The sequence below is a fragment of the Agrococcus jejuensis genome, assembly GCF_900099705.1.
Taxonomy (GTDB): Bacteria; Actinomycetota; Actinomycetes; order Actinomycetales; family Microbacteriaceae; genus Agrococcus; species Agrococcus jejuensis.
Window position 1 is genome coordinate 1523327 of sequence record NZ_LT629695.1, and the last position, 106682, is coordinate 1630008.

Sequence of the window (106682 nt, forward strand, 5' to 3'; positions counted from 1 at the left end):
CGACCCCGTGGAGCACCAGCACTTCACGACGCCGACCTTCCTGCCGGTGATCGGCGTGATCGCGTGCGTCTACCTCGTGCTCCCGTGGACCTCAGGCCGCGACATCGCCCAGTACGGCATCGCCGGCGTGCTGCTGATCATCGGCATCGCCCTGTGGGCGGTGACGTTCATCGACCGCCGCGTGCGCGGCTACGCCCACTCGGCGTCGGTGCCGGATCACACGCAGCAGCTGGATCAGATCACCTGAGCAGGCCCACCTCTCCAGATCGCCATGGCCAACCGTCTCGCGAGGCTCCGCGCCAGCGTCCGATCGTGCCCCGGCGCCGCGTCATGCAGGTCGTGGCGTGTCGCCGTCCGGCTCGGCGGCGCTCACACCTCGACGCGGTAGTCGAGCGTCAGATCCGCCGCGTTGCGCCCGCGGATCCCCCAGCTCGACCTCGGCGTCTCGACGATCGTGATCTCCACGTCCTCCGGCGACGTCGCAGCCTCCGTCTCGATGCGCTCGAAGAGCCGCTCGATGAGCAATCGCTTCGCAGCCTCCGACCGGCCCTCGAACATCGAGATCTCGATGATGACGTACTGCTGGCTCCGCGTCTGCGGGTGCATGAAGTCCTCGTCGTCGAGTCCCACGAAGCGGTGGAACCGCTTCTCGATCGGGTAGTCGAGCGCCTCCACCACCGCAGCGTGGATCGCATGCGACAGTGCAGTGCGGCGGGAACGCAGCGACTCGCGATGCCCCCAGACGACGATCTGAGCCATCGGACCACCGTAGCCGTCGATCATGACGACGACCGACGACCGACGCCCGCACTCGAGCGGAGGCGTGACATCGATGCCCCGGCGACCGGACCTCGCCCGCGTCGCGTCGCTAGCGTGGACGCATGTCGACGACGCTGAGCCCCGAGGCCACCGAGTTCCTGCGCAAGCCGAACCCCGCAGTGATGGCGACGCTCGCCAAGGATGGCCGCCCCGTCGCCGTCGCCACCTGGTACCTGCTCGAGGACGACGGGCGCATCCTCGTGAACCTCGACGCCGAGCGCGTGCGTCTCGCGCACCTGCGCCGCGACCCCCGCTTCGCGCTCGACGTCATCGACGAGGGCAACTGGTACACCCACGTGTCGCTGCAGCTCGAGGTCGAGGAGATCGTCGACGACCCTGACTTCGCCGGCATCGACTCGCTGTCGAAGCACTACGGAGGACGCCCCTACCCCGACCACGAGCGGCCTCGCGTCGACGTGCGCGCGCGCATCGTGCGGGTGTCGGGATGGGGTGCGTTCCAGGGCGAGTAGACGCTGGCTGCCGCGCGACCGAGCGGAATCGCGGACGCCGTCTAGCCGGCGGCTGCCATGCGCGCGCGAAGCCCCGCCACCATGGCCGCGAGCCCCAGCTCGAAGGCGCGGTCGGCGTGCGAGACGCCGCTCGCGGCATCCGCGTCGTCGCGCGCACGCACCGCGGCCGAGAACGCCGGCGCGAGCGCCGCGTTGGCACCCGGGCTCATGTTCTCGGGGTCGGCGATGACGTCGAGCGACGAGCCGATGATGAACGACTCGAGCGCGACGATCACCGGCACGATGTCCGCCGTCTCCCACCCTCCGCGTTGGAAGCCGAGCACGATCGGCTCGTAGAGGTGCAGCGACGTCTCGTTGCCATCCATCGCGACAGTCGCGAGCAGTGCGACGACCTGCGGGTGCCGGGCGAAGACCTCGCGGTACGACCGTGCCCACGGCTCGATTGCCTCGTCCCACGGTCGATCCTCGAACGCCGACGAGTCGATCTCGGCCGCGATCGAGCGCCGCAGCAGGTTCACGAGCGCCTGCCGGTTGTGCACGTGGTTGTAGAGCGCCGACGGCCGCACGCCGAGACGCTCGGCGAGGCGGGACATCGTGAACTCGTCGGCGTCGCGGTCGGCGAGCACGCCGAACGCAGCGTCGATGATGCGCTCCTGCGTCAAGACGGGGGACGTCGGCCGCCCGACCTTCCTGCGCACCTCTGGCACGGCGTTCACCCCTCTGCTACGTTCAGGCCAACCATTAGTGAATGGCTTTCATTTACCGCACTTCCCATCGGAGACGACCATGCCGCAGCGCAGCACCGACCGGCCGACGAGGCTCAAGCGCGTCCTGGGCTTGCCCGCCCTCATCGCCTACGGCATGGCATCGATGGGCATCCTCGCCGTCTTCACAGTGTATGGATCGGCCACGCGGCTCAGCGATGGGCATCTGCCAGCCGCCTACGTGCTCGCCGTCGTCGCCATGCTCTTCACCGCGAAGAGCTACGGCCGTCTCGCCCGCTCCATCGCCAATGCCGGCTCGGCGTACACGTACACGTCGAAGGCGTTCGGGCGCATCGTCGGCTTCTTCACCGGATGGGTGATGCTGCTCGACTACCTCTTCCTCCCCATGATCAACTTCCTGCTCATCGGGCTCTACATGAACAGCGTCCTGCCCGAGGTGCCCGCGCAGGTCTTCACGATGGCGGGCCTCGCCCTCGTCCTCGCGCTGAACGTCATCGGCGTGCAGTGGGTCGAGAAGCTGAACTACGCCTCCGTCGCGTCGGCGGCGCTCATCGTGGCGGTGTTCGTCGTGCTCGCCTTCACCCGCGCCGACGCGCTGACCCCCGACATCCTGCTGGCCCCCTTCCTCCCCGGTGGCGACGGCCTCGGCCCGATCGTCGCCGGCGCCGCCGTCGTCGCACTCGCATTCCTCGGCTTCGACGGCGTCTCGACGCTCGCCGAGGAGACGCGCGACCCGCAGCGCAACATCCCGCGCGGCATCCTGCTCTCGACGCTCTTCGTCGGCATCGGATTCATCGTGGTCGCCTGGGCCAGCAGCGTGCTCGTGCCGGACTGGACGCAGCTGACGAACCTCGACGCGGCCGGCACCGAGCTCATGGAACGCGTGGGCGGCACGGCGCTCACGACCGCGTTCCTCGTGGTCTACATCATCGCCACCATCCTCTGCGGCACCGCGGCGCAGATGAGCGTCAGCCGCGTGCTGTTCGCCATGGGTCGCGACGGCCTGCTGCCCCGACCGATCGCACGCCTGCACCGGCGCTTCCGCACGCCGTACGTCGCGGCGCTCGTGGTGTCGGCGTTCTCGCTCGTCGCGCTCTTCATCACGCTCGACGCCGCCGTCTACATGATCAACTTCGGCGCGCTCGTCGCCTTCGCGATGGTCAACCTCTCGGTGGTGAAGCACTTCTGGGTCGACCGGCGCGTGCGCGGCCGCGGCGCCGTCGTCACGTACCTCCTGCTCCCGCTCGTCGGCTTCGCCTTCATCGCCTGGCTCTTCACGTCTCTCGCCCCCTTCACCTACGTGCTCGGGGTCGCATGGCTCGCGGTCGGCGCGGTCGTCTTCGGGCTGCGCACGAGCTGGTTCCGGTCCGAGCCGCCCGCGCTCGAGTTCGACGAGCGCGTCGACCTCGAGACGTCCGAGACTACGGTGACCGCCCGATGACGGACCTCGTCGTCCAGGGCGCACGCATCCTCGCGCCGGAGCCGATCGAGCACGCCTCGGTCGCCGTCCGCGGCGGACGAATCGTCGGCATCGGCACCGCCGGGGAGATGCGCGCGCTCGTCGGAGCCGACGCCGACGTGCTCGACGCCCGCGGCGCGACGCTCACGCCCGGGCTCATCGACTCGCACGCGCATCCCGTCAACGTGACGACGCTCGCGCGCGGCATCGACCTCGGCGCGGTGCGCACGTGGGACGACCTCGCGGTGGCGCTCCACGCCGAGGCGGCGCGCGTGCAGCGCATCGGCGGCGACGCCTGGGTGCGTGCGTGGAACCTCGACTACGCCGTGTTCGCGGATCGACCCATGAGCGCCGCCGCCATCGATGACCTCGTGCTGGGCCTGCCAGCGTGCGTCATGCTGTTCGACTGCCACACGGCGATCGCCTCGTCCGCCGCCCTGCGCATCGCGGGGGTGCGCGGCGCCGAGCGCTTCGCCGACGCGGCGCAGATCGTCGTGGATGCGGATGGACGGCCCACGGGCGAGCTGCGAGAGCCGTCGGCGTACGCTCGCGTGCTCGACCACGCGCCCGGCCTGCGTCCCGACGAGGCTCGCGCTGCCGTGCTCGACACGCTGCACGCGTTCCGCCGCAGCGGCGTCACGAGCGTCGTCGTCATGGACGGCGACCGCAGCCGGCACGACCTCTACGACGAGCTCGACGCGACGGCATCCGGGCTTCCCGTGCGCATCATGACGGCGCTCCTGCACGGCCAGCACTTCGACGACGACGACGTCGACGACGTCATCGCGCAGCGCGACCGGCACGGCTCCCGCTGGTCGGGCGGCCTCATCAAGCTCTTCCACGACGGCGTCATCGACACCGGCACCGCCTGGCTCTACGAGGCGGACACGCGCGGCGACGGCCTCGCGCCGCTGTGGCCCGACCCGGCGCGGTACGCCGACGTCGTGCAGCGCTACGCGGAGGCGGGCTTCCAGATCGCGACGCACGCGATCGGCGACCGCGCCGTCGGCGAGGTCGTGACCGCATACGAGCGTGCGGGCGTCACGGCCGTCTCGGGGGCCCCGCACCGCATCGAGCACCTCGAGACCATGACCGACGTCGACCTCGCGCGCATCGCTCGGGCGGGCATCGGCGTCTCGATGCAGCCGTTGCACATGCAATGGCGCGCGGCGGACCACTCGGACTCATGGGCCGACCGCCTCGGCGGCGAGCGCAGCGCGCGCGGCTGGCGTGCGAAGGACGTGCTGCGCGCGGGTGCGACGCTCGCGCTCGGCTCGGACTGGCCCGTGGCCCAGCTCGACGCGCGCATCGGCATGGCCTGGGCGCGCATGCGCGGCCACGTCGACGGCGACCGCGGCCATGTCTTCGAGCCCGAGCAGCGGCTGACGGGTGCCGAGGTGCTCCACGGCTACACGACGGCGGGCGCGACCCTGATGGGCGATGCGAGCCTGGGGCGCATCGCGGTGGGCGCGAAGGCCGACCTGGCGCTCTGGGCCGACGACCCGACTCGCGTGTCGCCGCAGGATCTGCTCGACCTCGCGGTGGTGGCGACGGTCGTCGATGGGCAGCTGCTCGAGCACGGCGCCCCGACCCCGTGACGCGACGCGGGCGCCGGACGACCGCATCGTGCAGCCCGCGACGAGTCGTGGCACCCTCGAGCACGGAGGCATCATGACCGAATCGCTGCGCGTGCTCGTCGCGCCCGACTCGCTGAAGGGCACGCTCACCGCGATCGAGGCCGCCGACGCGATCACGGCGGGCATCGTCGACGTGGTGCCGGCTGCGCGCATCGCCCGCATGCCGTTCGCCGACGGCGGCGAGGGCACGGTCGACGCCGTGATCGCTGCCGGCGCAGCGGCGCGCGTGGATAGGGTCGCAGGCCCGCTCGGCGAGCCCGTCGACGCGCGGTGGGCGCTGCTCGGCGACACGGCCGTCGTCGAGATGGCCGCGGCGAGCGGCATCGGTCTCGTCCCGCAGACGCGCGCGAACGCGCTCGCCGCCGACACGTTCGGCACGGGAGCGCTGCTGCTGCGCGCCGTCGCTGCCGGCGCGCGCCGGATCGTGCTCGGCGTGGGTGGCTCGGCGACGACCGACGGCGGGCTCGGCGCGCTGCGCGCGCTCGGCGCGCGCGCGTACGACGGCGACGGCGAGGAGGTGCGCGGCGGCGGCGCTGTGCTGCACCGCATCCGACGCATCGACGTCGCGCCGGCCCGTGCGGCCCTCGATGGTGTCGAGATCGTGCTCTGCTCCGACGTCGCGAACCCGTTCGCAGGGCCGGGCGGCGCGGCCGAGGTCTTCGCGCCGCAGAAGGGGGCGGATGCCGACGGCGTCGCGGCGCTCGACGCGGGCTTGCGCTCGTGGGCGCAGGTGCTCGACGCCACGTGCGGCTCCGACCTCGCGACGGCGGGGTGGGGCGGCTCGGGCGGCGGCATCGCCGGAGGACTGCAGGTCGCCGTCGGGGCGACGGCCGCCGACGGCGTCGAGGTCGTCGCCGACGCGCTGGGACTCGACGCTGCGATCGCCGCATCGGACCTCGTCGTGGTGGCCGAGGGCTCGCTCGACGAGCAGTCGCTGCTCGGCAAGGCGCCCGTCGGCATCGCGCGGCACGCGCGCGCCGCGGGTGCGCCGTGCATCGCGGTCGCCGGTCGGATCGCCGCGAGTCGCGACGCGCTGCTCGCGGCGGGCATCGCCGACGCGACGTCGGCCGTCGAGGCGGCCGGTGGCGTCGACCTCGCGCTCGCCGAGCCCGCCCGGTGGCTTCGCGCCGCGACGGTCGCGCTGCTCGAGCGCAACCCGGGCCTCCTGCACGGCGCACGCGACTAGCCTCGGTCGTCGATGGGATCCTCGCCCGACACGCAGCCCGACGCCGACGCCCTCATGCGCTTCTGGAGCGAGCGCCGCCTCTGCATGCTCGCCTCGCTCCGGCCCGACGGATCCATCCACCAGGTTCCCGTCGGTGCCACGTACGACGCTGAGGCGGGGCTGGTGCGCATCATCGCGTCGGGCACGAGCTTCAAGGCGCGAAACATCGCCGCGCATCCCGGCACGCGCGTGTCGGTCTCGCAGGTCGACGGCCGCTGGTGGACGACCGTCGAAGGGCCGGCGACGGTGTCGAGCGACCCCGAGCGCGTCGCCGAGGCCGTGCGGCGGTACGCCGAGCGCTACCGGCAGCCGCGCGAGAACCCGGCGCGCGTCGTCATCGAGATCGCCGTCGAGCGCACGATGGGCACCGTCACCGCCTGACGTCCCGACAGCCGCCCCCTGACGTTGCGAGGTGCGGTTCTCCTGTCGAGGTGGAGCTCTCCGCGCACCTCGACAGGAGAAGCGCACCTCGCAACGAGAACCGCACCTCGCAACGGGTCAGCGCGCGAGCACCTCGCGGGCCGCGGCGAGCACCGCATCCGTCGTCATGCCGCGGCGGGCCATGACCTGGTCGCCCGCGCCCGACTCGCCGAACTCGTCGATCGACACGACGCGGCCGTCGATGCCGACCCAGCGCCACCACGCGTCGCCGCGGCCGGCCTCGACCGCGACGCGGGCGCGCAGCGTCGGCGGCAGCACCGCGTCGCGGTACTCGACCGGCGCCTCCGAGAACCACTCGACGCACGGCATCGAGACCACACGAGCCTCGACGCCCTCGTCGGCCAGCACGCGCGCCGCGGCGAGCGCCAGCTGCACCTCCGAGCCCGTCGCGATCAGTGCGACGTCGGCACCCGAGCCGTGCTGCCGCGCGACGTATCCACCATGCGCGACCGACTCGTCCAACCCCGAACGCGCAGCCAGCGTCGGCAGCCCCTGCCGCGACAGCACGAGCGCCGTCGGGCCCGACGGAGCAGACAGGATGCGCCGCCAGGCCGCAAGCACCTCGGCGCCGTCGGCCGGGCGCACGACGTCGAGCCCGGGGATCGTGCGCAGCGCCGCGACCTGCTCGACCGGCTGGTGCGTGGGGCCGTCCTCGCCGACCGCGACCGAGTCGTGCGTGTAGACGTGGATCGCGGGCAGGCCCATGAGCGCCTGCAGGCGCAGCGCCGGCCGCTGGTAGTCGCTGAACGCGAGGTACGTGGATGCGTACGGTCGCCACAGCCCGTGCAGCGCGATGCCCGAGAGGATCGCGGCCATCGCGTGCTCGCGGATGCCGAAGTGCACGAAGTCGCCGCCGGGGTTCGAGCGCGACATGGCCGCGCCGGGCACGGCGACGCTCGTCGAGCCCGAGAGGTCGGCCGAGCCGCCGAAGAGGCCGCCCCACTGCTGCAGCGCCTGCAGCACCTTCCCGTTCGTCGCGCGGGTCGCGACCGACGCGCCCTCCTCGGGCGCCTCGACGGCGTCGAGCTCGGCGAGTCCCGCCTCCATCGCGAGCGCGCCCGCGAATCCACCATCGGTGTGCCAGCCGGCGACGCCCGAGCAGCGGCGCATCATCACGCGGCCGTCGGCCGACTCCATCCACGCGGCGTACGCGTCGCGCCACTCGGCGTGCAGGCGGGCGCCGCGCTCGAGCGCGCGCCGCGTGACCGTGAGCACCTCGGGCGTCACGAGGTCGTCGAGGGATGCGTCGGCCGCGATGCCGAGCGCCGTCTTGACCGCGGCGACCTCGGCGTCGCCGAAGCCGCCGGAGTGCGCGGCGGGCGTGCCGCCGATGCCCTGCGAGGGCCAGCCGATCGTCGATCGCACGGCGACGAGCGTGGGCTGCCCGGTGCGCTCGCGAGCGGCCGTCAGCACGCGCTCGATCTCGGCGAGGTCGCGGAAGTCCTCGATCTCGAGCACGCGCCAGCCGTAGGCGGCGTAGCGGGCGCGCACGTCCTCGTCGAACGCGACGTCGGTGCCGCCGTCGATCGTGATGCGGTTGTCGTCCCAGATCAGCACGAGGTTCTCGAGGCCGAGGGTGCCCGCGAGGCTCGACGCCTCGCCCGACACGCCCTCCTGCAGGCAGCCGTCGCCCGCGAGCACGAACACGGTCGGGTCGAAGACGCCCGTGCCGGCGCCGTGCAGCGCCTCGTCGCGCTGCGCGGCGAGCGCGATGCCCACGGCGGAGGCGACGCCCTGGCCCAGCGGACCCGTCGACATCTCGACGCCTGCCGTGTGGCCGAGCTCGGGGTGGCCGGGCGTGCGGGCGTCGAGCTGGCGGGATGCGGCGACGTCGGCGAGCGTCAGGTCGTAGCCCGTGAGGTGCAGCTGCGTGTAGAGCAGCAGGCTCGCGTGACCCGCGCTGAGCACGAAGCGGTCGCGGCCCTCCCACGTGGGGTCGGCGGGGTCGTGGCGCAGAATGCGCTGGAACAGCACGTGCGCGAGCGGCGCCATCGCCATCGCGGTGCCGGCGTGGCCGTGGCCCTTGGCCTGCACGACGTGCGCGGGGATGGCGACGGCAGCCGCGACCGCTCGGCGCTCGGCCTCGTGGCGGGCTCCCAGCACGGAGTCGGGCAGGATCGTGGTGACGTCGTCGGCCATGTCCGCTACTTTGGCATAGAAGTAGTCGAAAGTCGACGCGGCATCCGCCCTCGAAGGGCACGCAGCGACGCAGAGAGGAGTCCCGCATGGCCAAGCACCTGTCCACGGGCTCCGGCGTCGTGCTCGACCTCATCCGCTCGGGCGAGGCCACGACCCGCAGCGAGCTCGTCGACCGCCTCGGATGGTCGCGCGTCACCATCGGGCGTCGCCTCGACGAGCTGCTCGAGCCCGGCATCGTCGTGCGATCCGGCCAGCAGGACTCGCGCGGCGGCCGACCCGCCGAGGAGTTCGCGGTCAACGCCGACTCCGGCGTGCTGCTGGCGATGGACATCGGCTCGAGCCACACCAAGGTCGGCGTCACCGACCTCGTCTCGACCGTGCTCAGCGAGGACGAGGCCGACATCGGCCTCTTCGACGGCCCCGACGACATCTTCGACTGGGCCATGCAGGTCTTCGAGCACCTGCTCGCCGCCCTCGGCCGCTCGACCGCCGACGTGCGCGGCATCGGCATCGGCGTGCCCGGCCCCGTCGACTCGCGCACCGGCATCCTCGGCTCGCCGCAGCTCGACCCGCGCTGGGACGACGTCGACATCTCGCGCTACCTCGACTCGCTCATGCCCGACGTCGTCGTGGCCGTCGACCGCGACGTCAACATCCTCGCCGTCGGCGAGTCGCGCCTCGCCTGGCAGGAGTACCGCGACCTCGTGGTCGTGAAGGCCGGCATCGGCGTGGGCTGCGCGTTCGTGCAGGACGGCGACATCCTGCGCGGCTCGCGCGGCGGCGCCGGCCAGCTCTCCGCCCCGATGCGCGACCGGCTCAGCGAGCCGCTGCGCCGCCTCGAGACCGTCGCCTCCGGCGGCACCGTGCGCGACGAGCTCACGCGCGGCGGCGCGCGCATCCGCACCTCCGCCGACATCGTGGCGCTCGTGGATGCGGGCGACGAGGATGCCATCGCCGCGCTCGAGGAGATCGGCGAGATCATCGGCTACGCGATCGCCGACGTCGTGGGGCTGCTGAACCCGTCGGCAGTCGTGATCGGCGGCAACCTCGCGGAGGCGGGCGAGCGGTTCATCGGCTCGATCCGCCGCGCGATCTTCGGCGCGAGCCACGTGTTCTCGCGGCAGGGGCTCGTCGTGGAGCGGTCGAGGCTGGGGTCGAAGGCGGGTGTGCGCGGCGCGTCGCTGCTGGCGCAGGACGCCCTCTTCGACGCCGACCGCATCAGCCGCATCACGCGGCGGCGCGCGGGCTGAGGGCAGCCGGAGGGCTCCTTTCGAGGCTCGCTTCGCTCGCACCTCAAGGATCGGTCCTGGTTGCTGACGCCGTCCACGCGGCGTCGCCAACCACCGCTCCCTGAGGTGCGAGCCGCTAGGCGAGCCTCGAAGGGTCCCCCACGCTGACGTCAGCCGAAGGGATCCCTTCGAGGCTCACTTCGTGAGCACCTCGAGGATCGGGCATCGAGGGCACTCAACACACCACGCTTTCGACCAATAGTGTGCAGAAGTCGCCGATTCCGAGTAGTGTCAGCCACGCCCGCGAGGCGATGACCATTCCTCGACGACGAAGGAGCACACGTGGACCTGGCCGAGCAGCTGCCCGAGACGGCGATCGCGACCCACGTCGCCGCCGACGACTGGCGCGCAGCCATCCGAGCGGCAGGCGAGCGACTCGTCGCGACGGGCGTCACGACCGACGCCTACACCGACGAGATGATCGCCGCCGTCGAGGAGCACGGCCCGTACATCGTCATCGCCCCCGGCTTCGCGCTCGCGCACTCGCGGCCGAGCCCCGCGGTGCAGCGCACCGGCATCTCGTGGGTCACGCTCGCCGAGCCCGTCGCATTCGGCTCGAAGGCCAACGACCCCGTGCGCCTCGTCGTGGGCCTCGCCGCCACCGACCACGACGGCCACCTCGAGATCATGGCCGCGCTCGCCGGCATCCTCGCCGACGACGACGCCTTCCAGGCGCTGCTCGCCGCCGACTCCCCCACCGCCGTCCGCGAGCGCCTCGCCGCGCTCGCCCCGGCCGCCTGACGCATCCCCACATCCAACCGATCGAAGAAGAGAGGCACCCCATGAAGATCGTCGCAGTCTGCGGCATGGGCATCGGCACCTCGGTGCTGCTCAAGATGAACGCAGAGAAGGCGCTTCGCGCACTGGGCGTCGACGACGCCGACGTCGAGGCAGCCGACATCGGCACCGCCCGCGGCGCCGCCCGCACGGCCGACGTCGTGCTCACGTCCGACGAGCTCGCTCCCGAGATCGGCGACGTCCCCGCGACCGTCATCGTGATCGACAACTTCACGAGCGTCGCCGAGATCACCGAGAAGCTCACGCCGCACGTCGGCTGAGCGCCAGGTCCCTAGAACACACAGCAGAAGGGAGCCGCGATGGAGTGGCTCGTCGTCATCCTCGACTTCATCGGGCAGCAGATCCTCAACGTGCCCGCGTACCTCATCGGCATCATCACCGCCGTCGGCCTCATCGCGCTGCGTCGCAACGCCGGCCAGGTCATCGGCGGCGGCCTCAAGGCGGCCCTCGGCTTCCTGATCCTCGGCGCCGGCGCCAACGTCGTCGTCGCATCCCTCGGCCCGCTCGGCGAGCTCATCCTCGCCGTCACGGGTGCGCAGGGCGTCATCCCGACGAACGAGGTCATCACGGCCATCGCGTCCGAGCAGTACGGCGCGACGAGCGCCTACGTGCTCGTGCTCGGCTTCCTCGTGATGCTCGTGCTCGCGCGCTTCACGCCGCTCAGCTACATCTTCCTCACGGGCCACCACATGGTGTTCATGGCCCTCATGCTCACGGTCGTGCTGACCGTCGGCTTCGGCGAGGACCTCGGCTGGCTCGTCGTGCTCGTGGGCGCGGTGCTGCTCGGCGTGATCATGGTCGTCATGCCGGCGTTCGCGCAGCCGTGGATGAAGAAGATCACCGGCGACGACTCGCTGGCGATCGGCCACTTCGGCACGCTCGGCTACATCGCCGCCGGCGCCGCGGGCCAGGCGACGGGTCGCCGCAGCCGCTCGACGGAGGAGATCAAGTTCCCGCAGGGTCTGAAGTTCCTGCGCGACTCGATGATCGCCACCGCCCTCTCGATGGTGCTCATCTACGAGGTGTTCGCGATCTGGGGCCTCATCGCCATCCCCGAGCAGGCCATGGAGCTGTTCGGCTCGGCCGACCCGGGCGCGTTCATCATGGCCGCGTTCGCGCAGGCGCTGCAGTTCGGCGTCGGCGTCGCCGTGATCCTCTACGGCGTGCGCACGGTGCTCGGCGAGCTCGTGCCTGCCTTCCAGGGCATCGCCGAGAAGGTCGTGCCGGGTGCCAAGCCGGCCCTCGACATCCCGATCGTGTTCCCGTTCGGCGCCAACGCCGTGCTCATCGGCTTCCTCGCATCGTTCGCGGGTGGCCTCGTGACGCTCGGCATCATCGCCGTGTGGCTCAACCCGGCGCTGGGCCTCGCGCTCATCCTGCCCGGCATGGTGCCGCACTTCTTCACCGGTGGTGGCGCTGGCGTCTTCGGCAACTCGACCGGTGGTCGCGTCGGCGCAGCGGTCGGTGGCTTCGTGAACGGCGTGATCATCACGATCCTGCCCGCGGTGCTGCTGCTCGTGCTCGGCGAGTTCGGCTTCTCGAACTCGACGTTCGGCGACGCCGACTTCGGCTGGTTCGGCACGCTCATCGGCGTCTCGCTCATGGGCGGCACGACGCTCGGCGTCATCCTCTGCATCGTCATCGCGGTGGTGCTCGTGGTGGCGGCGTCGATCTTCCAGAGGAAGGTCGTCGACGGCGGATGGGTGCCTGGTGCGAAGCGCGACGCGCTGCTCGCGGCGCAGGCGGCCGAGGCGAAGGCTGCTGCCGACGCCGAGAAGGCTGCCAAGGCGGAGTCGGCCTCGGCCTGACGCACGCTGCTGTCCTGACGGGCGCGCGCTCCTCCGGGGGTGCGCGCCCGTTCGGCGTTGGGGGGCGGATGCGGCGGGCCGATCGTTGCGAGGTGCGCTTGCTGCACTGAGGTGCGGTTGCAACAGCACCTGAGTGCAGCAGCCGCACCTCGCAACGGTGGGACGTGCACGAAGCGCACCTCGGTGCAGCAACCGCACCTCGCAACCGCTCAGCCCGCGGCACCCGCATCCGCCAGCACCTGCAGCAGCGCGAGGCGCTCGTGGCTCGGCGTGCCGGGGATCGCCGTGTAGACGAGCAGCGTGTGGGATGCGGCCGGGTCGACGAGCTGCTGGCACGCGAGCTCGAGGTCGCCGACCTCGGGATGCACGAAGCGCTTCACCTCGCGCGGGCGCACGCCCACCTCGTGCCGCTCCCACACCTCGCGGAACTCCTCCGACCGCTCGAGCAGCATCGCCGCGTACGCCGCCGCCCGCGAGCCGGGACCGCGGCGGGCGGTGAGCTCGCGCAGCCCCGACGCGTACATGCGGGAGTAGAAGGCGTGGTCGTCGGCCGGGTGCAGGTCGCGAGCGCCGGGCGTCAGGAACCAGCGGTACCCGATCGACCGCTCGGGCCCGCGCAGCGCCGTGAGGTCGCCGAGCAGCGCCACGGCCATGCGGGTCTGCCGCAGCGTCTCGCCCAGCTCGGAGACGATCTCGGCCGGGGTGTCGTCGAGCCGGTCGAGCACCCGCAGCAGCCCGGGCGCCACGTGCTCGCCGTCGACGCCGCCCGCGGGTGGCTCGTGGCCCGCGAGGCGGAAGAGGTGGTCGCGCTCGATGCGCGACAGGTGCAGGCCCTGCGCGATCGACGCGAGCATCTGCGGCGACGGCTGCGGCCCCACCTCGCGCTCGAGGCGCGCGACGTAGTCGACGCTCATGTGGGCGAGGGCGGCGACCTCCTCGCGGCGCAGGCCCTCGGTGCGACGCCGCTGCCCGCGCGGCAGGCCCACGTCCTCGGGCTGCAGCGCGGCGCGGCGCGTGCGGAGGAAGTCGGCGAGGCCCGCGCGGTCGAGGTCCATGCGTCGATCCTCGCGGAACCGGCCCGCCGCATCCACGGATCGGCGATCCCTGGATGCGCTCGCGGCGCCGGGCGAGGCTGGTCGCGACGACGAGGAGTCCACCCATGCCACGCACCATCGACGTGACCGTCCCCGACCTCAGCGGCCGCCGTGCCCTCGTGACGGGAGGCAGCGACGGCATGGGCCTGCGGCTCGCCGAGCGCCTCGCCCGCGCGGGCGCCGACGTGCTGCTGCCGGTGCGCAACCCCGCGAAGGGCGAGGCGGCCGTCGCCCGCATCCGCGCCGCGGTGCCGGATGCGCGACTCACGTTGCACGCGCTCGACCTGTCGTCGCTCGACTCGGTCGCGGCGCTCGGCGAGACCCTGCAGCAGCAGGGCGAGCCCATCCACATGCTCGTCGGCAACGCCGGCGTCATGACGCCCCCCGAGCGGCAGACGACGGCCGACGGCCTCGAGCTGCAGCTCGGCACGAACCACGTCGGCCACGTCGCGCTGGTCGCGCACCTGCTGCCACTGCTGCGCGCCGGCCGCGCCCGCGTCGTGTCGCAGCTGAGCGTCGCGGCGGCTCGCGGCGGGATGCGGTGGCACGACCCGCAGTTCGCGCAGGGCTACGACGGCATGGCCGCGTACCGGCAGTCGAAGATCGCGTTCGGGCTGTTCGGGCTCGAGCTCGCGCGCCGGTCCGACGCGGGCGGATGGGGCCTCACGAGCGTGCTGTCGCATCCGGGCGTCGCGCCCACGAGCCTGCTCGCCGCCCGGCCCGAGGTGGGGCGCGCAGAGGACACGCGGGAGGTGCGGCTCATCCGCTGGATGTCGGCGCGCGGCCTGATCGTGGGCACACCCGAGACGGCGATGCTGCCCGCGCTCGTCGCCGCGACCTTCCCGGACGTCGAGGCCGGCCAGCTGTGGAGCCCCCGCGGCCCCGGACGCCTCGGCGGAGCCCCCGCGCTGCAGCCGCTCTACCGGCCGCTGCGGTCGGAGGCGGATGCGGCCCGCGCGTGGGACCTGTCGCAGGAGCTCGCAGGGGTGCGCTTCCCGGCCTGAGGCCTCGGGCTCGGCCGACCGGCCGAGCCCGAGCGCCCTACTCCTCCTTCTTCAGCGCGAGGCCGATGAGGAAGAACGTGGGTGCCCAGTGACCGGTGAAGATGCCCCACCGGTCGGACTGCGCACGCGAGTCGTCAGGCTTGCCGCGTGAGATGACCCACGTGGTGAACGACAGGCCCACCGACGCGAAGCCGGCGATGTAGGCGTGCGAGCTGCGCACGCCGAGCCCGTGGATGAGGGCGATCGGGTCGAAGCCCGCTGCTCGTTCGATGGTGGCCTTGGCCATGGTGTCCTCCTCGACGCCGAGGATCGGTCGGTGGCTCGAGGCTCGAGCGACCGCGTCCGGTGGCGTGGCCCCCAACCGTCCTCGCCTCGCCGTCCGCGTGATGCCCCGTGGCTTCCGTCGCGTGCGAGGGCTACGCTGCCCTGCACCTCGGGGCGCGTCCGCCGGCGGTCCGATGGGCGCGGGCGCCGCGGCTAGGCTCGCCGCATGAGCCCGAGCGCCCGCGGCACCCTCGACTGGCGGCCCGCCGCCGACCACCCCGAGCTGCTCGCCCCGGCGGTCGCGGCCGCCATCCACCTCGTGCCCGAGGCGCTCGTCGCCGAGATCGACGCGTCGCTCGCCGACACCGCCGCGTTCTGCGAGGCGTACGACGTGGCGCTCGAGGCGAGCGCGAACTGCGTCATCGTCGCCGGACGCCGCGGCGACGAGACCCGCACCGCCGCCGTCATGGTGCTCGCGACGCACCGCGCCGACGTCAACGGCGTCGTGCGCAAGCGCCTCGACGCGCGCAAGGCGTCGTTCGCGCCCATGGACGACGCCGTGCGCGACACCGGCATGGAGTTCGGCGGCATCACGCCCGTCGGCCTGCCGGGTTGGCCGATCCTCGTCGACGACGCCGTCGCCGAGGCGGGCGACGTCGTGATCGGCGCAGGCATCCGCGGCGCGAAGCTGCTCGTGCCGGCCGCCGCGCTGCTGCGCCTGCCGCTCGCCGAGCGGCTCGAGCTCGCCAGGCCCGCCTGATCCGCGTGGACGTGCTCCGCCCCGTCGAGCGGCTGCTCGCGACCGCCGACCTCGGCGCGCGCTCGCGGCGCGAGCTCGAGGCCGTCGCCGCTGCGCTCGTCGGCGGCCTCGTCGCCTTCGTCGTGGGGCTCGTCGCGCTCGCCGTCATGGACGGCGCCACGCATCCGCTCGCAGGATCCCGCTCGGTCGGCACCGTCGCCGCCGCTCTCGCCGCCGTCGCCGCGGGGGCGTCGTTCGTCGGCGCGTACCTGCGGTCGACCGATCCGCGCCACGCGGCGACGACGCAGCGCCTCGGCGGATTCGTGCGCGTCGTCGCTGGCGGCTCGCTCACCGTCGTCGCGATGGGCTTCGCCTACATCGCCGTACTGACGATCGCGCTCGTCTTCCAGGAGGGGTTCGCGGGCCTCGAGCTCGACGCGTTCGGCGGCGCGATCGCCGTCGCGATCGCCTCCGGTGCCGCCGCGTATCTCGCGCATCCGCTCGGCGAGGAGATCGACACGCGCGTGCTCGGCGCGCTCGTGCCCGCCTTCCTCGTGGTGGGCGTGCTGTTCTCGATGCTCACGGCCTCCGACTCGTCGTGGTGGGAGGTGCACTTCTCGGAGCTCGGCGCCGGAGGCGGCATCTCCGGGCTCGCGTTCAACGGCACGCTCGTGATCTCGGGCCTCCTCGTGGCGACGATGGCCGCGTACCTGACGCACGACCTCGAGCGTGCCGTGCCCGAGGGCGGCCGCACCGTATGGGTGGGACGGCTGCTCGCCGCGATCGGCGTGCTCATGATGCTCACGGGCATCGTGCGCGTCGACATCGCCGAGTGGCTGCACATCGGCCTCGCGGCCGGCATGGTGCTCGTGTTCCTCGTGCTGTGCGCGGCGCTGCCGTGGCTCGCACCCGGCCTGCCGCGCGGCGTGCATGCCATCTCGACGCTCATGGTCGCCGGCACGATCTTCGCGCTGCTGCTGTGGGTGCCGATCGGGTACTACAACTTCACGGGCTTCGAGTTCGCCGCGTGCGGGCTCATCTTCGTCTGGCTGACGACGTTCCTGCGCTCGATCGCCGCCGTCACCGACGATCGCGACGCGGATTCGGCGCGTTCCGACCCTTCGCCGCACGCCTGACCATCCCTACCCCTCTGCGTATTGCAGGCGATCTGGGGTAGCGGAGGGGTATCTTCCCTCCGCACCCCCGGATCGCCTGCGAAACGCATCGATCGGCCACTTCTTGCGGCGACCCGTCCGCCGCATCCGCAACCCGGTGGCGGCGGATGCGCGCGCAGTGCCAGGGTGGGGTCATGACCGACGCCGAGATCGAGACCCCGCCCGACACCCCCGAGGGCAGCGAGACGCCCGAGGAGGCGCAGCGTCGCAAGTTCCGCGAGGCACTCGCGAAGAAGAACCAGCAGCACCACGGCCAGGGTCAGGCCGCCGGCCCGATCCAGGCGGCGCACAGCGCCCCCGCGGTGCAGAAGCGCGTGCACCGCAGGAAGTCCGGCTGACACGACCGCCGTCCAGGCGGCCGACCGATCGAGAGGAGCGACGATGAGCGACACCACGCCGCACGACGAGCCCGACGAGGTCGAGGCCCTCACCGGCCAGACGGAGTCCGACGAGAGCGCCGGGCCCGACGCCCAGCGCGACGCCGCCGAGCCTGCGCAGCAGGACGGCGGGGTCGATGCCGACCGCGAGGTCGACCTCGGCTCCGGCGCGCCGGAGGAGTCGGCCGCCGACCCCGGCGTCGACGACACCGACGTCACGGGGCAGGACGTCGACGACGCCGGCACCGGCACGGGCGACACCACCGACGACCCCGAGCTCGACTCGCCGGACTGATCCGGCCCGAGCAGCACGACGCCCCATCCGCCTCGGCGGGTGGGGCGTCGTCGTGCGCGAGCGAAGGTCGTCACGCCTCGACTCGGCCGCCGCGATGCGCACCGAGCGAGGCCACAGGTGGAGTGCGTCCGCCTGATCGCGCTCTCGGCGCGTCCGCGCGGACGCGCCGGCCGGGGTCAGCCCCGCAGGTACGCCAGCTGTGCCGCGACCGACGCCTCGACGGCCGAGCGCACCGACGACGGCACGTCGGCGTAGACGTGGTCGGCCACCGCCTCGACCGACGCATCCTGCCCCAGTCGCGCGAGCGCCTCGCGCACCTCGGCGAGGCGCTGCATGCGGTGCGTGCGGTACGCGCGCACGACGCCGGCGAGCGACGGCAGTTCGTCGCCGTGACCGGGCAGCACGCGGGCGTCCCCGAACGTCTCGAGCCTGTCGAGCGTCGCGAGGTAGTCGTCGACCGAGCCGTCGGGCTGCGCGATCACGGTCGTGCCGCGGCCGAGGATCGTGTCGCCCGTCACCATCGCGCCGTGCTCGCCGTGGTGCTCGATCCACAGCGCGATCGAGTCGGCGGTGTGGCCCGGCGCCGCGATGACGCGGATCGGTGCCTCGATCACGTCGAGCACCTCGTCGTCCATGAGCGGATCGGCGCCGACGCACCAGTCCTCGTCGAACCCCCGCAGCGGCACGCCGACGCGCTCGGCGACCTCGATCGCCGCATCCGTGTGGTCGTGGTGGTGATGCGTCACGACCACCAGCCGCACCGGCAGGCTCGCGAGCGTGGCGATGTGGGCGGCGTTGCGCGGGCCGGGGTCGACCACGACGACGCCGCGCATGTCGCCGACGATCCACGTGTTCGTGCCGTCGAGCGTCATGGGCCCCGGATTGGGGGCGAGGATGCGGCGGATGCCGACGTTGGCGACCATGAGCCCACGCTATCCCCGCGATCATGCGGCACGCGTGCGGGGGCAGTGGGTCGGCGATGGGTGCGACGGGCACGGGGTGACGCTCAGCGGCTCGCCGAGGGGAATGCGCCCTCGAGCGACCGCTCAGCGTCACATCCGGCCGGCGCGGGTAGCGTGACGGCATGGTCGACGCAGCCCTCCCCGCCGCCGCGACGGTCGTGCTGCTGCGCGACGCCGACGACCCCGTGGTGCCCGGCGTCGAGGCGCTGCTGCTGCGTCGCCCGGACCGCGGCTCGTTCGCGGGCGCGTGGGTGTTCCCCGGCGGCCGGGTCGACGAGTCGGATGCGGGTGCCGACGAGGATGCGCGCGCCGTGTCGGCCGCGATCCGCGAGACGCGGGAGGAGACGGGCCTCGAGCTCGCGGCCGACGACGTCGCCGCGCTGTCGCACTGGACGCCGCCCGAGGAGACGAGCAGGCGCTTCCGCACGTGGTTCTTCATCGCGCGCGCCCCGCAGGCCGAGGTCGTGCCGAACCCCGGCGAGATCGAGGAGCACCGGTGGCTGCGCCCGCAGGACGCGCTCGACGCGCACGCCGAGGGCGACCTGCTGCTGTTCCCGCCGACGTGGGTCACGCTGCACGCGCTCGTGGGCGCCGCATCCGTCGACGACGCGATCGCGGCGGCGCGTGCGGCCGACGTCGACCGCTTCGTCACGCACCACGACCCCGCGGCCAAGCGGTTCCTGTGGCACGGCGACGAGGCGTACGACGGGGCCGACGAGACGCCCGCGGGCCCGCGCCACCGCCTGCTCACGGCCGAGCAGCCGTGGCGGTACGAGCGCCGCTGATGGATCGCACGTCGGCGGGGCTGCTCGCCGGGTGGGCGCTCGTGCTGGCGAGCCCGGTGCTGGGCCTGGGCAACCTGTACGTGCAGTGGCAGTCGTGCCGCCTCGACTGGCAGCTGTCGAACGCGCCGGCGGATGCGGGCTCGTGGTCGAACGAGCCACGGACGCTGAGCCTCGGCTGCGACACGACCTACGGCCTGCTCGACGGCTCGACGCTCGTGCTGCCGGCGCCCATCGACTGGTCGCTGACGCTCGCGAGCGCCTTCGCCGCCGGGATCGCCCTCATCCTCGTGTGCGTCCGCGCGCGACGCGAGCCGGTCGGTCCGGTGCCCGTCTGAGTCGTCCAGCCACCACCCGTAGCCTCGCCGCATGGGACGACGGATGCGCAGGCTCGGCCTCGTGGCGACGACCGCGCTCGCCGCGACCGTCACCGCTGCATGCGCGCCGCTGCCGGTCGCGTGCCCCGCGGTCGGATACTTCTCGACGCTGTCCGTGACGCTCGCCGAGCCTCGCGACGACGTCGCGCTCGAGCTGTGCCTGTCGGCGGGCTGCGCGCCCGCGCCGCTCGACGAGCTCGCGAGCGACGAGGCCATCGCTGACGGCCTGTTCGGCGAGGCGAGCGGCGACGGCCTCGAGGGTTGGACGATCTCGATCATGAGCGGCGGCACCGACGCCGTCGGCTACCGCCTCCTCGACGTGGCCGGCACCGTGCTCGCCGAGGGCGAGGTCGAGCCCGAGTGGGTGCGCGTCGGCGGCTCCGAGCAGTGCGGCGGGCCGACGGAGGCGGAGATCGTGCTCGGCTGATCGTCGGGCCCTCGACGTATCGTGCGTCGCAAGGTATCGTGGATCGCATGACAGCCGACGTGGGTGCGCAGCTGCGCAAGGGCGTCGTCGAGTCGTGCGTGCTCGGCCTGCTCGCCCGCGAGCCCATGTACGGCTGGCAGCTGTCCGAGCACCTCACGCGCGCGGGCCTCATCGCGAGCATCGGCACGCTCTACCCCGTGCTCGGCCGCCTGCGCGACCGCGGCCTCGTCGCCGCGTTCGAGCGAGCCACGGGCACGGGCCCCGTGCGCAAGTACTACCGCCTGACACCCACGGGCACCGCCGAGCTCGCACGCTTCCAGGATGCGTGGGGCCCGTTTACCGCCGCCGTCGGCGCCATGCTGGCCGACGCATCCGACGCATCACCGCACGGAGGAGACGCATGACCGCCACCGACCCCGTCGCCGACTATCTCGCACGCCTCGACGACGCCCTGCGCGACGTGCCGTTCGGCACCGCGCGCGAGATCCGCGCGGGCATCGCGGAGGAGCTCGGCTCGCTCCACCCCGCTGCGGCGCGAGCACGCATCGCCGAGCTGGGCGATCCGGCGTCGATCGCCGCGGAGGCCGCCGACGGCTCGGTCTCGACGCTTCCTGCGACGGCCGCGCCGACCGGCTACGGCCGCGGCCCGGGCTACGTCGCCGTCACTGCCCTGCTCATCGGCCTCGGCGGATTCCTGCTGCCGGTGCTCGGCTGGATCGCCGGCATCGTCGCGCTGTGGACCGGCCGCGTGTGGACGACCTTCGAGCGATGGATCGCGACGCTCGCGCCGGTCGTCGCATCGGTGCTCGTCGTCGGCATCTGGTGGGCCGTGCAGTCGGCCGCGAGCGCGCAGCCGACGCCGCCGGGCGACGGCTTCCACGCGCCCGAGTCGAGCCCGAGCCCGGTGGTGCCCGGCAGCATCGGCGCCTGGTGGACCGTGTGGCTCGGCACGAGCGTCGGTGGCGTCGTGATCGGCATCTGGCTCGCGGTGATCGGGATGCGGCGGGTGCGGCGGTAGAGCCTCGGTGGGCTCCCTTCGAGGCTCGCTCCGCTCGCACCTCACGGAGCGGTCAGAGGAGAGCACTCGGTTCGAGATGGTGCGCGGTCTGAGGTGGACCGGAGGCACCGGCCGACGTCCTCAGCGCGTGAACGCGTAGAGGATGCAGAGCATCGTCACGACGAAGCCGCACGCGTAGTTGATGCCGAGGAACCAGCGCCAGCCGCCGTTCGCGCGACCCGAGTCGGCATCCGACACCGAGCGATACGGCCACGCGGCGATGACGTACGGCACCGCGAGCACGGCGGCGAGGATGCCCGGCCAGCCGGTGAGCAGCATGAGCAGGCCCGCGCCGATCCACATGCCGATGGCGAGCCTCGTCGTGCGCGCCGCGCCCAGCACCGTCGCGATCGAGGCGATGTCGGCCTCGCGGTCGGGCACGACGTCCTGCACGGCGCCGAACGCGTGGCTCGCCATGCCCCACAGGAAGAAGGCGGCGAGCAGCGCGACGAGCTGCGGCGTCCATTCGGCACCGGCGAGCACGAGGCCGTAGACGGCGGGCGACACGAAGTGCGTCGACGACGTCATCGAGTCGGCGAACGGCCGCTCCTTCGTGCGCAGCGGCGGCGCCGAGTACGCGACGACGGCGACGAGGCTCACGGCGAGCACGATCCACGACGGCCACGACCCCAGCACGACGAGCGCGACGACGAACGGGGCGCACACGAGTGCGGATGCGATGAGCGTCGGCCGGTGCAGCTCGGGCGCGAGCAGCGCACCCTCGACGCCGCCCTTGCGCGGGTTGCGCAGGTCGGAGGGGTAGTCGAAGACGTCGTTGATGCCGTACATCGCGAGGTTGTACGGCACGAGGAAGAAGATCGTGCCGACCACGAGCGCCACGTCGATGCGGCCCGTCACCAGCACGTACGCCGCCGCGAACGGGAACGCCGTGTTGATCCACGACAGCGGCCTCGACGAGGCGATGAGCCTGCCGATCATGCGTCGACCTCCGGCTCGGCGCGAGCATCCGCCCGCGGCCGCGCCGGCACGAGCGACCACACGGCCACGCCGACGAGCAGCGCCACAGCCGGGTAGGCGAGGTCCTCGATGGGCGCGAGCCACAGGCGGATGCCCGTCGTGCCCGGGCCGTACGAGAACAGGTCGGCGGCGATCATGAGCGAGTCGAACACGATCGTGAGCACCGACAGCGCCGCGAACGCGAGCAGCATCGCCTGCACGGCGCGCGGCGCGAGGCGGCGGCGGGCGACGAGCAGCAGCGCGAGGGATGCGGCGCCGAAGATCGCGATGAGCAGCAGGTAGGTCACGAGGCCGCCTCCGCTCGCGATGCCCGCGACCGACGCGACGCGAGCACGCGCAGCGCCGCACGCCACAGCACGATCGCGATGTACGACAGGAACACGAGGAACACGGGCTCCTCGATCGGCATGTGCGGCCCGAGCTCGATGCCCGTCATGCCCGCGCTCTCGCCGATGCGGAAGAGGTCGACCGAGATCGCCACGAGATCCCACACGAGCAGCAGCGCCGTGGATGCCGCGACGGCGACGAGCGTGCGCCGCGGGTCGTGCCACAGCGCGAGGCGCCACCGGCGGTCGATGATGCCCATGCCGAGCATCGAGCACAGCAGCGCGCCGAGGTAGGCGAACGAGAGCAGCGTCACGCGCCGACCTCGTCGACGGGCGCGACCGCATCCACCGGCGGCTCGGGCAGCGGCCCCACCGACCGGTCGCCGCGCACGTGCTTGAGCACGAGCTCGGCCGAGATGAGGCACATCGGCATGCCGATGCCCGGCACGGTCGACTGGCCGGCGGTGAGCAGGCCGTCGACGCCGCGGTACGCGGTCGTGCCTCGCAGGAAGGCCGACTGCCGCAGCGTGTGCGCGGGGCCGAGGGCCGTGCCGCGCCAGGCGTCGAACCAGTCGGCGAAGTCGGCGGGCCCGATCGTGCGGCGCACGCGGATGCGATCGGCCAGGTCGGTCGCGCCCGTCCACTGCGCGATCTGCGCGATGGCGTCGTCGGCGATGCGCTCGACCGCGGCATCCCCCGCACCGTCGATGCCGCCGTGGCCGATGGATGCGTCGGCCGGCAGCGGCACGAGCACGAAGAGGTTCTCGTGTCCCTCGGGCGCGACGGTCGCGTCGGTGCGGCTCGGCGCGCAGACGTAGATGTTCGCGTCGCCGCCCGGCCACGGCACGGTGCCGTCGAGCGCGCGGAACCCCTCGCGCCAGTCGCCCGTGAACATGAGGGAGTGGTGGGCGAGCTCGGGCACGCGACCCTCGACGCCCAGCAGCACGAGCACGGCGCTCGGGCCGGGCGTCGCCTTCGCCCATCGGCGCTCCCCGCGTGCGTGGAACCGCTCGGGCAGCAGCCGCGTCTCGACGGCGTGCAGGTCGGAGGCGGCCACGACGACGTCGGCGTCGAGCGACTCGGTGCCCGCGCCGCGGTCGACCTCGACGCCCACGGCGCGCCCGTCGACGACGCGGATCGTCGAGACGCGCGCGCCCGTCTCGATCGCGACGCCGTGCGCGGCGGCGAGGCGCGCGAACGCCTCGACGATCGTGCCGAAGCCGCCGACCGGGTAGCCCACGCCGTCGACGAGGTCGAAGTGGCTCATGAGGTGGTACATGCTCGGCGCCGCATACGGATTCGTGCCGAGGAAGACGGCCGGGTAGCCGAGGATCTGGCGGAGCCGCTCGTCGGTCACCGTGCGGTCGATGCGGCGCGAGAGCGGCTCGAGCAGCAGCCGTGCGAGCGTGCCCGCCTCCCGCACCACGCCGGTGCCGCGCAGGGATGCCGGCGACTCGAACCGGTTGTAGAGCAGGCCGTCGACCGCGAGGGACGCCACGTGCTCTGCGGAGTCGAGGTACGACCCGAGCGCGGCACCCGCGCCGGGCTCGATGCCCTCGAACACGGCCTCCGAGTGCGCGCGATCCGACCGCAGCTCCACGGGCTCGCCGCCCGCATGCCAGACGCGGTATGCGGGGTCGAGCCGCACGACGTCGAGCTCGCGCTCCATCGTCGTGCCGAGCATGCGGAACGCGTGCTCGAACACCGAGCCCATGAGCAGCCACGACGGGCCCATGTCGAACGTGAAGCCCTCCGACCGCCACGTGCCCATGCGTCCGCCGACCTCGTCGCGCTGCTCGAGCAGCGTGACGTCGTGCCCGTCGCGTGCGAGCAGCGCCGCAGAGTGCAGCCCGGCGATGCCGCCGCCGATGACGACGATGCGCGTGCGGGAGTGCGCCCCCATCACCGCACCGCCGCAGCAGCGAGGATGCGCAGCTTCTCGGGCCCCGGCACGCGCACGCGCTCGCGCCGCAGCCGCCCGGCCGGCGTCGCGCGCAGGCGGCGCGACAGCGCCGCGAAGAGCCCGTGCGCGGCACCCACGGCGCGGCGCGCATCCCGCGGCAGCAACGGCAACGTGGCCTCGGCGATGGCGAGGTCGGCGTCGATGCGGTCGAGCACGAGGTGCTTCGCCTCCTCGGTCGGATGCGCGGGGTCGAGCTGCGGCAGGTAGCGGCGGCCGAGGCCGTCGGCGTCGGCCGCGAGGTCGCGCACGAAGTTCACGCGCTGGAACGCGGACCCGAGCGCGCGAGCGCCCGCATCCAGCCGCTCCCGCTCGGCGGGCGAGGGCGGTGCGTCGGCGAGGAACGCCGCGAGGCACATGAGCCCCACGACCTCGGCCGAGCCGTAGACGTACTCGTCGAGCTCGGCCTCGTCGGTGAGGTCGACGGGGTCGAGGTCGCGGCGCATCGACGCGAAGAACGGTCGCGTGAGCTCGGGGCCGAAGGATGCGACGGCCGCGGCGTCCTGGAAGGCGTGCACGAGCATGTTCGTCGAGAAGCGCCGCGTGAGCGACGCCTCGACCTCCTGCTCGAGCGCGTCGAGCATGCGCCGCCGCTCGTCCACCGGCACGCCCGCGGCGTGCGCCGGCCCGTCGACGACCTCGTCGGCCAGCCGCACGACGCCGTAGATCGCGCCGATCTGCCACCGCACCCGCGGCGTCAGCAGCCGCGACGCGAGCCCGAACGACGTCGAGTAGTCGCGGATGACGAGCGCCGCCGAACGGCGGGCGGTGCGGGCGTAGAGCTCGAGGCCCGTCTCCTCGGCCATCAGCCGACCTCGACGGGCGGCGCGAGCCTCACGCGGGCTCCGGCGCGAGGTCGCGGTCGAGCTCCTGCAGCTGCCACGCGAGCCACGGCGAGAACGCGAACGGCGCACCGGCGACGGCGGCGCGCAGCGCAGCGGGCGCGACCCACGCGACCTCCTCGACCTCCGCCGGGTTCGGCGCGGGCTCCGACAGCGCGACCGCCTCGAACACCGGGCACACCTCGTGCTCGACGATGCCGCCCGCATCCACGGCGCGGTAGCGGAAGTCCGGCAGGATCGGCGTGAGCGGCCCGAGCTCGAGCCCCAGCTCGTCGCGCGCACGACGGCGCACGGCCTCCTCCATGTCCTCGCCGGGGGCGGGATGCCCGCAGAACGCGTTCGTCCACACGCCCGGCCACGTCTTCTTCGACAGGGCACGACGCGACACGAGCACGTCGCCCGCCGCGTTCAGCACGTGGCACGAGAACGCCAGGTGGAGGGGCGTGTCGGTGGTGTGCACCGTGGCCTTCGGGTGGCTGCCGATGGGCGTGCCGTCGTCGTCGACCAGCACCACGAGCTCGACCGGTTCCTCCATCCCGCAACGCTACCGCGCGTCGCCTGCGGCGAGCTGCTCCGCCTCGGCCGTGATCCGCTCCGCCATGCCCTGGAAGATGAAGTGGTGGAAGGGGATGAGGGCGGCCCAGTAGAGCCGTCCCGAGAGGCCCTTGGGGAAGAAGACCGCGCGCTGCCGATAGCGGCTGCCGTCGCCGTGCGGCTCGACCGACAGCTCGAGCCAGGCGCGACCGGGCACGCGCATCTCGGCGCGCAGCCGCAGCGAGCGGCCGCGCTGCAGGTCCTCGACGCGCCACCAGTCCACCTGCTCGCCCACGCGGATGCTCTTCCGGTCGCGACGCCCGGCGAGGCCGACGCCGCCCGAGAGGCGATCCATCCACCCGCGCGCGGCCCACAGCACCGGCATCGAGTACCAGCCGTTCTCGCCGCCGATGCCCTCGATCATCTGCCACACGGCCTCGGGCGGCGCCGACGAGTCGCGCTCCCGCGAGTCGGTGAGCACGAGCGTGCCCGCCCAGTCCGGGTCCGACGGCAGCGGATCCGACGGCGGCGCGGCATCGCCCGACGCATCCCGCCACGACGTCTCGACCTCGGTGCTCCGCTCGCGCTTCAACGCGAGGGCGACGGCGCGGCGATACGACACGAGCCCCGCCTCGGGCCGCGGGATGACGTCGTCGATGCGGTGGTCGCGCATGACGCAGTCGTGCACGAGCGAGCCGATGAGCGGCATCGCGATCGACCGCGGCACGGGCGTCACGAGGTTGACCCAGTGGGAGGCGAGCCACGGCGTGAGCACGGGCAGCGGCGCGATGGGGCGCTGCGGCAGGCCGGCCTCGACGGCGTAGCCGTTCATCATCTGGCCGTAGCGCAGCACGTCGGGGCCGCCGACGTCGTACGCGCCGTGCACGTCGTCGGGCAGCGTCGCCGACTCGGCGAGGTAGTGCAGCACGTCGCGCACGGCGATCGGCTGCACGAAGTTGCGCACCCACCGCGGCGCAGGCATGTACGGCAGCACCTCGGTGAGGTGGCGGATCATCTCGAACGACGCCGACCCCGAGCCGATGACGATGCCCGCCTGCAGCACGATCGTCGGCACGCCGGACTCGAGCAGGATCTCGCCGACGGCGACGCGCGAGCGCAGATGCTGCGACAGCTCGCCGTCGGGATGCAGCCCGCCGAGGTAGACGATGCGCCGCACGCCCGCATCCTTCGCCGCCTCGGCGACGTTGCGAGCCTCCTGCGCCTCCTCCTGCTCGAAGTCGCCGCCCGCCGACATCGAGTGCACGAGGTGGTAGACGACGTCGATGTCCTGCATCGCCGCGCGCACCGAGGCCGCGTCGGCGAGGTCGCCCTGCACGACGTCGACGTCGGCCGCCCACGGCACGCCGTCGAGCCGCGACGGGGTGCGGGCGAGCACGCGCACGACGTGGCCGCGCGCCACGAGCCGCGGCGCGAGCCTGCCGCCGACATAGCCCGTCGCCCCGAGCACGAGGATGCGGCGCGGATCGTCGGTGGGCGTCGCCTGCGGCTCGGCGGGCAGGTCGGCGGCGTCGGCGGGCTTGGCGGCGTGCTTCGGCATGCTGCGACGCTACGGGCGCGCGACGTGCGGCGGACCGGGCGCGGGTGGGGGTGGACAAGCGCGCGGATGCGGTGCATGCGCGCTCGCCGTGCGCGGGGTCAGCGCGGCTCCGCCCGGTCGACGAGCTCGCGCAGATGGTCGAGGAAGTCGCGCACCGCGATCGCCTGCTCGTCGGTGAGGTGCGCCACGGCGATGCGGATCTCGTCGGTGAGCGCGTCATCGCCCTCGATGTGGTCGTTGCGGTTCATGGGCGACAGCACCTTCGAGCGCCCGTCGCGCGGATGCTGCCGCGTCGCCACGATGCCGTCGTCGACGAGCTTGGCGATGAGCTCGCTCGCCGTCGACTGCGAGATGCCGAGATGCTCGGCGAGCTCGCTGGGCGTCGCGGGGTCGCCGGCGTCGTCGCGCTCGAAGATCCAGCGGGTCGCCGCCCGCTCGCGCGACGTGGGTGCGCGGCCCTGCCTGCGGCGGTCGAGGCGGGCCTCGGCGAGGCGCAGCTCCTCGAGCGCCCACGAGACGCCGTGCTCGTCGGTGTCCTCGCGGGCCTGCTGCATCGTGTCGTCGGTCATCCCGCCATCGTGCGTGGAGCCCGCGGATGCGCGCGAGGGGTTGCGCGCGACGGCGCCGACGGTCGTGCCCATCTGGTCGAGATGCTTCGGCCGCCGAAGCATCCCTCCGTGCACTCGATAGCGTCCATGCGCCCGCATGCAGCGATCCACGACGAGGCCGCGCCGTCCATCTGCTTCGCGAGGCGAAGCATCCACGGACGGACCATCGCTTGCCCCACCCACCCCTGCCGCCGCACGCCGACGAGACCGAGCCCGCATCGCAGCTCGCGCCGCGCGCGACCGCCGACGCCGTCGACGCCGCCATCGCCCGCCTCGCGATCACGCTCGAGCGCGCCGACGACCTCGATGGCGACTCGCGCGTGCTCGGCGCATCGCGACGCTCGGTGCTCACGAGCCTCGTCGGCCACCTCGACCGCACCACCGCGGCGCTCCACGCCCACCGCTCGCGCGACGGGCGCGCACCCGCCGACCCGCGCGACGCTCGCGCGATCGCGACCGGCGGCCCGCTCGCGCTGGGCACCGCGCTCGGCACCCGGCGAGGACGTCTCGCCGAAGCCCTCGAGCACGCGCTCGAGCACGCGTGCCCCGACGACGAGGCCGACCTCGTCGACGAGCTCGACGCCCTGCTCGCCCGCGTCGAGCTCGCGCACGTCGCCCTCGACCACGGCTACGACCTCGCCGACCTGCCACCCGCATCCGTCGCCGCGTGCGCCCGCGTCTCCGCCGCGTTCGCCAGGCTGCAGTCGACCCTGCCGCCCGATCCGCGCATCCGCCCTACCGCTCGCCGCCGACCGGGCATAGCCTCTCCTCGAGGCCGCCGTTCGCAGTGAGCCGCGGCACCGACCGAAGGAGTCACCGATGGGTGCGCTGGACGACCTCGCCAAGAAGGCGCAGGGCTTCGTGGAGGAGAACAAGGACCAGATCCAGGCCGCGCTGAAGAGCGAGCAGGCCGAGGACGTCAGCGACAAGGTGCTCGACGCCGTCGCCGACAAGATCGACGACGTCACGGGCGGCAAGCACAGCGACGCGATCAAGAACGCGCGCGACACCGCCGACAAGCACGTCGGCACCGAGTGAGCCGACTCGCCTGAGGGCGATGGATGCGGGAGGCCGCGGCGCCGGGCGTCGCGGCCTTCTGCGTGCGAGAGGACTGCTCCTCAGCCCTCGAGGAGACCCACCCCAGCTGGTCGAGGAGGCCCCGAGCGCAGCGAGGAGCCGTCACGAGACCCTCGGTTCCTGCGGGGCGTCGGGATGCGGTCCTCTCGCGCGCGGAGCGCGCTGAAGGACGCCGTGATGACGCCGCATCGCGGTCTCCTTGCGATCGCGACGGCGACCTTCGAGGGCATTCGGTGCACGAGATGACGCTGAGAAGGGGTAGGAGTGCGTATTGCAGATGAACCCCCTCTCAGAGACACTTCGTGCACGCCGATGACCGAGTCCACCGCGCCCCTCGACCTCACGCGCGAGGTCGACGCCTACCGTGCCCGCGCTGGCCGGCTGCGCGTCGTAACGGTGCCGCCGCTGCTCGGCCTCGCGATCGACGGGCAGGGCGACCCGAACCGACGACGAGGCCGCCGTGCTCGCCCGCATGCACGACGTCGCGATCCCCGAGGGCGGCTACCGCATGACGGGCCGCCACCACGAGATCTACCTCTCCGACGCTCGCCGCACGCCGCCCGAGCGGCGCCGCACCATCCTGCGCCAGCCGATCGCACCCGTCTGAGGGGATGCGCCCACCCGGGCACTCGCAGAGCCTCCGAACGTGCAGTGGATGCACGGTTGGATGGGCGGGTGCCCACTCCCCGCTTCGCCATCGGCGACCGCCGCCTGCCGCGCGGCGTGACCTTCGTCGTCGCGACCGCGTCGCTGCTGCTGGTCTTCGCCGCCGCGGGCACGCCCATCCCGCACTTCAACGACTACCTCGCCGGCGGGCTCGGCCAGTCGGGCATCGCCGCCGCCGCGGTCGTCTATCTCGCGGCCGCCGCGCTGGCGCTGCTCGTGCTCGGCCGCCTCTCCGACCACGTCGGCCGCCGCCCCATCGCGCTCGCCGCCATGGCGCTGTCGATCGTCGGCACCCTCACGCTCACGACCGTCGACGCCGAGCCACAGCTGCTCGTCGGCCGCATCCTGCAGGGCCTCGGCTGCGGCCTCGCCACCGGCAGCCTCGGCGCGCTCGTCGTCGACACCGCACCCGAGCGGCCCGCGTGGCTGCCGGCGCTCATCACCGGCACCGTGCCCATGCTGGGCGTGCCGCTCGGCGCCCTCGCGTCGGGCGCGCTCGTCGACCTCGCGCCGTGGCGCGACGTGCTCGGCTACGTGCTCGCCGCCGCGCTGCTCGTCGCGTGCGCCGTGCTCGTGCTGCTCGGCCGCGAGACCCGCTCGCGCGTGCCCGGCGCCACGCGATCGCTCGTGCCGCAGCCGGTGATCCCGAAGGGATCCGGGATGCTCGTGCTCGCCGTGGGCGCCGCGTACGGCGCGACGTGGTGCATCGGCTCGTTCTACCAGGCGTTCGGACCGCAGGTGGCGCAGGAGAGCCTCGGATCCGGCTCGGCCGTCGTCGCCGCAGCGGTGTTCGCGAGCGCGATCGTGCCGGGCGTGCTCGGCGGACCGTTCGCGGGCCGAGGTCGCCCGCAGACCCCGCTCGTGATCGGCATCCTCGTGTTCGTCGTCGCCATCGCGGGCGTCGTCGCGGGCGTGCGCCTCGGCTCGGTGCCGGTCTACTTCACGGCGGCGGCGATCGCGGGCCTGTCGGGCGGCGTCATCGCCACGGCGGGCAACCGCCTGCTGCTGCCCACCGCCCGACCCGAGCAGCGCGCGGGCCTGCTGTCGACGATCTTCCTCATCTGCTACGCCTCGGCCGCCGTCCCCGGCCTCGCCGCGAGCGCGATCGCGGAGACGTTCGCGCTCGACGACATCGCCGTGGGCTACGGCCTGCTCGTCGCCCTCACCGGGGCGCTGTCGCTCGGCACGCTCGCGCTGCTCGCGCGGCGCGCGCCCGCATCCGACTAGCCGGCCTTCGCCTCGCCGGCCTTGGCCTTCGCCTTCGTGCGCCGCTTGGCGGGCGCCTTCGCAGGCGCCTTGGCGGGAGCGGCAGCCGCGGAAGCAGCGGCCTCGCGCGCCTCCTGCGCCTTCGTGCGCACCTCCGAGATGTACTCGCGCACGCGCTGGTCGACGATGATGTCGGCCGGGCGCAACGGCCGCGACAGGTACAGCCCATCGAGGCTCGTGAGCCGCGAGAGCGCCACGTAGGTCTGGCCGGGGCTGAAGGCGCGCGAGCCGAGGTCGATGATCGCCTGGTCGAACGTCGACCCCTGCGACTTGTGGATCGTCACGGCCCACGCGAGCCGCAGCGGGAACTGCGTGAACTCGGCGACGACGTCGCGGCTCAGCTCCTTCGTCGCCTGGGAGTACCGGTAGCGGTACCGCTCCCACACGGCCGGCTCGACCTCGTGGTCCTCGCCGTCGATCTCGACCCAGATCGTCGCGCCGATGTCGACGACGCGGCCGATGGATCCGTTGACCCAGCGCTGCTGGGAGTCGTTGCGCAGGAACATGACCTGCGCGCCCTCCTTGAGCTCGAGGACCTCGTCGGCGGGCAGCGCCCGCGGGCCGAAGTCGCCCGACACCTCGGCGACGGCCTTCTTCACCGACCCCGTGAGGCGTGCGAGCTCGCGCGCGTTCGTGCGCTGCACCATGTCGTTGCGGGTCGCGAGCGTGAGGATGTCGTCCTCGGGGGGCGTCCGCGCACCGGCCTCGTTGAGCAGCTGCGCGATGTCGGCGGTCACGGTGCCGTGACGCACGGCGTTGAGCGCGACCTTGAAGTCGAGGTCGGCCTGGCGGTGGATCTCGACGAGCTCGACGGTGTCGAGGTCCGCCTCGAGCCACACGCGTGCGTCGAAGAACCACATCGACCGGTAGTGGTCGGCGACGTACGCGCGCTCGTCGGCATCGCCCGGCACCGGCGCCAGCTGGTACGGGTCGCCGAACATGACGAGCTGCACGCCGCCGAACGCCTCCAGCGGCCGCTGCCGCGCCTGGCGCAGGGAGCGGTCGATCGCATCGAGCAGGTCGGCGTTCACCATCGAGACCTCGTCGATCACGAGCGTCTCGATCGAGTTGAGCAGCTTGCGCGTCTCCTGCGTCTGGTCGATCGCGGCGTCGCCGATGAGGCCGAGCGGCAGGCGGAAGAGCGAGTGGATGGTCTGCCCGCCCACGTTGAGCGCCGCGACGCCCGTGGGCGCGCAGATCGCGAGCGCCTTCGACGTCTGCCACGCGAGATGCTGCAGCAGCGTCGACTTGCCGGTGCCGGCGCGGCCCGTGATGAAGAGGTGGTCGCGCGTCAGCTCGATGCGGTCGAAGACCGCCTGCTGCTCCGCGGTCAGCGACACACCCATCCGTCCAGGGTACGCGCGGCCGCTCGCGCGCCCGGGCAGCGGCTCGCCCCTGTGGAGCACCGCCGCGGTCGGCGCTCTGGGAGGGATGCGGGGGCTTGTCCCGCGGGCACGGTCGTGTCACCGTCGAGGCATGAGCGGCAACGAGGCCGAGCCCGACCTGGTCGTCGACCACGTCGTGCAGGCGATCACGACCCAGCATCCCGAGCACGACGCCGACGCCGTCGCGCAGCTCGCCCGCGAGGAGCACGCCAAGCTCGCCGGCAACCCTGTGCAGGACTACGTGGAGGTGCTCACCGAGCACGCCGTCAAGCAGCGCCTGCACGACGCCTGACCCCGCGTCGCGCATCCCTCTGCTACGCCCCGTGACGCGCATGTGACGCGTTCGACACGCGAGCACGAGAGGATGGAGGCGACGAAGGGGGATGCGCATGTGCCGACTGCTCGGCTACGCCGCTCCCCGTGCGACGACGGCCGCAGCCGTGCTCGGGGCCGCCGATGCGCGGGAGTGGCAGCGAATGGGACGACTCCACGCCGACGGCTGGGGCACCGCGTGGGTCGACGACGCCGGTGACGTGCGTCGCTACCGCGACCCGAGCGACGGCGCCGAGAGCGCCGACCTGGCCGGTGCGATCGACGACGGCGAGGCCGTCGCCCGCATCGCCCACCTGCGCCTCGCGACCGAGGGCATGGGCAACGTGCTGCGCAACACGCATCCGTTCGTCGCCGACGGCATCGCCTTCGCGCACAACGGCTCGATCCACCCGGTGCACGAGCTGCGCGCCATGGTGCGCCCCGAGGAGGTCGAGCGCCTCGGCGGCACGACCGACTCCGCGATCGTCGCAGCGCTCGTGCTGCGGGAGGTCGCCCGCGGCGTGCCGCTGTTCGAGGCGACGACGTCGACGGTCGCGCGCCTGCGCGAGCGCTTCCCGACGTCGGCGATCAACCTGCTCGTGCTGTCGGCCGACGAGCTCGTGGCCGTGCACGCCAACGAGGGCGCCCCGGTGCCGCTCGACCTGTTCGAGGCGTCGGGCCTCGGCCCCGACCTGCCGCTCGACCACGTCGAGCACTACTACCAGCTGTCGTGGCGGCGCGAGGCGGATGGCGCGGTCGCGTTCACGTCGAGCGGCCTGCCCGCCGACGGCTGGCACCGCATGGCGCAGCACACCGCGGCTCGCGTCGACCTGGCGACGCTCGAGCTCGAGGTCGTCGACCTGCCGCAGGCCGCACGCCGCGCGGCCTGAGCCGGGCTCGAGCCCGCTCGGTCAGACGACCGGCGCCTCCGCGACCGCGCCCTCGGTGGGCACGCGCAGCGGGATGCGCGACGGCAGCAGCCCCAGTCGGCGCCGCGAGACGGCGCGGGCGACCTCGTAGGCGAGGGCGATGAGGTGGTCGTCGCCGCGCGGGTCGTCGACGAACGCGGCGCCGACGACGGCGTCGACGACGTGGAAGCAGTCGACGAACCGCTCGCGGTACTCCGCGTCGACCGCGATGCCGTAGCGCGGGCCGATCGCGGCGGCGACGCGCTCGACGAGCTCGACGACCACGGCACCCTTGGGCCGCATCGACGTGGGCAGCGTCTCGCCCGTGCGCACCGACCGGTAGCCGGGCAGGTCTCGGTACAGCTCGACGTACGCGTGGAACAGCGCCGTGAGGTCGTCGAGCACGTCGTCGCGCGGCTCGGCCACGACCTGCTCGAACCGCTCGCCGAGCATGCGCACGTTGCGGTCCGCGATGCCCTGCAGGATCGCGATGCGATCGGGGAAGTAGCGGTAGACGGTGCCGACGCCCGCGCCGGCGCGCTCGGCGACGAGCGTCGTCGTGAGCAGCTCGGTGCCGACCTCGTCGACGACCGCGGCGGCGGCGTCGAGGATCTCGTCGATGCGGTCGGATGCGCGGCGCTGCACGGGGGGCGTCCGGAGGGTCTTCCGATGCGGGCTCATGGGCGCTCTCCCCTCCTCGTCGCTCCATCCTGCGACGACCTTCGTCATCCTGGCACGCGACTCGGACATCGTGTCGCGTTTCCGTACCCTAGCCGCGCGCTTGCGGCCGACACGAACCCGCCGCGGGCTCGGTCGATCCGCGACGCGTCAGGCCGCGAACGCCTCGGGGCGCTCGCCGACGCCCTCGAGCGACCACGACGTGCCCTGCAGTCGCACGGTCGAGATCGAGCAGTTCGGCAGGATGGTCGTCGGCGTCATCTCGGGCGTCATCTGGCGCAGCAGCGTCGTGATGAACCCGCCGTGGCTCACCACGAGCACCGTGCGCTCGTCGCCGGCCTGCGCATCCGCCGTCACCGTCTGGATGACGTGCGCGAGCGCGAGGTCGGCGCGCACGACCGTCTCGGCCGCCTTCTCGCTCTGGCCCGTCTCGTCGAGGTCGGCGATGCCGTCGAAGATGTCGCTCCACGACATGCGCTCGGCGAGCACGCGCATCGCCGACAGCTCGCGGTCGACCTCGAGGCCGTGCTGCGCGAACAGCCGACCCCACACGATCGCCGACGGCTGCTCCTCGTTGCCGCCGAAGTTCCACTCGCGCAGGTCCTCGCGCAGCGCGAGCGCCGGCGGCGAGGGATGCGCGGCGAGGATGCCCTCGGCCGTGAGGCGCGTGCGCTCGAGGTCGCTCGAGAACGCCGCGTCGAACGGCACGCCCGCGAGCGCGGCACCGGCCGCCGCGATCTGCTCGTGCCCGCGGTCGGTGATGGGCGAGTTCGACCAACCCTGCATCACGTGCGCGACGTTGTACTCGGTCTCGGCGTGCCGCACGATGTGCAGCGTGAGCGAGACGCCGTCGGCGAGCGCGCCGAGCTCGTCGGGCAGGCGCTGCCCACCGGTGGTCGTGGCCTCGGTCATCGCTTCGACATCCTCTCGAGCATCGCGTTGTACTCCTGCAGGTCGGCATCGCCGTCGCGGTCGGCCTTGCGGTCGACTCGGCGCTGCTCGCGCTGGTCGGTGCGCGCCCACAGGACGCACGTGATGAGGGCGAGCACGATCGTGGGGAACTCGCCGATCGACCAGGCGATGCCGCCGCCGACCTGCTGGTCCTCGAGCGCATCCACGCCGTTGCCCATCGCGCCGAACCAGTCGGCGAGCAGCAGCCCCTCGCCCGTCATGATCGTGACGCCGAAGAACGCGTGCGCCGCCATCGCCGCGAGCAGCATGACGAGGCGCATCGGGAAGGGCGTGCGGTGCGGCGACGGGTCGGTGCCGATGAGCGCCTGCACGAACAGGTAGCCCGAGCCGACGAAGTGCACGACCATCCACACGTGGCCCAGGTGGTTCTCCATCGCCCAGCGGAACAGCGGCGAGAAGTAGAACACCCACAGGCTCGCCACGAAGATGCCGGTCGAGACGATCGGATGCCCGATCACCTGCATGTAGCGGGAGTGCACGATCGCGAGCAGCCACTCACGGCCGCCGCGCGTGCCGTCGGTGCGCTTCGTGAGCGCGCGCATGCCGAGCGTCACGGGCGCGCCGGGCACGAGCAGCAGCGGCACGGCCATGCCGAGCAGCATGTGCCCGGCCATGTGGAACGAGAACTGGTAGTGCTCGTACACGGCGAGCGGGCCCGACGTGACCCACGCGAGCAGGCCGACGCCCGCGAGCCACGAGATCGTGCGCAGCACGGGCCACGCGTCGCCGCGGCGGCGCACGCGCACGACGCCCGCGACGTAGAAGAAGGCGAGCATCGTGCACACGACGGCCCACAGCGGGTCGAGCGACCACTCGGTGAAGAGGCGGATGGGCTCGAACGTCGGCGGCAGCGGCGAGCCCGTGAGGATCGTCGCGGGGCTCGAGTCGACCGCGACCTCCGAGATCGGCGTCGGCGTCTGCGCCAGGCCGTTCGCGACGCCCATCGCGACGCCCATGAACGCGAGCTCGGCGACGAGGAACCAGCGGATGCGGCCCGTCTCGACCGCGCGCGGGATGAGGCGCGTGCGCTGCCATGCGCCGAAGGCGCCGAGCACGACGAGCAGCACCGTCTTCACGATCACGAGCGCGCCGTACGGCGTCGCGAGCCCCTCCCAGCCGGTGCGCACCCAGGCGGAGGCGACGCCCGAGAAGCCGACGATCGCGAACGAGACGAGGGCGAGCGACGAGTAGCGACGCATGGCGTCGTGCAGGCTCGGGCTGCGGTCGAGGCGCAGGATCGCGAGATGGATGAGGCCGCCCACCCAGATGCTCACGAACACGAGGTGCAGCCAGAGCGAGCTCGTCGCGAGCGTGTGGTTCTCGGCCGTGCCCGCGTGGCCGGCCGCGGCGAGCAGCACGAGCGGCGCGGCCGACAGCACCGTCACCCACGCGACGCCGGCTGCGGAGCGCACGACGACGAGCAGCGTCGTCACGACCGCGAACGCGAGCGTCGCGGACCCGAGGTACTGGCCGCGCTCGATCTGCGTGAAGAACTGCAGGAACGAGTCGGTGAACGTCGCGTCGACCGACAGCGGGCTCGTGACGAGCGTGCGGAACGCGAGGAAGGCGACGGCGGCGGATGCGGCGGTCGCGACGCCCGCAGCGGCGGCGGCGACGTCGATGGCCTTGTCCCACGCCTTCGAGCCCGGCACGAGCGCGAAGCACGACAGCACGAGGCCGCCGATGAGCGTCGCCGTGGCGATGTCCTGCAGCATGCGGGCGATGGGGGTGCCCCATCGCACGCCGGCGCCGGGGTCGCCGACCGTGAGCGGGGCCGCTCCGCCGCCGAGCTCGAGGGCGACGATGACGGCGACGAGTCCTGCGGCGACGACGGCACCCGGACCGATCAGTCTCGCGCGTGCCACGCATCCAGGGTATCGGCGCAGCCTATGCGCGCCCGACCTCCCCCGCTCCCTCTCGCGGATGGGTCACTTCCTGCCGCCGATGGGTCACTTCCGTGCGATGCGTGGTCACGTGCTGTCACGACACGCCGCACGAAGTGGCAGGAAGTGACCACTCCTTCCCCGGGTCGGGTGCGGGCGTCAGGAAGTGACCCCTCATGCGACGAGACCCCCGCACACGACGAAGGCCCCCGTCGTGACGACGGGGGCCTTCGTGCGCTGTGAAGCGGTGACTACTTGACGGCAGCCTTGAGCTTCGAGCCAGCGGTCAGCTTGACGCGGTGGCCGGCAGCGATCTTGATCTCGGCACCCGTCTGCGGGTTGCGGCCCGTGCGGGCAGCGGTCGCGGTGCGCTCGGCCGTGAGGAAGCCGGGGATCGACACCTTGTCGCCCTTGGCGACGGCGCCCGAGATCTCGGCGAACAGCGCGTCGAGCACAGCGCCGACGGTGGCCTGGCTGGCGTCGGTCGACGCGGCGATCTTCGCGACGAGGGTCGTCTTGTTGATGGTCTCTGCCATGGTGTCCTCCTGGACTCGTTCCTGCCCCGCCAGGGCGGGTCGTGCACGGCGGCCCGGTCAGTGCCCGTGCCGCACCGCCACGGTACCCGCGCGACGCGCATCGACCGCGCAGGCGGGGCCGACACGCCGAGGATTCCGCGTGATTCCGCGGGATTCAGAGCCGATTCTTGGCAATCCGACCCGTCTCGGGCCTTCCATGCATCTCGCAGGCGCGGATGCGGTGCGCTGCGCTCAGCCGCGCAGGGCCGCGACGCGGGCCGCCTCGCGCGCCTCGGCGGCGCTGCGACGGCGATCGAACCACGGCAGCGTGCGGCCCACGACGGGCCCGACGCCGAAGGCGAAGATGACGGCGCCGACGCCGAGCGGACCACCCAGCAGCAGGCCGACCACGAGCACCGAGCCCTCGATGAGCGTGCGCACGACCCAGATGGGCCACTTCGTGACGCGCACGACGCCTGTCATGAGCCCGTCGCGGGGGCCGGGGCCGAAGCGCGCCGTGATGTACATGCCGGTCGCGACGGCGAGCACGACGAGGCCGAGCACGAACAGCGGCACGCGGAACCACCACGTCGCGGGGTCGGCGGTGGGCACGCGCGGCACGATCGCGAGCGTCAGCTCGGCGAACGGCCCCACGAGGAGGCCGTTGAGCAGCGTGCCCACGCCCACGCGCTGGCGCAGCGGGATCCAGAGCAGCAGCACCGCGGCCGACGTGAGGATGATGATGAGCCCGAAGCCGAGGCCCGTCTGCGCCTGCACGCCGAGGGTCAGCACGTCCCACGGCGCGACGCCGATCTCGGCGCGCACCATGAGGCCGATGCCGACGCCGTAGAGCCAGAGGCCCACGACGAGCTGCACGAGACGGCGGCCGACGTCGCGACGCGACACGGCCTCGACCGGCAGCACGAGGCGCGTGAGCCATGCGGGCATGGCGAGGCGACGGCGTGCGGATGCGGCGGGCTGGGTCATGCATGCCAGCATGCGGGCAGAGTGGCCCTGGATGCACGGTCCACCGGTGAGCGCGTGGCCCGTGCATCCCGGTCCACTCGGGGGCATGATGGGGCGATGGGATCACGACTCGGACGCCAGCTCGGCGAGTGGTACCAGGGCGGCGCCGTGGCGCAGTCCCTGGCGGACCGCATCCGCATGCTCATCCTCGACGGCCGCCTCACGGTCGGCGAGCGAGTGCCGAGCGAGCGAGCGCTCGCCACCGAGGTGGGCCGTTCGCGCGCCACCGTCACGAAGGCGTACGAGACGCTCGCCGACGCTGGCTACCTCGCCCGCGTGCACGGCTCCGGCACTCGCGTCGCCCTTCCCCACCGCTCGGCGACGCGCGTGCCCGCGCCGAGCGACGACGTCATCGACCTCACGATCGCGTCCGTCGGATCGACGCCCGGCCTGCACGCCGCGACCGTGCGCGCGCTCGACCGGCTCGCGTCGCTGCTCGGCACCCCCGGCTACTCGCTCGACGGCCTCGCCGACCTGCGCGAGCGCATCGCCGCCCGCTACACGCAGCGCGGCCTGCCCACCGACCCGTCGCAGATCGTCGTGACGAGCGGCGCCATGCACGCGCTCACCCTCATCACGGCGGCGTTCGGCGAGCGCGGGCGAGCGGCGATCGTCGAGCAGCCCACGTTCCCGCACGCGATGGATGCGCTGCGCCGCGTCGGCATGCGCCTCGTGCCCACGCCCGTCACGCCCGAGGGCTGGGACCTCGCGCACCTCGCCGGCCGCATCCGCGAGACGAGGCCGGGCATCGTCTACACGATCGCCGACCTGCACAACCCGACGGGCGCGACGATGCCCGACCTCGAGCGCGCGAAGCTCGCCGCGACCGCGCGCAGCGTCGGCGCGCTCGTGATCGTCGACGAGACGTGCGTCGAGCTCGACGTCGACCGCGGCTGGACGCCGCACCCGTTCGCCTCGCACGGGCCGGCGATCAGCATCGGCTCGATGTCGAAGCTCGCGTGGGGCGGCCTGCGCATCGGGTGGATCCGCGCGGATGCGCCGCACGTCGAGCGCCTGCTCGCGGTGCGCCCGTCGTTCGACCTCGGCAGCCCGCTGCTCGAGCAGTGCATCGCCACCGAGCTGCTCGACGACATGGACGGCCTGCTCGCCCACACGAAGCGCCGCCTCACCGCGGGCCGCGCGTCGGTGCGCGCCGGGCTCGCGACGCACCTGCCCGGCGTCGTGATGCCCGAGGTGCCCGGCGGCCTCGCCGCGTGGGTCGACCTCGGCTCGCCCATGTCGACGAACCTGTCGCTCGCGGCGCGCGAGCACGGGCTGCTGCTGCCGCCCGGTCCGCGCTTCACGGCGACGGGCGTGCTCGACCGCTTCGCGCGCATCCCCATCACGTGGGAGCCCGAGGTGATGGATGCGGCGATGGAGCGCCTCGGCATGGCGTGGCGCGACCTACGCGCCGGCTCGACGCCGCGCGCTGGCGCCTACGAGGAGCTCGCGGTCGTCTGACCCGCGTGCTCGACACGACGAACGGCCCCGGGGAGCGATCCCCGGGGCCGTTCGTCGTCGGCACCGCGTCAGGCGGGGGCCGGTCCTTCGCGCAGCTGCTGCTGGGCAGGCGGCCGCGTTGCCGCGTCGTCCGTCTGCGTCACCGGCGCCTGCTGCTGCCACGCACGCTGGTCGCCATCCGTCGGCTGCGCCACCGGCGTCGCCGGTGCCTGCACGACGGGCGGTGCCACCGGCGCCGCGATGCGCGCCGGCTCCCCGCGCACGGCGCGCTCGATCGCGCCGAGCCTGCGCAGCACGAGCACGCCGAACAGCACGACGCCGCCGAGCACGAGCAGCGTCACGATCGACTGCGCGATCGCCGTGCCGTCGATGCCCGGCCCGCCCCCGAATCCGGGTCCTGGGTTCATGGTCCCTCCTCCTGTCGTCGGGCTCGCGCCCGACTCCTTCTCCCTGCCTCGCACGGTAGGCACGGCCGCGATGCGTGCACGGTGGCGCGCATTGGAGGTGCACAAGAGCGCCGAGCGAGCGATGGGCGTACCGTCGGACGGATGCGCACGCGAACCCTGACCCTGCCCGCGCTCGCCGGAGCCGGGCTGCTGCTGCTCGCCGGCTGCGCCTCCGACGGCGAGGCGCCCGAGACCAGCGAGTCGACCGCGAGCGAGAGCGCCGACCCCAGCGCATCCGCCGCCCCCGTCCCCAGCGAGATCACGCCGGGCGCGACCGCCGAGGACCTCGCCGGCACGTCGTGGTTCGGCACCGCCGAGGGCGTCGCCGAGGTCACGTTCACGCTGAACGCCGACGGCACCGTCGACTTCGAGAGCTTCAACGGGCAGCCGTTCGACGCCCCCACCGACGTGTGGAGCGTCGACGGCGAGACGTTCTCGCTCACGATCTCGCAGCTGCAGGCGCCGACGGGCGAGGTCGTCGACATCGTCTTCACCGGCACGGCCGCGACGGGCGGCATGGAGCTCGTCGGCGACGACGGCGCCGGCACCCAGTACCCGATGACCATCGCGCAGGTCTGAGCGGACCCTCCCCCGCACCTAGGCTCGAGACCATGGGCATCGGCGCGACCATCCACACGTTCGACGTGACGCTGGCCGACGTCGACCGCGGCGTCTACGACGACCTCTCGTTCAAGGTCGCGCAGCACCCGTCGGAGACGCTCGCGTTCCTCACGACGCGCGTGCTCGCGTACCTGCTCGAGTTCGAGGAGGGCATCGCGTTCGGCGACTCCCTCTCGGGCGGCGACGAGCCCGCCGTGCTCGTGCGCGACCTCACGGGTGCGCTGCAGGCGTGGATCGAGGCGGGCGCGCCCGAGGCCGACCGCATCCACCGCGGTAGCATGGCGGCTGAGCGCTGCGCCGTCTACACGCACCGCGACCCCGACAAGGTCGCCGGCCGGTGGGCGGGCAAGCGCATCCACAAGGCCGAGCAGGTGCGGCTCGTGTCGTTCGACGACGGATTCGTGGATGCGGTCGCAGACGCGATCGCGCGCCGCACGACCATGACGTTCTCGGTGACCGAGGGCGTCGTCTACGCCGAGGTCAACGGCACGGCGCTGTCGAGCAGCATCCACGAGCGCCGCGCGGGCTGATGCAGGCCCAGCGCGGCACGCGCTCGTCGCTCGTCATCGCGGGCGTCGCGCTCATCGCGTGCTGCTACGGCCTCGCACGATTCGCCTACGGGCTCTTCGCTCCCGACTTCGCGCGCGACTTCGCCCTGACCCCCGCGCTCTCGGGGCTCATCGGCTCGGGCGGGTACGTCGGCTACTGCGTCGCGATCGTGGCGAGCACCGTCGCGACGCCGCGGGTCGGCGCGCGCCGAGTGGCCGTGGCCGCGGGCGTGCTCGCGACGGCGGGCATCGCCACGGTCGCGGCGGCGCCGAACGCGACGGTGCTCGCGATCGGCATCCTCGTTGCCGGCTCGAGCACGGGCGTGGCCTCGCCGCCGCTCGCCGCCGCCGTGGCCGCCGCCATCCGCGAGCGCTCGCGCGACGCGGCGCAGACGATCGTCAACGCCGGCACGGGCGTCGGCGTGCTCGTCTCGGGCCCCGTCGCCGTGCTGCTCGCCGACGACTGGCGCATCGCGTGGACGATCTTCGCGATCATCGCGGCCGGGGTCACCGCGTGGGCGGCGTTCGCGGTGCCCGATGCGCGTCCCGCCCCGGGCGGCTCGTCAGCGGCGCCCGTGCGGCCGTCGCGACGGCTCGCGCTGCTCGTCACGGCAGCCGTGACGATGGGCGTCGGCAGCATCGGCGTGTGGACGTTCGGCAGGCAGGCGGTGCTCGACGCCGGTGCCGCGGCGTGGGTCGCGCCGGCCGTCTGGACTGCGATCGGTGCCGCAGGCGTGCTCGGTGCCTTCGCCGGCGCGCTCATCGCGCGCATCGGCATCCGCTGGTCGTGGGCGCTCGGCATGGTCGCGATGGCCGCAGGCGGGGCAGCGCTCGCGCTGCTGGCGACGAGTCCCGTCGCGGCGCTCGCCGCCGGGGCGCTCTTCGGCGCCGCCTACATCGCCCTCACAGGCGTGCTGCTCGTGTGGTCGACGCGGCTCGCGCCCGGTCGCACGGCGTTCGGCGTCGGCCTCGCCTTCCTCGCGATCGCCGTGGGCCAGGCGATCGGCGCACCCATCGTCGGCGTCGCGGCCGATGCGGTGCCCCTCGCCGCCGTGCTCGTCGGATGCGCTGCGATCGCCGCCGTCGGCGCGCTGCTCACGCCGCGGCGCGTGCCTGCGCCCTGACCGACGCGACGTCCGCGCCTCACGCGGCAGCGACCGCGCGCCGCATGACCGTGTTCTTGAGTCCCTTCGGGCGCACGAACGCGAACCCGGCCGCCTCGTACATCGTGCGCGTGCCGTTGTAGACGAACGAGTTGCTCATGCGCTTGTCGCCCACCTCGTGCGGGTAGCCCTCGACGACGCCGCCGCCCGCCGCGGCGATGAGGCCCAGCGCCCCGTCGAGCGCCGTGCGCGCGAGGCCCTGCCGCCGGAACCGCTTGTCGACGAAGATGCACGTCACGCGGTAGTCGGGCACCGCATCCGACTCCGCGTCGTACTGCTTGCGATGGTGGATGTTCGGCAGCTCGGCGGGCGTGCCGAACTCCGCCCACGCCACCGCCTCGCCGTCGACCATCACGAGCGCCGCGTGCGCGACGCCCGCCTCGACGAGGTGCCGCTTCGCGACCCTGCTGCCCTCGTAGCCGGGCGCGCGGCCCGGGCAGTCGTGGAAGTACGTGCACCAGCAGCCGCCGAAGATGCCGCCGTGCCGCTCGACGAGGCCCGCGAACGCATCCCACGTGTCGACCGACAGCGGCTCGATGGTGTGCGCGACCTGCGTCATGCGGCGAGCGTAGGCCTGCGGCGGGCGGGCCACCAGCCCCGAGCACGACGAAGGCCCCCGACCGTGAGGTCGGGGGCCTTCGTGCTGTGCTGTGTCAGCGGAGGCTGATGCCTACCAGCTCGACTTGGTCACGCCGGGCAGCTCGCCGCGGTGCGCCATCGAGCGGAAGCGGACACGCGAGATGCCGTACTCGCCGACGTGGCCGCGGGGGCGGCCGTCGATGGCGTCGCGCTTGCGCACGCGCACGGGCGAGGCGTTGCGGGGCAGCTTCTGGAGACCCAGGCGGGCCTCCTCGCGCGACTCGTCGGTGCCGTTCGGGTCGACGAGCGCCTTCTTGAGGGCAGCCCGCTTCTCGGCGTAGCGCGCGACGATGACCTTGCGCTGCTCGTTCTTCGCGATCATGGACTTCTTGGCCATGTCAGCGCTCCTCTCGGAACTCGACGTGCTTGCGCACGACGGGGTCGTACTTCTTCAGCACGAGACGGTCGGGGTTGTTGCGACGGTTCTTCTTCGTCACGTAGGTGTAGCCGGTGCCGGCAGTCGAGCGGAGCTTGATGATCGGACGAACGTCCTGTGCCTTCTTGGCCATCAGAGCTTCACCCCCTTCTTCTGCAGGTCACGAACGACGGACTCGATGCCGCGCGCGTCGATCACCTTGATGCCCTTGGCGGACAGGGTGAGCGTCACGTTCTTGCGGAGCGAGGGGACGTAGTACGTCTTCTTCTGCACGTTCGGGTCGAAGCGGCGCTTCGTCCGGCGGTGCGAGTGCGAGATTGCGTGACCGAAGCCGGGAACGGCTCCAGTCACCTGGCACACTGCTGCCATGGTTCCTCCAGGGGTACCGTGAGGCCGAGGCCTCACCCAAGATCACTTGCCTGCGCGCGCAGTTCCCATCCGAAGATGGGCTTGGCGCACGCCGTGCGGCGACGCCACACAAACGACCATCCTACGACACGCCCGGGGTGCGACGCCACCACGGCGTGGCGCGGTGCTACTGCGGCGGCGGCGGGCCCTGCTGCGGCGACTGCCCAGGCGGCGGCGCCATGGGGTTCGGCACCTGCTGGTCGGTCGGCCACGCGTACGGCCACGGCTGGCCGGGCATCGGCTGGCCGGGCATCGGCTGCCCCTGCCACTGCTGCGGCGGCATCGGCTGCCCGGGCCACGGCTGGTAGCCGGGCGGCGGCACGGCGCCGGGATGCGGCATCCAGGCCTGGGCGGGCTGCACCGGCTCCCCCAGCGCAGGCTGGGGCGCGGCGGGCGCGGGCGCTGGCGCGGGCGGCGGGGCGTCGAGCTGCCTGCGGTTCCAGTACAGCAGCGTCGTGATGCAGGCGGCGAGCGCCGCGAGCACGACCGCCGCGACGGCGAAGCGCCAGTAGAGGTCGCCGATGCGCACGCCGAACGGCGTGATGGCGAGGTGCAGCGTGAGCAGCACTGCCGCGAGTCCCAGCAGCGCGGCGGCGACGACGCCCATGACCCGCGCGAGCGCGATGGCGCCGCGGCGGCCGAGCGCGACGAGCGCCCACGCGCCCGCAGCAGCAGCGCGCACGACGAAGAACGCCAGCAGGAAGACGCCGAGCAGCGCGATGCCCAGCGGCGGGCCGTACCGGTACGGATCGGCGTAGTCGCAGCCGTCGATGGGGTCGCAGATCACGTCCGGCGGCGTCACGACGATGGGCTGCACCCAGGTCGCGAGCATGAGCACCGCGAGCAGGTAGACGTTGGCGCAGACGCCGATGACGAGGGGCACCGACGATCGCCGCGACAGCGACAGGTCGAGCGCGAGCAGGCCCGTGAACGCGACGAACGCGATGACCGTCCACACGACGCGCGGCGCCTGCGTGCCGATGTCGCCGACGAACACGAGCACGATCGTGAGCAGCGTCACGAGCACGAGCAGCACCATGCCGACGAGCAGCACGGGTTGGATCCCGAGGATGCGCAGCGGCTGACGGCGCCCGGCGGGCACGGGCATCGGCTGGGCGGGCGGCTGGGCCGCTGCCGGCTGCGGCACGGGATCCTGCGGGGGTGCGGTGGGGTCGCTCATGACGGTCCTCTCGACGCCGTCACCTCATCACGCCGCGCTCCACGCGCTCTGCGAGGTGTGGATGGATGCGCTGAGACGGCGTCTGTGGAACCGCGTCAGGCCGCGCGCTGCGCCACGGTCGGGGGCACCTCGTCGGCGCGACGCGTGAGCACGACGGGGCCGTCCTCCGTGATGGCGACCGTGTGCTCGGAGTGCGCCGTGCGCGAACCGTCGGCCGAGCGCAGCGTCCAACCGTCGGCATCCATGCGCAGCTCGTCGGTGCCGGCCATGACCCACGGCTCGATCGCGAGCAGCAGGCCGGGGCGCAGCGTGTAGCCGCGGCCGGCGGTGCCGTCGTTGGCGACGTGGGGGTCCTGGTGCATCGTCGAGCCGATGCCGTGGCCGCCGAACTGGCCGTTGATCGTGTAGCCGGCGCCGCGCAGCACGTCGCCGATCGCGTTCGAGATGTCGCCGACGCGGTTGCCGACCTGCGCCTGCGCGATGCCCGCCTCGAGCGCGACGCGCGTGGCGTCGACGAGCGCGACGTCCTCCGGCCGCGTGCCGCCGACCCCGAACGTCAGCGCCGAGTCGCACGCCCAGCCGTCGACGATCACGGCGAGGTCGAGCGTGAGCAGCTCACCCTGCCGCACGACGCGGTCGTACGGCTTGCCGTGCAGCACGGCATCCTCGACGGCGGTGCAGATGTGGAAGCCGAACGGGCCGCGGCCGAACGACGGCGCGTAGTCGACGTAGCAGGAGGTGGCGCCCGCATCCTTGATCATCTCCGCCGCCCACGCGTCGATCTCGAGCAGGTTCGTGCCGGGCACGACGCGGTCGCGCACCGTCTGCAGGATGCGCCCCACGAGCTCGCCGGCGGGCTTCGCCGCCTCGACCTCGCGAGCGGACAGGATCTCGATCATGCTGCGCCTCCGGATGCGTGCCGGTCGCAGATGCCGGTGATCTCGATGGTGTGGTGGGGGTCGGTGTAGCCGTGCTTCGCGGCGACCTCGCGCGTCCACGCCTCCACGGGGTCGGCCTCGAGCTCGACCGTGCGGCCGCACTCGCGGCAGATGAGGTGGTGGTGGTGCGTGGGCGTGCAGGCGCGGAAGACGGTCTCGCCGTCGTGCTGCACGGCATCGGCGGCGCCATCCTGCTCGAGCGTCGCGAGCGCGCGGTAGACGGTCGCGAGGCCCACGGTCGAGCCGCCGTCGCGCATGGTGGCGTGCAGCGACTGTGCGGACACGAAGCCGTCGGCGGCGTCGAGCGCCTCGCGCACGGCCTCGCGCTGCTTCGTGGATCGTCGGCGCACGTCGGTCATGATGCGACCACGCTACCGGCGGCAGCCGGTGCGGGCACGGCTTCGACCACCGTGCGGCGCTGCGGGACGAGGTGCGCGAGCCCCACGACGGCGGCGGCGATGAGCGTGATGGCGCCGCCCGCCGAGACCGACCACGCCCGCGATACGAGCAGGCCGGCGACGGCGCACGCGATGCCGATGAGCGGCGCGACCCACAGCATCGTCGTCGCCGAGCGCACGAGGCGGCGGGCAGCTGCGGCGGGCGCGACGATGAGGCCGACGGCGAGGATGGCGCCGAGCGCGGGCATGATCGCCACGACGGTCGCGGCGATGAGCGCCAGGGACACTGCCTCGGCGCGGGCGGGCTTGAGGCCCGCGGCGCGGAAGCCCGTCTCGTCGAAGGACGCGAACAGCAGGTGGCGGCCGTAGACGGCGAGCACCGCGATGGCGACGACGAGCACCGCCGCCGTGAGCCCGAGGTCCGCGGTCGTCGTGGCGAGGATCGTGCCCGTGAGGAACGAGCCGACGTCGACGGGCACGTGCGTCGCGGTCTCGGCGAACGAGCCGACGGCGAAGCCTGCGGTGAGCATGATGCCCGAGGCGACGGCGGAGCCCTGCGTGGGGATGCGGCCGATGAGCGTCGCGACGAGCACGAGCGCGACGGCCGTCGCGGCGGCGCCGAGCGGGATCGAGACGCCGAGGATGGCGGCGAGCACGGCACCGGGGAACGTCGCGTGCGTGAGCGACATGGTGAAGAAGGCGCGGCCGCGCAGCACGACGAGCACGCCCACGAGGCCCGCGAGCGCACCGGCGAGCACGGCCTCGAGCAGCGCGCGGGTGAAGTAGTCGAGCGTCATGCGGCGACCCTCGGCGCCACGAAGCACGTGGGGAGGGCATCGAGCGAAGCCCTGGTGAACTCGTCGAGCGTCATGCGGCGACCCTCCGTGCGAGCGCGCCCTCGCGCACGGCGCCGACCGCCAGCGCCACGAGGTACGCCGCGAGCATCGTGAGCGCGACGATCGACGACGGCGACGCCTGCACGCCCGCGCTCGACGCCGCGAACGCGACCGACATGCCGATCCACGAGGCGGCGGCGGCGATGCCCGTCGCGACGATCGCGCCCGGCACGACGTGGCGCGTGACGGCACGGGATGCGGCGGCGGGCACGATGAGCACGGCGAGCACGAGCAGGGTGCCGACGGCGGCGGATGCCGCGACGACGACGAGCGCGACCGCGACGTTGGCGACGACGTCGGTGACGCGCACGGGCACGCCCGCGATGCGCGCCGCCTGCTCGTCGAACGCGCGCAGCACCTGCCACCGCCACGTCGCCATGACCCCCGCGACCGCGAGCGCGACGATGCCGAGCGAGATCGCCAGCTGCGCATCCGTCACCGTGAGCAGGCTGCCGAAGAAGAACGACTCCATCTGGCCCGCCCACTCCGAGCGCAGCGACACGAGCACGACGCCGAGCGAGAAGCACGCCGTGAGCACGATCGCGACGCCCGTCTCGGTGCCGGTGCGGCGCGCGATCGCGACGAGCACGAGCGCCGCCACGACGGCGGCGACGAGCGCGCCGGGCAGGATGCCGCTCGCGCCCGCGACCATGAAGCCGATCACGAGGCCCGGGAACACCGCGTGGGTGAGGCCGTCGGAGGCGAACTCGAGCCTGCGCAGGTTCACGACCGTGCCGACCGTGCCGGCCGCGACCGCGAGCACGAGCAGCAGCACGAGCGGCCGCAGCATGAACGGCAGCTGGAAGGGCGTGACGAGGTCGAGCACGTCAGCGGTGGTCGTGCTCGTGCACGTCGTCGTGCTCGCGGTGCTCGGCGTGGCCGTGCTCGGTCGCGTGGTGCTCGGCGGTCGCGAGCGTGTGGCCGTCGATCTCGACGGCGTGGTGCTCGAACGCCTTGCGCACCTGCTCGAGCGTGAGCACGCACGCGGTGTCGTCGAACGCGATCTGCTCACGGTCGATGAGCAGCGTGCGCTCGCACACCGCGCGGGCGAGCTCGAGGTCGTGGGTCGTCACGACGAGGCCCACGCCCGCTGCCTTGAGTCGCTCGATCGCGTCGAGCAGCGACTGGCGGCTCGCGGCGTCGAGGCCGTTGAACGGCTCGTCGAGCAGCAGCAGCGCCGGCTCTCCCGCGATCGCTCGCGCGAGGAGCCCACGACGCTGCTGGCCGCCCGAGAGGTCGCCGAACCGCGCCTTGCGCTGCGCCGTCAGCCGCACGGTCTCGAGCGCCTGCGCCACGGCATCCCGGTCGGCACGGCCCGGCCAGCGGAGGCCGAGGCGCGCGGTGCGGCCCTGCATCACGACCTGCTCGAGCGAGATCGGGAACGCCGCATCCGTCGTCGTCGACTGCGGCAGCATACCGATGGCGCCTGCGCCCGTCGGCACGTCGAAGCGATCGGCGTCGTGCGGCACGAGCCCCAGCAGGCCGTCGAGCAGCGTCGACTTGCCCGCGCCGTTCGGTCCGACGAGCGCGACGGCCTCGCCCGGCTCGACCGCGAAGGTCACGCCGGACAGCACCGTGCGCCCTCCCCTGCGGAAGGACGCGCGGTCGATGCGGACGATGCTCACTCGGTGAGGCTATCCGGCACGGGCAGGGGCTCGACGCCCCACGACTCGACGATGAGGGTCACGTTGTGGATGACGCTGCCCACGTACGTCGCGCCGGGCGTGCCCGCGGCACCGAGCGAGTCGGCGTACAGCGCATCCTCGCCCGAGTACACCTCGACGCCGGCCTCCGACGCGATGGTCTCGGCGATCTGCGGGTCGATGCTCGTCTCCGAGAACACGGCGCGCACGCCGGACTCTCGGATGGCCGCGACGAGCGCGTCGATGTCGGCGGCGCTCGGCTCGGCGTTGTCGTCGAACGCGGGCATGACCGAGCCGACGACCGTCATGCCGGTCGCCTCGGCGAGGTACGAGAACGTGTCGTGGTTCGTCACGAGGAGGCGCTGGTCGGCCGGCACCTGCTCGATGGATGCGTGCACCCACTCGTCGAGCGCCTCGAGCTGCGCGACGTAGTCGGCCGTCGACGCCTCGATCGCGTCGGCGTTGGCCGTGTCGGCCGCGGCGAGGGCCGCGCCGATCGTCTCGGCCATGTGCACGACCTGGTGCGGGTCGCTCCACACGTGCGGGTCGGTGCCGCCGTGGTCGTGGTCGTCGTGACCCTCCTCGGCCTCCGCGTCGGCGTCGGCCGGCGCGGAGGCGGCGGGCTCGGAGGCCTCGGCCGACTCGTCGGCGTGTTCCTCGTCCGCGTGCTCCTCGTCGCCGTGATCGTGGTCGTGGCCCTCGCCCTCGTGCAGGTGCACGTCGGCCGACGCATCCACGAGCTCGCCGTCGAAGCCCGAGGCCTCGATCGTGTCGTCGAGCCACTCCTCGAGGCCGGCGCCGTTGATCACGAGCACGTCGGCGGTCGCGAGGGCCGTGAGCGCCTCGGGCGTCGGGTCGTACGAGTGGGCCGACTGGCCGGGCTGCAGCAGCTGCGTCACCTCGGCGTCGTCACCAACGATCTCGCGCACGACGTCGCCCATCTGGGTCGTCGTGGCGACGACCTGCAGCGTGCCGTCGTCGGCGCCGGCATCAGCCGAAGTCGAGCAGCCGGCGAGGGCGATGACGGATGCGGCGAGGGCCGCGGGCAGCGCGATGCGCGTGAGGGTGCGGGGCATGGATGCGACGCTACTCGCGAATGAGAACCGTTGTCAAAACGCAATCTCGGACGGATCAGGACAGGCGACATACAGTTGCCACATGACGACGCCAACCGACGACATCGAGATCGAGATCGAGATCGACGATGTCGATGAGACCGATGCAGTGACACCCTCGGTCCTCCCTGTGTCCTACTTCGGCACTGAGTTCGACGTGCACGGGCTCGTCCGTCGGTTCAACGATCGAGCCATCGTCGTCCCGTCCTTCGATCCGAGCGTGCAGCTTCCAGATCCTAACGCTCAGGGATTTCAGCGGGGAAGAGTTTGGAGGAAGGCTCAGAAGGATCGATTCATCGAGTCCTTGCTCCTTGGCTTCCCCGTGCCAGGGATTTTTCTCGTAGAGCAGCCGGGGAAGAAGTACCTCGTCCTCGACGGACAGCAGCGGCTGACGACACTCGCAGCGTTCTACGCCGGGTCGTTCAAGCTTGAAGGCGTCGAGGACGCTTTCAAGGGCCTCACCTACGACACGCTGCCCGACGACGTGCGTCGCGGACTCGATGACACCTTCATCCAGTCGATCATCATCCGGGCCCCCCAAGAGGTGGATGAATACGAAAGCGTCTACCAGATCTTCGAGCGTCTGAACTCAGGCGGCACCAATTTGCAACCTCACGAGATTCGAGTTGCGCTGTACGGTGGCGAAACCGTCGAGATGATCAGGAGCCTCAACAACGACGAGTGCTGGCGCCTGCTCTACGGCAAGCGCAGCGATCGACTGAAGGATCAGGAACTGATCCTGCGAGTTATTGCCTTGTGGACTTCCTCGGACGAGTACTCCGCACCATTGAAGACGTTCTTGAATGACTTCCTTGGCCGCCATCGAAACAGCGCCGAACTCGATCTAACAATGATCGCCGATGCGTTCCGGTCATCGGCAGCTGTGATCAGTGCCGCACTTGGTAAGCGAGCCTTCCGGCTGGGCACTCAAGTGAATGCAGCGATTCTGGACTCCGTTTTCGTCGGGGTCATGGACCGCGCGCATGGCGGCGGTGACGCACTAACACCGGAAGACGTGAGCGATGCCTACCAAGCACTCCTGGAAGATATCGACTACATGGACGCGGTGACTCGAGCGACGGCGAACGAGGACTCAGTTGAGACTCGCCTGAGCCTCGCACGCGCGGCGTTCGCCTGATCGTGGCAAAGCCAGAACGTTACGTCGATCGCCGAGCGGAGGTCCGTAAGCATCTGCGTGAGATTGAGGACTTGGTGCTTGTTGCCGACGAGCAGAACGATCTCGTCGTCCGCGGCCATCTGCAGCGACTCGCAGTGATCCGACTCAGTGGATTCGTCGAGAAGACCGTCGAGCATGTCCTGAACGGTTACCTCGAGGAGCACTCGAGTCATCGAGTGCTCCGCTTCGGTAAGAGGCAAGTTTCGCGATTGCCGAACATGAATCCATCGAAGTTGGAGACTTGGATCGGCGCCTTCGACGACGACTGGCGACTTGAGTTCATCGACTACTTGAAGGTGGATGAACGACGTCAAACACTCGGCAACTTGGTTGGAGCGAGACATAAGTTGGCACACGGCGGAGCCTATGGAGGACTGAACGGTGCAACTCTGAGTGGCTATCACGAAGTGGCCGAAGGAGTGGCGGAGTTCCTAATGGAACGATTTCTACCGCTGCGGTGAGAAGTCGGAGCGACCCAACGAAGCGGCGGACACCGGACCCGCCTATCCTGAGCCGCATGGACACGCGCCCGGCGATCCTCCTCGCCGCCTCCAACGCCGCCGAGTCGATCGAGCGCGAGTTCCGCGCCCGATACGACCGCGACTACCGCATCGAGGTGCTGCCAGACGCGGCCGCGACGCTCGCGCGCCTCGCCGAGCTGCTCGACGCAGGCACGCAGATCGCGATGCTCGGCGCCGAGCGCACCCTGCCCGACGCATCCGGCCTCGAGCTGCTGCGCGCCACGCAGCCCCTCGCCCCGGCCGCGCGCCGCGTGACGCTGCTCGTGCCCGGCGAGTACGTCGACGCGATCGAGGAGATGCGGCTCGCGATGCTGCGCCGCGACATCGACACGTTCGTCGGCGTGCCGCGCGGCAAGCGCGACGAGGAGTTCCACATCGCGCTCACCGAGCTGCTCTCGGAGTGGGGATGGTCCGTCGCCGGGCCCGTCGTGTCGTCGGCCGACATCATCGCCGAGCCGGGCGACCGCCGCGTCGGCGCGATCCGAGACCTGCTCGACCGCCTCGGCATGCCCAACCGCACGCTCGCGCCCGACGACCCCGAGGCGCTCGAGATGCTCGTGCTCGCCGGCCCCGACCCCGTCTTCCCGCTCGTGCGCTCGTTCACGGGGCAGGTGCTGCAGGATGCGACGCCCGCGAAGGTGAGCGAGGCGATGTACGGCGGCTTCGACGCGATCCCCGACGGCGAGGTCGCCGACGTCGTCGTCGTGGGCGCGGGCCCCGCCGGCCTCGCGGCCGCCGTCTACGCCGCATCCGAGGGCCTCTCGACCATCGTGCTCGAAGGGGATGCGATCGGCGGGCAGGCGGGATCGTCGTCGATGATCCGCAACTACCTCGGCTTCCCGCGCGGCATCTCCGGCATGCGGCTCGCGCAGCGCTCGCGCATCCAGGCGTCGCGGTTCGGCGCCCGGTTCTACACGGGCCGCGAGGCGATCCGCATCGAGCGCGGGCCCGACAACGAGCCCGAGCACCACCACGTCTTCGTCGACGGCGCGCAGATGTGCGCGCGCACCGTCATCCTCGCGACGGGCGTGCAGTACCGCCGCCTCGGCGTCTCGGGCGTCGACGAGCACGTCGGCAACGGCGTCACGTACGGCTCGGCGACGACGATGGCGCGCGAGATGCAGGACCGCGACGTCTTCGTGGTCGGCGCAGGCAACTCGGCGGGGCAGGCGGCGGTGCACCTCGCGAAGTTCGCCCGCTCGGTCACGCTCGTCGCGCGCCGCGGCGACCTGTCGGAGACGATGTCCGACTACCTCATCCGCGAGATCTCGGCCACGCCGACCGTGCACGTGCGGTGCCGCACGCGCGTCGTCGACGGCGGCGGGGATGCGCACCTCGAGCGCCTGACGCTCGAGGACCTCGACACGGGCGAGCGCGAGACGCTGCCCGCCGACGGCCTGTGCTGCATGCTCGGCGCCGAGCCCGCGTGCGGCTGGCTGCCCGACGGCATCGCGTGCGACGGCCACGGCTTCGTGCTCACGGGGCGCGACGTGCCGAAGGACACGTGGGTCGACGGCCTGCCGCCCGCGAGCCTCGAGACGACGGTGCGCGGCATCTTCGCCGTCGGCGACGTGCGCGCCGGCTCGATGAAGCGCGTCGCCTCCGCCGCCGGCGAGGGCGCGTCGGCGCTGCCGCTCGTGCACGCGGAGCTCGCGCGCCTGCGGGCGCTGCAGCTGGCCGACTGAGTCCCGCTGACGTCGCAGGCTCCCCAGACCGCTCCTCGAGGGCCGGAGGATGGCGCGTCCCCGTGGAGGATGGGCGATGCCCACGGCACGCGGACGGCCCGTGGCAGGATCGGTCGCACCCGACCCCGCTGGAGGCCGAGCATGCCGTCGACCGTCGCCGACCTTCGCGCGCAGGGCCGGGCGGCCCGCGACGCGCTCGCCCGCTCCGAGCACGCCGCGCTGCCGCTCGCAGCCGACCGCGATCCCGAGCGCGTGCTCGTCGACCAGCACGCCACGCGCCTGCAGGACCTCGTGGCCGTGCGCGTCGGACGCATGCTGCAGTCGCCGTTCGCGCTCTTCCGCGGCTCGGCCGCGCAGATGGCCGCCGACCTGGCGCACGGACCGTCGACGACGCAGCACGTCGTGGCGTGCGGCGACGCGCACCTGTCGAACTTCGGCCTCTCCGCGAGCCCCGAGCGGGCGCTGCTGTTCGACCTCGACGACTTCGACGAGGGCGGCGTCGCGCCGTGGGAGTGGGACGTCAAGCGGCTCGCGGCGAGCGTGCACGTCGCCGGCCGCGACGCCGGTCTCACCGAGGAGCAGAGCCGGGAGGCCGTGCTGCGCACGACGACCGGCTACCGGGATGCGCTCGCCGAGATGGCGGAGCTGACGGCGCTCGAGCGGTACTTCCTGCGCGTCGACGCCGAGGCGGTGGAGGCGCTGGTCGACGACAAGGCGTCGCGGCGCCTCACGCGCGAGGTCGCTCGCAAGGCCAGGCGCCGCACCGCCGACCGCGTGCTCGAGCGCATCACGACGCGCGATGCCGACGGCGCCCTGCGCATCCTCGACGAGCCGCCCATCACGCGCCACATGGACCACGCGACCCTCGACGAGCTCGACGTGCTCTTCGCCGACTACCGCGCGACGCTGCGCGAGGACGCCCGCCTGCTGCTGTCGCAGTTCACGCTCGTCGACGTCGTGCTGCGCGTCGTCGGCGTCGGCAGCGTCGGCACCCGCTGCTACGTGCTGCTGCTCGTCGGCCCCGGCGGCGAGCCGCTGTTCCTGCAGGCGAAGGAGGCGGGCCGCTCGGTGCTCGTGAGCCACGGCGGCATGGCCGACGCCGACACCGCGTACCCGCAGGCGGGCGTGCGCAGCGAGGGGCATCGCGTCGTGTGCGCGCAGCGGGTGCTGCAGGCGCAGTCGGATCCGTTCCTCGGCTGGATCGAGGGATGGGCGGGCGACCTCCCTGGGCGACCTCGCGTCGACTACTACTGGCGGCAGTTCCGCGACATGAAGGGCTCCGTCGAGCTCGACGACCTGTCGCCGTCGCAGCTCGGCCAGTACGGCGCGCTCTGCGCCCGCATGCTCGCCCGCGCGCACGCGCAGTCACCCCAGGCGCATGCCGCATCCGCGTACCTCGGCCGATCCGACCGCATGCCCGAGGCGCTCGCCGACTGGGCTCGGTCGTACGCCGACGTGACGGAGGCCGACCACGCGACGCTCGAGACCGCGGTCGCGGCCGGCAGGCTGCCGGTCGAGCGCGACGTGTGACGGTCAGCGGGTCGCGAGCGCCTCGCCCATCGCGACGATCGCCTCCTCGAGGATCGGCCGCGGCGTCGCGAACACGAGCCGCACGTGGCCCTCGGCACCCGCGCCGCACAGGGCGCCGTCGGTGAGGGCGACTCCCGCGCCCTCGCGGAAGAACGTCGCCGGGTCGCCGAGACCCAGGGCGGATGCGTCGAGCCACGCCAGGTAGGTCGCCTCGGGCGAGCGGTGGGCGACGCCCGGCAGGTGCTCGGCGACGAGGTCGGCGAGCGCCAGGCGGTTCGCGTCGAGGTAGTCGATGGTGCCGTCGAGCCAGTCGCCGCCGCCCGCGTACGCGGCCGTCGCGGCGACGACGCCCAGCGTCGATGCCCCGTGCACGACCGAGAAGCCGAAGCGTCCGTACCGCTGCTCGTCGGCGGCGTTCGACGTGATGAGCTGCGCCGCCTTGAGGCCGGGCACGTTGAACGCCTTCGACGCGCTCGTGCCCGTGATCGCGTGGCTCGCCGCCGCATCCGACACCGACGCGTACGGCACGTGCAGTGCGTCGCCGAAGCGCACGTCGGCGTGGATCTCGTCGGCGAAGACGCGGCCGCCGTGGCGCTCGACGACGGCGGCGATCGCCAGCAGCTCGTCGCGCGCCAGCACGGTGCCCGTCGGGTTGTGCGGGTTGCAGAGCACGAGCGTGCCCGCGCCCTCGGCGAACGCCGCGTCGATCGCGTCGAGGTCGTGCTGCCAGCGACCGTCGACGACGACGCCCGGCACCTCCACGACCTCGCGCCCGAGCGTCGGCAGGTACGTGAGGAAGGGCATGTAGGCCGGCGTCGGCACGATGACGGCCGAGCCGGCCGGCGAGTACTCCTCGACCGCGACGCGCAGCGCCGCCATGACGTCGGACACCGGATGCACGCGCTCGGGCTCGACCGTCCAGCCGTGCCGCGCGCGCATCCACGCCGCCGTCGCCTCGCCCATGTCGGCCGCGACCGACGGCGCGAGGTAGCCGAGCACCTCGTCGGCGATCGCCCGCTGCAACGCCTCCTGCACGACGGGTGCGGTGCCGAAGTCCATCTCGGCGACCCACGCGCCGATCGTGCCCTCGTGCAGGCTCCACTTGCGGCTCGACGGCCGCGCGAGCGTCGCGCGCGTGCGCAGGTCGAACGGATGCGTCGGACAGTCGGCCACCATGCGCCCACGCTCGCACCGGCGCCGCGACGCCGCACGCGGCGACGTCACACGGCTCAACCTTCGACGGCGAGATGGATGACGGGGATGCGCCGCGACGTCCGCCGTTCGTAGACGGCGAAGTTCGGCCACACGCCCAGCAGGCGCTGCCACGCGGCGGCGCGCTCGGCCTCGTGCAGCTCGCGCGGGGCGACCACGAGGGTCGCGCCCCGCCACACGACCTCGGCGTGCGCGCCCGCGGCCTCGACGGCGCGCAGGTTCGCGACCCACGCGGGCATCGCCTCGGCGCCGAAGTACGAGCCCGCGATCAGGAAGCCGCCGTCGTGCGGCACCGCGAGCAGCGGCGTCGCGCGCACGACGCCAGAGCGTCGGCCGGCGACGCGCAGGGTGAGGTTGGGGAGGCCGGCGACGTCGAGCACGCCACGGCGGCCGCGCGTCATCCGCAGCAGCGCGCCGTCGACCCGCACGATCGCGGGAAGCAGGCGCGGCATCCACGGCAGCGCGCCGATCCGCACGGCGAGCGGGGTGAGGAGGCCCATGGGGAGACGGTACGCGTCCCCCACCAGCTGGTCGAGGAGGCCGCAGCCGAAGGCTGCAGCCGTCACGAGACCACGCGACGTGCCCGCTCGGCGCGACCATGCGCATGGCGGGGCAGGAGCGGCGGTCACGTGGTCTCGTGACGCGGGCTCGCCCAGGGGCTCGCGCGCTCCTCGACCAGCTGGTTGGGAGCGCTCGCCGAGCCGACCCCTACGACCGACGCCGCTCCACCGTCGGCTCCCACGCCTCGAGCGCCGCGATCATCGTGCGCGCGTCGTGCGGGCCGCGGTGGCGGGTGCCGTTGAGGAAGAACGTGGGCGTGCCGCGCGCGCCCGACTCGTGCGCCGACTGCGCGTGCTTCCTCACCCGCTTCGCGAGGGCCTCGTCGAGGATGTCCTCGTCGTAGCGGTCGAGGTCGAGACCGATCTGCTCGGCGTAGCGACGCAGATCCGCGGCCTCGAGCGCCGACTGGTTCGCGAACAGCACGTCGTGCATCTCCCAGAACCGGTCCTGGCGCGCCGCAGCCTCCGCCGCGATCGCCGCGCCGCGCGCGTGCGGGTGCACGTCGTCGAGCGGCAGGTGCCGCACGACGTAGCGGATGCGGCCGTCGAAGTGCTGCTTGAGGTCGGTCCACATGCCCGTGGCGCGAGCGCAGAACGGGCACTCGAAGTCGAGGTACTCGACGACCGTCAGCACGGCATCCTCTGGCCCGCGCACGTGGTCCCTGTCGGGGTCGACCTCGGGCTCGAGCGTCGACGGCAGGTCCGCCTCGGTCTCGCCGAGGCGCGTGCGGGCGACGCGGAACGTGAGCCAGCCGAGCGCCCACGACAGCACGAGCGCGATGAGCACGCCCACGGTCGCGGCGTCGGCCGTCGGCCCATCGAAGGCGAGGGAGATGATGAGCAGCGACATCGTGAACCCGATGCCCGACAGCGCGGCGCCGCCCGCGACCGAGCCAGGACCGACGCCATCCGGCAGCCTGCCGAGGCCCGCGCGCACCGCGCCCCACGCGCCGAGGCCGATGCCCAGGAACTTGCCGAGCGTGAGGCCCGCGACGACGCCCCACGTCACGGGGCTCGTGAGCGCCTCGCCCAGCACGCCGCCGCGCAGGTCGACGCCCGCGTTCGCGAGCGCGAAGATCGGCACGATCACGAGCGAGACCGGGCCGCGCAGCACCTCATGGAGGCGCTGATTCACCGAGATGGACCTGGCGAGCCCGCGCTGCACGAGGCGCGCGACGCCCGCATCCGGCGACTGCCAGTAGTCGCGGAACAGGTACTTCGCGGCGAGCACGTCGCTGCGCTCCGTCGCCGCCGCCGGCACGAGCAGGCCGGCGGCCATGCCCGCGAGCGACGGGTGGATGCCCGACAGCAGCGTCGCCGCCCACAGCACGACGATGACGGCGACGTACGGGCTCGAGCGCCACTGCCGCGCCTTGCCGAGCAGGTACAGGATGACGAGGGCCGCGAGCGCGATGCCGAGCGGCATGAGCTGCACGTCGTCGGTGTAGAAGACGCCGATGATCGCGACGGCGAGGAAGTCGTCGACGACCGTGAGCGTGAGCAGGAAGACGCGCAGCTGGCTCGACATGCGCGGGCCGACGAGCGCGAGCGCGCCGAGCAGGAACGCCGTGTCGGTGCCGATGACGACGCCCCAGCCGGCAGGCGCCTCACGGCCGGCGATCGCGAGGTAGATGATCGCCGGCAGGGCGACGCCCACGAGTCCGGCGACGAGCGGCACGAGCGCGCGGCTGCGCTGCCGCAGCGACCCGACGGCGAGCTCCTCGCGCACCTCGAGGCCGATGAGGAAGAAGAAGATCACCATGAGGCCGTCGTTGACCCAGTGGTGCAGGCTCAGGTCGATCGCGAAGTCGCCGATCGTCACCGCCGCGTGCGTGTGCCACAGGTCGACGTACGCCTGCGACCACGGCGAGTTGGCCCAGGCGAGCGCCACGAGCGACACCGCCACGAGCAGCAGCGCGCTGCCCGACTCCGTCCGCAGCCTGTCGATGACGGCCTGCGCCCATCCAGCCCCTCGCGCCATGCCCGCACCCTCTCGCCGCATCCGCCCGTGCTTGCACGGTACCCGTGCGAGTGGTCGAACGCGCGGGTCCGCTCGTCGCTTCCCGCCGAGGGTGGCCCTGCTGGACCCCGGCTACGGCTGGCGCTGCTGCAGCTGGGCGAACGCGGCCCACTCCCGCGGGTCGGGCGCGGGCATCGGGGTCCTGCGCAGGCGGCGGATGCGGTGCGCCACGACGAGCGACGCCACGATGTCGACGACGAACACGAAGTGCAGCGGCAGCAGCGTCCAGAAGAACCCGGCGCCGATGACGCGATCGCGACGCATGCGGATGAGCGCCGCGACGCCGTAGGCCGACGTCGGCACCATGATCACGTACGTGACGGTCGAGAGCACCGCGGCGCTGACGAGGGCGGCGGGGCCGAAGAACAGCAGGATCGCGCTGAAGGTGGCCGCCGACAGGAAGTTCAGCACGAAGAAGAGGATCGACGACAGCTTCACCGCGACCATGCCGGTCGCGAGGCGCGCCACGTCGCGGCGCCGTGCCGTGCGCACCGCATCGACGATCGCCGCGACCGAGATCGCCAGGTAGAGCACGAACCAGCCGAGCCAGATGAAGAAGAGCACGTCCCAGCCCACGTCGGCGCCCGGCGCGATCGGCAGCACGTTCGTCATCATGAACGCGTAGACGAGCATGCCGACCCCGCCGACCAGCAGCCACGCGGCCATCGTCCACCGGATCATGCGACCCCCTCCGTCGTCACGAGCATCGACGACGCGGCTGCAGGTGGACTGGATGCGCGGCTACGGGGAGGGCGAGGGTGCAGGGTCGGCGGGCGTCGTCTCCGTCGGCGCGGGCGACTCCGACGGCGCGGGGTCAGTCGGCGTCGTGGTCGGCTCGGGGTCGGTCGGCGGCGTGGTCGTGGGCGCCGGTTCGGCCGGCGTCGTCGTGGCGGGCGTCGACGGCTGCGGCTGGGGCGCCGTGGTCGTGGGCGTCGGCGTCGCGGACGGGGTCGCCGACGGCGACGGCGACGTGGTCGGCGAGGGTGACGGAGACGCGCTCGGCGACGGCGTGGGGCTCGGCGTCGTGCGGTCGGCCTCGTCGGCGGGAGCCGACGGCGACGCATCCTGCTGCCCGAGTCCCTGGATCGCGAGCGCCCCGGCACTGACGGCACCCGCCACGAGCACGACGCCGACCGTGGCGAGCACGGCGATGCGGCGACGGCGACGCGCGGGCAGATGCTCGGCGTCGGCGTCGGATGCCGCGCCGACGGCCACCGGTGCCGTGTCGGAGTCGAGGGCGGCCGCACCGACGGCGGGCAGCAGCGCGGTACGGGCGCCGCTGTCGGCATCCTCGACCTGGTCCGCGAGCGGCACGGCGGTCGTCGCGACGTCCGACTCCACCGGCGCCGCCAGCTGCACGGGCACGCCGTCGAGCGCGGCGAGCAGCTCGCGCACCTCGTCGGTCGTCGGACGCTCGGCGGGCTCGCGGGCCGTCATGCCGCGCAGCAGCCACGCCCACCGCTCGTCGAGCGCCGGCGGCATGACGGGATCGCGCAGCATGCGTGCCGTGAGCGCCTCGATCGCGGGACCGGCGAACTCCCGCTCGCCCGTGATGGTCTCGAGCAGCACGAGGCCCAGAGCGTAGACGTCGGCGGCTGGCCCGACGGTGCCGCCGGTCGCCTGCTCGGGGCTCAGGTAGGCGGCGGTGCCGAGCACGGCACCCGTGGCCGTGAGCTCGCCGCCGCCGTCGACGGCCGCGATGCCGAAGTCCGCGAGGCGCGCGTCGAAGTCGTGCTCGGCGAGCGGCGACGGCGCGAGCAGGATGTTCGACGGCTTCACGTCGCGGTGCACGATGCCCGCGGCGTGCACGACCGCGAGCGCCTCGGCCAGGTCGCGCGCCATGCGCAGCAGCTCGGCGTCGGCGATCGGCCCCTCGGCACGGCGCTGCGAGAGCGTCGGCCCGTCGACGAGCTCCATGACGACGACGATCGAGTCGTGGCCGTCGACGCGTGCCGACACGGCGTCGAAGACCGTGACGAGCGCGCGATGGCTCAGCCGGGCCAGCAGCTCGACCTCGGTGCGCTCGCGCTCGTGCGCGGCGGGGTCGGATGCGCCGTGCGTGACCGCCTTCAACGCGACGTCGCGGCCCAGCAGCTCGTCGCGGCCGCGGTGCACGCTCGCCGTGCCGCCCGAGCCGATGCGCTCGCCGACCCGGTAGCGGCCCGCGAGCAGGGCTCCGGGCGCGAGCGGATGCTCGGTGTCGTCCGCGTGCATGCCTTCGCTCTCCTCCGTGCCCCGCATCCGAGCCTAGGCATCCCGGCGCGCGGGTGCTGCCGGTTGCGCTGCGCGAGGGGATGCTGCATGCGGCCGGTCACTCGGGGCGCTGCTGCAGGCGCTGGAACGCCTCCCACTCCTGCCGCGGGTCCGGCTGCGGCGCGGACGGCGCGACGTGCAGCATGCGGGCGACGATGATCGACGCGACGAGGTCGGTGACGAGCACGAGGTGCATGAGCGCGAGCACCGCGGCGAGGCCGCCGCCGACGGCGCCGAGGCGGCGCAGTCGCACGACGCCCGCGATGCCGTAGAGCGACGTCGGCACCATGAGCACCGTCAGCAGGACGACGAGGCCGATGGTCACGAGGATGCCGGTGGGCGGGTGCAGATGGAACATGGTGGTCGCCACCAGCACCGAGAAGCCGGCGGCGAGGCACAGGAAGACGACGCCCGCGGCCTTCACGGCCACGATGGCCTGCACGAGCGTGCGCGTCGTGCCCCGCTGCATGCGTCGCACGGCGTCGACGATCACGGCGATCGAGACGACGAGGTAGGCGACGGGGAGCACCGTGAACAGCGTCGAGACGATGGGCGAGGGGTCGTCGTAGATCGCACGGAGGCCGATGAAGCCGGGCGCCATCAGCGCCGCGCCCAGCAGCAGCACGACCACCATCGCCCAGCGGATCATCGGGCCCCCGGCAGCCCGCTCGGCAACGGCACCGGCAACGACACGGGCTCGGCAGGCACCGTCGGATCGACCGGGCGCTCCGCCCGCACGAGCCTGCGGATGCGCATCGCCACGACGATCGAGCTCACGACGTCGAGCACGAAGAGCACGTGCAGCACGAGATGCGGCCAGAGGAAGCCGTGGCCGATCGCGCGATCGCGCCGGAGGCGGATGAGCGCGGCGACGCCGTAGACCGACGTCGTGAGCATGATGCAGAAGGTGCCGGCGACCATCACCGGCACGACGACGGCGACGAGCGGGCCGCCGCGCACGAGCGCCACGACCGCGATGAGCACCGCGCCCGCGAAGTTCACGAGGAAGAACGGGATGGCCGAGACCTTCGCGAGCACGGCGCCGCGAGCGAGGCTGCGCACGTCGCCGCGGATCGCGGCCTGGATCGCGTCCGCGAGCGCGAGGAGGGCCGCGGCGGCGTAGCCGAACGGCATCCCCGTGAGCAGCCACGCAGGCACCTGCACGAACAGGGCGTTCGCGTCGCCCGAGAGCGCCGACCACCACGCGGCGAGCACCACCGCACCCAGCACGAGCGTGATGGCGAACAGCACCTGCACGGCGAGCGACACCCAGCGCACGCGAACCTCCCGTGGTCGACGCGCCCAGCATGCAGGTCGACCCGCAGCGCCTCGTGCGAGGCGGCTGCGGGTCGACTGGATGCGCTGCGGCGGCGGCTAGCGGTTCGCCGACTCCTGCCAGGCCTTGAGGCCCACGTCGACGCCCTCGACGGCCGCGTCGATGCGCGCGAGCTCGTCGGCCGTGAGCGCGGGCGCGTCGAGTGCCGCGAGATTCTCGTCGATCTGCTCGGGCCGCGAGGCGCCGATGAGCGCCGACGTCACGACGTCGTCGCGCAGCACCCACTGCAGCGCGAGCTGCGCGAGCGACTGGCCGCGCTCCCGCGCGACGTCGTTCACCGCGTTGAGGATCGCGACGGTCTCGTCGGGCAGCGGCTTCGACGACAGCGAGCCGCGCTGCATGCGCCGCTCGGCCGTGCCGTCGCCGAGGTACTTGCCGGTGAGCAGGCCCTGCGCGAGCGGCGTGAACGCGATCGCGCCCATGCCCGCCGAGCGCAGCGCATCCGTGAGCCCGTCCTCGACCCAGCGGTTCAGCATCGAGTAGGCCGGCTGGTGGATGACGAGCGGCGTGCCGAGACGCTCGGCGATCGCGTGCGCCTCGGCCGTGCGCTCGGCCGAGTACGACGAGATGCCCACGTAGAGCGCCTTGCCCTGGCGCACGAGCGTGTCGAGCGCGCCGATGGTCTCCTCGAGCGGCGTCACGGGGTCGGCGCGGTGCGAGTAGAACACGTCGACGTAGTCGATGCCCATGCGGGTCAGCGACTGCTCGGCGCTCGCGAGGATGTACTTGCGCGAGCCCCACGATCCGTACGGGCCGGGCCACATGGGGTAGCCGGCCTTCGACGAGATGATGAGCTCGTCGCGGTAGCGGCCGAGGTCCTCGCGCAGCATGCGGCCGAAGTTCGTCTCGGCGGTGCCGGGAGGCGGGCCGTAGTTGTTGGCCAGGTCGAAGTGCGTGATGCCGCGGTCGAACGCGTGCCGCAGCAGCGCGCGCTGGTCGTCGAACGGGATGTTGTCGCCGAAGTTCCACCACAGGCCCAGCGAGATCGCGGGCAGGTAGAGGCCGGACGTGCCGACCTGTCGGTATCGGTCGACCGCGTAGCGGTCGGGCGCCGCCGTGTAGGGGCGGTGCAGCTCGAAGGTCTCGGGATTCCAGCGGGGGGCGTCGTCGCTCACCCTCCCCACGCTAGCGGGGGCATGCCAGGGCCTGGATGCGCTGCCAGCGGAACGGCATCGTCGACGGCATGACCGAAGCATGGGATGCCGCCGAGCTGCGCAGGATCGACGCCGTCGACGAGCTCGAGATCGCGTCGCGCCGACCCGACGGGTCGCTGAGCCCCGACGTCACGATCTGGATGGTGGCCGCCGGCGGGGCGCTGTTCGTGCGGTCGGCGTACGGCGTCGAGAACGGCTGGTACCGCCGTGCCGCGCGCCGCGGCGCGGGCCGGGTGTCGGCGGGCGGCGTGACGAGGGACGTCGCGTTCGCGCCGGCCGGCGAGTCGGACCAGGATGCGGTCGACGCCGCCTACCGAGCGAAGTACGGCGCCCGCTACCCGTCGATCGTCGGCTCGGTCGTGTCGGCGGCGTCGCAGGCGGCCACCCTCCGCGTCACCCCCCCAGAGTTGAGGTTTTCGGCCCGATGCGAGGTCACATCGGGCCGAAAACCTCAACTCGTCAGTCGCGGCGGACGTACCACTCGGTGAAGTCGCAGGCGCGGCCGAACGCATCCAGCCGCACGACCCAGAGGTTGTCGTACGTCGAGCCCTCGGCGTACGACGTGACGCCCTGGATCACCGCGACGTCGCCCTCCTCGGCCACGATGTGCCAGTCGAACGTCCACGACCCCGGCGCATCCGCCTCCTCGTGCCACATGCGCACGATCGCGTCGATGCCGATCGCCGGCTCGTCGTCGGAGGGGTAGCCGCGGTAGATCGCGTCGGGCGCGAACGCGGCGCGCACGACGTCGTCGTCCTCGGTGAGCCACGCCTCGACGTAGCGCTCCACGAAGTCCTCGGCCCGCGTCATCGCATCGACCTCCTGCAGCGAGCGTAGCGACGGGGCGCCGCCGGGCTCGCATCCACGAGCCCGACGATGCCCCGTCGGAGGGTTGAGCGTCAGTCGCCCTTCACGTTCACGAGCTGGCGCAGCGTGTGCCGCACCCGCACGAGGTCCGCCGCGTCGGCCATGACCTGGTCGATCGGCTTGTACGCCTGCGGGATCTCGTCGATGAACGCGTCGGTGTCGCGGTACTCGATGCCGACCATCGCCTCCTGCAGCTGCTCGCGAGTGAACTCGCGCCTCGCCGCCGCCCTCGACCGCGTGCGCCCGGCACCGTGCGGCGCCGAGTGCAGCGACAGCGGGTTGCCGAGGCCCTCGACGACGTACGACGCCGTGCCCATCGAGCCCGGGATGAGCCCCATCCGTCCGGCGTCCGCCTGGATGGCGCCCTTCCTCGACACCCACACGCGCTTGCCGAAGTGCTGCTCCGACTCGGTGAAGTTGTGGTGGCAGTTGATCCGCTCGAGCTCGTCGATCGGCACCCCCATCCACCGCCCGAGCTGGTCGGCGACGCGGTCCATCATCTCCTCGCGGTTGAGCAGCGCGAACCGCTGCGCCCACCGCAGCTCGCGGATGTACCTCGTGAACTCCGGCGTGCCCTCGACGAGGTACGCGAGGTCGGGCTCGGGCAGGTCGATCCACCACTGCTTCGCGAGCCGCTGGGCGACCTTGATGTGGTGCTGGGCGATCTTGTTGCCGACGCCCCTCGAGCCCGAATGCAGGAACATCCACACCCTGTCGGTCTCGTCGACCGAGACCTCGATGAAGTGGTTGCCGCTGCCGAGCGACCCGAGCTGCTCACGCCACCTGCCCGCGTACGACGCCGGGTCGAAGCCCGCCTGCTCGGCGAGCGCCTCGAGCTCCGCGATCCGCGGCTCGGCCGTGTGCCGGATCGTGCGGTTGTCGTGGCCGGCCGACAGCGGGATGCTGCGCTCGATCTGCGAACGCAGCTCCGCGAGGTCGCGACCGGCGAGGTCGTCGCGCACGAGCTGGGTGCGCACGGCGATCATGCCGCAGCCGATGTCGACGCCGACGGCCGCGGGCACGATGGCCCCGAGCGTCGGGATGACGGATCCGACCGTGGCACCCCTGCCGAGGTGCGCGTCCGGCATGAGCGCCAGGTGCGGGTAGATGAACGGCATGCTCGACGCGGTGCGGGCCTGGTCGAGGGTGTTCTCCTCGATGAGGCTCGCCCACGACAGCAGGCGGTTCGTGAGCTTCTCCATGGTTCCTTGGTTTCCTCGTGATGTGCGGCGTTCGTGCGAAGCGGTTCGGGACCGCTCGCCGCATCACGTGGATGTGCAAGGAAGCCCCGGACCTCTCGGTGCGGGGCGTGGAGCGATGGGTGCTATCGCTCGGCGTCCGGCGCCGGAGGGGTCGACTCAGGTCGACCGAAGCGCTGGTAGCGCTGGGCCGCATCCAAGGACAGCGTCCTCGTGACCATGGTCGGATCCCTCTCGGGGCGAATGCCGTGTTGCAGCTGCGCACGGTGCGCAGCCTTGCGACGCTAGCGGTGTGCTACTCGATGCGTCAAGTGCTGGGTGACACCGCCTCGTGCAGGGCGCGCAGGCGCGTCGTGAGGCTCGCGGCGTCGAGGCCGTGCTTAGCCAGCAGCTCGGCGTAGGGCCCGTAGCCGATGTGCACGTGCGGCACGGCCACGATGTCGACGCGGCCGGCGGCCTCCGCGGCCACGACCTCGGCGACGCGCGCGCCGAGCCCACCCGTCGGGTAGTGCTCCTCGATGGTCACGACGCGGCCCGTGCGGCGCACGCTCTCGAGCACCGCAGCAGCGTCGATCGGCGACACCGTGGGCATGCCGATGAGGTCGATCTCGATGCCCTCGGCACGCAGCGCATCCACCGCCGCCACGACCTCCGCGGCGATGTAGCCCGTCGTCACGACCGTCATCGCGTTCCCGCTGCGCAGCGGGTACGCACGGCCGATCTCGAAGGAGCCGCGCGGCACGAGGTCGCCGAGCGGGCTCGCGCCGATGCGCATGTAGACCGGCCCCTCGTGCTCGAGCATCGCGACCGATGCATCCACGATCTGGCCCGCGTCGAGCGGCGCGAGCACCACGACGCCCGGGATGGCGCCGATGATCGCGTAGTCCTCGAGCGAGTGGTGCGTGGGGCCGAGGTCCGAGTACGTGAAGCCGCCGTTGCGGCCCACGACCTTGACGTCCTGCCGCATGTAGCCGACGTCGTTGCGGAACGCCTCGAACGCGCGGCACGTCACGAACGCCGCGATGGCGCAGAACACGGGCTTGAGGCCCGTCGTGGCGAGGCCGGCGGCGACGCCCGTCGCGCCGTGCTCGGCGATGCCGGTCTCGACGTAGCGCTCGGGATGCCGGGCGCGGAAGTCGCCGAAGCCCGAGCTCTTGCCGCTGTCGGCCGAGAGCACGACGACGCGCTCGTCGCGCTCGGCGAGCGCGGTCACCGCGGCGCCGAACGTGGTCCTGGGGTCGTGCAGCGTGGTCATGCGAGCACCTCCGAGAGGGACGCGACGTCGGCGTCGGCATCGGCGACCGCCGCTGCGAGCTCGTCGGGCTTCGGCTTCCAGTAGTGGGCGGCGACCGTGCCCTGCACCGAGCGCACGCCGAGACCCTTGATCGTGTGGGCGACGACGGCGCGCGGCCGATCCGAGCGCGCCGCGAGCGCGGGGACGAGCTCGTCGAGGTCGTGCCCGTCGACCTCCTGCACCTCCCAGCCGAACGCGACGAGCTTGTCGACGATCGGCTCCATGTCCATGACCTCGGCCGTCGTGCCCGAGATCTGCATGCCGTTGACGTCGACGATCGCCGTGAGCCCGTCGAGCCCGTGGTGCGCCGCGATCGCCGCAGCCTCCCAGTTCGACCCCTCGGGCAGCTCGCCGTCGCCGAGCAGCGTCCACACGCGCGTCGGCAGCCCCTGCATCCGCGCGCCCATCGCGATGCCGGCCGCGATCGCGAGGCCGTGGCCCAGCGCGCCCGTGTTCGCCTCGACGCCCGTGAGCTTGTGCATGTCGGGGTGGCCGCCGAGCGGGGTGTCGAGGCGGCCGTAGGTGTCGAGGATGGATGCGTCGAAGAAGCCGCGGTCGGCGAGCACGGCGTACTGGCACATGGCCTTGTGGCCGGCGGACAGCAGGAAGCGGTCGCGCGCCGGGTCGAGCGGGTTCGCGGGATCGATGCGCAGCACGCGGCCGTAGAGCGCCGTGACGATGTCGATGGCCGACATCGCGCCGCCGAGGTGGCCGGCGGGCGTCGACTCGAACATGCGCAGCACGTTGCGGCGGGCGCGGGCCGCCGCGAGCTCGAGGTCGGGATGCGCGCTGCGCGCGGGCGTGCGGACGTCGGCTTCGGTCACTTCGGCACCTCGCTGTGCTGGACGTGGGTTGTCTAGCCCAGTATATGCAAGTGTGTGCAAGTCGTCCATGGCAGCGCGGATGGTCGGGCGGGGAAGGCCGCTGCGGCGGTCAGCGCAGCGGAGAGTCCAGGGTCGGATCGACCACGATCTTGCCGACGGCGTGGCCCGTCATCGACCGCCGGTACGCCGCCTGCACGTCGCCGAGCGCGTGGACCGAGTCGATCGGCAGCTCGAGCTCGCCTGCCGCGAGCAGCGCCGCGACCTGCGCGAGCTCCACGGCGCCTGCGGCGGCGCCGCCGACGCCGAGCACGCCGTGCGCCGCGACCGCAGGAGGGTCGGCGACGGTGTCGATGCGGTGGCGGGCGACGCCGAGCGCCAGGGCTGCGGCGACCGTGCCGTGCCCCACGGCATCCACCGCGGCCGTCGCGCCCTCGGGTGCCGCCGCGCGCACGCGCTCGACGAGGCCGTCGCCGTACGCGATCGGCTCGATGCCGAGCCGACGCAGCAGCCGGTGGTTCCTCGGGCTCGCGGTGCCGAGCACGCGGGCACCCGTGCGCCTCGCGAGCTGGGCTGCCAGCACGCCCACGCCGCCCGCCGCGCCGCTCACGAGCACGGTGTCGCCGGGCGCGACGTCGACGGCGCGCACGGCAGCGAACGCCGTGCGTCCCACGACGTTCAGCGCACCGGCCACGATGACCTCGAGCCCGTCGGGCACGCGCACGAGCCCGCCGGGAGCCGTGACGAGGTGGTCGGCCATCGCGTGGAAGCGCAGCCCGCCGAGCACGCGATCCCCCACGCGCCACGCCTGGTCGACGTCTGCGCCGACCTCCACGATCGTGCCGGCGAAGTCGTAGCCCGTGCCCGACGGCAGGTGCCGGTCGTACGGCTCGAACATCGGGCCGCCGCCGAAGATCTTCCAGTCGACCGGGTTCACGCCGGCCGCCTCGATGCGCACGAGCACCTCGTCGTGCGTGGGCACCGGCACCGGCACGACCTCGATCTCGAGCACGTCGGGGCCGCCGAAGCGGTGGTGCACGACGCGACGCGACGTCGACGCGCGCTCGGCCGCGTCGCTCACCGCGACGACGCCCGCTCGGCGAGCAGCGCCGCCGTCACGCCGTTCGACCAGCCGAAGCCGTCCTGCAGCTCGTACTCGCCGCCGCCCCCGATGCCGTCGTCGCCGTCGATCTCGTACTTCTCGATCAGCTTGTGCTCACGATCGAACACGCCCTGCATCGTCGCGAGCCACCGCTCGGCGATCTCGTCGCCCAACGGCAGGTGGTGGCGACGGAACCCCTCGATCGCGAGCCACTGCAGCGGCGCCCAGCCGTTCGGCCGGTCCCACTGGTCGCCCGTCTCGTGCTCGCTCGTGCCGATGCCTCCCGCGCGCAGCAGCCTCGCGCGCACGGCCTCCTCGGTCCGTCGCGCCTGCTCGTCGCTCGCGCAGCCTGCGAAGAGCGGCACGACGCACGCGCCCACGATCGACGGCCGCGACGCACCGGTGCGCAGGTCGTGGTCGAGGTAGGCGCCTGCCTCGTCGTCCCACAGCCAGCGGTCGATCGCTGCGCACCGATCGGCGGCCGCAGCGGCGAAGCGCTCGGCGGACTCGTGGTCGCCATCCGCCTCGCTGAGCCTCGCGACGAGCCGCTCGAGCACGACGAGCAGCGCGTTGAGGTCGACGGGCACGATCTGCGTCGTGCGGATGGTCGAGAGGTCGTCCGGCACGTCGTTCCACCGCGACGAGAAGTCCCAGCCCGACGCGGCGCCCGCGCGCAGGTCCCGGTACACCTCGTGCGCTGGGCGGTCGGACGCGGAGGCGGTCGCGACGTCCTCGCGGTACGACTCCTCGCGCGGCGAGTCGTGGTCGTCCCAGTACCGCTGCAGCACGGCGCCGTCCGGCATCGCGACCGAGGCGCGGTGCGCCTCGCCGGGCCGCAGCGCGTGGGCGCCGTCGACCCAGTACGCGTGCTCGCGTCGCAGCGCGTGGAGCATGTCCCTGCCGTCGAGCGCCCCGCACGCCTCGGCGAGCTCGACCATGCACGCGAGCATCGGCGGCTGCGAGCGGCTGAGGTAGTACGTCCGGTTGCCGTTGGGCATGTGGCCGTAGCGATCGATGAGCGACGCGATCGCCTGCACGGCGTCGCGCACCGACTCGGTCCGGCCGCTCGCAGCGAGCCCGAGCATCGAGAAGTAGGTGTCCCAGTAGTACAGCTCGCGGAAGCGTCCGCCCGGCACCGGGTACGGCGTCGGCACGTCGATGAGCGATCCCATGAGCCTCGGCGACGCGCGGTGGGTCAGCGGATCCCACAGGCGCTCGATGTGCGCCGCGAGGTCGTCGGATGCGTGCGGGTGGAAGCCGCTGTGCGCCGGCCGCGGCTCGTCGAAGTGCTCGCCGACGAAGACGGCGAGGTCGAAGCCCTCGCGGTTCCGCTCGCGACGGTAGGCGCGCAGGATCTGCTCGGGATCGTCGCGCGGCACGCAGTCGACGAAGGTCTTCGAGTCGTCGAAGACCTCGCCCTCCTGCACGGCGAGGAAGAGCTCCTGGTAGCGCTCGGCGGGCGTGAGGGTGTCGGCGGCCATCGGCTCCCCTGGATCGGCGTCACCCCAGTCAAGCAGGACGCCACACGTGCATCGGGCGCTCGACGCGCCCCACGACGAGACCCGTCAGTCGAGCAGCAGCGCCGGCTCCTCGAGGATCGACGCGACGTCTGCCACGAAGCGCGAGACGATGTCGCCGTCGATCGCACGGTGGTCGAACGAGCCGCCGACCGTCGTCACGAAGCGCGGGCGCACCTCGCCGTCGACGACCCACGGCTTCTGCTTGATCGTGCCGAGCGCGATGATGCCCGTCTCGCCCGGGTTGAGGATGGGCGTGCCCGTGTCCATGCCGAACACGCCGATGTTCGTGATCGTGATCGTGCCGCGCGCGAGGTCCGCGGGCTGTGTGCGCCCGTCGCGGGCCGTGAGCGTGAGGTGCTCGAGCGCCTTCGCGAGCTCGAGCAGGCTCATGTCCTGCGCATCCTTGATGTTCGGCACCAGCAGGCCGCGCGGCGTCGCCGCCGCGATGCCCAGGTTCACGTAGTGGTGCACGACGAGCTCGTCGCCCGTGAACGTCGAGTTCACGTTCGGGTTGCGGCGCGCAGCCCACAGCACGGCGCGCGCCATGATGAGCAGCGGCGACACCTTGACGCCCGCGAAGTCCGTCGACTGCTTGAGGCGCGCGACGAACTCCATCGTGCGCGTCGCATCGACGTCGACGAACACGCTCACGTGCGGCGCCGAGTACGCCGAGTCGACCATCGCCTGCGCGATCGCCTTGCGCACGCCCTTCACGGGGATGCGCTCCTCGCGGTCGCCCGACCACGCGGCGGGCGTCTCGAGGTTCTTGAAGACGCTCGGCTGCTCGGCGGCGCGCACGACGTCGTCGCGCGTGACCTCGCCTGCGAGGCCCGTGCCGACGACCGACACGAGGTCGACGCCGAGGTCGCGCGCGAGCTTGCGGATCGGCGGCTTCGCGATCGTCGGCACCGCGGATGCGGCGGGCACGGATGCAGGGCGCGCGGGCTCGTTGCGCACGGGAGGCTGCTCGACGGTGCGGGGCTTGCGACGGCGGGTCTGCGCGTCGCCGCGCACGCCGTAACCGACGAGCACGGCGCCGGGCTCGTCGTGCGTGATCGTCGCCTGCACGTCGGCGACGGCCTCGCTCGTCTCGACCGCCGTCGGGTCGACGGGCTCGGGCGCCGCATCCGCACCGTCGGCGATGCGGATGATGGGCGAGCCCACCTCGACGGTGTCGCCGGGCTCGGCGAGCAGCGCCTCGACGCGGCCCGCGAAGGGGCTCGGCAGCTCGACGAGCGACTTCGCGGTCTCGATCTCGAGGATCACGTCGTTGACGGCGACCTCGTCGCCCACCGCGACCTTCCACGCGACGATCTCGGCCTCGGTGAGGCCCTCGCCGGGATCCGGCAGTCGGAACTCCTGCATCATGCCTCCATCAGTAGGCCAGCACGCGGTCGACGGCGTCGAGCACGCGGTCGGCGTCCGGCAGGTACACGGCCTCGAGCGCGGCCGGCGGGAACGGGGCGTCGAAGCCCGAGACGCGCAGCACGGGCGCCTCGAGCGAGTAGAACGCGCGCTCGTGGATCGTCGCGGCGATCTCGGAGCCCACCGACACGTGGCCGGGCGCCTCCTGCGCCACGACGACGCGGCCGGTGCGCTGCGCGGACTCGACGATGGGGCCGAAGTCGATGGGCGACAGCGAGCGCAGGTCGATGACCTCGCACGACGTGCCCTCGCCCTCGGCGATCTGCGCCGCCTGCAGCAGCACGTGCACCATGGCGCCGTGGCCCACGAGCGTCACGTCGGTGCCGGGCTTCGCCACGACGGATCGGTGCAGCGGGCCGGGCGGCGTCGACAGGTCGACCTCGCCCTTCGCCCAGTACTTCGCCTTCGGCTCGAGGAAGATCACGGGATCGTTGCCCTGGATCGCCTGCTGGATCATCCAGTACGCGTCGTTCGCCGTCGACGGCGACACCACGCGCAGGCCCGACGTGTGCGCGAAGTACGCCTCGGGGCTCTCCTGGTGGTGCTCGACGGCGCCGATGTGCCCGCCGTAGGGGATGCGGATGACGACGGGGAACGAGACGGTGCCCGCGTGCCGCGACGTGAGCTTCGCGAGCTGCGACGTGATCTGGTCGAACGCCGGGTAGACGAAGCCGTCGAACTGGATCTCGCAGATCGACCGGTAGCCGCGCATGGCGAGGCCGATCGCGGAGCCGACGATGCCGGACTCGGCGAGCGGGGTGTCGAGCACGCGCCTCCGGCCGAACTCGGCCTGCAGGCCGTCGGTGACGCGGAAGACGCCGCCGAGCGGGCCGATGTCCTCACCCAGCAGCACGATCTTCTCGTCGGCCGCCATCGCGGCGCGCATGCCCGCGTTCAGAGCCTTCGCGATGGGCATCGTCACGGTGCCCGAGGGCGCGGATGCTGCCTGGGTCGCGGTGGTGGCTGCGTCGGTCATGCGTCGCCTCCGAACGATGCCTCGAACTCCGCGAGCGCGAGCTTCTGCTCGGCGAGCGGCGCGTGCGGGTCGGTGTAGACGTGGTCGAAGATCATGTCGCTCGGCGGGCTGCCGGCCGAGAGCGTGCGGCGGCGCACGTCGGCGGCGGTGTCGGCCGCCTCCGCCTCGATCGACTGCAGCAGCGCATCCTCGACGCCCTGCGAGCGCAGGTGCGCCGCGAGGCGGGCGATGGGGTCGCGGCGCTGCCACGCCGCCTCCTCGTCGCTCGAGCGGTAGCGCGTCGGGTCGTCGCTCGTCGTGTGCGCGCCCATGCGGTACGTGTCGGCGGCGATGTAGCCGGGGCCCTCGCCCGCGCGGGCGGCGTCGAGCTCGGCGCGGCCGACCGCGAAGGCGATGAGCGGGTCGTTGCCGTCGATCCAGTGCGCGCGGTGGCCGAAGCCCGCGGCGCGCAGGTGCAGCGGCGTGCGCGACTGCGTGCTCGACGGCACCGAGATCGCCCACTTGTTGTCCTGCATGTACGTGACGAGCGGGGCGTCGTACGTCTTCGAGAACACGAGGCCCTCCGACGCGTCGCCCTGGCTCGAGGCGCCGTCGCCGTAGCAGACGAGCACGGCCTCGTCGCTGGCGAGGTCGCCCGTGCCGACGTTGCCGTCCATCGTCACGCCCATGGCGTAGCCCGTCGCGTGCAGCGCCTGCGTCGCGATGACGAGCGAGTAGATGCGGCAGCCGCGGGTCTCGTCGGGGTCCCAGCCGCCGTGGCGAGCGCCGCGGAACACGTCGATGATCTGCATCCACTCGACGCCGCGCACGTGCGCGATGACGTGCTCGCGGTACGAGGGGAAGACGGTGTCCTGGTCGCGCATCGCGAAGGCCATGCCGACCTGGCCGCCCTCCTGGCCGACCGACGGCACCCACAGGCCCAGGCGACCCTGGCGCTGCAGGTTGCGCGCCTCCATGTCGACCGCGCGCGTCTCGACCATCGCGCGGTGCATGGCGATGCGGTCGTCGAGCGTCAGCTCGTCGGCCAGCGCGTGCCAGCGCTCGGTCGCGGCGCTCAGCACGAGCGCACCCTCGGCGTCGAGCAGCCGCAGCGGCTCGTCGAGCTCGGTGACGGCCACCGTCATGCGAGCTCCCGGATGCGACGCACGGCATCGACGATGCCGTCGTGCGCCTCGCGCTCGGCGACCGTGATGCGCACGCCGTCGGGGAACTGGCGCGCGACGATCGCGACGTCGTCGAGGATGCCGGCGATCGCCTCGACCTGGTCGGGGCGGGCGGCGACCCAGAGGAAGTTGCCGTGCGCCTCGGGCACGGGGGTGCCGGCGTCGGCGAGGCGCTGCTGCAGCGCGTCGCGGTCGGCGGCGAGCTCCTCGACGCGGGCGAAGAGCTCGCCCTCCGCCTCGATGCTCGCGAGCGCCGCCTGCGTGGCGAGGCCCGTGACCGACAGCGGGATGCCCGAGATCGTCGCGGCGCCGATGATCGTCGGGTCGGCGATGGCGTAGCCGACGCGCAGGCCCGCGAGCCCGTACGCCTTCGAGAAGGTGCGCAGGATCACGACGTTGTCGTGGTTCGCCTGGGCGGCGAGGCCGTCGACCGTCGGCACCTGCACGAACTCGATGTAGGCCTCGTCGAGCATCACGAGCACGTCGGAGGGCACCTTCGCGATGAAGGCGTCCCACTGCTCCTGGCTGATGATCGGGCCCGTGGGGTTGTTGGGGCTGCATACGAACACGGCGCGCGTGCGCTCGGTGATCGCGGCGGCCATGGCGTCGAGGTCGTGCTCGGCGGTGGCCGTGAGCGGCACCATGATCGGCGTCGCGCCTGCGACCTGCACGAGCAGCGGGTACGCCTCGAACGAGCGCCACGCGAAGACGACCTCGTCGCCGGGGCCGGCGACGGCCGTGACGAGCTGCATGATGCCCGAGACGGAGCCGTCGGAGACCATGATGCGCTCGGGCGCGACGCCGTGCTTCGCCGCGAGCGCGGCGACGAGCGAGGGCGCGCCGGCGGCCGGATACCGGTTCACCGTGGCGGCCTGCTCGACGATGGCGTCGACCACCGAGGGCAGCGGGGGGAAGGGGTTCTCGTTGCTCGAGAGCTTGAATCCGCCCTCGGGAGCTGGCCTCCCCTGCTTGTAGGCGGGGATGGCCCGGATCGCGTCACGCAGTCGTACTGGCACGCACCCAGGCTATGGCGAAGGTCCGTCTGCCGGGGCATGGATGCATCCAACGGGCCACATCCGCCGCCCCGATGCAGGGAGTGGATGGGATGATGTCGACATGCGCTTCCTGCTGCGAATCGCGGGCACGGCCCTGTCGATCTGGATCGTCACGCTCATCGTGCCCGGCATCCACATCGTGCCGTTCGCCGAGGGCGTGTGGCCCGAGGTCGGCACGCTGCTGCTCGTCGCCGTCGTGTTCGGCGTCATCAACGCCACGATCGGCAACGTCATCCGCATCGTCGCGTTCCCCATCTACCTGCTGACGCTCGGCATCGCGGCGCTGTTCGTGAACGCGCTGCTGCTCATGTGCGTGCACTGGATCTCGGAGGCGGTGGGCTTCGGTCTGCGACTCGACGGGTTCTGGTGGGGCTTCCTCAGCGCGATCCTCATCTCGTTCGGCACGTGGCTCGTGACCGTCATCACGCGGCCGCTGTGGCGCAAGGAGCGTGCTCGCGACCGCGAGTGACCCGCGCCCGCTGAGGGCAAGGGCTGGAATGCACGCCCGCTCGCACCGTTGGATCGAGGCATGAGCGAGCAGACGATGCAGGCGGTCGTGTACGACGAGTTCGGCGGGCCCGAGCAGCTCGTGCTGCGCGAGGTCGCGGCGCCGACGCCCGGGCCGGGCGAGGTGCGCATCCGCGTCAAGCGCGCCGGCGTGAACCCCGTCGACTGGAAGGTGCTGGGGGGCGGGCTGCGCGGCCTCATCCCCCACGTGCTGCCGATCGTGCCGGGCTGGGACGTCGCTGGCGTCGTCGACGCGCTCGGCCCCGACGTACCCGAGCTCGCCGTGGGCGACGAGGTGCTCTCGTACGCGCGCAAGGACTGGGTGCAGCAGGGCACGTTCGCCGAGCTCGTGACCGTGCGCGTCGTCGACGTGGCCCGCAAGCCAGAAGGGCTGTCGTGGGATGCGGCGGGCGCGCTGCCGCTCGCGGGCCTCACGGCCGAGCGCGTGCTCGACGCCGCGGGCGTGAGCCTGGGCAGCACGGTGCTCGTGCACGGCGCCTCGGGAGGCGTCGGCACGCTGGCGGTGCAGCTCGCGCGGCTGCGCGGCGCTCGTGTGATCGGCACGGCGTCCCTGTCGGGCCACGACCGGCTGCGCGCGCTGGGCGCGGAGCCCGTCGCGTACGGCGACGGCCTGGTGGATGCGGTGCGCGCGCTCGCGCCGGAGGGCGTCGACGCCGTCGTCGACCTGGTGGGCGGCGTCATGCAGCAGACCCTCGCGGTGCTCGCCGAGGGCGGCCGCCACGCGTCGATCGCCGACCACGCCGCGGGCGAGCACGGTGGCCGCTGGGTGTGGGTGCGGCCCGATGGCCCGCGGCTCGAGACGCTCGCGCAGCGCGTCGCCGACGGCGAGCTCGACGTCGAGATCGCGGGCTCGTTCCCGCTCGCCGACGTCGCGGGCGCCTTCGCGCAGAGCATGTCGGGCACGACGCGCGGCAAGCTCGTCATCCACGTCGCCGACTGACCGGCGCCGCTCACCGCTGCACGTCCCAGCCGGCCGACTCGACCTCGATCGGCCCGAGCTGCGCGGTCTCGACGGGTGCCCACACGGCGTCGACGACGTCGTCGTCGAGGGCGTCGAGCTGCTGCGCGGTGTCCCAGTACGCCTCGGGGTAGTGGCCGCCGACCCACAGGTCGGAGAGTGGCTGCCCCGCGTCGTCGTAGCGCCGCGTCGTGATCTCGTCGAGGTTCGGCGACCCCTCGAGCACGAGGCGGTCGTCGACGTGGGGTCCGGCCAGCGCCGAGACGACGTCGGAGTCGTTCTGCACCGCGACGGCCATCGTGCCCTCCGGCACCGCGACCCGACCCACGGGCCCGGCGAACGTGACGACCGAGTGCACGCTCACGCCCGCGCCGAGCGCGGCACCGGCGACGGCGGCACCGCCCTGCGAGTAGCCGAACATCTGCACGACGTCGCCCTCGCCGATGCCCGCCTCCTCCATCGCCTGCAGCACGGCGTCGGCGCTGCCGAAGGTCTCGCCGCCCTCGACGTTCATGGCGTTCTCGGTGTTCGACGTCATGTCGTAGGCGGTGTCGGGGTGGTCGAAGGCGAACTCCTGCGTACCGCCCGCGAACACCTGATAGACGACGGTGCCGTCGGCGAGCTCGTAGCGATCGATCTCGACGTTCGACTCCATCGACTGGATGCGCGCGAACGCATCCGTGTACGACGCGGCGGGCGCCTGCCCCTGCACGGCACCCGTCGCACCGCGCTCGATCGTGACGGGAGTGGATCCCGGCAGTCGGGGCGCGTGACCGGTCACCACGAGCCCGAGCAGCGTCGCGACCATGGCGCCGGCGCCGAGCGCATGGTCGTCGCGCCATGGCGACCCGGGCAGCAGCGCGAACCCCGCGCCGACGTCGTCGAGCTGCGCCATGGCGAGCCGCAGCGCGTCGACGAACACGGGATGGTTCACGAGGTCGGGGCCGTGCTGCTGCACGAGCGACTGCAGCCCCTGCAGCAGCGGCGCGGCGAGCCGACTCGCGGCGTCGATCGCGCCGCCGGCGAGCGACAGCACGTGCGGGTTGCGCGCCGCGAGCGCGACGAGCGGCATGAGCAGCACGCCCGCGCCGACCACCGCGATGCCGAGCCCACCGACCGCGGCGGTGACGAACGCGCGCGTCGCGACGCCGAGCCCGACCGAGAGCCGATCGGCCGCCCAGTCGACGGCGCCCCGCACGACGGCGTCGGTCGTCTGGTAGCTCCAACCCGCGAGGTCGACGGCGACGCCGAGCCGGTCGAGGTCGCCGATCGCGAGCCCGCACGCCGCCTCCGCATCGTCGGCGAGCGCCTGCACGCCCGCGACGACCGCAGCGTCGTCGATCGACAGTGCCGCTGCACTCGGCCACGTGCGCGTGCGCAGGCGCGACTGCGCCCGCTCGAGCTCGTCGCGCACCTCCGCGAGCCGGGCGCGCACGACCGCGGCACCGTCGGGACTCCAGCCGACGACGGTCACGAGATGATCCGATCGAGCAGCGGCACGGCCTGGTCGAGGTCGGCGTGGATGCCCTCGAGCGACATGCCCATGCGTCCCAGAGCGTCCCGCAGCGACTGCGAGGCTGGACCGAACCAGTCGAGCGTCGTCGACGGCACGTCGGCGATCGCCGAGGTCATGGCGCTGCGCGCGGCGACGAGGTCGTCGCGCAGGTCGCGCAGCGACGCCCGCGCGGCAGCGCGCACGATCGCGATGGTGGGGTCGTCGTCTGGCGTGAGCGGGATCTGCATGGCAGGCACCCTGCACCCGGCCCCCGTCGCGACGACCCCGCCTGCACGCCGCCTGTGGATGGATGCCCCGCACTCCCGCCTGTGGAGGATCCTTGCCATGATGAGCACCGTGACCATGGACCGCGCGTTCCTCGACGCATCCCGGTTCCGCATCTGCTTCGTGTGCACCGGCAACATCTGCCGATCGCCCATGGCGTCCGCGGTGCTGCGACGCCTCGCCGAGGAGCACGGCGTCGCGGATCGCGTGCTCGTGACGAGCGCCGGCGTGAGCGACTACCACGTGGGCGAGACGGCCGACGAGCGCACGATCGACGCGCTCGAGCGCTCCGGATACCCCGCATCCGACCACCGCGCGAAGCACTTCACGCGCAAGTGGTTCGACCGCTTCGACCTCGTGATCGCGCTCGATCGCGGCCAGGAGCGCGTGCTGAAGCAGCTCGCGCGCGACGACGAGGCGCGGTCGAAGGTGCGACTGCTCATGGCGTTCGAGCCCGATCCGCCGACGCTCGACGTGCCCGATCCGTACTACTCGGAGCCCGAGACGTTCGACGCGGTGCTCGCGCAGATCGAGTCGGCGTGCCGACGACTGTTCCGCCAGATCCACCCGGTGCTCGCGGCGTCGCGCCGCGCCTGACGCCCGTCAGCCCGCGCGCCCGCGCGCCCGGTGCCTGCGCACGCCGTCGCGGTTCGCGCACCGCACGGAGCAGTAGCGCTGGCGACCGTTGCGCGTGACGTCGACGACGACGTTCGCGCAGTCGTCGCCCGGCGCGAGCCCCGCGGCGCAGCGGGCGAGGCGGTGCATGCCCCTCGTCGTGACGTGCAGCGCGGTGCCGACGGCGATGACGGCCCGCAGCACCTGCGGCAGCCGCTGGTCGTCGTCGCGGTAGTGGAGGTGCCAGTCGCCGTCGTGGTCGGTGAGGCGCGGGTAGGCGGTCGCCGCCGCCATCTGCGCGTTGAGCAGCGCTGCGCGCGCGTCGGGCGTGGGTGCGTCGACGACGGCGAGCCAGGCGTCGACGACGTCGCGGGTGCGCGCGTGGTCGGTCGGCGAGGCGGGCGCGTAGACCGCGGTCATGCCGTGCTCGTACGTGCGAGCGACGATGCCATCGCGGTCGGCGGGCCAGTCGTTCGCGAGCGATGCGGCGAGCTGCACCGCGTACTCGCCGTAAGGGTTGAGTTGCACAACGGCATTACAGCACGCTCGTGCACATGGCATCCACCGCGCTCGAGCAGCATCCGCAGACCCGTCCGATCGCCGTGCACGAGCACGGCTGGGCGACGGAGTCGCAGCACGCGACGAGCGAGGGCGTCGTGCGGTACGTGCGCTGCGCCGGATGCGGCAGCCGCCGCGTCGACGTCGAGCCCGCCGGCGCCGCGCCGCCGATGGCGGCGAGCGCGGTCGTCGGCCCCTGACCGCCAGCATCGCGACGGCGATGCCACGGATGGGATGATGGAGCACGTCCACGCGCGCACCGCGCCCAGGCCGACCCCGAGGACGTCATGACGCTTCCCCCGCAGCCCGTCTCCCCGCTCGACGGCCGCTACCGCACCCAGGTCGGCGCGATCGGCGAGCACCTGTCGGAGGCCGCGCTCAACCGGGCCCGCGTGCACGTCGAGGTCGAGTGGCTCATCTTCTGCGCCGAGCGCGGCCTGTTCTCGACGCCGTCGATCAGCGAGGCGGATGCCGCGAGCCTGCGCGAGTGGGCCGCGGGCTTCGGCCAGGCCGAGATCGACTGGCTCGCCGGCAAGGAGGCCGTGACGCGCCACGACGTGAAGGCCGTCGAGTACCTCGTGCGCGACCGCCTCGCCACCCAGGGCCTCGACGCCCTCGCGGAGGCGACGCACATCGCCTGCACGAGCGAGGACGTCAACAACCTCTCGTACGCGCTCACGATCCGCGACGCCGTGCACGAGGTGTGGATGCCGGCGCTGCGCGAGGTGATCGGCCGCCTGTCGGGCCTCGCCGTCGAGCACCGCGACCTGCCCATGCTCGCCCACACGCACGGCCAGCCGGCGACGCCGACGACGCTCGGCAAGGAGATGGCCGTGTTCGCGTGGCGTCTCGAGCGCGTCGCGGGCCAGATCGAGGACGTCGAGGTGCTGGGCAAGTTCGCCGGCGCCACGGGCACGTTCTCGGCGCACGTCGTCGCCGACCCGCAGGCCGACTGGCCGAACCTCGCCAAGGAGTTCGTCGCGGGCCTCGGCCTGACGTGGAACCCGCTGACGACGCAGATCGAGAGCCACGACTGGCAGGCGGAGCTGTTCCAGCGCGTCAGCCACGCGGGCCGCATCCTGCACAACCTCGCCACCGACGTGTGGACTTACATCATGATGGGCTACTTCACGCAGATCCCCGTCGAGGGTGCGACCGGCTCGTCGACGATGCCGCACAAGATCAACCCCATCCGCTTCGAGAACGCGGAGTCGAACCTCGAGATTGCGAGCGCGCTGCTCGAGTCGCTCGCGGCGACGCTCGTCACGAGCCGCCTGCAGCGCGACCTCACCGACTCGTCGACGCAGCGCAACGTGGGCGTCGCCATCGGCCACTCGCTGCTCGCGCTCGACAACCTGCGCAAGGGCCTCGGCGAGATCGCCGTGTCCGAGACGCGGCTCGCAGCCGACCTCGACGGCAACTGGGAGGTGCTCGCCGAGGCGATCCAGACCGTCATCCGCGCCGAGGTGCTCGCAGGCACGTCGTCGATCGAGGACCCCTACGCGCAGCTCAAGGGCCTCACGCGCGGTCACCGCGTCGGCCAGGCCGAGCTCGCGGCGTTCGTCGACGGCCTCGACATCTCGGATGCGGCGAAGGAGCGCCTGAAGGCCCTCACGCCGCACTCGTACATCGGCCTCGCGCCGGAGCTCACCGACCTCGCCCCGTAGGCCCCGCGTGGTGACGCGTCGCGAGCGGGCGGAGCGCCTGCGCATCGTCGGCGAGCGCTGCGTGCTGCGCGACTGGGCGCTCGGCGACGCCGAGCCGCTGCGGGCGCTGCTCGACCCGCGTGCGTCGTGGCACGACACGAACGGCCCCTACCTCGGGCGGCCGACGCCCGAGGACATGACGCGCGTGCGCGACGGCTACCTCGCCCTGGCGGCGATGCCCGCCGACCAGGTGCCCATGCCCCGCGCGTCGCTCGCGATCGCGGATCCGCAGACGGATGCCGTGCTCGGCTGCGTCTCGTGGTCGTGGGAGAGCCGCGAGACCGACTGGCGTCGCATCGGCATCGTGCTGTACGACGAGCGCAAGCGCGGCCGCGGCATCGGCCGCGAGGCGCTCGCGCTGTGGACCGACCACCTCTTCGCCGTCACCGACGCGCTGCGCCTCGACCTCGCGACGTACTCGGGCAACGTGGGCATGCAGCGCGCCGCCGAGGCGGCGGGCTTCACGCTCGAGGCGCGGATGCGGCAGGCCCGCCGCTGGTCGGGCGGCGTGCACGACGCGCTCGTCTACGGCGTGCTGCGCTCGGAGCGCTGACGCTCGTTCCACACGTCGAGCGCGCCGTCGGCGACGCCGTCGAGCGCGAGGTCGATCGTCGTCGACGTCTCGGCGATGCCGACGATCGCGGCCTCGACGTGGACCGTCAGCGCACCGGAGGGCGGCGTCGGCCACAGCCAGGCGCTGTGCCGGTGCACGACGCTGCTGCCGTCGCCGCTGCCGCCATGGCTCCGCAGCATCAGGTGCGGCGACTCGGGCGGCTCATCGCCGAGGGTCATGTGCCAGTCGCCGCCGCCCGCCGCGATGGACGACGTGCCGTCGGCGAGCGTGACGCCGAACCGGAAGGGCTGCACGAGCCGCCCGAGCCGATGCAGGACGTCGTCGTCGCCTCGCACGTCGAGCCGCATCGCGAACGCGAGGCCCTCGCGGTGCACGTCGACGCGCACGAGGTGGATCGCCGCGTGCTCCGACCGGCCGAGCAGACGCAGGACCGGCAGCGCGACGGGCAGCTCCTCGCGAGGCGGCTCGAGCCAGACGGGCGTCGCGCGGTGCGTGGGGCGCGTCTGCGGCGGCGCCGGCGGCAGTGGAGGGAAGAAGGGGGCCACGTCACTCCATGCGGTCGATCGTGATGGTCGCGGTCGACCACCACGGCGGCGCGATCGGGGTGCCGACGTCCCACTCCATCCCGAATCCACGGATCCAGAGGATCGTCGCGGCGATCGCGAGCAGGGGCACGACGATCGCGGCGACCTCGCACGCGGGAGCGAGCCACGCGAGCCGTCCGCGCACCTCGCGCGTCGCCCACGCGAGGGCGAGCAGCGCGAGCACGACGAGCGCGACGAGGGGCGATGGGCCGAGCTCGATCGCGTAGGTGAGCGGTGCCTCGGTCGTCGGCTGCCCCTGCCCGTCGATCCACGATCCGTCGCCTGCGATGCCGCCGACGCCTCCGCCGATCGAGCCGCGCGCGATCCACGAGTAGCCCAGCAGCATGACGACTCCGGTGATGACGAGCCGCCGCGTCGGAAGCCTCCGCGTCGCCGTCGGTGCCTGCTGCGTGTCGGTGCTCATGCTGCGCCTCTCGTCCCCTCCACCGTCGCATGCGCGACATCGGGGCACAAAGACTCAGCGCGGGAGCGCCACCGAGAGCTGCGTACCCGGCACCGGCTCGAGCGCGTAGCCGTCGAGCACGTCGGCGCGCAGGCGGCGCTGCACGAGCACGCCGGGATCGGTGGATGCCGCGACCCGACCCTCGCTCGTGACGACGAGCGCGCCCGCACCGGCGGCGCGCAGCGCGTCGCCGATGGCGCGCTCGAACTCGGGCACCGTGACGTCGGCGCCGACGACGCCCGCGAACGCGCCGTCGACGACGAGCGGCGCCGTGAACGTGAGCGTCGCCTGGTCGGTGCAGAGCAGGTCGACGTAGGGGCCGGTCATGTGGGGCGCGGCTGTGTCGGCGGGCACGCGGTACCACTCGAGGTCCTCGTACGACCGCACGTAGCCGCCGTCGGTGGCGCCAGCATCGAGTCTGCGCACGTCGCGCGCAGCGCCGAGCGCCTGCCACCACGCCATGAGCGGCTGGCCGACGCGGCGCGGGTCGACGACGAAGCCGCCGCCGAAGACGACCGACCGCGCCGCGAGCTCCGCGCCCATCACGCGCTCGACGACCGTGAGGGCGGCCGCGGGGTCGAGCGCCACCGCGCCGTCGCCCAGCGAGCCCTGCAGCCTGGCGATGACCGCCTCGGCCTCGCCCACGACCTGCTGCACCGCATCCACCGCGCTCATGCGAGCCTCCGCTTCGCCTCGAGCAGCCATCGCACCGCGCGATCGCATGCCGCCTCGACCTCGTCGCGCGCCCGGTCGCCGTCGCCGTCGCGGAGCGCGGCGACGAGCCGCTCGCCGTCGGCGTGCGCCGCCTCGCGCTCGCCGTGCTCGTGCAGCGACGCCCACAGCAGCGGGCCGTCGGCGTGCTGGAATCGCACCTGCTCGCGCACGAGGCGCACGGATCGGCTGAGCGCGACGACCTGCAGGTGGAAGCCGCCGATGCCGCGACGGGCCGTGAGCTCGTCGTCGAAGTCGATGCCGGCGAGGTCGCGCGCGAGGGCATCGGCCTCGAACGCCGATGCCTCCTCGGCCGCGAGCGCAGCGGCGGTGCCTGCGATGGCGACGGCGTGCACGCCGAGGTCGGCGAGCTCGGCGCTCGACAGGCCGCGGATGCGCCGCTCGACGGCCTCGACGCGGTCGGCGTCGTCCATCGTCACGAACGAGCCGCCGCGGCGCCCGCGCTGCGTCGTCACGAGGTGGCGGTCGCGCAGGTCGGCGAGCGCCTCGCGCACGGTCGCGGGGGCGACGCCGAAGCGCTCGGCGAGGCGCGACTCCGCGGGCAGGCGCTCGCCGGGGTGCAGCATGCCGAGCACGATCGCCTCCTCGAGGCGGGCCGTGACGGCCTCGGTGCGACCGACCTCGTCGATGGGCGCGAAGACGGCGGAGCGCGCGAGCGTCGCAGGTTGCTCCAACCGGGTCCCCCGTCTCGGATTCGTGACGCAACCGTAACACCGCCGACTTCCAAACCTTCGGAAACAGAGGTTTTATGGTGCGCACGTCACAGCATCCGCACAGCCAAGGGAGCACGCGTGGCAGCAGCGCACGACCCGGCCATCCGCCTCAGCGGACTCCGCCGCGAGTTCGGACCCGTCATCGCCGTCGACGGCATCGACCTCGACATCGCCGAGGGCGAGTTCTTCTCGATGCTCGGGCCCTCCGGCTCTGGCAAGACGACGGTGCTGCGACTCATCGCCGGCTTCGAGACCCCCACGGCGGGCGCCGTCGAGCTCTTCGGCAAGGACGTCTCGGCCGACGCTCCCTACGACCGGCCCGTCAACACGGTCTTCCAGGACTACGCGCTCTTCCCGCACATGAGCGTGCTCGACAACGTCGCGTACGGCCTGCGCGTGCGCGGCATCGGCAGGGCCGAGCGCACCCGCCGCGCGACCGAGGCGCTCGAGCGCATGCGCCTGGGCGACTTCGCGCGGCGGCGCCCGAGCCAGCTCTCCGGCGGCCAGCGCCAGCGCGTCGCCCTCGCCCGCGCCATCGTCGTCGAGCCGCGAGCGCTGCTGCTCGACGAGCCGCTCGGCGCCCTCGACCTCAAGCTGCGCGAGCAGATGCAGGTCGAGCTCAAGCAGCTGCAGCGCGACCTCGGCATCACGTTCGTCTTCGTGACGCACGACCAGGACGAGGCGCTCACGCTCTCCGACCGCATCGCCGTGTTCGACGCCGGGCGCATCCAGCAGGTCGGCGCGGCCGCCGAGGTCTACGAGCGCCCCGCGACGCCGTTCGTCGCGACGTTCGTCGGCACCTCCAACCTCTTCGACGACGCGCAGTCGCGCGCGCTGCTCGGCCACGGCGGCATCCACGCCATCCGCCCCGAGAAGCTGCAGATCCACCGCGGCGAGACCGGCGACGGCCTGGCGGGCACCGTCGCCGAGGTCATCTACGCCGGTGCGATCGTGCGCTGCGTCGTCGACACGGATGCGGGCATGCGCATGACGGTGCTCGAGCAGTCGTCGTCGGGCCACGCGAGCGTCGGCCGCGGCGACCGCGTGCGCCTCGCCTGGGCCGACGCCGACGTGCGCGACCTCGTCGAGCCGGAGCCCGCGGCGCCCACGACCACCGACGACCAGTCCCCCTCCCCGGCGACGGCATCCGCCTGAGCCCCCACCCACAGCAAGGAGTCATCATGCAGGCACCCACCATGCGCAGACGGCGCACCGCAGCGATCGGCGCCGGGCTCGGCGTCGCCGCCCTCGCGCTCAGCGCCTGCGGCACCTCCGGTGGCGGCAGCGCGGCGACCGGCCCCGCGACCGAGCTCGGCGACACCGACGGCGGCTCGGTCTCGATCCTCGCGTGGCCCGGCTACGTCGAGGACGGCACGAACGACCCCGCCGTCGACTGGGTCACGCCGTTCGAGGAGGCCACGGGCTGCTCGGTGACGTCGCAGACGTACGGCACGAGCGACGAGGCGTTCAACCTCATGGGCGACGGCGGCTTCGACGTCGTCGCCGCCTCGGGCGACCTCACGCTGCGCCTCATCGCGTCGGAGACGGTGCAGGAGCTCAACACCGACCTGCTCGAGTCGTACGACGCCATCTTCGACTTCCTCAAGGAGCAGGAGTGGAACTCGGTCGACGGGGCCGTCTACGGCATCCCGCACGGCTACGGCGCCAACCTGCTCGCCTACAACACCGACGTCTTCCCCGAGGCGCCCACCTCGTGGTCGGTCGTGTTCGAGGATGCGGCGGCCAACACGGGCGGCATCACCGCCTACGACTCGCCCATCTACATCGCCGACGCCGCGATGTACCTCATGGCGACCGAGCCCGACCTCGGCATCGAGAACCCGTACTCGCTCGACGAGGAGCAGCTCGCTGCCGCCGTCGACCTGCTCACGGTGCAGCGCGAGCACATCGGCGAGTACTGGAGCGACTACCTCATCGAGGTGCAGGGCCTCGAGGCCGGCTCGATGGTGGCGGGCACGACGTGGCAGGTCATCATCAACTCGCTGTCGGAGGGCACGCCCGTCGCGGCGACGCTGCCCGAGGAGGGCGTGACCGGCTGGTCGGACTCGTGGATGATCTCGTCGGCCACCGAGCAGACGGCGTGCGCGTACGCGTGGCTCGACTGGATCGCGAGCCCCGAGGGCAACGCGATGGCGACGGAGTACTTCGGCGAGGCCCCGAACAACATCGAGGCGTGCGACTTCGCGAGCGAGGGTCACTGCGAGGCGTACCACGCGGGCGACGAGGAGTACGCGTCGCAGATCTGGTACTGGACGACGCCGATCGCCGAGTGCCTCGACGGCCGCACCGACGTGGAGTGCACCGACTACGCGGCCTGGACCGAGGCGTGGCAGCAGATCCAGGGCTGACGCCCACGGATCCGCGCACCGCAGTCGCATGACCGCATCCGCTCAGACGCTCGCCGCACCCCCCGAGACGGGGGTGCGGCGGGCGTCGCGCGCGCTCGACCGGCATCCGCGGGTCGGGCTCGCCTCGCTGCTGGGCCTGCCGCTGGGCTGGCTCGTCGTCGTCTACGTCGTGAGCCTGGGGTTCCTGCTCGTCACGGCCCTGTGGCAGACGGACTCGTTCACGAACGAGGTCCGCACGGAGTGGACGCTCGACAACCTCGCGCGCATCGTGACGCAGGACCTGTACCGAGCCGTGACGTTCCGCACGCTCGGGGCGGCGCTGCTCGTGACGCTCATCGACGTCGCGATCGCCCTGCCGGTCGGCTACGCCATGGCGAAGGTCTTCGGGCCGCGAGCTCGCGCGGCGCTCGTGATCGCGTTCCTCATGCCGCTGTGGGCGTCGTACCTCGTGAAGGCGTACGCGTGGCGCTCGATCTTCATCGAGGGCGGCCTGCTCTCGTCGATCGGCATCTCCCCCGGCTTCGGCGAGGCGGCGACGATCATCACGCTCGCCTACATCTGGCTGCCGTACGTCGTCATGCCGATCTACGCCGGCTTCGAGCGCGTGCCCGACTCGCTCGTCGAGGCGTCGAGCGACCTCGGCGCCCGCAACCTGCGCACCTTCTCGGCCGTCGTGCTGCCGCTCATGTACCCGGCGATCATCGCGGGCGCGATCTTCTCGTTCTCGCTCACGCTCGGCGACTACATCGCCGTGCGCATCGTCGGCGGGTCGACGCAGTTCCTCGGCACCCTCATCTACGACAACGTCGGCGTCGCCGGCAACGTGCCGATGGCCGCGGCCGTCGCGCTCGTGCCGATCGCCGTCATCCTGCTCTTCCTGCTCGCCGTGCGCCGCACGGGCGCGCTGCGGAACCTCTAGGAGCCTCCATGCGCATCTCGAAGCCCGTGCGCGCGACGTTCGTCGCGATCGTCGCGCTCGCGCTCGCGTTCGTCTACGTGCCGCTCGGCGTCGTGCTCGTGAACGCGTTCTCGACGAGCCAGGCGCTCGCGTGGCCGCCGCGCTCGTTCACGTTGGAGTGGTGGGGTCGCGCCGCCGCGAACGCCGGGGCGTGGGAGGCGGTGGGCACGTCGGTGCTCGTCGCCGCATGCGCGACGGCGATCGCGCTCGTGCTCGGCACGGTGTGCGCGCTCGCGCTCGACCGGTTCGAGTTCTTCGGCAAGGAGGCGGTGAACCTGCTCATCGTGCTGCCGATCGCCCTGCCGGGCATCGTGACGGGCATCGTGCTGAACAACCTCTTCCGCACGGGCCTCGGGCTCACGCTGGGCCTCGGCACGCTCATCGTCAGCCACGCGACGTTCTGCATCGTCACGGTCTACAACAACGCGTTCGCGCGCCTGCGGCGGCTCAACGGCAACCTCGTCGATGCGTCCGCCGACCTCGGCGCCGACCGCTTCACGACCTTCCGGCTCGTGACGCTTCCGCAGCTGCGCTCGGCCCTGTTCGCAGGGGCGCTGCTCGCGTTCGGCCTGTCGTTCGACGAGATCATCGTCACGCAGTTCACCGCCGGGCCCGGCGTCACGACCCTGCCGATCTGGATCTTCCAGAACATGTTCCGGCCGGGCCAGGCGCCCATCGTCAACGTCGTCGCCGTCGTGCTCGTCGTCGTGTCGATCGTGCCGATCGCGCTCGCGCAGCGGCTGGAGGCGCGGGCCGACCGCGCCTGACGCGGGTCGTCGCGCTCAGCGCAGCGCGAGCATGCCGTCGATCCAGCGCTCGAGCCGCGCGTACGCATCCGCCCGCGCCTCGCGCCGCGACAGGAAGACGTCGTGCAGCGCGCCGTCGATGCGCTCGATCGTCACCGACGAGCCGAGGTGCAGCGCGGCGCGGGCGACCTGATCGACGGTGAGGACGGTGTCGACGCGCGTGAGGTCGTCCGACCATCGGGTCGGCAGGATCGATCGCGTCGACAGCATGACGAGCACCGGCACGTCGATGCGCAGGCCCGCCGCGACCTGCGCGTGCCCGGCGAGGATCGCGCGGATCCAGCCGGCGTGCGCCGTCATCGCGATCTCGGGCCGCCACGCATGGTCGACCTCGTACGGGTCGTCGTCGTCGAACGTCTCGCGCTGCGCCCGCGCGTAGAAGCCGAGGTCGATCTGCGGCGCCGGCGCGAGCGGCGAGATGCGCGCGCGCAGGTCGGCGACGGGCATGAGCGCCGCGCGCGAGCGGGCGCCGAACTGCAGCTCGAGCCACGGGGCGTTGAGGATGAGCGCGCTCGCCTCCCCCGGATGCCGATGCGCCCACAGGGTGAGCGTGAGGCCGCCCGTCGAATGGCCGGCGAGCACGAGCCTGCGCCCCTCGCCAGCGCCGCCCTCGCGCATCGCCGCGAGCGCCGCGTCGATGTCCTCGTCGTACGTCGCGAGGTCGGCGACGAAGCCGAGCGTCTGGCTGGGGCGGATGCTGCGGCCGTACTTGCGCAGGTCGAGCGCGAAGAAGCGCGCACCCCGGTCGGTGAAGACGCGGGCGAGGCGCCGTTGGAAGAAGTAGTCGGACCAGCCGTGCACGTAGAGCACGTCGACGTCCTCGAGGTCGCGCTCCGCCTGCCAGAAGCGGCGGCGCGTGGGCAGCGCCCGCACGAGGGTCGCGACGACGTCGCCCTCGTCGTCGGGCGTCAGCGGGAGGGTGCGCTGGTGGAACCCGTCGCCCAGCACGTCCTCGCGCCAAGCGCCATCCATGCGCCCACGATATCTCCGCCGGCTGGAGGCTCTCCTGCAGCCGGGCGGGGCCGACGGATCCCTCCCAGCACCGGACTTGGGCAGTTCTCCCCATGGCGCCGTCCAGCGGGCCGTCCTACGTTCGTGGATGACCGAGGAGGCTGACAGTGGCGATCAATCTTCCCCACGAGCTCGCGTGGGTGCTGCAGATGCTCGACTTCGAGTGGCCCGAGATCGACGAGGACGAGGTCCAGCGTGGTGCGGCGATGCTGCGCCAGTACGGCGAGGACATCTCCGCCGCCGTCGAGCGCGCCGACCAGATCGTGCACTCCCAGATCGCCCCCGCGTACAAGGCCCAGGGTGGCGACGCCTTCGTCAAGAGCTGGGACGAGACGCGCTCGTCGAACATCCAGGGCTTCGTGCAGCTGATCGACCCCGCTGCGACAGGCATGGACGTGTTCGCCGACGTCGTCGTCGGACTCAAGCTGAAGGTCATCGCCGAGCTGGTGCTCACGGCAGCGCAGATCGCGACCGCCATCGCCGCCGCGGCCTTCACGTTCGGCGCCAGCCTCGCCGCGCAGACCGCGATCTTCCTGGCGCGCAAGCAGGCGCTGAAGTTCGCGACGAACGTGATCATCGAGCAGGCCATGATCCAGATCTTCGAGATGATCGAGGAGCCGCTCATGGGGGCCGGTACGCAGCTGATCAGCATGATCGCCGAGGCGGAGGTCGTGCAGGGCGTGGTCTCCGAGGTCGAGGGCGTCAAGATCGATCTCGCTGCCCTCGAGACGGCCTCCGGCGACCTGCAGACGAACGCGCACGAGCAGCAGACGATCACCGGAGACTTCATCGCCCAGTTCCAGTCCCTGCAGATGTCGACCGCGGAGTAGACCATGGCAACCATCGGACAGCTCGTTCGCCGCATCAAGGATCCCATCGCACGGCAGATGGCCGAGGCGGGAGAGGCGCTGAGCGACATCTTCGCCCGCATGGGCATCAAGTCCGCCGATGACATCGCCCTGCTCCGGCGCATCGACCGGCAGAACGGCGGCACGGGCAATGCGAGGCCCGACATCGGCCCCACGGGCAACCAGTACTCGGTCGCGCACCAGATGCAGCTGCCCCGCGGCGAGTGGGGCACGAGCCGTCCGCGGCACTTCCAGCTGGCGAACGAGAGCCTCTACAACGACATGCTCGCGGACCCCGACTACATGGACGCGATCGAGTCGATGCAGCCGGGCACGTTCGGGAACGTGTCACCCGGGGCGCAGGGCGCCTTCCCGCGGACCTCGCCCGACGGTTGGACGTGGCAGCACGCCCTGACCTCGCAGGCCGACGGGGAGGGTGGCGTGATGCAGCTCGTACCCCGATGGCAGCACGAGCCGGGCAGCATCTTCCAGGACGTGCTGCACCCGCGGATCGGCCCGAACGGCGGCCCCATGGGCGGGTACGCCGAGTGGGCGGTGCCGAACGGTGCGCGCCGGTAGGGTGCGACCATGCATGTGACGCACCTCGACGGATCGTCCGACCCCGCCGGCATCGAGGATCTCCCCGCACTGCTCGCCGAGCTCGACGACGCGAACGACGAGGAGCTCGAGGTCGCCGCGGGCGACCCGTACGGGTGGAGCGCATCGGCGTACGCCTCGGGCACGGTCGTGCTCGACCACGCAGCACAGCCGCACGAACCGCAGCATGTCCTCTACGGAGTGTCGCGCGACGAGATGCTCACGATCCTCACCGAAGTCATGTCCGGCGACGTCGAGACCGCGCTCGCGCGGCCCTGGACCCTGGAATGAGCGAGATCCCCGCCGAGATCGCGCACATCGAGGCACGTCTGCTCGACGCCTACTTCCTGCATCTCATCGGTCTCCTCGATCCCGAGTCCGCGCGCCAGGCCGAGAGCCACACCGGACGGCTGCAGCTCGCGTTCGACGCCGATCGCGGAACGTGGGATCAACTCATCGAGCGACGGCTCGCCCTCACCACGCTCGACGTCACGACGATCCGGCGGGCCTACGAGGAGCAGCTGGCGCTCGACGATGAGCTCGGGCAGCCGCACGATCCCCACGCCTGGGCGCGGGGCATGACGGATGCGTTCCGCGGAGCGCCGCCGCAGGACGAGCCGACCGACGACCAGGGGAGCGCATGACCATGACCGATCGCTACGAGGGCAAGCCCTTCCTCAGGCTGGTGGACGCCTACGTCCTCGACCTCATCGGCGCCCTCGACCCCGCGACGGCGCAGGGCATGGCCGCGCTCGAGCCGCGACTCCGCGGTACCTTCTCGGCGCCCGAGGACGCGTCGTGGCAGGAGATCGTGCGGGGACAGCTGCAGCTCGACGATCCGCAGGTGCACTCGATCCGGGAGGCGTGGTCGCGTCAGCTGCTCGAGGACGACGGCTTCGGCAAGCCCCATGACCCGGTCGCCTGGGCGTACGCCGTCTCGGATCAGATGACCTCCTGAGCGTCGGCGACGCCACGACCACCGTCGATCGTCGACGTCGCGAGCTCGACCCGCGACGACGTGCGCGCCGGCCCGCGACGTCGACGAGCGCTGACGCAGGACGCGCGTCAGTCGCCGACGGCGACCGGGCGGCCCGACTCGGGGCGGCCCCACTCCGACCACGAGCCGTCGTAGACGCGCACGTCGTCGCGGCCCGCGAGCGTCGCCGCGAGCGCGACGATGCAGGCGGTGACGCCCGAGCCGCACGTCGTGATGATGGGCGCGTCGCCCGCGGCCTCGTCGATGCGGTCGGCGAGGCTGCCGACCTCCTGCAGGCGGCCGTCGCACTCGAGCGCCTCGTACGGCAGCGACACCGAGCCGGGGATGTGCCCGCCGCGCAGACCCTTGCGAGGCTCGCGTGCGATGCCCGCGAAGCGCTCGAACGAGCGCGCGTCGAGCACGACGGCCTCGTCGGAGGCGATCGCACGAGCCACGACGTCGGCACCGACGAACGCGTCGTCGCGCCACCGCACCGTCACGTCGCCCGGCACGTCGGCGCGCTCGCGCGTCGCCTGCGTCTCGCCGCCGGCGTCCACCCATCCTGGCAGCCCGCCGTCGAGCACCGCAGCCTCGACGCCTGCGGCCTCGAGCATCCACCACGCTCGCGCGCTCGAGAAGATGCCCTGCGCGTCGTAGGCGACGACGCGGTCGCCGTCGCGGACGCCGAGGTCGCGCAGCCGCTGCTCGAACTCGACCGGGTCGAGCATGTCGTGCACGCCATCGGTGTCGTGGCGCGACATGACGCCGTCGAGGTCGAAGCGCAGCGCGCCCGGGATGCCGTCGGCGCCACGGAACGCGCCCACCGACGCGTCGACCACCACGAGCCGCTCGTCGTCGAGGTGGTGCTGGAGCCAGGTCGCGGAGACCAGGTCGGGAAGGGTCAAGGATCCACCTCATCGGGGAAGGACGTGATGATGCTGCTCGACGAGAGACCGTAGCCCACCGTGACGATCCATGCACGTTCGACGTCGCCCGTGTCGCCCACGAGCTCGACGCGCACGTCGTAGTTCACGATGTCGTCGCGGTACTCCTCGACGCTCGTCGGCGCCTCGAGCGCCTGGTCGATCGCGAACCACGCGACGTCCTCCCACGACGAGCCGACCTCGTCGGCGAGCTCGCCGAAGTCGCCCGTGTGGCCGTCGGCGATGTGGCGCCAGCCCGCGCCGTTCGCATTGCCGCACGTGAGCGTCGCCTCACCCGCCGCGACGTCGAGCTCGGGCCACGCGACGCGGTCGAAGACCTCGAGCGCCTCGCGGCCGGCGACGCCGTCGCACGCCTCGGTGCCCGCGACGTCGTCGGCGACGGGGTCGAAGATCGCGTCGGCGGTCTGCAGGTACGGGCCGTCGGGTGCGGTCCCCGTGGCCGGGTCGGCGACGCCGACGGACTGGCAGCCCGCGAGGAGGGCCGTGCCGGCCAGCGCGCATGCGGCGAGCAGCCGCATCCGCCCGCCCGCCATCGTCATGGCGTCAGTGCCCGCGGGGCTCGTCGTGGTCGTCGCGCTCCTCGGGCGTCGGAGGATTCGCGACGAGCGTGAGCGTGGCGATGACGACGAGCGACACGATGAACGCGACGCCGCCGATGATGAGCGCGTGGATGGGCTCGCGGATGACGAGCAGCACCACGAGCGCCGAGAAGATGCCGATGCCGCCCGCGAAGGCGAGGTACTCGACCGGCTTGAGGCGGTCGCGACGCGAGGGCTTCATGCCGTCGCCTCCCGTGCATCCTTCGCCGCGGCGCGCGCCGAGTAGGCGGCGATGCCGTGGAAGACGCCGACGATGACCGCGTACGCGCCCACGAGGCCCACGAGCACGACGTCGTGGCTCGGCATGCAGGCGAAGACGATGGCGGCGACGAGCGTGAACGCGGCGACGAAGCGCCAGTCGGCGGCGATGCGGCGCGCCTTCGGGTCGGTCGTGGCGCGCAGGCGGAACCAGGCCCAGCCCTCGACGGCCGCAGCGACGATCGCCCAGGCGGCGACGACGACCTTGAGCGCGAGGCCGCTCGGCGCGGCGATCGCGAGCGCGATGGCGACGACGCCCGCGACGAGGCCTGCGATGCCGGCGACGCGCGGGAAGCGCGCGACCTCGGCGTAGACGGCGCCGCGCAGCGCGAGCAGCGCAGCGCCGGTGCCGAGCGCGACGACCGCGAAGGCGACGAGACCGACGAGCGCGTCGTGCGACTGCAGGAACGTCACGGCCACGCCCACGGCGACCGCCGGCACGGCACGCGCCGCGGGCAGCTGCCAGACGGGTCGCTCGCTCGGCGTCGGCGACGTGTGGTCGCCCTGCTGCTCGATCGTGCTCACCGCATCCCAGGGTATCGCGGTTGCGTCCGGCGCCGAGCCGCCCTCAGCCCACGCGCGCGAGCAACCGCCGGTGCACGCGGTCGTCGCCGACGAGCTCCGGGTGGAACGAGACGCCCAGCAGCGCGCCCTGCTCGACGGCCACGATGCGGCCCTCGTGCTCGCCGAGCACCGTCACGTCGTCGCCGACCTGCTCGACGACGGGCGCGCGGATGAACGACGCCGCGACCGGCACGTCGCCGATCGCCGGCATCGCCACCGACGACTCGAACGAGTCGACCTGGCTGCCGTACGCGTTGCGGCGCACCGTCACGTCGAGGCCGCCGAGCGTCTGCTGCCCGGGCGCGGCGTCGAGGATGCGGTCGGCGAGCAGGATGAGCCCCGCGCACGTGCCGAGCACGGGCATCCCGTCGGCGATCCGCTGCCGCAGCGGCTCGCGCAGCCCGAGGATGCGGGTGAGCCGGTCGATGACCGACGACTCCCCGCCGGGGATGACGAGCGCATCCACGCCCTCGAGCTGCGCGGCCGAGCGGATGGGGGCGGCGTCGGCGCCGAGCCCGTGCAGCACGGCGAGGTGCTCGCGCACGTCGCCCTGCAGCGCGAGCACGCCGACGCGCGTCACCAGCCGCGCTCGGAGAGGCGATGCGGTGCGGGGAGGTCGGCGACGTTGATGCCGACCATGGCCTCGCCGAGGCCGCGCGACGCCTCGGCGATCGCGAGCGCGTCGTCGAACTGCGCCGTCGCCTTCACGATGGCGGCGGCGCGCTCGACGGGGTTGCCCGACTTGAAGATGCCCGAGCCCACGAAGACGCCGTCGGCGCCGAGCTGCATCATCATCGCCGCATCCGCGGGCGTGGCGACGCCGCCGGCGACGAAGAGCACGACGGGCAGTCGGCCCTCGCGGGCGACCTCCTCGACGAGCGCGTACGGCGCCTGCAGGTCCTTCGCCGCGACGTACAGCTCGTCCTTCGAGAGCGACGCGAGCGCGCGGATCTCCTTGTTGATCGTGCGGATGTGCTTCGTCGCCTCCGAGACGTCGCCCGTGCCGGCCTCGCCCTTCGAGCGGATCATCGCCGCACCCTCGGTGATGCGGCGCAGCGCCTCGCCCAGGTTCGTCGCCCCGCACACGAACGGCACGTCGAAGCCCCACTTGTCGATGTGGTTGACGTAGTCGGCGGGGCTCAGCACCTCGGACTCGTCGACGTAGTCGACCTCGAGCGCCTGCAGCACCTGCGCCTCGACGAAGTGGCCGATGCGCGCCTTCGCCATGACGGGGATCGAGACCTCGGCCTTGATGGCGTCGATGAGGTCGGGGTCGGACATGCGGGCGACCCCGCCCTGCGCGCGGATGTCGGCGGGCACGCGCTCGAGCGCCATGACGGCGACGGCGCCGGCGTCCTCGGCGATGCGCGCCTGCTCGGGGGTGACGACGTCCATGATGACGCCGCCCTTCAGCATCTCTGCGAGGCCGCGCTTCACGCCGTCCGTCGCGCGTGCGGGAACCTGAACTTCACTCATGGGGCTGGACGCTACGCGGGTCGCTCCAGGCCACTCGGCGCGGAGTGGTCCTGGGTGGCCTGCGCATCCCAGTCCACTCGAGGAATTGAGGTCTTCGGCCGCTTTTGACATCAAAAGTGGCCGAGAACCTCAATTCCTTGGGTCGAGAGGCGAGACGAGGAGGGACTGGGCGATGCGGCCGACGGGGCCGTGCTCGTCGTGCACGACCGCCTGGCTCAGGCCGACGCCCGCCGAGCCGATCGACGACTCCGCCTCGATGCCCGTCCACTCGCCCGTCGGACGCTCGAACAGGTGGATGGCGAGCTCCGTGTTGATGAAGGTCCACGACCGCGTGTCCAGGCGCGCGCCGACGCCGTTCGCCGCATCGATCGGCAGGATCGCCCGCAGCGACGCGCTCGGCTCCTCGCCCGCGACGAACGGCATCCGCAGCCGCGCCCACGCGACCGTCGGCGCGCCGCGCTCGCCGAACGTCGACGCGAAGCGCCAGTCGAGCGAGCCCACGAAGCCCTCGAGCCACAGCGGCGGCACCGGGGCGTCGTGCAGCGTGGGCGCGCCCTCGGGCGGCAGCGCGAACCGCTGCCCGGCGCGGTAGGCGACGGATGCGGTGTCGGCCGTGCGCATCCGCCAGCCGCGCGCACGTGCCGCGGGTCGCCACGCGCCGCCGGGACCGCGCTGCAGCACCTCCGCCTCGACGAGGTCGGCCGAGCGGCCCGAGCGCACGACCTCGGCGCGCACCGCGACCTCGTCGAGCGTCACGGGACCGAGCAGCTCGACCGCGAGCCGCGTGAGCATCCACCCCTCGGCGCCCGGCGCCTGCTCGCACGCCCGCCACAGCAGCCCCGCGACGGGGCCGCCGTGCTGGATGCCCGCGCTCCACGGGCTACCGGTGTGCGCCGTGGGCTGCAGCACCTCCGCGCCGTCGTGGGTGCCCGCGGGCAGGAAGTAGGCGTCGTCGCTCATCGGCTCCATCCTGGCGGGGCGTCGCTCGCGGTGCACCCTTCGAGGCTCGCTTCGCTCGCACCTCAGGGAGCGGGACGCGGGTGGCGGCCCAGCCGGGGCGGGGCTACCGTCGCCGACATGGACCTCCGCCTCGTCAACGTCGGCATCGCCGTGCGCGACCTCGACGCCACCATCGCCTTCTTCACCGACCTCGGCATGACGCTGCAGGGCCGCGACGAGGTCAGCGGCGACTGGGCCGACACCGCCGTGGGCCTCGACGGCAACCACGCGCGCATCGCGGTGCTGCAGACGCCCGACGGGCAGGGCGCGCTCGAGCTGTTCGAGCCCATCCACCCCGCCGGCATCGAGGTCGAGCCGGCGCAGGCGAACACGATCGGCATGCATCGCGTCGCCTTCCAGGTCGACGACCTCGACGCCGCCCTCGCCATCGCGGCGCGGCACGACGCGCATCCGCTGCGCGGCGTCGCCAACTACGAGGACGTGTACCTGCTGACCTACCTGCGCGGGCCGAGCGGCATCCTCGTGATGCTCGCGCAGGACCTGCAGCGCAACCCGCTCGCGACGACCTAGCCGACGCGGCCGAGGTGCACGGCGACGTGCAGCATCGCCGCCATCGTCTCGGCGTCGCTGATCTCGCCGCGGCCGACCATCGCGAGCACCTCCCCGAACGGCACGCGGCGCACCCCGGCGATGCCCTCCTCGGCCTGCGTCGCGGCCGTCGCCTCGACGTCGGCGGCGACGGGATGCAGACCGCGCGCGAGGAAGACGTGCTCGGGGGCGTCGCAGATGCCGTTGAGCGACGACATCGCGCCGACCTCGACCCACTCGTCGGCGGCGAGGCCCGTCTCCTCGGCGAGCTCGCGGCGGGCGGCGACCAGCGCATCCTCGCCGTCGGTCGACCCCGCGGGCACCTCGGTCGACCAGCGACCCGTCGTGTAGCGGTAGAGGTCGACGAGCACGACCTCGTCGGCGTCGGTCATCGCGACGACGAACACCGCCGGGTTCGCGACCTCGACGACGCCGTAGATGCCCGTGCCGCCGTCGGGCCGCACGACCTCGTCCTCGCGCAGGCGCAGCCACCGGTTCGCGTACACCTCGCGGGTCGCGGTGGTCGTCCAGCCGGTCGGTCGCTCGTCGCTCACGCGACCATCCTGCCCCCGCACCCCCTGGACGGCAGGCTCCGGCGGGCCTACCGTCGTCGCATGACGAGCCTCGTCGTGCGCGCGGGCGACGTCGAGCTCGCCGTCGAGACGTTCGGCGATCCGGCCGACCCGACGATCCTGCTCATCCATGGCGCGAGTGCCTCGATGCTGTGGTGGGAGGCGGCGCTGTGCGCCCGGATCGCCGCCGCGGGTCGCCACGTCGTGCGCTGCGACCAGCGCGACACGGGGCTGTCGACGACCTTCCCGCTCGGCGACCCCGGCTACGCCATGAGCGACCTCGCACGCGACGCCGTCGCGATCCTCGACGCGCTCGGCGTCGAGCGCGCGCACGTCGTGGGCCGGTCGATGTCGGGTGGCGTGGCGCTCATGCTCGCCGTCGACCACGCGTCTCGCGTGGCCACGGTCACGTTCGTGTCGACGACGACGGGCGACGACGACCTGCCGCCGCCGACGGACGCCTTCCGTGCCGCGTCGCCGCAGGGCGAGATGGATCCCGCCGACCCCGAGGGTGCCGTCGACCTGCTGGTCGCGAGCATCCGCGCGTACGTCGGCGACGATCCGGGCTTCGACGAGCAGGCGACGCGCACGCTCGCCGCCGCCGACGTCGCCCGCACGCGCGACCTGCGCGCCGCGACGACGAACCACTTCGCCATGACGTTCGACGCGCCGGTCGGCGGCGGGTTCGCGGAGGTGCGCATGCCGGCGCTCGTCGTGCACGGAGAACGCGACCCGGTCTTCCCGCTCGCGCACGGGCGTGCGCTGCAGGCGGCGATGCCGGGATCGACGCTCGTCGTGCTGCCGGGCAGCGGTCACGAGGTGCTCGAGCGCAGCTGGCCGGCGTTCGTCGACGCGCTCGTGGCGCACACCGCCCGCTGAGGCGGAGCGCAGGTCAGGCGGCGTCGGCCGCCGCGACGCTCGCGAGGCTGCGCCGCATGGTCTCGGCCACGAGGGCGTCGAGCGTGCGCTGGTCGACGTCGTCGGGGCTGCGCAGCATGGCGTCGGCGACCATGGCGGCGCGCACGCACGAGCGCCGGGCGCGCGACTCGCTCACGCCGAGCGCGCCGAGCGCGGTCGCGGCGGGGGCGGTGGCCTCGATCCAGGCAGCGTCCACGCCATCGGCACCGAGCGGGTCGACGCGCTCGCCGATGCCGAGCGCGAGGTACGAGGGCTCGGCGTCGCGGGAGGCGCGGATGGCCCAGACGAGGGCGCGGGCGACGGTCTCCTCGCCGGGTGGGGCGATGGCGAGCACCTCGACGAGGTGACGCTGCACGCGGTTGCGCGCGCGGGCGCCGAGGCCCTCGAGCAGCGCCGTGCGGTCGGGGAAGTAGCGGTAGACCGTGCCGATCGACACCTCCGCGCGCGCGGCGACCTCCGCGGTCGTCAGCGCCTCGCGACCGCGCTCGGCGACCTCCGTGGCTGCGGCGTCCAGCAGCGCGTCGATGCGACGTCCTGCCCGCGCCGACGGTGCGTCGATCCGCACGTCGACGCCGGGTGCGAGCTCGTGCTGGACCGCAGATGTGGTGCTGCTGGCCATGATGCGATTCCCTCCGAAGGTGATGGATGCTCACCTATCACCAGTTATCATAACGCACGGTTAAAACTGGCGGAAGAGTGGGGGACGCCGTACGCATGCGGCAGCTCGCCGCACCCCATCGAGGGCGGGCGCGACGACGTGGAGGCGCCGGCTCAGGCGGGCTCGGGCCCCAGCAGGTGCGTCATGAGCGCCTCGACGGCGAGCTCGGTGGCGGCGACCGCCGCATCCCGGTCGTCGGTGAGCACGAACCCGAACTGCGTGCCGAAGAACGCGTCGGTGAGCGCGCGCGACCCGACGGCCGCACGCTCGGGCGCGAGCCCCTGCGCCTCGAACCAGCGTCGGAACTGATCCGTCCACGCCGCATGGCTGTCGGCGATCCGCTGCCCCATGTCGGGGTCGATGCGCTCGAGCGCGCCGGCCTCGAACTGCATCCGCACACCCGCCGCGTAGGGCTCCTCGAGCGTGAGCGGGTATCCGTCGCGCAGGAACGTGCGCATCTCGGCGCGCGACAGCGTCGAGAGGTCCTGGTCGCCGAGCAGCTCGGCGCGTGCGCGGATCGTGCCCTCGAGGATGGCGTCGATGAGCTCGGCGCGCGAGCCGAAGTGGTAGCTGAGCGAGTAGGTCGACAGCCCGAGCTCGCCCGCGAGGCCGCGGAAGGTCACCGAGCTCAGCGTCGAGCCCTGCATCGCCTCCTGGATCTCGCCCAGCAGTCGCGGTCGGATCGTCGGATCCTGCGGTCGCCCCATCGTTTCCTCCTCACTCGTTATGGTAACGGGCTCGGGATGCGGCTCCGCTACCTCAGGAGCCTCGAGAGCACGCGGTCGGAGAGCGGCTTGCCGCCGGTCTGGCACGTCGGGCAGTACTGGAAGGTCGAGTCGGCGTACTCGACCTGGCGGATCGTGTCGCCGCACACAGGGCATGCCTCGCCCGTGCGACCGTGCACGCGCATGTCGGAGCGCTTCTCGGACTTGAGGCTCGACGCCGGCACGCCCGCGCGCGCCGCCACGGCATCCCGCAGCGTCTCGCGCAGCGCGACGTAGAGGCGATGCCGGTCGTCGGCACCCATCGACGCCGGGTGGAACGGCGACATGCGCGCGACGTGCAGGATCTCGTCGGAGTACGCGTTGCCGATGCCCGCGATGCGGCGCTGGCTGCGCAGCACGCCCTTGATCTGCGCGCGACCCGCGTCGTCGAGCACCGCACCGAACACATCCTCTGTGAAGTCGTCGCCCAACGGATCGGGCCCGAGCGTCGCGATGTCGTGCACGTCGCTCGGCGCGCGCACGACGTGGATCGCGAGGCCCTTCTTCGTGCCCGCCTCGGTGAGGTCGAAGCCCGCGTCGTCGTCGAGCATGAGCTGCGCGGCGAGCGGTCCCTTGCCCATGCGCGGCCGCGTCTTGGGCGCCTCGTCGCGCCACCGCAGCCAGCCGGCGCGGGCGAGGTGGATGCAGACGTGCAGCTCGGCCGGCGCGTCGCCGACGGTCGCGACGGCGAGGTCGAGCCACTTGCCGTGCCGTTCGACGCCCGTGATCTCGCCGCCGTCGAGCGCGCGCGGTGGCGGGTCGAAGGTCTTGAGGGCCGAGATGGCGTACGTGTCGAGCCTGCGCACGCGACGGCCCACGAGGCGGCCGCGCAGATCGTCGGCGAGCGCCTGCACCTCGGGCAGCTCGGGCATGCGTGCAGTCTGCACGCCGCCGCCGACATGCGCCATCCCCTCGCGGCCGTGCGCTGCGGTGGCTTCGCGCGCCGGCCCTGCCGCGGCGTCGCGCGCCGGCCGGCTCGCGCTGCGCACGCCGCATCCCGCCCCGGCACCGCATCCGCCCCGCCGTAGGCTCGCAGCATGATCGCCCTGCACCTGCGCTACACCGACGCCCCCGGCCGCCTCGAGCTGCGCCCCCGCCACCGCGAGCTGCTCGACGAGCTCGTCACCGAGGGCGTGCTGCTGGCCGCCGGCCCGTACGAGCACGGCGAGGGCGCCCTGCTGCTGTTCTCGGCCGACCGCGAGCGCGTGCAGCAGGCGATCGACGCCGACCCGTACATGACGCACCCCGGCGTCGTCATCACGGCGATCGAGGAGTGGAACCCCGCGATCGGCGGCGTCCGCCCCCTCTGACCGGGAGCGTTGAGGTTTTCGGCCCGATGTGAGGTCACATCGGGCCGAAAACCTCGACTGTGTAGGTTCGGAGCATGCGCGTGCTCGACGACCTGGCCTCCGTCCGCCCGTTCACCGAGGAGCTGTACAAGCACCTCCACGCGCACCCCGAGCTCTCGGACCGCGAGCACGAGACCGCGAAGCGCATGGCCGCCGAGCTGCGCGCCACCGGCATCGACGAGGTGCACGAGGGCGTCGGCGCCTCGACGGGCGTCGTCGGCATCGTGCGCAACGGCGACGGCCCGACGATCCTCGTGCGCGCCGACATGGATGGCCTGCCCGTCGTCGAGGACGACGTCGTCGAGTACCGCTCGACGCAGACCGCCGAGGTCGACGGCGGCATCGTCGGCGTCATGCACGCGTGCGGCCACGACGTGCACATGGCCACGCTGCAGGGCTCCGTGCGCCTGCTGGTCCAGCACCGCGACGCGTGGAGCGGCACCCTCGTCGTCGTGTTCCAGCCCGCAGAGGAGACCGTCGCCGGCGCCCGCGCGATGACGGATGCGCTGCGCGCGCTCGTGCCGTCGATCGACGCCGCGCTCGGCCAGCACGTCGCGCCCTACCCAGCATCCCAGGTGCGCCTGTCGGCCGGACCGATCATGGCCGCCGTCGACGAGCTCATCGTCACGGTGCACGGCCGCGGCGGCCACGGCTCGCAGCCCGAGACGACGATCGACCCCGTCGTGATCGCCGCGTCGATCGTGCTGCGCCTGCAGACGATCGTGAGCCGCGAGGTGCCGTCGTCGCAGCAGGCGGTCGTGACGGTCGGCACGATCCACGCGGGCACGAAGTCGAACATCATCGCCGAGACCGCGCGGCTCGGGCTCAGCATCCGCACGTACGACGAGACGGTGCGCGCGCAGATCCACGCCGCCATCGAGCGCATCGTGCAGGCCGAGTGCCAGGCCGCCGGAGCGACGCAGCCGGCGACGATCGAGCACACGCTGTGGGCGCCCGTCACCGACAACGACCCCGGCGTCGTCGGCACGCTGCAGCCCGCGTTCGACGCGGAGTTCGGCGGCGACGTCGTGCCGATGGAGCGCCTGTCGGGCTCGGAGGACTTCTCGGAGCTCGCCGCCGCGTACGGCGCGCCCTACTGCTTCTGGTTCACGGGAGGCATCGACGACGCGCGCCACGCGGCCGCGGTCGAGGCCGGCACGGTGCTCACCGACATCCCCACGAACCACTCCCCCGCGTTCGTGCCCGTGCTGCAGCCCACGCTCGACACCGCGGTGCGCGCCATGACGACCGCGGTGCTCGCGCACCTCGGCCGCTGACGCGCCCGCGGGCGACGCGGGTCAGGATGCGTCGGGCTGCTCGACCGGCGTGAGGCGGAAGATCGGGAAGACGCGGCCCTCGGCGGTCGCCTCGTAGCCGGCGAACGACGGCCCGGCCTGCTTGAACGTCTCCCAGACGCGGTCGCGCTCGGCGCCCTCGAGCTCGGTGACCGCCACGCGCACGACGCGGATGGGCTCGCCCAGGTCGCCGGCGACCTCGAGGTCGATCGCGGACGCGCGGCGCAGACCGAAGGTCCACGCCGGGTGCTTCGGCGAACCCGCGGCGCTGGCGACGACGTGCCACGAGCCGTCTTCCTCGAGCGCCATGAGCGGCGTCAGCGCGATGGTGCCGTCCTTCTTGGGGATGTGCAGGAGGCCGAGCGAGCGGCCGAAGTCCACCGGCTCGTGCACCTCGCCCTCGCCCGTGCGGAACGCGTCGATGATCATGTCGTTGAAGGCCATGCTGGGGGCAACGCGGGTTGCGGCTCGTGTGTTCCTGCGCACCTCGCTCCCCTCGGATTCGGAGGATGCGCCAAGGACCGATCCTTGAGGTGCGAGCCCGAAGGGCGAGCCTCGAGAGGATCCCCACCGGAGTCTTCGGCAAGGAACCCTTCGAGGCTCGCCCTTCGGGCTCGCACCTCAGGGAGCGGGTGGGACCTACGCCGTCGCCACGTGCGCCGTCGCCACGCGGCGCAGCAGTGGCCGCGTCGCGAGCAGGCCGACGCCCACGAGCACGACGCCCAGCACCACGACGCCGCCCGTGATCATGACGGTGAGCGGCTGCGTCAGCAGCGCCATGCCGAGCAGCGGCACCACGAGCACGCCCGCGGCGATCGCCGAGACGGCAACCACGAGCAGCAGCGGCGACAGCACCGCCCAGCGGCGCGCCGCATCCATCGTGCCCACGTCCATGCCGCCGTGGTGCAGCGCCCGCGAGAGCGCGCGACCGTCGAGGATCGACGCCGCCTGCTGCAAGCCGACGGTGCAGGCGACGGTGATGAACGAGCCGACGACCGTGATGATGAGGCCCGTGCGGATGTCGTCGGCGAGGAAGAAGTCGCCGCCGGCGCTGCCGAGCAGCGCCGATCCCACGCCGGCGATGACGCCGACGAAGGTCACGAGCGCGACGCCGCCCACCTGCCGCCACGCGGCCTTCGGCGACTCGAGCACGGTGCGAGCCGCGATGAGGCGCGCGGGTGACGACGCGTTCCGCACCTGGATGCGCGCCTGCACGCCCACGATCCACGGGCCGAGCAGGTTGAGCACGAGCATCGCGATGCCGAAGCCAGCGCCGAGGATCGCGATGAGCACGGCGATGCCGAGCGCCTCGCCCAGCGTCGAGAAGCTCGAGAACACCGCGTAGACCACGCCCATGAGGGCGACGGCGACCAGGACGACGGCCCAGTGCACGCGCGCCGGGGCGTCGCGACGGGCGACGCCGAGCGGCGTGACCATGACGCGGCGCATCGACAGCAGCGCGCTCGCCGCGGCGAGCAGCGTGACGGCGACGACGAGGCCGACCGACCAGAGCGGCGGCAGCATCGCGGATGAGCCGAGCGGCTCGCCCGCGAACGGGATGAGCCCGATGAGCGGCGCGGTCGCGAACGCCGCCGAGGCGCCGACGATCGCGCCGACGAGCGCGAGGATCGTCGCCTCGCCGACCGCGAGCGCCAGCACGGTGCCGCTCGTGGCGCCGAGGAGGCGCAGGGCGGCGAGGCGGTCATCGCGGCGGCGTGCGGAGAGGCGCGCGGCCGAGCCGCCGAGCGTCGCGAGCGGCACGGCGAGCAGCGCCAACGCCACGACGGCGAGCATCTGGTAGGTCGCGGCGTCGGAGCCCGACCACGTGAAGAAGGCGCGGGCGCCGCCGAGCACGATGCCGAGCAGCCACGTCGTGACGCCGAACGCGACGACGGGCAGCGCGAGCACGGCCGCGCCCTGCGTCGACGGCCGCAGCAGCATGGGGGCGAGGCGCAGCGAGCTCATGCGCGCACCTGCCACTGCTGCTCGGTCGTGAGCGGCACGCGCGGCTGCTCGACCGTGCCGTACGCGGGATGCGGCGGCGGCACGGCCGTGCCGGGCACGGGCGGCGGGAGGGTGCCGGAAGGCTGGGGCGCTGCGGGTGCGGGCGCGGCGGCGGGCGCATCTGCGGCCCCGACACCCGCATCCACGAGCAGTCCGTCGCGCATCCGCACGACCCGCGAGCAGCGCGCGGCGACCTGCTCGTCGTGCGTCACGAGCACGAGCGTGCGGCCGCGGCCCACGGTCGCCGAGAGCAGCGCCGACATGACCTCGGCGCTCGTGACCGAGTCGAGGGCGCCGGTCGGCTCGTCGGCGAAGACGATGGATGCGCCGGTCACCTGGGCGCGGGCGATGGCGACGCGCTGCGCCTGGCCGCCCGAGAGCTGGCCGATGCGGCGGTCCTCCATGCCGGCGAGGCCGAGCGAGCCGAGCCACATCGCGGCCTCCTGGATCGCCGACGCTCGCGGGGCGCCGACGAGCATGAGCGCGAGCGCCACGTTCTCGACGGCCGTGAGCTCGGGCACGAGCATGCCCTCCTGGAACACGAAGCCGAAGCGCTCGCGCCGCAGCCTCGTGCGCTCCGCATCCGACAGTCGTGCCACGTCGACGACGCCCATGGGCGTCGCGAGGTGCACGGCGCCGACGTCGGGCGTCACGATGCCCGCGAGGGCGTGGAGGAGCGTCGTCTTGCCGGAGCCCGACGCGCCCATGATCGCGACGGCCTCGCCGGGCGCGATGTCGATGTCGACGCCCGCGAGGGCTGTCGTCGGTCCGTAGGTCTTGCGGAGTCCCCGCGCACTGATCGCCTGCATGCTGCAAGCCTCGCCGCGCGGGTGCTGGCGCCGCGTCGGGCGAGCGGACGATCCGAGCGGGCGCCCCTCATCCGCGCGGATGAGGGGCGTGGGCCCGCGGGACTAGTCCTTCGCCGTGAGGCGGATGAGGCGCGCCTGCCCCTCCTCGCGCATCTGCGCGAGCTCCGTGTGCGCCGTGACGAAGTCGGTGAACGAGCGGTACCCGAGGGTCTTCTCGTTGAACGACGGGTCCATGCGCTTCATCTGCGCCTTCACGACGTTGGCGTGCAGCCACTCGTCGTCGTCCTTCGCGTGGCTCACGCGCATGGCACGCTCGAGCAGCGCGGCGGCCGCCTCCTCGGCGTCGCCGATCGGGTCGGCGCCGTCCTCGTCGTCGTCCTCGTCGATGTCGACGATCTCGCGCTCGGCGGGCTTGGATGCGGGCGGAGCCTTCGTCTCGGTCGCGGGTGCCTCGGTGGCGGGCGACTCGGCCGTCGACTCCTCGGCCTTCGGCCGACGGCGCCGGCCGTTCGACTTCGGCTGCTCGCTCGCGGCCCCCGTCTCGCTGGCGCTCTCCGCGGGCGTCGCGGCAGCCTGCGCCGCCTTCGCC

The 106682-nt window shown here is 72.8% G+C and carries 126 protein-coding genes and 1 pseudogene (2 of these 127 running past the window's edge); 54 read left to right on the forward strand and 73 right to left on the reverse strand.

The genetic code is table 11. From position 1 onward, the window contains the following. Positions 1–247: the 3' portion of an APC family permease gene (locus BLQ67_RS07095; protein ID WP_197674640.1), read on the forward strand. 1184 nt of this gene lie to the left of the window's left edge; only the last 247 of its 1431 coding nucleotides appear in the window; its start codon lies off the left edge, out of view; its stop codon occupies positions 245–247. A 122-nt stretch (positions 248–369) separates the two neighbouring features. Here BLQ67_RS07095 and BLQ67_RS07100 read toward each other — a convergent pair whose 3' ends face one another. Continuing rightward, complete coding sequence (locus BLQ67_RS07100) at positions 370–759, reverse strand: tautomerase family protein (protein ID WP_092506825.1); 390 nt, start codon at positions 757–759, stop codon at positions 370–372. 122 nt (positions 760–881) lie between these two features. On the opposite strand from BLQ67_RS07100, the gene BLQ67_RS07105 reads away from it, so the two are divergent. Then, on the forward strand, positions 882–1289 hold the full coding sequence (locus BLQ67_RS07105) for a TIGR03618 family F420-dependent PPOX class oxidoreductase (protein WP_092503720.1): 408 nt from the start codon (positions 882–884) through the stop codon (positions 1287–1289). Positions 1290–1330: 41 nt separating this feature from the next. Here BLQ67_RS07105 and BLQ67_RS07110 read toward each other — a convergent pair whose 3' ends face one another. Beyond that, the gene (locus BLQ67_RS07110; RefSeq protein ID WP_172802266.1) at positions 1331–1951 is read right to left on the reverse strand and encodes a TetR/AcrR family transcriptional regulator; all 621 of its coding nucleotides are present in this window, start codon (positions 1949–1951) and stop codon (positions 1331–1333) included. A gap of 124 nt (positions 1952–2075) precedes the next feature. Here BLQ67_RS07110 and BLQ67_RS07115 point away from each other — a divergent pair, with 124 nt between their 5' ends. The 4 genes from BLQ67_RS07115 to BLQ67_RS07130 all read left to right on the forward strand — a co-directional run bounded on the left by BLQ67_RS07115 (position 2076) and on the right by BLQ67_RS07130 (position 6716). Then, a complete protein-coding gene (locus tag BLQ67_RS07115) occupies positions 2076–3455 on the forward strand; it encodes an APC family permease (RefSeq protein WP_092503724.1) in 1380 nt (459 codons plus the stop codon). Further along, positions 3452–5071 (forward strand): amidohydrolase, encoded by a 1620-nt coding sequence (locus tag BLQ67_RS07120; RefSeq protein WP_092503725.1) that lies wholly within the window; start codon positions 3452–3454, stop codon positions 5069–5071. The genes BLQ67_RS07115 and BLQ67_RS07120 overlap by 4 nt, the downstream gene beginning before the upstream one ends. A 73-nt stretch (positions 5072–5144) precedes the next feature. Next, positions 5145–6296, forward strand: a complete 1152-nt coding sequence (locus tag BLQ67_RS07125) for a glycerate kinase (RefSeq protein WP_157674707.1) — start codon at positions 5145–5147, stop codon at positions 6294–6296. Positions 6297–6308: 12 nt separating this feature from the next. Continuing rightward, a complete protein-coding gene (locus BLQ67_RS07130; RefSeq protein ID WP_172802267.1) occupies positions 6309–6716 on the forward strand; it encodes a pyridoxamine 5'-phosphate oxidase family protein in 408 nt (135 codons plus the stop codon). 117 nt (positions 6717–6833) lie between these two features. On the opposite strand, the gene BLQ67_RS07135 is transcribed toward BLQ67_RS07130, so the two are convergent. Beyond that, the gene (locus tag BLQ67_RS07135; protein ID WP_092503729.1) at positions 6834–8915 is read right to left on the reverse strand and encodes a transketolase family protein; all 2082 of its coding nucleotides are present in this window, start codon (positions 8913–8915) and stop codon (positions 6834–6836) included. Positions 8916–9001: 86 nt separating this feature from the next. Here BLQ67_RS07135 and BLQ67_RS07140 point away from each other — a divergent pair, with 86 nt between their 5' ends. From BLQ67_RS07140 to BLQ67_RS07155, 4 genes are all read left to right on the forward strand, one after another. After that, on the forward strand, positions 9002–10165 hold the full coding sequence (locus tag BLQ67_RS07140; RefSeq protein ID WP_092503731.1) for an ROK family transcriptional regulator: 1164 nt from the start codon (positions 9002–9004) through the stop codon (positions 10163–10165). Between the two features lie 321 nt (positions 10166–10486). Next, the gene (locus BLQ67_RS07145) at positions 10487–10945 is read left to right on the forward strand and encodes a PTS sugar transporter subunit IIA (RefSeq protein ID WP_092503733.1); all 459 of its coding nucleotides are present in this window, start codon (positions 10487–10489) and stop codon (positions 10943–10945) included. Between the two features lie 41 nt (positions 10946–10986). Further along, positions 10987–11262, forward strand: a complete 276-nt coding sequence (locus BLQ67_RS07150; protein ID WP_092503735.1) for a PTS sugar transporter subunit IIB — start codon at positions 10987–10989, stop codon at positions 11260–11262. A gap of 39 nt (positions 11263–11301) precedes the next feature. Beyond that, positions 11302–12810: a PTS ascorbate transporter subunit IIC gene (locus BLQ67_RS07155; protein ID WP_092503737.1), complete on the forward strand. Its 1509-nt coding sequence runs from the start codon at positions 11302–11304 to the stop codon at positions 12808–12810. Positions 12811–13019: 209 nt separating this feature from the next. Here BLQ67_RS07155 and BLQ67_RS07160 read toward each other — a convergent pair whose 3' ends face one another. Beyond that, positions 13020–13865 carry a helix-turn-helix transcriptional regulator gene (locus BLQ67_RS07160; RefSeq protein WP_092503739.1) on the reverse strand — a complete coding sequence of 282 codons (846 nt, stop codon included), beginning with the start codon at positions 13863–13865 and terminating at the stop codon, positions 13020–13022. A 104-nt stretch (positions 13866–13969) separates the two neighbouring features. Between BLQ67_RS07160 and BLQ67_RS07165 the strand changes: the two genes are divergently transcribed. Beyond that, positions 13970–14908 (forward strand): SDR family oxidoreductase, encoded by a 939-nt coding sequence (locus tag BLQ67_RS07165; protein WP_092503741.1) that lies wholly within the window; start codon positions 13970–13972, stop codon positions 14906–14908. 37 nt (positions 14909–14945) lie between these two features. Here the strand turns inward: BLQ67_RS07165 and BLQ67_RS07170 are convergent, their stop codons facing one another. After that, positions 14946–15194: a hypothetical protein gene (locus BLQ67_RS07170; RefSeq protein WP_092503743.1), complete on the reverse strand. Its 249-nt coding sequence runs from the start codon at positions 15192–15194 to the stop codon at positions 14946–14948. Positions 15195–15398: 204 nt separating this feature from the next. Between BLQ67_RS07170 and BLQ67_RS07175 the strand changes: the two genes are divergently transcribed. The 4 genes from BLQ67_RS07175 (at position 15399) to BLQ67_RS07190 (ending at position 17758) form a co-directional block, all read left to right on the forward strand. Further along, positions 15399–15932 carry a YbaK/EbsC family protein gene (locus BLQ67_RS07175; protein ID WP_092503745.1) on the forward strand — a complete coding sequence of 178 codons (534 nt, stop codon included), beginning with the start codon at positions 15399–15401 and terminating at the stop codon, positions 15930–15932. A gap of 5 nt (positions 15933–15937) precedes the next feature. Next, the gene (locus BLQ67_RS07180) at positions 15938–17047 is read left to right on the forward strand and encodes a DUF998 domain-containing protein (RefSeq protein ID WP_092503747.1); all 1110 of its coding nucleotides are present in this window, start codon (positions 15938–15940) and stop codon (positions 17045–17047) included. Positions 17048–17220: 173 nt separating this feature from the next. Continuing rightward, on the forward strand, positions 17221–17424 hold the full coding sequence (locus BLQ67_RS07185; RefSeq protein WP_092503749.1) for a DUF5302 domain-containing protein: 204 nt from the start codon (positions 17221–17223) through the stop codon (positions 17422–17424). A gap of 43 nt (positions 17425–17467) precedes the next feature. Then, positions 17468–17758, forward strand: coding sequence for a hypothetical protein (locus tag BLQ67_RS07190; RefSeq protein ID WP_092503751.1), 291 nt, complete (start codon positions 17468–17470; stop codon positions 17756–17758). 176 nt (positions 17759–17934) lie between these two features. Here BLQ67_RS07190 and BLQ67_RS07195 read toward each other — a convergent pair whose 3' ends face one another. Beyond that, positions 17935–18681 (reverse strand): MBL fold metallo-hydrolase, encoded by a 747-nt coding sequence (locus BLQ67_RS07195; RefSeq protein WP_092503753.1) that lies wholly within the window; start codon positions 18679–18681, stop codon positions 17935–17937. Positions 18682–18842: 161 nt separating this feature from the next. Here BLQ67_RS07195 and BLQ67_RS07200 point away from each other — a divergent pair, with 161 nt between their 5' ends. Genes BLQ67_RS07200 through BLQ67_RS07220 form a run of 5 tightly spaced genes read left to right on the forward strand, consistent with a single transcriptional unit; the run spans position 18843 to position 21324 of the window. Beyond that, positions 18843–19505, forward strand: coding sequence for an NUDIX hydrolase (locus BLQ67_RS07200; RefSeq protein ID WP_092503755.1), 663 nt, complete (start codon positions 18843–18845; stop codon positions 19503–19505). Beyond that, a complete protein-coding gene (locus BLQ67_RS07205) occupies positions 19505–19840 on the forward strand; it encodes a hypothetical protein (protein WP_092503757.1) in 336 nt (111 codons plus the stop codon). The genes BLQ67_RS07200 and BLQ67_RS07205 overlap by 1 nt, the downstream gene beginning before the upstream one ends. Positions 19841–19871: 31 nt before the next feature. Beyond that, positions 19872–20306, forward strand: a complete 435-nt coding sequence (locus BLQ67_RS07210; RefSeq protein WP_092503759.1) for a hypothetical protein — start codon at positions 19872–19874, stop codon at positions 20304–20306. A gap of 47 nt (positions 20307–20353) precedes the next feature. Continuing rightward, positions 20354–20710 (forward strand): PadR family transcriptional regulator, encoded by a 357-nt coding sequence (locus BLQ67_RS07215; protein WP_092503761.1) that lies wholly within the window; start codon positions 20354–20356, stop codon positions 20708–20710. Next, positions 20707–21324: an HAAS signaling domain-containing protein gene (locus tag BLQ67_RS07220; protein WP_092503763.1), complete on the forward strand. Its 618-nt coding sequence runs from the start codon at positions 20707–20709 to the stop codon at positions 21322–21324. The genes BLQ67_RS07215 and BLQ67_RS07220 overlap by 4 nt, the downstream gene beginning before the upstream one ends. A 120-nt stretch (positions 21325–21444) precedes the next feature. Here BLQ67_RS07220 and BLQ67_RS07225 read toward each other — a convergent pair whose 3' ends face one another. The 8 genes from BLQ67_RS07225 to BLQ67_RS16350 all read right to left on the reverse strand — a co-directional run bounded on the left by BLQ67_RS07225 (position 21445) and on the right by BLQ67_RS16350 (position 28130). Beyond that, the gene (locus BLQ67_RS07225; protein WP_092503765.1) at positions 21445–22302 is read right to left on the reverse strand and encodes a prenyltransferase; all 858 of its coding nucleotides are present in this window, start codon (positions 22300–22302) and stop codon (positions 21445–21447) included. Further along, positions 22299–22628, reverse strand: a complete 330-nt coding sequence (locus BLQ67_RS07230) for a lycopene cyclase domain-containing protein (protein ID WP_092506827.1) — start codon at positions 22626–22628, stop codon at positions 22299–22301. Before BLQ67_RS07230 ends, BLQ67_RS07225 begins: the two co-directional genes overlap by 4 nt. Next, positions 22625–22981, reverse strand: a complete 357-nt coding sequence (locus BLQ67_RS07235) for a lycopene cyclase domain-containing protein (protein ID WP_231945194.1) — start codon at positions 22979–22981, stop codon at positions 22625–22627. Before BLQ67_RS07235 ends, BLQ67_RS07230 begins: the two co-directional genes overlap by 4 nt. Further along, a complete protein-coding gene (crtI, locus tag BLQ67_RS07240; RefSeq protein ID WP_092503767.1) occupies positions 22978–24570 on the reverse strand; it encodes a phytoene desaturase family protein in 1593 nt (530 codons plus the stop codon). Before crtI ends, BLQ67_RS07235 begins: the two co-directional genes overlap by 4 nt. Then, positions 24570–25433 (reverse strand): phytoene/squalene synthase family protein, encoded by an 864-nt coding sequence (locus BLQ67_RS07245; RefSeq protein ID WP_092503769.1) that lies wholly within the window; start codon positions 25431–25433, stop codon positions 24570–24572. The genes crtI and BLQ67_RS07245 overlap by 1 nt, the downstream gene beginning before the upstream one ends. Before the next feature lie 28 nt (positions 25434–25461). Beyond that, the gene (gene idi / locus BLQ67_RS07250; protein ID WP_092503771.1) at positions 25462–26004 is read right to left on the reverse strand and encodes an isopentenyl-diphosphate Delta-isomerase; all 543 of its coding nucleotides are present in this window, start codon (positions 26002–26004) and stop codon (positions 25462–25464) included. 9 nt (positions 26005–26013) lie between these two features. Continuing rightward, positions 26014–27561: an SDR family oxidoreductase gene (locus tag BLQ67_RS07255; RefSeq protein ID WP_092503773.1), complete on the reverse strand. Its 1548-nt coding sequence runs from the start codon at positions 27559–27561 to the stop codon at positions 26014–26016. A 98-nt stretch (positions 27562–27659) separates the two neighbouring features. After that, positions 27660–28130 (reverse strand): MarR family winged helix-turn-helix transcriptional regulator, encoded by a 471-nt coding sequence (locus tag BLQ67_RS16350; RefSeq protein ID WP_157674708.1) that lies wholly within the window; start codon positions 28128–28130, stop codon positions 27660–27662. 209 nt (positions 28131–28339) lie between these two features. Here BLQ67_RS16350 and BLQ67_RS07265 point away from each other — a divergent pair, with 209 nt between their 5' ends. The 4 genes and pseudogenes from BLQ67_RS07265 (at position 28340) to BLQ67_RS07275 (ending at position 31139) form a co-directional block, all read left to right on the forward strand. After that, entirely contained in the window at positions 28340–28960 is a 621-nt protein-coding gene (locus BLQ67_RS07265; protein WP_157674709.1) for a DinB family protein, read from the forward strand. 28 nt (positions 28961–28988) lie between these two features. Next, positions 28989–29207 carry an antitoxin gene (locus BLQ67_RS07270; protein ID WP_092503779.1) on the forward strand — a complete coding sequence of 73 codons (219 nt, stop codon included), beginning with the start codon at positions 28989–28991 and terminating at the stop codon, positions 29205–29207. Positions 29208–29691: 484 nt separating this feature from the next. After that, a pseudogene (locus BLQ67_RS16355) lies at positions 29692–29853 on the forward strand (GyrI-like domain-containing protein); the annotation flags it as partial. A 68-nt stretch (positions 29854–29921) separates the two neighbouring features. Beyond that, positions 29922–31139 (forward strand): MFS transporter, encoded by a 1218-nt coding sequence (locus BLQ67_RS07275; protein WP_157674710.1) that lies wholly within the window; start codon positions 29922–29924, stop codon positions 31137–31139. Here BLQ67_RS07275 and BLQ67_RS07280 read toward each other — a convergent pair. Next, positions 31136–32524: an ATP-dependent DNA helicase gene (locus BLQ67_RS07280; RefSeq protein WP_092503783.1), complete on the reverse strand. Its 1389-nt coding sequence runs from the start codon at positions 32522–32524 to the stop codon at positions 31136–31138. The genes BLQ67_RS07275 and BLQ67_RS07280 overlap by 4 nt on opposite strands. 130 nt (positions 32525–32654) lie before the next feature. On the opposite strand from BLQ67_RS07280, the gene BLQ67_RS07285 reads away from it, so the two are divergent. Both BLQ67_RS07285 and BLQ67_RS07290 read left to right on the forward strand, forming a co-directional pair. Further along, positions 32655–32855, forward strand: coding sequence for a three-helix bundle dimerization domain-containing protein (locus tag BLQ67_RS07285; RefSeq protein WP_092503785.1), 201 nt, complete (start codon positions 32655–32657; stop codon positions 32853–32855). A gap of 97 nt (positions 32856–32952) precedes the next feature. Beyond that, a complete protein-coding gene (locus BLQ67_RS07290) occupies positions 32953–33765 on the forward strand; it encodes a class II glutamine amidotransferase (RefSeq protein ID WP_157674711.1) in 813 nt (270 codons plus the stop codon). A 21-nt stretch (positions 33766–33786) separates the two neighbouring features. On the opposite strand, the gene BLQ67_RS07295 is transcribed toward BLQ67_RS07290, so the two are convergent. The 5 genes from BLQ67_RS07295 to yczE all read right to left on the reverse strand — a co-directional run bounded on the left by BLQ67_RS07295 (position 33787) and on the right by yczE (position 38818). Further along, entirely contained in the window at positions 33787–34464 is a 678-nt protein-coding gene (locus BLQ67_RS07295; RefSeq protein WP_157674712.1) for a TetR/AcrR family transcriptional regulator, read from the reverse strand. 147 nt (positions 34465–34611) lie between these two features. Beyond that, the gene (locus BLQ67_RS07300; protein ID WP_092503790.1) at positions 34612–35373 is read right to left on the reverse strand and encodes a histidine phosphatase family protein; all 762 of its coding nucleotides are present in this window, start codon (positions 35371–35373) and stop codon (positions 34612–34614) included. Further along, on the reverse strand, positions 35370–37298 hold the full coding sequence (locus BLQ67_RS07305; RefSeq protein WP_231945195.1) for a bifunctional copper resistance protein CopD/cytochrome c oxidase assembly protein: 1929 nt from the start codon (positions 37296–37298) through the stop codon (positions 35370–35372). Before BLQ67_RS07305 ends, BLQ67_RS07300 begins: the two co-directional genes overlap by 4 nt. A 269-nt stretch (positions 37299–37567) precedes the next feature. Further along, positions 37568–37852, reverse strand: a complete 285-nt coding sequence (locus tag BLQ67_RS07310; RefSeq protein WP_092503791.1) for an HU family DNA-binding protein — start codon at positions 37850–37852, stop codon at positions 37568–37570. Positions 37853–38083: 231 nt separating this feature from the next. Beyond that, the gene (gene yczE, locus BLQ67_RS07315) at positions 38084–38818 is read right to left on the reverse strand and encodes a membrane protein YczE (protein WP_231945196.1); all 735 of its coding nucleotides are present in this window, start codon (positions 38816–38818) and stop codon (positions 38084–38086) included. A 96-nt stretch (positions 38819–38914) separates the two neighbouring features. Between yczE and yczR the strand changes: the two genes are divergently transcribed. Beyond that, entirely contained in the window at positions 38915–40318 is a 1404-nt protein-coding gene (gene yczR / locus BLQ67_RS07320; RefSeq protein WP_092503793.1) for a MocR-like transcription factor YczR, read from the forward strand. Between the two features lie 68 nt (positions 40319–40386). Here yczR and BLQ67_RS07325 read toward each other — a convergent pair whose 3' ends face one another. Beyond that, positions 40387–40725: a hypothetical protein gene (locus BLQ67_RS07325; protein ID WP_092503795.1), complete on the reverse strand. Its 339-nt coding sequence runs from the start codon at positions 40723–40725 to the stop codon at positions 40387–40389. A gap of 141 nt (positions 40726–40866) precedes the next feature. On the opposite strand from BLQ67_RS07325, the gene BLQ67_RS07330 reads away from it, so the two are divergent. Genes BLQ67_RS07330 through BLQ67_RS07340 form a run of 3 tightly spaced genes read left to right on the forward strand, consistent with a single transcriptional unit; the run spans position 40867 to position 43057 of the window. Continuing rightward, positions 40867–41343 carry a hypothetical protein gene (locus BLQ67_RS07330; protein WP_092503797.1) on the forward strand — a complete coding sequence of 159 codons (477 nt, stop codon included), beginning with the start codon at positions 40867–40869 and terminating at the stop codon, positions 41341–41343. Between the two features lie 32 nt (positions 41344–41375). Next, entirely contained in the window at positions 41376–41915 is a 540-nt protein-coding gene (locus BLQ67_RS07335; protein ID WP_092503798.1) for a YaeQ family protein, read from the forward strand. Next, entirely contained in the window at positions 41915–43057 is a 1143-nt protein-coding gene (locus BLQ67_RS07340; RefSeq protein ID WP_092503800.1) for an MFS transporter, read from the forward strand. Before BLQ67_RS07335 ends, BLQ67_RS07340 begins: the two co-directional genes overlap by 1 nt. A 19-nt stretch (positions 43058–43076) precedes the next feature. Here the strand turns inward: BLQ67_RS07340 and BLQ67_RS07345 are convergent, their stop codons facing one another. From BLQ67_RS07345 to BLQ67_RS07395, 11 genes are all read right to left on the reverse strand, one after another. Further along, entirely contained in the window at positions 43077–43655 is a 579-nt protein-coding gene (locus BLQ67_RS07345; RefSeq protein WP_092503802.1) for a GNAT family N-acetyltransferase, read from the reverse strand. Between the two features lie 111 nt (positions 43656–43766). Continuing rightward, a complete protein-coding gene (gene rpsN, locus BLQ67_RS07350) occupies positions 43767–44072 on the reverse strand; it encodes a 30S ribosomal protein S14 (RefSeq protein ID WP_092503804.1) in 306 nt (101 codons plus the stop codon). 1 nt (position 44073) lies between these two features. Then, a complete protein-coding gene (rpmG, locus tag BLQ67_RS07355) occupies positions 44074–44244 on the reverse strand; it encodes a 50S ribosomal protein L33 (RefSeq protein WP_092503806.1) in 171 nt (56 codons plus the stop codon). Then, positions 44244–44480, reverse strand: a complete 237-nt coding sequence (gene rpmB, locus BLQ67_RS07360) for a 50S ribosomal protein L28 (RefSeq protein WP_092503808.1) — start codon at positions 44478–44480, stop codon at positions 44244–44246. The genes rpmG and rpmB overlap by 1 nt, the downstream gene beginning before the upstream one ends. Before the next feature lie 166 nt (positions 44481–44646). Continuing rightward, positions 44647–45699 (reverse strand): hypothetical protein, encoded by a 1053-nt coding sequence (locus BLQ67_RS07365; protein ID WP_157674713.1) that lies wholly within the window; start codon positions 45697–45699, stop codon positions 44647–44649. Positions 45700–45794: 95 nt separating this feature from the next. Next, the gene (map, locus tag BLQ67_RS07370; RefSeq protein WP_092503812.1) at positions 45795–46598 is read right to left on the reverse strand and encodes a type I methionyl aminopeptidase; all 804 of its coding nucleotides are present in this window, start codon (positions 46596–46598) and stop codon (positions 45795–45797) included. Next, positions 46595–46996: a Fur family transcriptional regulator gene (locus BLQ67_RS07375; protein WP_172802268.1), complete on the reverse strand. Its 402-nt coding sequence runs from the start codon at positions 46994–46996 to the stop codon at positions 46595–46597. The genes map and BLQ67_RS07375 overlap by 4 nt, the downstream gene beginning before the upstream one ends. After that, the gene (locus BLQ67_RS07380; protein ID WP_092503814.1) at positions 46993–47832 is read right to left on the reverse strand and encodes a metal ABC transporter permease; all 840 of its coding nucleotides are present in this window, start codon (positions 47830–47832) and stop codon (positions 46993–46995) included. Before BLQ67_RS07380 ends, BLQ67_RS07375 begins: the two co-directional genes overlap by 4 nt. Positions 47833–47902: 70 nt before the next feature. Further along, positions 47903–48757, reverse strand: coding sequence for a metal ABC transporter permease (locus tag BLQ67_RS07385; protein ID WP_092503816.1), 855 nt, complete (start codon positions 48755–48757; stop codon positions 47903–47905). A 1-nt stretch (position 48758) separates the two neighbouring features. Next, positions 48759–49556 (reverse strand): metal ABC transporter ATP-binding protein, encoded by a 798-nt coding sequence (locus BLQ67_RS07390; RefSeq protein ID WP_092503818.1) that lies wholly within the window; start codon positions 49554–49556, stop codon positions 48759–48761. Beyond that, entirely contained in the window at positions 49553–50650 is a 1098-nt protein-coding gene (locus tag BLQ67_RS07395; RefSeq protein WP_092503820.1) for a metal ABC transporter substrate-binding protein, read from the reverse strand. Before BLQ67_RS07395 ends, BLQ67_RS07390 begins: the two co-directional genes overlap by 4 nt. An 82-nt stretch (positions 50651–50732) precedes the next feature. Between BLQ67_RS07395 and BLQ67_RS07400 the strand changes: the two genes are divergently transcribed. The 4 genes from BLQ67_RS07400 to BLQ67_RS07410 all read left to right on the forward strand — a co-directional run bounded on the left by BLQ67_RS07400 (position 50733) and on the right by BLQ67_RS07410 (position 55602). Continuing rightward, positions 50733–51827 (forward strand): DUF262 domain-containing protein, encoded by a 1095-nt coding sequence (locus tag BLQ67_RS07400; RefSeq protein WP_157674714.1) that lies wholly within the window; start codon positions 50733–50735, stop codon positions 51825–51827. A gap of 2 nt (positions 51828–51829) precedes the next feature. Next, positions 51830–52327 (forward strand): HEPN domain-containing protein, encoded by a 498-nt coding sequence (locus tag BLQ67_RS16360; protein ID WP_157674715.1) that lies wholly within the window; start codon positions 51830–51832, stop codon positions 52325–52327. Positions 52328–52383: 56 nt separating this feature from the next. Then, positions 52384–54072 carry an FAD-dependent oxidoreductase gene (locus BLQ67_RS07405; protein ID WP_092503824.1) on the forward strand — a complete coding sequence of 563 codons (1689 nt, stop codon included), beginning with the start codon at positions 52384–52386 and terminating at the stop codon, positions 54070–54072. A gap of 141 nt (positions 54073–54213) precedes the next feature. Next, positions 54214–55602 (forward strand): DUF2252 domain-containing protein, encoded by a 1389-nt coding sequence (locus BLQ67_RS07410; RefSeq protein WP_092503826.1) that lies wholly within the window; start codon positions 54214–54216, stop codon positions 55600–55602. Positions 55603–55605: 3 nt separating this feature from the next. Here the strand turns inward: BLQ67_RS07410 and BLQ67_RS07415 are convergent, their stop codons facing one another. The 8 genes from BLQ67_RS07415 to mgrA all read right to left on the reverse strand — a co-directional run bounded on the left by BLQ67_RS07415 (position 55606) and on the right by mgrA (position 64098). Next, a complete protein-coding gene (locus BLQ67_RS07415) occupies positions 55606–56778 on the reverse strand; it encodes a MalY/PatB family protein (RefSeq protein ID WP_092503828.1) in 1173 nt (390 codons plus the stop codon). Between the two features lie 53 nt (positions 56779–56831). Continuing rightward, positions 56832–57314 (reverse strand): nitroreductase family deazaflavin-dependent oxidoreductase, encoded by a 483-nt coding sequence (locus BLQ67_RS07420; protein ID WP_092503830.1) that lies wholly within the window; start codon positions 57312–57314, stop codon positions 56832–56834. 208 nt (positions 57315–57522) lie between these two features. Next, a complete protein-coding gene (gene nhaA, locus BLQ67_RS07425) occupies positions 57523–59355 on the reverse strand; it encodes a Na+/H+ antiporter NhaA (protein ID WP_197674641.1) in 1833 nt (610 codons plus the stop codon). A gap of 111 nt (positions 59356–59466) precedes the next feature. After that, positions 59467–60075 carry a hypothetical protein gene (locus BLQ67_RS07430; RefSeq protein ID WP_157674716.1) on the reverse strand — a complete coding sequence of 203 codons (609 nt, stop codon included), beginning with the start codon at positions 60073–60075 and terminating at the stop codon, positions 59467–59469. Between the two features lie 60 nt (positions 60076–60135). Next, entirely contained in the window at positions 60136–61608 is a 1473-nt protein-coding gene (locus BLQ67_RS07435; RefSeq protein ID WP_172802269.1) for a serine/threonine-protein kinase, read from the reverse strand. Positions 61609–61705: 97 nt separating this feature from the next. Next, positions 61706–62281 carry a hypothetical protein gene (locus BLQ67_RS07440; protein ID WP_092503837.1) on the reverse strand — a complete coding sequence of 192 codons (576 nt, stop codon included), beginning with the start codon at positions 62279–62281 and terminating at the stop codon, positions 61706–61708. 11 nt (positions 62282–62292) lie between these two features. Next, positions 62293–62925: a DUF6652 family protein gene (locus tag BLQ67_RS07445; protein WP_092503839.1), complete on the reverse strand. Its 633-nt coding sequence runs from the start codon at positions 62923–62925 to the stop codon at positions 62293–62295. Between the two features lie 96 nt (positions 62926–63021). After that, positions 63022–64098 (reverse strand): L-glyceraldehyde 3-phosphate reductase, encoded by a 1077-nt coding sequence (gene mgrA / locus BLQ67_RS07450; protein WP_231945197.1) that lies wholly within the window; start codon positions 64096–64098, stop codon positions 63022–63024. Between the two features lie 68 nt (positions 64099–64166). On the opposite strand from mgrA, the gene BLQ67_RS07455 reads away from it, so the two are divergent. Continuing rightward, on the forward strand, positions 64167–64625 hold the full coding sequence (locus BLQ67_RS07455; protein ID WP_092503843.1) for a DUF2255 family protein: 459 nt from the start codon (positions 64167–64169) through the stop codon (positions 64623–64625). Here BLQ67_RS07455 and BLQ67_RS07460 read toward each other — a convergent pair. The 10 genes from BLQ67_RS07460 to BLQ67_RS07505 all read right to left on the reverse strand — a co-directional run bounded on the left by BLQ67_RS07460 (position 64597) and on the right by BLQ67_RS07505 (position 75520). Further along, positions 64597–64947, reverse strand: a complete 351-nt coding sequence (locus BLQ67_RS07460; RefSeq protein ID WP_092503845.1) for a nuclear transport factor 2 family protein — start codon at positions 64945–64947, stop codon at positions 64597–64599. The two genes, BLQ67_RS07455 and BLQ67_RS07460, sit on opposite strands and share 29 nt — an antisense overlap. Before the next feature lie 89 nt (positions 64948–65036). Continuing rightward, the gene (locus tag BLQ67_RS07465) at positions 65037–66206 is read right to left on the reverse strand and encodes an RtcB family protein (protein WP_092503847.1); all 1170 of its coding nucleotides are present in this window, start codon (positions 66204–66206) and stop codon (positions 65037–65039) included. Between the two features lie 304 nt (positions 66207–66510). Continuing rightward, entirely contained in the window at positions 66511–67458 is a 948-nt protein-coding gene (locus tag BLQ67_RS07470; RefSeq protein ID WP_092503849.1) for a transketolase family protein, read from the reverse strand. Next, complete coding sequence (locus tag BLQ67_RS07475; RefSeq protein WP_231945198.1) at positions 67455–68321, reverse strand: transketolase; 867 nt, start codon at positions 68319–68321, stop codon at positions 67455–67457. The genes BLQ67_RS07470 and BLQ67_RS07475 overlap by 4 nt, the downstream gene beginning before the upstream one ends. Positions 68322–68430: 109 nt before the next feature. Then, complete coding sequence (locus BLQ67_RS07480) at positions 68431–69399, reverse strand: NADP-dependent oxidoreductase (RefSeq protein ID WP_197674642.1); 969 nt, start codon at positions 69397–69399, stop codon at positions 68431–68433. Then, positions 69396–70901, reverse strand: a complete 1506-nt coding sequence (gene treF / locus BLQ67_RS07485; RefSeq protein ID WP_092503853.1) for an alpha,alpha-trehalase TreF — start codon at positions 70899–70901, stop codon at positions 69396–69398. The genes BLQ67_RS07480 and treF overlap by 4 nt, the downstream gene beginning before the upstream one ends. Positions 70902–70985: 84 nt before the next feature. Next, the gene (locus BLQ67_RS07490) at positions 70986–72308 is read right to left on the reverse strand and encodes a dihydrolipoamide acetyltransferase family protein (protein WP_407922487.1); all 1323 of its coding nucleotides are present in this window, start codon (positions 72306–72308) and stop codon (positions 70986–70988) included. Positions 72309–72315: 7 nt separating this feature from the next. Beyond that, positions 72316–73341 (reverse strand): alpha-ketoacid dehydrogenase subunit beta, encoded by a 1026-nt coding sequence (locus tag BLQ67_RS07495; protein ID WP_231945199.1) that lies wholly within the window; start codon positions 73339–73341, stop codon positions 72316–72318. Next, positions 73338–74465: a thiamine pyrophosphate-dependent enzyme gene (locus tag BLQ67_RS07500; RefSeq protein WP_092503855.1), complete on the reverse strand. Its 1128-nt coding sequence runs from the start codon at positions 74463–74465 to the stop codon at positions 73338–73340. Before BLQ67_RS07500 ends, BLQ67_RS07495 begins: the two co-directional genes overlap by 4 nt. Further along, complete coding sequence (locus BLQ67_RS07505) at positions 74462–75520, reverse strand: histidinol-phosphate transaminase (RefSeq protein ID WP_092503857.1); 1059 nt, start codon at positions 75518–75520, stop codon at positions 74462–74464. The genes BLQ67_RS07500 and BLQ67_RS07505 overlap by 4 nt, the downstream gene beginning before the upstream one ends. Before the next feature lie 100 nt (positions 75521–75620). Between BLQ67_RS07505 and BLQ67_RS07510 the strand changes: the two genes are divergently transcribed. Both BLQ67_RS07510 and BLQ67_RS07515 read left to right on the forward strand, forming a co-directional pair. Further along, on the forward strand, positions 75621–76028 hold the full coding sequence (locus tag BLQ67_RS07510; protein ID WP_092503859.1) for a phage holin family protein: 408 nt from the start codon (positions 75621–75623) through the stop codon (positions 76026–76028). A gap of 60 nt (positions 76029–76088) precedes the next feature. After that, positions 76089–77027: an NADP-dependent oxidoreductase gene (locus BLQ67_RS07515; protein ID WP_231945200.1), complete on the forward strand. Its 939-nt coding sequence runs from the start codon at positions 76089–76091 to the stop codon at positions 77025–77027. A 10-nt stretch (positions 77028–77037) separates the two neighbouring features. On the opposite strand, the gene BLQ67_RS07520 is transcribed toward BLQ67_RS07515, so the two are convergent. Beyond that, on the reverse strand, positions 77038–78519 hold the full coding sequence (locus tag BLQ67_RS07520) for a hypothetical protein (RefSeq protein WP_092503861.1): 1482 nt from the start codon (positions 78517–78519) through the stop codon (positions 77038–77040). Further along, complete coding sequence (locus tag BLQ67_RS07525) at positions 78516–78788, reverse strand: hypothetical protein (RefSeq protein WP_092503863.1); 273 nt, start codon at positions 78786–78788, stop codon at positions 78516–78518. Before BLQ67_RS07525 ends, BLQ67_RS07520 begins: the two co-directional genes overlap by 4 nt. A 97-nt stretch (positions 78789–78885) precedes the next feature. Between BLQ67_RS07525 and BLQ67_RS07530 the strand changes: the two genes are divergently transcribed. Then, complete coding sequence (locus tag BLQ67_RS07530; RefSeq protein ID WP_231945201.1) at positions 78886–79422, forward strand: low molecular weight protein-tyrosine-phosphatase; 537 nt, start codon at positions 78886–78888, stop codon at positions 79420–79422. Positions 79423–79428: 6 nt separating this feature from the next. Here BLQ67_RS07530 and BLQ67_RS07535 read toward each other — a convergent pair whose 3' ends face one another. Continuing rightward, positions 79429–79968: a CGNR zinc finger domain-containing protein gene (locus BLQ67_RS07535; RefSeq protein ID WP_092503865.1), complete on the reverse strand. Its 540-nt coding sequence runs from the start codon at positions 79966–79968 to the stop codon at positions 79429–79431. A gap of 26 nt (positions 79969–79994) precedes the next feature. Between BLQ67_RS07535 and BLQ67_RS07540 the strand changes: the two genes are divergently transcribed. From BLQ67_RS07540 to BLQ67_RS07550, 3 genes are all read left to right on the forward strand, one after another. Next, on the forward strand, positions 79995–80198 hold the full coding sequence (locus tag BLQ67_RS07540; RefSeq protein ID WP_092503866.1) for a hypothetical protein: 204 nt from the start codon (positions 79995–79997) through the stop codon (positions 80196–80198). An 87-nt stretch (positions 80199–80285) separates the two neighbouring features. Continuing rightward, positions 80286–81665 carry an adenylosuccinate lyase gene (gene purB, locus BLQ67_RS07545; RefSeq protein ID WP_092503868.1) on the forward strand — a complete coding sequence of 460 codons (1380 nt, stop codon included), beginning with the start codon at positions 80286–80288 and terminating at the stop codon, positions 81663–81665. Between the two features lie 10 nt (positions 81666–81675). Then, complete coding sequence (locus BLQ67_RS07550; RefSeq protein ID WP_157674718.1) at positions 81676–82257, forward strand: GNAT family N-acetyltransferase; 582 nt, start codon at positions 81676–81678, stop codon at positions 82255–82257. Here BLQ67_RS07550 and BLQ67_RS07555 read toward each other — a convergent pair. From BLQ67_RS07555 to BLQ67_RS07570, 4 genes are read right to left on the reverse strand one after another with little or no spacing between them, the layout of a single operon-like run. After that, positions 82230–82823, reverse strand: a complete 594-nt coding sequence (locus tag BLQ67_RS07555) for a hypothetical protein (RefSeq protein WP_092503871.1) — start codon at positions 82821–82823, stop codon at positions 82230–82232. The genes BLQ67_RS07550 and BLQ67_RS07555 overlap by 28 nt on opposite strands. Before the next feature lies 1 nt (position 82824). Beyond that, positions 82825–83286: a hypothetical protein gene (locus BLQ67_RS07560; protein ID WP_092503873.1), complete on the reverse strand. Its 462-nt coding sequence runs from the start codon at positions 83284–83286 to the stop codon at positions 82825–82827. A 54-nt stretch (positions 83287–83340) separates the two neighbouring features. Continuing rightward, positions 83341–84000 carry a cache domain-containing protein gene (locus BLQ67_RS07565; RefSeq protein ID WP_157674719.1) on the reverse strand — a complete coding sequence of 220 codons (660 nt, stop codon included), beginning with the start codon at positions 83998–84000 and terminating at the stop codon, positions 83341–83343. Then, positions 83997–84731 (reverse strand): FadR/GntR family transcriptional regulator, encoded by a 735-nt coding sequence (locus BLQ67_RS07570; RefSeq protein ID WP_092503876.1) that lies wholly within the window; start codon positions 84729–84731, stop codon positions 83997–83999. The genes BLQ67_RS07565 and BLQ67_RS07570 overlap by 4 nt, the downstream gene beginning before the upstream one ends. Positions 84732–84848: 117 nt before the next feature. On the opposite strand from BLQ67_RS07570, the gene BLQ67_RS07575 reads away from it, so the two are divergent. From BLQ67_RS07575 to BLQ67_RS07590, 4 genes are read left to right on the forward strand one after another with little or no spacing between them, the layout of a single operon-like run. After that, positions 84849–85925, forward strand: coding sequence for an ABC transporter ATP-binding protein (locus BLQ67_RS07575; RefSeq protein ID WP_092503878.1), 1077 nt, complete (start codon positions 84849–84851; stop codon positions 85923–85925). Positions 85926–85951: 26 nt separating this feature from the next. Beyond that, positions 85952–87139, forward strand: a complete 1188-nt coding sequence (locus tag BLQ67_RS07580) for an extracellular solute-binding protein (protein WP_231945202.1) — start codon at positions 85952–85954, stop codon at positions 87137–87139. Positions 87140–87167: 28 nt separating this feature from the next. Then, positions 87168–88058, forward strand: coding sequence for an ABC transporter permease (locus BLQ67_RS07585; RefSeq protein WP_092503880.1), 891 nt, complete (start codon positions 87168–87170; stop codon positions 88056–88058). Positions 88059–88066: 8 nt separating this feature from the next. Next, positions 88067–88864 (forward strand): ABC transporter permease, encoded by a 798-nt coding sequence (locus tag BLQ67_RS07590; protein ID WP_092503882.1) that lies wholly within the window; start codon positions 88067–88069, stop codon positions 88862–88864. A 15-nt stretch (positions 88865–88879) separates the two neighbouring features. On the opposite strand, the gene BLQ67_RS07595 is transcribed toward BLQ67_RS07590, so the two are convergent. Next, a complete protein-coding gene (locus tag BLQ67_RS07595; protein ID WP_092503884.1) occupies positions 88880–89875 on the reverse strand; it encodes an alpha/beta hydrolase in 996 nt (331 codons plus the stop codon). 146 nt (positions 89876–90021) lie between these two features. Between BLQ67_RS07595 and BLQ67_RS07600 the strand changes: the two genes are divergently transcribed. Genes BLQ67_RS07600 through BLQ67_RS07620 form a run of 5 tightly spaced genes read left to right on the forward strand, consistent with a single transcriptional unit; the run spans position 90022 to position 92317 of the window. Then, the gene (locus BLQ67_RS07600) at positions 90022–90744 is read left to right on the forward strand and encodes a WXG100-like domain-containing protein (RefSeq protein WP_092503886.1); all 723 of its coding nucleotides are present in this window, start codon (positions 90022–90024) and stop codon (positions 90742–90744) included. Between the two features lie 3 nt (positions 90745–90747). Further along, positions 90748–91341 (forward strand): HNH endonuclease family protein, encoded by a 594-nt coding sequence (locus BLQ67_RS07605; RefSeq protein ID WP_157674720.1) that lies wholly within the window; start codon positions 90748–90750, stop codon positions 91339–91341. A 9-nt stretch (positions 91342–91350) separates the two neighbouring features. Then, positions 91351–91650, forward strand: a complete 300-nt coding sequence (locus BLQ67_RS07610) for a hypothetical protein (RefSeq protein ID WP_092503890.1) — start codon at positions 91351–91353, stop codon at positions 91648–91650. Then, a complete protein-coding gene (locus BLQ67_RS07615) occupies positions 91647–92003 on the forward strand; it encodes a hypothetical protein (protein ID WP_092503892.1) in 357 nt (118 codons plus the stop codon). Before BLQ67_RS07610 ends, BLQ67_RS07615 begins: the two co-directional genes overlap by 4 nt. After that, the gene (locus BLQ67_RS07620; protein WP_157674721.1) at positions 92000–92317 is read left to right on the forward strand and encodes a hypothetical protein; all 318 of its coding nucleotides are present in this window, start codon (positions 92000–92002) and stop codon (positions 92315–92317) included. The genes BLQ67_RS07615 and BLQ67_RS07620 overlap by 4 nt, the downstream gene beginning before the upstream one ends. A gap of 107 nt (positions 92318–92424) precedes the next feature. Here BLQ67_RS07620 and BLQ67_RS07625 read toward each other — a convergent pair whose 3' ends face one another. From BLQ67_RS07625 to BLQ67_RS07655, 7 genes are all read right to left on the reverse strand, one after another. Further along, positions 92425–93240 (reverse strand): sulfurtransferase, encoded by an 816-nt coding sequence (locus BLQ67_RS07625; RefSeq protein ID WP_092503896.1) that lies wholly within the window; start codon positions 93238–93240, stop codon positions 92425–92427. Further along, positions 93237–93818 carry a hypothetical protein gene (locus BLQ67_RS07630; RefSeq protein WP_157674722.1) on the reverse strand — a complete coding sequence of 194 codons (582 nt, stop codon included), beginning with the start codon at positions 93816–93818 and terminating at the stop codon, positions 93237–93239. The genes BLQ67_RS07625 and BLQ67_RS07630 overlap by 4 nt, the downstream gene beginning before the upstream one ends. A 4-nt stretch (positions 93819–93822) precedes the next feature. Then, the gene (locus BLQ67_RS07635) at positions 93823–94059 is read right to left on the reverse strand and encodes a hypothetical protein (RefSeq protein ID WP_092503900.1); all 237 of its coding nucleotides are present in this window, start codon (positions 94057–94059) and stop codon (positions 93823–93825) included. After that, a complete protein-coding gene (locus BLQ67_RS07640; protein ID WP_092503902.1) occupies positions 94056–94661 on the reverse strand; it encodes a hypothetical protein in 606 nt (201 codons plus the stop codon). Before BLQ67_RS07640 ends, BLQ67_RS07635 begins: the two co-directional genes overlap by 4 nt. A gap of 43 nt (positions 94662–94704) precedes the next feature. Then, positions 94705–95280: a pyridoxal 5'-phosphate synthase glutaminase subunit PdxT gene (gene pdxT / locus BLQ67_RS07645; RefSeq protein ID WP_092503904.1), complete on the reverse strand. Its 576-nt coding sequence runs from the start codon at positions 95278–95280 to the stop codon at positions 94705–94707. Beyond that, complete coding sequence (gene pdxS / locus BLQ67_RS07650; protein ID WP_092503906.1) at positions 95277–96176, reverse strand: pyridoxal 5'-phosphate synthase lyase subunit PdxS; 900 nt, start codon at positions 96174–96176, stop codon at positions 95277–95279. Before pdxS ends, pdxT begins: the two co-directional genes overlap by 4 nt. 129 nt (positions 96177–96305) lie before the next feature. Next, on the reverse strand, positions 96306–97136 hold the full coding sequence (locus BLQ67_RS07655; protein WP_157674723.1) for a thioesterase family protein: 831 nt from the start codon (positions 97134–97136) through the stop codon (positions 96306–96308). A 117-nt stretch (positions 97137–97253) separates the two neighbouring features. Between BLQ67_RS07655 and BLQ67_RS07660 the strand changes: the two genes are divergently transcribed. Beyond that, entirely contained in the window at positions 97254–97706 is a 453-nt protein-coding gene (locus BLQ67_RS07660) for a VOC family protein (RefSeq protein ID WP_092503910.1), read from the forward strand. Here the strand turns inward: BLQ67_RS07660 and BLQ67_RS07665 are convergent. Next, on the reverse strand, positions 97703–98278 hold the full coding sequence (locus tag BLQ67_RS07665; protein WP_231945203.1) for an NUDIX domain-containing protein: 576 nt from the start codon (positions 98276–98278) through the stop codon (positions 97703–97705). The two genes, BLQ67_RS07660 and BLQ67_RS07665, sit on opposite strands and share 4 nt — an antisense overlap. A 60-nt stretch (positions 98279–98338) precedes the next feature. Between BLQ67_RS07665 and BLQ67_RS07670 the strand changes: the two genes are divergently transcribed. Beyond that, positions 98339–99175: an alpha/beta fold hydrolase gene (locus tag BLQ67_RS07670; RefSeq protein WP_092506838.1), complete on the forward strand. Its 837-nt coding sequence runs from the start codon at positions 98339–98341 to the stop codon at positions 99173–99175. Between the two features lie 13 nt (positions 99176–99188). On the opposite strand, the gene BLQ67_RS16365 is transcribed toward BLQ67_RS07670, so the two are convergent. The 3 genes from BLQ67_RS16365 to BLQ67_RS07685 form a co-directional block, all read right to left on the reverse strand. Next, entirely contained in the window at positions 99189–99833 is a 645-nt protein-coding gene (locus tag BLQ67_RS16365; protein ID WP_157674724.1) for a TetR/AcrR family transcriptional regulator, read from the reverse strand. 152 nt (positions 99834–99985) lie between these two features. After that, positions 99986–100579, reverse strand: a complete 594-nt coding sequence (locus BLQ67_RS07680; protein ID WP_092503914.1) for a TetR/AcrR family transcriptional regulator — start codon at positions 100577–100579, stop codon at positions 99986–99988. A 47-nt stretch (positions 100580–100626) separates the two neighbouring features. Then, complete coding sequence (locus tag BLQ67_RS07685) at positions 100627–101508, reverse strand: DNA-formamidopyrimidine glycosylase family protein (protein WP_092506839.1); 882 nt, start codon at positions 101506–101508, stop codon at positions 100627–100629. 165 nt (positions 101509–101673) lie between these two features. Here BLQ67_RS07685 and BLQ67_RS07690 point away from each other — a divergent pair, with 165 nt between their 5' ends. Both BLQ67_RS07690 and BLQ67_RS07695 read left to right on the forward strand, forming a co-directional pair. Next, the gene (locus tag BLQ67_RS07690; protein ID WP_092503916.1) at positions 101674–101946 is read left to right on the forward strand and encodes a YciI family protein; all 273 of its coding nucleotides are present in this window, start codon (positions 101674–101676) and stop codon (positions 101944–101946) included. A gap of 74 nt (positions 101947–102020) precedes the next feature. After that, positions 102021–103262, forward strand: coding sequence for an amidohydrolase (locus BLQ67_RS07695; RefSeq protein WP_092503918.1), 1242 nt, complete (start codon positions 102021–102023; stop codon positions 103260–103262). A 21-nt stretch (positions 103263–103283) separates the two neighbouring features. Here the strand turns inward: BLQ67_RS07695 and BLQ67_RS07700 are convergent, their stop codons facing one another. The 4 genes from BLQ67_RS07700 to BLQ67_RS07715 form a co-directional block, all read right to left on the reverse strand. Beyond that, positions 103284–103724 (reverse strand): nitroreductase/quinone reductase family protein, encoded by a 441-nt coding sequence (locus tag BLQ67_RS07700; protein ID WP_092503920.1) that lies wholly within the window; start codon positions 103722–103724, stop codon positions 103284–103286. Between the two features lie 195 nt (positions 103725–103919). Further along, positions 103920–105245, reverse strand: a complete 1326-nt coding sequence (locus BLQ67_RS07705; RefSeq protein WP_092506840.1) for an FtsX-like permease family protein — start codon at positions 105243–105245, stop codon at positions 103920–103922. Further along, positions 105242–106093 (reverse strand): ABC transporter ATP-binding protein, encoded by an 852-nt coding sequence (locus tag BLQ67_RS07710; RefSeq protein ID WP_092503922.1) that lies wholly within the window; start codon positions 106091–106093, stop codon positions 105242–105244. Before BLQ67_RS07710 ends, BLQ67_RS07705 begins: the two co-directional genes overlap by 4 nt. 102 nt (positions 106094–106195) lie before the next feature. Next, positions 106196–106682, reverse strand: the 3' portion of a protein-coding gene (locus BLQ67_RS07715; protein ID WP_092503924.1) for an NYN domain-containing protein. 602 nt of this gene lie beyond the right edge of the window; 487 of the gene's 1089 nt are visible here — the last part of the coding sequence; its start codon lies beyond the right edge, outside the window — the gene reads right to left on this strand; it ends in the stop codon at positions 106196–106198.

Coding starts and splice junctions, on each gene's coding strand:
- BLQ67_RS07670 (WP_092506838.1), top strand. CDS start 98,339: ATGACGAGCCTCGTCGTGCGCGCGGGCGACGTCGAGCTCGCCGTCGAG.
- BLQ67_RS07615 (WP_092503892.1), top strand. CDS start 91,647: ATGAGCGAGATCCCCGCCGAGATCGCGCACATCGAGGCACGTCTGCTC.
- BLQ67_RS07330 (WP_092503797.1), top strand. CDS start 40,867: ATGCGCACGCGAACCCTGACCCTGCCCGCGCTCGCCGGAGCCGGGCTG.
- BLQ67_RS07150 (WP_092503735.1), top strand. CDS start 10,987: ATGAAGATCGTCGCAGTCTGCGGCATGGGCATCGGCACCTCGGTGCTG.
- BLQ67_RS07560 (WP_092503873.1), bottom strand. CDS start 83,286: ATGAGCACCGACACGCAGCAGGCACCGACGGCGACGCGGAGGCTTCCG.
- BLQ67_RS07655 (WP_157674723.1), bottom strand. CDS start 97,136: ATGAGCGACGACGCCTACTTCCTGCCCGCGGGCACCCACGACGGCGCG.
- idi (WP_092503771.1), bottom strand. CDS start 26,004: ATGGAGGAACCGGTCGAGCTCGTGGTGCTGGTCGACGACGACGGCACG.
- BLQ67_RS07135 (WP_092503729.1), bottom strand. CDS start 8,915: ATGGCCGACGACGTCACCACGATCCTGCCCGACTCCGTGCTGGGAGCC.
- BLQ67_RS07415 (WP_092503828.1), bottom strand. CDS start 56,778: ATGGTGGCCGACTGTCCGACGCATCCGTTCGACCTGCGCACGCGCGCG.
- BLQ67_RS07695 (WP_092503918.1), top strand. CDS start 102,021: ATGCGCGTGCTCGACGACCTGGCCTCCGTCCGCCCGTTCACCGAGGAG.
- BLQ67_RS07345 (WP_092503802.1), bottom strand. CDS start 43,655: ATGACGCAGGTCGCGCACACCATCGAGCCGCTGTCGGTCGACACGTGG.
- BLQ67_RS07215 (WP_092503761.1), top strand. CDS start 20,354: ATGACAGCCGACGTGGGTGCGCAGCTGCGCAAGGGCGTCGTCGAGTCG.
- rpmG (WP_092503806.1), bottom strand. CDS start 44,244: ATGGCCAAGAAGGCACAGGACGTTCGTCCGATCATCAAGCTCCGCTCG.
- BLQ67_RS07440 (WP_092503837.1), bottom strand. CDS start 62,281: ATGGTGGTCGTGCTGCTGCTGGGCGCGGCGCTGATGGCGCCCGGCTTC.
- BLQ67_RS07470 (WP_092503849.1), bottom strand. CDS start 67,458: ATGACCACGCTGCACGACCCCAGGACCACGTTCGGCGCCGCGGTGACC.
- BLQ67_RS07595 (WP_092503884.1), bottom strand. CDS start 89,875: ATGGATGGCGCTTGGCGCGAGGACGTGCTGGGCGACGGGTTCCACCAG.
- BLQ67_RS07210 (WP_092503759.1), top strand. CDS start 19,872: ATGGGACGACGGATGCGCAGGCTCGGCCTCGTGGCGACGACCGCGCTC.
- BLQ67_RS07610 (WP_092503890.1), top strand. CDS start 91,351: ATGCATGTGACGCACCTCGACGGATCGTCCGACCCCGCCGGCATCGAG.
- BLQ67_RS07565 (WP_157674719.1), bottom strand. CDS start 84,000: ATGAGCGCGGTGGATGCGGTGCAGCAGGTCGTGGGCGAGGCCGAGGCG.
- yczE (WP_231945196.1), bottom strand. CDS start 38,818: ATGACCCAGCCCGCCGCATCCGCACGCCGTCGCCTCGCCATGCCCGCA.
- BLQ67_RS07295 (WP_157674712.1), bottom strand. CDS start 34,464: ATGAGCCCGCATCGGAAGACCCTCCGGACGCCCCCCGTGCAGCGCCGC.
- BLQ67_RS07710 (WP_092503922.1), bottom strand. CDS start 106,093: ATGCAGGCGATCAGTGCGCGGGGACTCCGCAAGACCTACGGACCGACG.
- BLQ67_RS07580 (WP_231945202.1), top strand. CDS start 85,952: ATGCAGGCACCCACCATGCGCAGACGGCGCACCGCAGCGATCGGCGCC.
- BLQ67_RS07455 (WP_092503843.1), top strand. CDS start 64,167: ATGACCGAAGCATGGGATGCCGCCGAGCTGCGCAGGATCGACGCCGTC.
- BLQ67_RS07700 (WP_092503920.1), bottom strand. CDS start 103,724: ATGGCCTTCAACGACATGATCATCGACGCGTTCCGCACGGGCGAGGGC.
- BLQ67_RS07605 (WP_157674720.1), top strand. CDS start 90,748: ATGGCAACCATCGGACAGCTCGTTCGCCGCATCAAGGATCCCATCGCA.
- BLQ67_RS07120 (WP_092503725.1), top strand. CDS start 3,452: ATGACGGACCTCGTCGTCCAGGGCGCACGCATCCTCGCGCCGGAGCCG.
- purB (WP_092503868.1), top strand. CDS start 80,286: ATGACGCTTCCCCCGCAGCCCGTCTCCCCGCTCGACGGCCGCTACCGC.
- BLQ67_RS07300 (WP_092503790.1), bottom strand. CDS start 35,373: ATGACCGAGGCCACGACCACCGGTGGGCAGCGCCTGCCCGACGAGCTC.
- BLQ67_RS07540 (WP_092503866.1), top strand. CDS start 79,995: ATGGCATCCACCGCGCTCGAGCAGCATCCGCAGACCCGTCCGATCGCC.
- BLQ67_RS07460 (WP_092503845.1), bottom strand. CDS start 64,947: ATGACGCGGGCCGAGGACTTCGTGGAGCGCTACGTCGAGGCGTGGCTC.
- BLQ67_RS16365 (WP_157674724.1), bottom strand. CDS start 99,833: ATGGCCAGCAGCACCACATCTGCGGTCCAGCACGAGCTCGCACCCGGC.
- crtI (WP_092503767.1), bottom strand. CDS start 24,570: ATGGGGGCGCACTCCCGCACGCGCATCGTCGTCATCGGCGGCGGCATC.
- BLQ67_RS07620 (WP_157674721.1), top strand. CDS start 92,000: ATGACCATGACCGATCGCTACGAGGGCAAGCCCTTCCTCAGGCTGGTG.
- BLQ67_RS07220 (WP_092503763.1), top strand. CDS start 20,707: ATGACCGCCACCGACCCCGTCGCCGACTATCTCGCACGCCTCGACGAC.
- yczR (WP_092503793.1), top strand. CDS start 38,915: ATGGGATCACGACTCGGACGCCAGCTCGGCGAGTGGTACCAGGGCGGC.
- BLQ67_RS07420 (WP_092503830.1), bottom strand. CDS start 57,314: ATGGGCCTCCTCACCCCGCTCGCCGTGCGGATCGGCGCGCTGCCGTGG.
- BLQ67_RS07430 (WP_157674716.1), bottom strand. CDS start 60,075: ATGATCCGGTGGACGATGGCCGCGTGGCTGCTGGTCGGCGGGGTCGGC.
- BLQ67_RS07130 (WP_172802267.1), top strand. CDS start 6,309: ATGGGATCCTCGCCCGACACGCAGCCCGACGCCGACGCCCTCATGCGC.
- BLQ67_RS07185 (WP_092503749.1), top strand. CDS start 17,221: ATGACCGACGCCGAGATCGAGACCCCGCCCGACACCCCCGAGGGCAGC.
- BLQ67_RS07490 (WP_407922487.1), bottom strand. CDS start 72,308: ATGATGCAGGAGTTCCGACTGCCGGATCCCGGCGAGGGCCTCACCGAG.
- BLQ67_RS07495 (WP_231945199.1), bottom strand. CDS start 73,341: ATGACCGACGCAGCCACCACCGCGACCCAGGCAGCATCCGCGCCCTCG.
- BLQ67_RS07170 (WP_092503743.1), bottom strand. CDS start 15,194: ATGGCCAAGGCCACCATCGAACGAGCAGCGGGCTTCGACCCGATCGCC.
- BLQ67_RS07280 (WP_092503783.1), bottom strand. CDS start 32,524: ATGGGTGTGTCGCTGACCGCGGAGCAGCAGGCGGTCTTCGACCGCATC.
- BLQ67_RS07585 (WP_092503880.1), top strand. CDS start 87,168: ATGACCGCATCCGCTCAGACGCTCGCCGCACCCCCCGAGACGGGGGTG.
- BLQ67_RS07175 (WP_092503745.1), top strand. CDS start 15,399: ATGAGCCCGAGCGCCCGCGGCACCCTCGACTGGCGGCCCGCCGCCGAC.
- rpsN (WP_092503804.1), bottom strand. CDS start 44,072: ATGGCCAAGAAGTCCATGATCGCGAAGAACGAGCAGCGCAAGGTCATC.
- BLQ67_RS07205 (WP_092503757.1), top strand. CDS start 19,505: ATGGATCGCACGTCGGCGGGGCTGCTCGCCGGGTGGGCGCTCGTGCTG.
- BLQ67_RS07310 (WP_092503791.1), bottom strand. CDS start 37,852: ATGGCAGAGACCATCAACAAGACGACCCTCGTCGCGAAGATCGCCGCG.
- BLQ67_RS07590 (WP_092503882.1), top strand. CDS start 88,067: ATGCGCATCTCGAAGCCCGTGCGCGCGACGTTCGTCGCGATCGTCGCG.
- BLQ67_RS07515 (WP_231945200.1), top strand. CDS start 76,089: ATGAGCGAGCAGACGATGCAGGCGGTCGTGTACGACGAGTTCGGCGGG.
- BLQ67_RS07525 (WP_092503863.1), bottom strand. CDS start 78,788: ATGCAGATCCCGCTCACGCCAGACGACGACCCCACCATCGCGATCGTG.
- BLQ67_RS07140 (WP_092503731.1), top strand. CDS start 9,002: ATGGCCAAGCACCTGTCCACGGGCTCCGGCGTCGTGCTCGACCTCATC.
- BLQ67_RS07705 (WP_092506840.1), bottom strand. CDS start 105,245: ATGAGCTCGCTGCGCCTCGCCCCCATGCTGCTGCGGCCGTCGACGCAG.
- BLQ67_RS07165 (WP_092503741.1), top strand. CDS start 13,970: ATGCCACGCACCATCGACGTGACCGTCCCCGACCTCAGCGGCCGCCGT.
- BLQ67_RS07630 (WP_157674722.1), bottom strand. CDS start 93,818: ATGACGATGGCGGGCGGGCGGATGCGGCTGCTCGCCGCATGCGCGCTG.
- BLQ67_RS07290 (WP_157674711.1), top strand. CDS start 32,953: ATGTGCCGACTGCTCGGCTACGCCGCTCCCCGTGCGACGACGGCCGCA.
- rpmB (WP_092503808.1), bottom strand. CDS start 44,480: ATGGCAGCAGTGTGCCAGGTGACTGGAGCCGTTCCCGGCTTCGGTCAC.
- BLQ67_RS07200 (WP_092503755.1), top strand. CDS start 18,843: ATGGTCGACGCAGCCCTCCCCGCCGCCGCGACGGTCGTGCTGCTGCGC.
- BLQ67_RS07325 (WP_092503795.1), bottom strand. CDS start 40,725: ATGAACCCAGGACCCGGATTCGGGGGCGGGCCGGGCATCGACGGCACG.
- BLQ67_RS07340 (WP_092503800.1), top strand. CDS start 41,915: ATGCAGGCCCAGCGCGGCACGCGCTCGTCGCTCGTCATCGCGGGCGTC.
- BLQ67_RS07510 (WP_092503859.1), top strand. CDS start 75,621: ATGCGCTTCCTGCTGCGAATCGCGGGCACGGCCCTGTCGATCTGGATC.
- BLQ67_RS07245 (WP_092503769.1), bottom strand. CDS start 25,433: ATGGCCGAGGAGACGGGCCTCGAGCTCTACGCCCGCACCGCCCGCCGT.
- BLQ67_RS07685 (WP_092506839.1), bottom strand. CDS start 101,508: ATGCCCGAGCTGCCCGAGGTGCAGGCGCTCGCCGACGATCTGCGCGGC.
- BLQ67_RS07380 (WP_092503814.1), bottom strand. CDS start 47,832: ATGACGCTCGACTACTTCACCCGCGCGCTGCTCGAGGCCGTGCTCGCC.
- treF (WP_092503853.1), bottom strand. CDS start 70,901: ATGGCCGCCGACACCCTCACGCCCGCCGAGCGCTACCAGGAGCTCTTC.
- BLQ67_RS07225 (WP_092503765.1), bottom strand. CDS start 22,302: ATGATCGGCAGGCTCATCGCCTCGTCGAGGCCGCTGTCGTGGATCAAC.
- BLQ67_RS07435 (WP_172802269.1), bottom strand. CDS start 61,608: ATGCACGCGGACGACACCGAGCATCCGCTCGCGCCCGGAGCCCTGCTC.
- BLQ67_RS07680 (WP_092503914.1), bottom strand. CDS start 100,579: ATGGGGCGACCGCAGGATCCGACGATCCGACCGCGACTGCTGGGCGAG.
- BLQ67_RS07195 (WP_092503753.1), bottom strand. CDS start 18,681: ATGGTCGCCAACGTCGGCATCCGCCGCATCCTCGCCCCCAATCCGGGG.
- BLQ67_RS07400 (WP_157674714.1), top strand. CDS start 50,733: ATGACGACGCCAACCGACGACATCGAGATCGAGATCGAGATCGACGAT.
- BLQ67_RS07530 (WP_231945201.1), top strand. CDS start 78,886: ATGATGAGCACCGTGACCATGGACCGCGCGTTCCTCGACGCATCCCGG.
- BLQ67_RS07635 (WP_092503900.1), bottom strand. CDS start 94,059: ATGAAGCCCTCGCGTCGCGACCGCCTCAAGCCGGTCGAGTACCTCGCC.
- BLQ67_RS07255 (WP_092503773.1), bottom strand. CDS start 27,561: ATGCCGAAGCACGCCGCCAAGCCCGCCGACGCCGCCGACCTGCCCGCC.
- nhaA (WP_197674641.1), bottom strand. CDS start 59,355: ATGGCGCGAGGGGCTGGATGGGCGCAGGCCGTCATCGACAGGCTGCGG.
- BLQ67_RS07160 (WP_092503739.1), bottom strand. CDS start 13,865: ATGGACCTCGACCGCGCGGGCCTCGCCGACTTCCTCCGCACGCGCCGC.
- BLQ67_RS16350 (WP_157674708.1), bottom strand. CDS start 28,130: ATGACCGACGACACGATGCAGCAGGCCCGCGAGGACACCGACGAGCAC.
- BLQ67_RS07660 (WP_092503910.1), top strand. CDS start 97,254: ATGGACCTCCGCCTCGTCAACGTCGGCATCGCCGTGCGCGACCTCGAC.
- BLQ67_RS07405 (WP_092503824.1), top strand. CDS start 52,384: ATGGACACGCGCCCGGCGATCCTCCTCGCCGCCTCCAACGCCGCCGAG.
- BLQ67_RS07465 (WP_092503847.1), bottom strand. CDS start 66,206: ATGGAGAAGCTCACGAACCGCCTGCTGTCGTGGGCGAGCCTCATCGAG.
- BLQ67_RS07375 (WP_172802268.1), bottom strand. CDS start 46,996: ATGACCGACGTGCGCCGACGATCCACGAAGCAGCGCGAGGCCGTGCGC.
- BLQ67_RS07690 (WP_092503916.1), top strand. CDS start 101,674: ATGATCGCCCTGCACCTGCGCTACACCGACGCCCCCGGCCGCCTCGAG.
- BLQ67_RS07365 (WP_157674713.1), bottom strand. CDS start 45,699: ATGAGCGACCCCACCGCACCCCCGCAGGATCCCGTGCCGCAGCCGGCA.
- BLQ67_RS07335 (WP_092503798.1), top strand. CDS start 41,376: ATGGGCATCGGCGCGACCATCCACACGTTCGACGTGACGCTGGCCGAC.
- pdxS (WP_092503906.1), bottom strand. CDS start 96,176: ATGAGTGAAGTTCAGGTTCCCGCACGCGCGACGGACGGCGTGAAGCGC.
- BLQ67_RS07410 (WP_092503826.1), top strand. CDS start 54,214: ATGCCGTCGACCGTCGCCGACCTTCGCGCGCAGGGCCGGGCGGCCCGC.
- BLQ67_RS07395 (WP_092503820.1), bottom strand. CDS start 50,650: ATGCCCCGCACCCTCACGCGCATCGCGCTGCCCGCGGCCCTCGCCGCA.
- BLQ67_RS07115 (WP_092503724.1), top strand. CDS start 2,076: ATGCCGCAGCGCAGCACCGACCGGCCGACGAGGCTCAAGCGCGTCCTG.
- map (WP_092503812.1), bottom strand. CDS start 46,598: ATGATCGAGATCCTGTCCGCTCGCGAGGTCGAGGCGGCGAAGCCCGCC.
- BLQ67_RS07190 (WP_092503751.1), top strand. CDS start 17,468: ATGAGCGACACCACGCCGCACGACGAGCCCGACGAGGTCGAGGCCCTC.
- BLQ67_RS07155 (WP_092503737.1), top strand. CDS start 11,302: ATGGAGTGGCTCGTCGTCATCCTCGACTTCATCGGGCAGCAGATCCTC.
- BLQ67_RS07500 (WP_092503855.1), bottom strand. CDS start 74,465: ATGACGGTGGCCGTCACCGAGCTCGACGAGCCGCTGCGGCTGCTCGAC.
- BLQ67_RS07105 (WP_092503720.1), top strand. CDS start 882: ATGTCGACGACGCTGAGCCCCGAGGCCACCGAGTTCCTGCGCAAGCCG.
- BLQ67_RS07100 (WP_092506825.1), bottom strand. CDS start 759: ATGGCTCAGATCGTCGTCTGGGGGCATCGCGAGTCGCTGCGTTCCCGC.
- BLQ67_RS07270 (WP_092503779.1), top strand. CDS start 28,989: ATGGGTGCGCTGGACGACCTCGCCAAGAAGGCGCAGGGCTTCGTGGAG.
- BLQ67_RS07285 (WP_092503785.1), top strand. CDS start 32,655: ATGAGCGGCAACGAGGCCGAGCCCGACCTGGTCGTCGACCACGTCGTG.
- BLQ67_RS07125 (WP_157674707.1), top strand. CDS start 5,145: ATGACCGAATCGCTGCGCGTGCTCGTCGCGCCCGACTCGCTGAAGGGC.